The sequence below is a fragment of the Cellulomonas terrae genome, from assembly GCF_007990265.1.
GTDB lineage: Bacteria > Actinomycetota > Actinomycetes > Actinomycetales > Cellulomonadaceae > Cellulomonas > Cellulomonas terrae.
Window position 1 is genome coordinate 1 of the sequence record NZ_BJWH01000022.1, and the last position, 81,921, is coordinate 81,921.

Consider the following 81,921-nt stretch of genomic DNA (forward strand, 5'->3'; position numbering starts at 1 on the left):
CGTGCGACACCACCTACACGGGCCCGCCGTTCTACACCTCACCCGCCACGGCCGGCGGCGACGGCTCGAACGGCAAGCTGCCCCCCGAGTCCCTCAGCGCGATCTCGTGGGACGTCGACCCGCGCGGGACGCCGTACTACCTGACGAACGCGGCGGCCGGGGCGCTCGAGCGCCTGAACACCGCGTTCCGGGCGCAGTTCGGCCACGACCTCGACCTGGACCTGACGTACCGCGACTACGACACCCAGGTGGCGATGCGGGCGGCGCTCGGGTCGGTGGCCGCCAAGCCGGGCACGTCCTCGCACGGCACCGGCCTGGCGCTGGACGTGCCCGAGCTGCCCTGCGAGTACGGCTGGGACACCCCGCAGCGCGACTGGCTGGTCGCGAACGGCCCCGCGTACGGGTGGGTGTCGCCGTCGTGGGCGGGCCGCAACGGCTCGAACCCGGAGTACTGGCACTTCGAGTTCCGGGGCTGAGAGCCTCAGGACGTCGGGCGCACCGCGTCCGTGCTCGACGGCACGGTCAGCAGCGAGATCACCGCGCCGCCGGCGAGCAGCCCGGCGCAGACGATCATCGCGACACGGTTCGCCGGCTCCAGCGAGGTGGGGTCCGTGAGGGTCGACCCGACGCCGGCGACGAGCGGCAGCACCGCGATGGCCAGGAGGCCGGCCACGCGGGCGACGGCGTTGTTGACGCCGCTGGCGACCCCGGCGAGGTGGTCGGGCGCGGCGGCGAGCGCCGTCGTCGTCAGGGGGGCGACGGTGGCGGACAGGCCGAGGCCGAACACGAGGACCCCGGGCAGGACGTGCGTCAGGTAGGGGGAGTCGGGGCCGATCCCGGCGAGCATCACCGCACCGACCGCGCACACCAGCGGGCCGACCGTCATCGGGATCTTCGGGCCCATGATCGTGCTCAGCGCCCCCGCCCGCGGGGACAGCAGGAGCATGAGCACCGTGACCGGGAGCGGGGCCAGGCCGGCGGCGAGCGGGGAGTAGCCGGCGACCACCTGGAGGGTCACCACGAGGAAGAAGAACAGCCCCGAGATCGCCGCGTAGATCAGGAGCGTCGCCGCGTTCGTGCCCGCGAACGGCCGCCACCGGAACAGCGCGGGCGGCAGCAGGGGGGCGGTGGCCCGGGACTCGACGAGGACGAACGCCACCATCGCGAGGACCCCGAACGCGAGCGTGCCGAGCACCAGCGCGTCGGGGGTGCCGCGCTCGGTCCACACCGTGAACCCGTAGGTCAGACCGGCCAGGCCGAGCGCCCCGAGCACGGTGCCGGCGATGTCGAGCCTCTTGACGGCCGTCGGGTCGGCGCTCTCCGGGACGTGCCGGACCGAGACCCACACGACGACGGCGGCGAGCGGCAGGTTGATGCCGAAGATCCAGCGCCAGGTGGTGACCTCGACGATCCAGCCGCCGAGGAACGGCGCGACCGCCCCCGCGATGCCGCCGAGCCCCGACCAGGCACCGATGGCCCGCCCGCGGTCCGAGCCGCGGAACGTGGCCTGGATGATCGCCAGCGACCCCGGTGTCAGCAGGGCTCCGCCGACGCCCTGGAACGCGCGCGCCGCGTTGAGCACCCCGATGCTCGGGGCGACCGCGCAGAGCAGCGACGCGACCGCGAACCAGACGATGCCGACCAGGAACACCCGGCGCCGGCCGAAGCGGTCCCCGAGCGAGCCGCCGAGCAGCAGGAACGCGGCCAGCGTCAGCGCGTAGGCATTCACGGTCCACTGCAGGTCCGCGGTGCTCGCACCGAGGTCCTGGGCGATCGTGGGGAGCGCGATCGTCACGACCGTCGCGTCGATGAACGCGATCGCGGAGCCGAGGACCGTGGCGAACAGGATCCAGCGCCCCCGGGCGGAGGCGTAGACGATGGCGCCCGCGGGCTCAGCGGGGGCGGTCACGGTCCTTGCTCGGCTGCACGCGCTTGGGCTCTCCGGGCATCTTCGGGTACTCGGGCGGGTAGGGCAGGTCGCCCTGGCCCTCCTCACGCTCCTGGCGGTCGGCGAGCTCCAGCAGCGACTCGATGGACCCCCGCGGTTGCGCGTGCCCGACGAGCGCGGCGAACAGGTCGCCCACCTCCGCGAACCGCGCCGGCATCGTCGTCACGTCGAAGTCGTTCGGGTGGACGTCGGGGACCTCGTCCCAGCGCAGCGGTGCGGAGACCGTCGCCCGAGGGTTGGTGCGGATCGAGTACGCGGAGGCGATGGTGCGGTCGCGGGCCATCTGGTTGTAGTCGATGAAGATCTTCTGGCCGCGCTCCTCCTTCCACCACTTCATCGTGACCTCGGCGGGCATCCGGCGCTCCAGCTCCCGGCCGAACGCGATCGTGGCCCGCCGGGCCTCGACGAACGACCAGCGCGGCTCGATGGGCACGAAGACGTGGATGCCCCGGCCGCCCGACGTCTTGGGGGTGCCCTCCAGGCCGTGCTCCGCCAGCAGCTCCCGGACGTGCGGTGCGACGCGCGCGGCGTCGTCGAAGTCGGTGCCGGGCTGCGGGTCCAGGTCGATGCGCAGCTGGTCGGGGGAGTCGACGTCGTCGCCGACGACCGGCCACGGGTGGAACGTCAGGGTGCCCAGGTTGGCGGCCCACGCCACGACCGCCAGCTCGCTGGGCGCCACCTCGTCGGCGGTGCGGCCGCTGGGGAACGTGATCCGCGCCGTCCGCACGTACTCCGGGGCACCCTGCGGGACGCGCTTCTGGTAGAACGCGTCGCCCGTGGAGTCCATCCGGGTGGCCAGCCTGGCACCCTCGAAGACGCCCTTCGGCCAGCGTTCCAACGTCGTCGGCCGGTCCAGCAGGGCACCGAGGATGCCGTCGCCGACAGACACGAAGTACTGCACGACGTCGAGCTTGGTCAGCCCGCGCTCCGGGAAGTACACCTTGTCCGGGCTGCTGACCCGGACGGTCCGGCCGACTACCTCGAGCTCGACCGCGGGGGTCTTCGACGGCGACATGCCCTTCAACCTAGAGGCAGGTCGTCGCGCGTGCCCAGGTCAACCGGCACCGATCAGCCCCCGTTGGTGCGCCACCGACACGGCCTCCGCACGGCCCGAGACGCCGAGCTTCGCCAGCAGGTTGGAGATGTGCACGGACACCGTCTTGGCGGAGATGAAGAGCTTCTCCCCGATCTGCCGGTTGGACAGCCCCTGCGCGACGAGGGCCAGCACCTCGGCCTCGCGGGCGGTGAGCACGTCGACGCCAGCGACGCGGACGCCCGGCAGGTCCAGCCGACCGCGGCGCGCGAGCCCGCGCACGGCCGTCGCCAGCGGGACGGCGCCCATGGCGTCCGCGTGCGCCAGCGCGAGCCCGGCCTCGTCGCGTGCGGCGTCGCGGTCACCTGCCTCCAGGAGCGCCTCCGCGAGCCGGAACCGGCTGCGTGCCACCTCGTAGCGGTACCCGTAGTCGAACGCCGCGACGGTCGCCCGCCACAGGTCCACGTCGTTGAGGCCGGTCAGCCGGGAGTGCTCGGCGTGCGCGCGCGCCAGCCACGCCCGACCCTCCGGCCCGAGCCGCCCGCCGCGCGGACGACCGCGTTCGGCCGTCGTCCGCGCGCGCTCCAGCAGCCGGTCGCCCAGCGCCACCCGTTCGGACACGTCGCGTCCCAGCAACCGCTCCTGCGCGGCGGCGTCGGCCAGGGCGCTCATCGCCAGGGCGACCAGCCAGATGCCGCCCAGGAAGTAGTCCGACCACGCCCGCCACAGGTGCTCCAGCAGCCGCAGCGCGAGCGCGATCGCCTCGTCGAGCTCCCCGCGCCACGTGTGCGCGTCGACCGTGCAGCCGCCCGCGACCAGGGCGATGAGCCCGTCGCGGGACCAGCTCGGCTCCAGGGCGTGACCGCGCTCGGCGGCGTCGGAGTCCCCCCGGGCAGCTGCCGCGTACAGGTTGAACGCGATCAGCGTGTCGGCCAGCTCGTCCGGGACGCCGCCGATCGCGGCCGGGGTCAGGTCGCCGGACACGTACCGGATGAGCTGCGTGAACATGTGCAGCTCGACCCCGTAGACGCTCCACGTCATGCCGAGCGCCCGGGCGCGCTCGACACCGTCCGCCGTCACCTGCGTGGCCCCCGGGAGGTCACCGGCGTAGTACCGGTTGCTCGCCAGGTTGTACATGGTGCGCAGCTCGGTGGCGTAGTCGCAGGCCTCCCGGGCGCGGGTCAGCGCCGTGCGCAGCAGCTCCGCCGCACGGTTCTCGTCGTCGACCACGAGCACCGCCAGCGTGGTCAGCGCGTCGGACTCCGCGTCGGCGGCCCCGATCTCCCGCGCCAGCTCGACCGCGCGGGTCGCGCTCGCCACGGCCTCGTCGTCGAGGTCTGCGTTCAGTGCGCCCCGCGCGTAGGTGGCCAGCGCCCAGGCGCGCGCGGGTGTCGGGGTGTCGGGCAGGTCGGCGAGCGCCCGCGACGACTGCTCCAGCGCGTCGTGCACGCTCTCCACACCCAGCAGGTACCGGGCGAGGGTCGTCCGCAGGTCCGCCTGCCGCGGGACGTCGGACGCGGTCTCCTCCACGGTGGCGCGCGCCAGCTGGACGGCCCGGTCGACCTGCCCGGCGCTGCTCGCGGCTGCCGCCGCGGCGGCGAGGACGTCCACGTGGTCGCCGGCCAGCGTCGCGGTGACCTCCGGGACCGCCTCCCACAGGCGCAGGACGACCTCCAGGTGACGCAGCTCCTCCGCGGGGGCGAGCACCTCGTGCGCCTGGTCGGCCGCGTCCAGCGACGCGCGCAGCGCGGTGGGCAGGTCCGGGGCGCGCAGCGCGTGCGAGGCCAGCTGCGACGACGGCCCGAGCGTCGGGTCGTCGCGGAGCACGCGCAGGTAGGCGCGGTGCAGCGACGACTGCTCCCCGGGCAGCAGGTCCGTGTACACGGCCTCCGCCAGCAGGGCGTGCCGGAACGCGATCAGCTCGTCCTCGCCGACCAGCACGTGGTGCGCGACCGCCTCCCGCAGCGCCGTGTCCACCGCGCCGGGGGCGGTCAGCTGCGGGTCCCCGTCCGCGACGACCGCCGCGCGCAGGAGGGGTTCCGACACCCGGCGGCCCGCGGCCGACGCGATGCGCGCCAGCCGCTGGACCGTCGGGTCGAGCAGCTCGAGACGGGCGCGCAGGACGTCCGCGAGGGACCACGGCAGCTCGTCCGCCTCGGCGCCGGCCTCCAGGAGCTCCTCCGCGAAGTACGCGTTGCCCTCGGACCGGTCGATGACCCGGCGCAGCGTGGACTCCGTCAGCGGGGTGCCGCTCAGCGCCGTCGTGAACTCGCGCAGCTCGTCGTCGGTGAACGGCGACAGGTCGAGCCGCTCGACCCGGGGGTGCCGGCTGAGCTCGGTGGCGACGGGCCGCCACGGGTGCCGACGGTGCAGGTCGTCGGTGCGGTAGCTGGCGACGACGAGCAGGTGCTGGTCGCGCAGCCGCGACACGAGGAAGCGCAGCACGTCGCGGCTGGAGGCGTCCGCCCAGTGCAGGTCCTCCAGGACCAGCAGGAGCGGGTGCCCCGGGCGGCCGACCGCGCCGAGCACCTCGACCAGCCCGTCGAACAGCTGCAGCCGGTTCGACTGGTCGTCCGGGGCGGCCCCGCCCGACGGGCCGGGCAGCAGCCGCGCGAGCGCGGGACGGTTGGCGACGACCGCGCCCACCGCCTCGGGGTCGAGCGCGTAGAGCTGGGACAGGGCCTCCGCGAACGGCAGGTACGGCAGGCCGATCTCCCCGAGGTCGACGCAGTGCGCCACGACGACGCGCGCACCGGCCGCGTCCGCCAGCTCGGAGACGTGCCGCAGCAGGCGGGTCTTGCCGACCCCGGCGTCGGCGCCGATCAGCACCGCCGCGGGCTCGCCGACGCCCGCGCGCTGCAGTGCCAGCGTGAGCTGGTCGACCTGCTGCGCGCGGGCGACGAAGGGGGTGCTCATCGAGCCGCGTGCCATGACTCCGATCCTCGCAGCAGCCACCCACGCTGCGCACTCACCTTCGGGCGAGCGGGCTGCACAGGGGCTGCCGGAGCGGTCGACGTGGCGGCGGCGGCGTGCGCCGAGCCGGGCTCGTGGGTCGTGGCCGCGAGCAGGTCGTCGTGCTCCCCACCGCGCTGGTCGTGCGTGTCCCCGTACGGGGTGTGGCGCAGCGCCGTGAACAGGCGCTCGTGACGGTAGGCGAGCTCGGCGTCGAGGCCAGGCCCCCAGAAGTCAGCCATGGTGTCCTCCTCATTCACGCCGGACGATCTGCCCGGCTCTCGTTGACGAGGACGACTCTCGTCGTGAGGCGGCAGTCGCCGGATCGGTCGGTCGACGGGTCCTGGCCCCGGAGTTCCGCCCCGGTCGGTCTGAGTGGGGTCACCCGGCCTCTGAGGTGGTGCCGGGACCGTCTGAGGTACCTCAGAACGGGCGTGCGAGGTGCACGATGGGCGCATGGGACTCGTGCAGGTCGCCCAGCACGCGCAGGACCTCGATCGTGCCGCCGCGTTCTACGCCGACCTGCTCGGCCGGCCGCCGACCGCCCGGTTCGACCCGCCGGGCCTGCTCTTCTTCGACCTCGACGGCGTCCGCCTGCTGCTCGACGCCGGTGCGCCGTCCGCGCTGCTCTACCTGCGGGTCGACGACGTGGCCGCGACGGTCGAACGGCTGCGCGGCCAGGGCGTCGTCGTCGAGTCCGAGCCGCACGTGATCTTCCGCCACACGGACGACACCCTCGGCCCCGCGGGCACCGACGAGCGGCACGCGTTCGTCCGCGACTCCGAGGACAACCTGGTCGGTCTGGTGCAGCTCGGCTGAGCCCGTTCACCCGGACGCGTCCGTGGTCACCTCGGGCAGGAACGGACCGGGTCGGGCAGGCTGGGCGGGTGGGAGACGTACGGGACCTGCGGAGTGCGAAGAGTGCGCGTCGTCGTGACGCGCACGTCATCGACGACGAGCTCGTCGTGGATGCCGAGCGCTCCGCCCCCCGGGCCGCGCGGCACTGGGTGATGCAGACCATCGCCGGTGCCGGGATCGGCGGGGCATCGAACCAGGTGGTCGAGCTCCTCACGGGCGAGCTGGTGTCCAACGCCGTCGTGCACGGCCCGCACTCGGGGGCGGTACGCGTCCAGGTCCGGATCGACGGCGAGGTCGTCCGGGTCGGCGTGCGTGACACCGGTGGCGGCACCCCGACGGTCGGTCACCCCGAGCCGACGGCCCCGAGCGGTCGCGGGCTCGCCCTGGTCGAGGCGCTCTCGTCGGCCTGGGGCACGCAGGTCCACCCCGACGGGAAGACGGTCTGGTTCGAGGTCCGCACCGACGAGTGACGGCCCGGTGCCTCGACACGCCCGGGTTGTCCGACGGTGCCCGATCTCACGCGGCGGCCCGTCGTGCCCTGCTCAGGGCACCTCCCGGAACCATTCGTACTGCGCTGGCCTGCGGTTCCACGATGCACGCGGGCCCCGCGCGGCGTAGTTTCGGGGTCGGAAGACCAGGAGCGAGGGGCAACCACGACATGAGTGACGGCACCGACGGGAAGAACGCGTCGACGACGACGACCCGACTGCCCGACATCCGCGCCGAGGTGCGCGAGGACGGCACCGGCGAGATCTCGATCGACGGCGTCGTCGAGCGGGTGCGGATGGCGAACCTCGCCGAGGCGGGGGCGGCGATCACCACGCGGATCGCGGAGCTGGCGGGCACCGTCGGGCAGCCCGTGCCGGTCCAGGTCCGCGACCCCGACGGGGTGTGGTCGCTGCTGATCCACGCCGACGGCCTGGTGGACGAGGCGCCCGGGGCGCTCGACGACGAGCCCGGCGACACCCCGCCGGGACCCGACCCCGCGGCCACGGAGGACGTGGTGACGCCCGAGCCGGGCACCGACCGCCCGACCCCGACCCTGCCGGCGACCGCCTCGCTGACCGCCCCGCCGACGCCGCCGTCCGCCGTGGACCCGTCGGCCCGTGCTGAGGGGTCCGGACCGGTCGCCCCGCCGACGATGGCGATCCCCCCGACCCCCGCGCCGGCATCCTCCGGGCCCGCGAGCGGTGCGACCCCGGCCGCGACCCGCGGACCTGCGGCGACGCGTGCGACGACCGCGCGCGCGCCGGAGACCACGGCCCCCGACCCCGCGCGGGACGACACCCGGCCGGGGACGCCCGCAGCACCGTCCCAGCCGCTCCCGACGCTCGACGACCTCCTCGCCGCACGCCACCCGGCCGCCGCCGGGGGACCCGCCGAGCACGGCTGGCAGGCCGGTGTCCGCCGGCTCACGTTCGGTGCGGTGTCCCCGGGGCCGGGGCGCGACGAGCGCCGCCGGCGCATCGCCGCTGCCTCCGTGCGGCGGACGCTCGACGGCCCCAAGACGATCGTGATCATCAACCCCAAGGGCGGCGCCCACAAGACGACCGCGACGATGCTGCTGGCCGCGACGTTCGGCCTGCAGCGCGGCGGGTACACGCTCGCCTGGGACAACAACGAGACGCGCGGCACCCTCGGGTGGCGGTCCTCGCACGCCGACCACACCCGCACGGCGGTCGACCTCCTGAACGCCCTGCCGGCGCTCGGCCCCGCGGGCACGGTCCGCATCGGGGACCTCGACGGGTTCGTGCGCACGCAGCCCAGCGAGCAGTTCGACGTCCTGGCGTCCGACGAGAACTCCGCCTCCGCGTCGTCCGTCGACGCGGACTCGTTCACGTCGCTGCACCAGGTGCTGTCCCGGTTCTACCGGGTCCTCGTCATCGACACCGGCAACAACATGCGGGCCTCGAACTGGCAGGCCGCCGTCGCGGCTGCCGACCAGATCGTCGTCGTCTCCACCGTGCGCGAGGACACCGCGCAGTCGGCCGCCTGGGCGCTCGACGCGCTGCGCGCCACCGGGCACGACGAGGCGGTCCGCCGCGCGGTCACCGTCCTGTCCGCGCCCGAGCCGAAGGTCGACAAGGACCTGCAGAAGCGGCTCCGGTCCCACTTCGGCGCGCTCACCCGGGCCGTCCTCGACGTGCCGCACGACAAGGCGCTCGTCGCCGGCGGGCCCATCGACTACGACGCGCTGAGCACGACGACGCGCGACGCCTGGCTCCGGGTCACCGCGGTGGTCGCCGACGGCCTCTGACACCGTCGTCTGTCCTCTCGAACCTGACAGGGGCGCCGCGATCCGGCGGTGAACGTCCCCGGTGTCGGGTTCGGCGAGCTGCCCGCCTGCCGATCTCGAGGTCGTGGTCGTGGTCGTGCAAGATCGACCGCGCTCGCGACAGAGAGCAGGTGAGAGCGTTCGTCCGACCACGAGCAGGGGAGCACCGTGCCGCTGACACCGAGCACGCCCGACAGCGAGACCGTCCCGACCGCGGACGGCACGTCGCTGGGGTCCGGCGGCCCGGTGTCCGGCACAGTGGACGACATGGCCGACGACGCGGACGGCAGGCCCCCGAGCACCCCGGCGAACCCGACCCCCGGTGCCGTCGCCGACCCGACCGACGCTGCGGCGTCGGCGCCCGGCGCCCTGCACGACTCCGCGTGGTTCGAGGCGCTCGTCCGGGCGCACGCCCCCGCGGTGCACCGGTTCGTGGTCCGACGTGCTGGTCGCGACGAGGCCGAGGACCTCGCAGCCGACGTGCTCACGGTCGCATGGCGGCGGCGCGCCGAGGTGCCGGACGGCGCCGAGCTGCCCTGGCTGTACCGCACCGCGGGGTTCGTCGTCGCGAACCACCGCCGCAAGGGTCGTCCGATCCCCGTCGGTGACGTGCCCGACGAGGTGGACGCCGACGACCCCGCCGTCCGCGCGATCCAGGAGGAGCGCGTCCGCGAGGTGCTCGGTGCGCTGAGCCCCCGGGACCGGGAGATCCTGCTGCTGAACGCGTGGGAGGGCCTTTCGGGCGAAGGGCTGGCGCACGTGCTCGGCATCGGTCGCGGCGGCGCCGACGCCGCCCTGAGCCGAGCCCGCGCGCGCCTCCGCGAGGTCTGGGCGGCAGCCGAGGCCTGACCGGGCCGCCGCCCGACCGCCGCCAGCGGCGGTGCCGCAACCGTCGCACCCCGCCGAACCCCTCGCGAGGACGGCAGTTCACGACGAGCGCGGCAGGTGGAACTGCCGCCCTCGTCGTGAACTGCCGCCTTCGTCGACAGGGGACGTGCAAGCCGTGAACCGGTCGGGACACAAGAGGGGTAGAGGGCAACCCGAACCAGGAGGCAGAGCCGTGGACGACCGCACCGAGCACGAGAAGGCAGCCGGCACCCCGCCGGCAGCACCCGACGCCAGCGACGACGTCGCGTTCGCGCGGCTGCAGGCGGCGGATCCGGCCGCGGGCGTGGACCCGAACCTGCCGGCGCTCTACACGGCGGTGGCCGACCGGACGGGTGTGGAGGTCACGGCGCCGGGCGACGAGCTCGCGGCGCGCCGCGCCCGCCGCGCACCGCGCTGGCTGCAGGTCGCGGCGGTCGTCGCGGGCGTGGCCGTCGTCGGTGGGGGCAGCTACGCGTACGGCCTGAACAACGCGCCCGAGACGGTGACGGCGGCACCCGCGATCTCGCTGGGCGACGCCGGCGGCGGGGCGCGGGACGCGGTCGCGCCGGAGGCGGCGTCGATGGCCGGCGGCGGGGTCGCGATGAACGACTCGGCCAAGATGATGTACCCCTGGTGGGGCGGCCGGACCGTGTTCACCGCGAACGGCCTGTCGACCGAGGGCGGCTCGGGCGACGCGTGGGGGTTCGACGCGGCGGGCACGTTCTCGGAGGCGACGGCCGCGGCCGCCGCCGCGGCGCTCGGGGTCTCCGGGCAGCCGCGCCTCGAGTACGGCACGTGGTCCGTCGGCCCGAACGACGGCTCGGGTGCGTCGGTGTCGCTGTCCCCGGACGGGACCGCGAGCCTGTCCTACTACGACCCGACGCGGGATCCGTGGAACTGCGTGCGGTCGGCGCCGGACAGCGTCGGCGAGCCCGCCGAGGACGCCGCCGGGGGCGACGTCGCCGTGCCGGAGCCGGCGATCGTCGACCCCTCGGGGGAGTGCACGAGCGATGCGCCGGCCCCGACGGGTGACGCAGCGGTCGCGCAGGCGAAGGACGTGCTCGCGTCCGTCGGCGTCGACCCGGCGGGCTACCAGTTCTCGGCCTCGACGGACCCGGCCAGCCCGCAGGTCACCAACGTGACGGCCAGCCAGGTCATCGCGGACCAGCAGACGGGCGTCACGGCGAGCGTCACGCTCGTCGCCGACGGGGTGCAGTCGCTGTACGCGCCCCTGGCGCCGCTGGTCGAGCTGGGCAGCTACGACGTGGTCAGCGCCACGGACGCGGTGGCCCGCCTGATGGACCCGCGGTTCGGGGCGTCGGGCGGCGGTGGCGTGATGCCGCTCGCGGCCGAGGGCATGCGTGCCGACGACTCCGTCTCGTCGGTGCCGGTCGACCCGACCGTCCCCGCGACGCCGGCCGCCGGCAGCCCGCTGGCGTGGCCGGTGCAGGAGGTCACGCTGGTCTCGGCTCGCCTCGGGGTCGCGCTGACCACGCTGCCGACGGGTGCGTCGGTCCTGGTGCCGACGTACGAGCTCGCCGACGCCGACGGGGTCACGTGGAGCGTGATCGCGGTCGTCGACGAGCAGCTGGACTTCTCCGCGGTGAGCTGACTCTCCTCGGGGACGAGAACGGAGGCCGGCCGGCGTCGGAGGGACGTCGACCGGCCTTCGTCGTGCCCAAGGTCCGCGGGTGAGGTGGGTGGTTGCTGACAGACTCTCCGGCATGGCCGAACGCACCGAGAAGCTGCTCCTGCTGGACACCGCGTCGCTGTACTTCCGCGCCTACTTCGGGGTGCCCGACTCCGTGAAGGCGCCGGACGGGACGCCGGTCAACGCGGTCCGCGGGCTGCTCGACATGATCGCGACGCTGGTCACGGCCCACCGGCCGACGCGCCTGGTCATGTGCTGGGACGACGACTGGCGCCCGCAGTTCCGGGTGGACGCCATCCCGTCGTACAAGGCGCACCGTGTGGCCGCCGAGGTGCCCGGCACGACGGGCGCGGAGGAGATCCCGGACACCCTCGCGCCGCAGGTGCCGATCATCGCCGAGGTGCTCGCGCTGCTCGGGATCGCGCGGGTGGGGGTCCCCGGCTACGAGGCCGACGACGTGATCGGCACGCTGGTCGCGCGCGAGGTGGCGAAGCCGGACCCCGCCGTGGTCGAGGTCGTCACGGGGGACCGGGACCTCTTCCAGCTCGTCGACGACACCGTCCCGGTCCGGGTGCTCTACACGGTCCGCGGCATCCGGGACCTGATGACCGTCGACCAGGCGGTGCTGAAGGAGAAGTACGGGGTGCCGTCGGGGCCGGCGTACGCGGACATGGCCGTGCTGCGCGGCGACCCGAGCGACGGGCTGCCGGGCGTGCCGGGGATCGGGGAGAAGACCGCCGCACAGCTCATCCACCGGTACGGCTCGCTGGCAGGGATCCTGGCCGCGCGCGACGCCGGCGACCCCGGTCTGACGGCCACCCAGAAGAAGCGGCTGGTGGAGTCGGCGGACTACCTGACGGTCGCTCCGGCGGTCGTGCGGGTGGCTCCGGACGCACCCGTGGGAGACCTCGACGACCGGCTGCCGAACGTCGTGGCGGACGCCGACGGGCTCGTCGCGCTGGCGCAGAGGTGGGGCCTGTCGTCGAGCGTGAAGCGCGTGGTGGATGCGCTGGCCCTGGGCTGAGGGCTCACTCGGACGGGTGAACTGCGCCGAACGGGGCGAAGTCGGGCGTATCAGACATGGACACCTGTCCTCCTGCTGTGACGTGGTTACCGAGCGGTAGCCACGTCCAGCCGGGGACGACGCCGGCGCCGCACCCCGACCGGGGTGCCGACCGGAAAGGCACGACCATGTCCTCCGCCCCCACCCTGAAGCCCGCGCGATTCGCTCCCAGCCCGGACAACACGTTCGTCCGCCACGCGGCTCCGGCCCCGTCGGTCGTCGACCGCGCCGTCGGCGGCCTGGCGACCGTGCTCACCCGCCACTCCGTCACCGCGTTGCGGATCAGCCTCGGCCTGGTCTTCCTGGGCTTCGGCGTCCTGAAGTTCTTCCCCGGCATGAGCCCGGCGGCGGAGCTCGCCGAGCGGACCATCGGCACGCTGACGTTCGGGCTCGTCGGACCGACGGCGGCGCTGCTGCTCACGGCGATCCTGGAGACCGTCATCGGTCTGACCCTGGTCACGGGCCTGTTCCTGCGCACCGGCCTGGTGATCCTGGCTGGAGCGATGGTCGGCATCATGTCGCCGCTGGTGCTCTTCTTCGGCGAGCTGTTCCCGGCCGGCGGGCCGACCCTGACGGGTCAGTACGTGCTGAAGGACATCGTGCTCGTCGCCGCAGCGGCGGTCGTCGCCGCCGCGGCGCTCGGTGCGCGCCTGCGCCTGCCCGAGTGAGCCGTCAGTCGTTCACGAAGACGTCGGGGCCCGCCTCGCGCCAGCCGTTCGCGGCGGCCGGGACGGACCCCGACGACGCGACGACGAGCAGCGTCTCGTCCACGACGACCCGCGCGGTCCGCGTCGGAGGCGCGCAGGTGAGGGCGGACAGCTCGCCCGGCTGCACGGTCACCACGCACAGCGACCCGGCGGAGCCGACCGCGGCGTAGTGCCGACCGGTCGACGTCTCGGTGAGGAACCGGGTGGAGCGCCGGTCGACACGCAGGTCGTCCAGCTCGTCCGAGGACAGCCTGTCGCGGGAGGTCTGCTCGGCGGCGAACTGCGGCAGGAGCGTCGACGCGTCGACGGAGGAGTCGGCCAGCAGCGGACCGCCGCGCGCCCACAGGAAGCCCACGGCGACGAGGAGCGCAGCGGCCAGCATGACCACGGGGGTCACCAGCGCCGGACGACGGCGCGCGCTCCCGACGCCGCGGAAGTCGTGGAACGCCTCGGAGAACAGGTCCGTGTCGTCGAACGTCGTCATGCGGACACATCGACCCATCTCGCCGCCGACGTGAGCGGGTGTGTACCGAATGCCCCCGTTCGGACGAGCGCCGCTGGTCGTCCGGGCGCCTGGCGCACGGCAGAATCACGTCCGTGATCACGGTCAGCACGGACGGCTCCTGCCTGCGCAACCCCGGCGGCGCCATCGGGTGGGCGTGGGCGAACCACGACGGCTCCAGCGCGAGCGGTGGCCACGCGTCCGGCACCAACCAGGTCGCGGAGCTCATGGCGGTGCTCGAGGCCATCCGTGCGCACCCCGGCGACCAGCCCCTGGTGATCCAGGCCGACTCGCTGTACGCGATCAAGTGCTCGTCGGAGTGGGTGGCCGGCTGGAAGCGCAAGGGCTGGCGGACGGCCGGTGGCGGGCCCGTCCAGAACCTCGCGCTGATCCAGTCCATCGAGGCCGCCATCGCGGCGCGACCCGGCGGGGTCTCGTTCGTCTGGGTCCGCGGGCACCAGGGTGACCACTTCAACGAGCGTGCCGACGAGCTCGCGGGCATCGCCGCCCGGAGCGTCCGCGACGACGCTCCCGTGCCGGCGGTCGCCACAGAGGCCGCGCCGGACCGTGTCCGTGACGGCGTCCCGACGCCCGCGGTCGCGGTGCAGCCCGCGCCGGACGTCCTCTTCTAAGGCGACGGTCGGGCCCTCGTGGTGGAGGCCCGCGTCGTCAGTGCGGCTGGTGCGCCCCGGCGATGATCTCGAGGGCGCCGGTCGACGCCTCCTCGACGTACTCGGCCACCCAGCCGACGGGGGCCTCGCCCCACGACGTCGCGACGGCCGCGACCGGGAACACGACCAGGTCGACCTCCGGGTGCGTCAGGACCAGCTCGGGGGTGCCGTCGCTGCGGGCCGAGCCCCACACGAGCCCGGGAACCCGCTGGGCGACGAGGTCGCCGACGGAGACCCCGAAGGCGTGCACGAGCGACTCCGGGTCGGTGCGGTCACGCTCCTCGGACTGCAGCCAGATCGCCTGGACCCGGTCGAAGAGGTCGCCGAGCGTCTGCGTGTCGACGGTGCCGGCGCACAGGCCCGAGATGATCTCGCGGTGCTGCGCGGCCCACACCTGCTCGGCGGCGTTCAGCGGCTCGACCTCGACCGAGCGGCTCTCGTCGGCAGGCGCGTGCGGGTGCGGCACCACCTGTCCGTCGGACGGCCTCGCTGCGCGTCTGAACAATCCCATGCCTCTCCTATCGACGCCGACGGTGCGGCCCTTGAACCCGAGAACTTGCGCGTCGCCCGGTCGGCGCTGATGGTCCCCGCAGGCAACTGACCGGGGGACCGACGAGGGCCGCGCCGACCGGGAGGTCGACGCGGCCCAGGTCAGAGGAGCCTCAGGCTCAGCGCTGCACGGTCAGCGTGTGCGCGGTCACCGTCGGCAGGTAGCCGCCGTTGCCCGTGTAGTACGCGATGACGACGCTGGACCGCTGCGCCGCCGGCAGGGTCACCGTGGCGGTGCCGTCGGTGAGCGGCACGGTCGCCACCCGCTGCAGACCCACGGTGAACGTCACCGAACCGGTCGGCACCGGAGCACCCGAGAGCGCGACGGCGACCTTCGCCTTCGCACCCTTGGCCACGGTCCAGGAGTCCGCCGAGAGCGTCGCCCTGGTCGTCGCGTGGGTCACCCGGTACGACCGCTGCGTCTGCGAGCCCGTGACGTCCGCGCTGCCCGCGTACACGGCGGTCAGCTGGTGCGTCCCCGCGGCGAGGTCCGCCGGGAGGGCGATGGTCGCGGTGCCCTTGAGCCCGTTCACGACGAGCTCGCCCGTGCCGAGCACCTTGCCCTTCTCCTTGATCTCGACCGTGCCCGTCGGCGCGGTCGACGCCCCGGTCACGACGACCGTGGCCGTGGTGACCGTGCCGAACGGTGCCGAGTTCTTCGACAGCGTGAGGGCCGTCGTCGAGCCCGACTTCTTGACGTCGACCGGGACGACCGCCGACGTGGACGGTGCGTACAGCCCGCTGTCCGGCGTGAAGGTCGCGCTCAGGGAGTGCGCCCCCGCCCCGAGCCTGACCTTCGCGGTCGCCTTGCCGGCCGTGACGGCCGCCGAGCCGATCTCGGTCTGCCCGTCGTGGAACGTCACCGTGCCCGTGGCCTCGGCCGGGGCGACCGTGGCCGTGAGCGTGAGCTCCTGGCCGGCCTTCTTGCCGCCCGTGACCGCGAGCGTCGTGGTCGTCGGCGTCGCCGCCGGGACCGTGACGTCGACGACCTGCACGCGGGACACCGTGTCGGCGTTCAGGTGCTGGAACACCAGCAGCTGACTGTCGGCAGCACCCGTGCCCTTGTGGACCGGGATGGTGACGCCGTCGTCGCCGAGCGAGGAGAACGAGCCCGGGATGTCGTTGTCGAACCAGAACGGCGGGTCGTACGGGTTCACCGTGAACGACTCGGCCGTGTCGAGCAGCCCGGAGTCGGCCTGCGCGTACTCGGAGTACGTCGACACGGAGACGGTCGGGGTGGCCCCGACCGGGATGTCGACCCACTCGAGCCCGATCGGGGCGACCAGGACGTTGCTGTCGAACACGCCCGAGTCGACGCTGCCGGAGAACCCGTTGATGAGCTGGACGTCGAGGTTCTCGCCGGTGTCGTAGTCGAACGTCGCAGCGATCGTCACGTCGGCGTCGGCGTTGTACTTCTGGACGACCGTCTCCAGGTCGTACGCGCCGTCACCGTCGATGTCGATGTCGATGACGGGGATCACGTAGCGGCCCAGCGTGGCCCACTCCCCGTCGGTGGCGATGCCGATGCCGAGCAGGCCCGTGGTCGGGTCGCCGCCGGCTGCGGCGACCGCGGGTGCCGTCGAGGCCCAGCCGACGTACCGGATGTCACCGGCGGCGATCGCCGACGGCGAGGTGACGAGCCCCGGGGTGCTCTCGAGCTTGGGGCTCGTCGCGCCGAGGTTCAGCGGGGTGGTCAGGGAGAACCAGCCACCCGAGGCGACCCCGCGACCGGAGATCGCGAGGTCCGCCGTCGCAGCGGCGGCGTCGGCGAAGGCGACCGGGGAGGCCGTCAGGTCGGAGACCAGCCGCGGTGCCGCCTGCAGCGGGACGCGCAGCTCCGAGGAGCCGGAGGTCAGGACCAGGCGGCCCGAGACCTGGGCGACGTAGTCGCGCGGCACGCCCATCTGGACCTCGGCCGACGTCGGGTCGAGCTCGCGCTCGAGCGTCGCCGGGTCGGCCGTGAGCGTGAGGGTCACGACCGCGGACTTCCCGGGTGCCAGGGTGATCGACGCCGGGGAGGCCGTGATGGTGGCCCCGCCCGCGGTCGACGCGCTCGACACCGAGGTGGTGTACCGCTGGCTCGTCGTGCCGAAGTTCTTCACCGTGACGGTCTTCTTGGCGACGACCGTCGTGTCACCCACCGGCACGACACCCCAGGTGACCGAGGTCTGCTCGGGGTCCTGCGTGTTGTAGGCGATGACGTTGGTGTTGACCGCGTCGAACGCGTCGACGCGACCGGAACCGACGCGCTCCGGACCGTAGGCCGTACCGGTCCCGCCGGGACCCGTCCAGATGTCGTGCGTCGCGGTGTTCACCACGGCGGCCTTGACCTGCTCGGCCTCCCAGCTGGGGTGGGCCGCGCGGACCAGGGCGGCGATGCCCGCGACGTGCGGGGCCGACATCGACGTACCGGACAGGGAGCTCGGCTCGTTGCCGGCACCCGAGGCGGCGGACAGGATCTGCGTGCCGGGAGCGGCGACGTCGGGCTTGCTGTGGCCGAGGGAGCCGTGCACGCCGCGCGACGAGCCCGAGTTGAGCATGTCGCCTGCGATGTCCTCGACGACCGTGCCGGCCAGGCCGGGGCCGATGTGGGCGGTCAGGGTGCCCGCCAGGATCTCCGGGAGCAGCCGGTCCGTCGTGGCGGCGGTCATCTGGAAGCCGGGGATGGCGGCGTTGCCGGAGATGCCGGCCGGGAACGGGGTCAGCTCCGTGGGCAGCAGCACGCCGACCGCACCGGCGGCCGTCGCGTTGTTGAAGCGGACGACCGAGCCGCAGCGCCGGGTGGTGTCGTCGTCGTTCCACCAGAGGTAGGCGATCTTGCCGGCGACGGCGGCCGCCTGTGCGGCGGTGAACGTCGTGCAGCCGTCGAAGTTGCTGCCGGGGTTGCCGACCGGTGCGGTGACGTCCGCGCCGCCGTAGGCGACCGAGTTCTGGCCGGAGTGGAGCCCGACGAGCGCCGGGTTCGTCGCCGCGGTGACCTCCATGCCGTCGTACGTCTGCGGGGCGCCGACGGAGTTCGCGACGGTCAGGGCGCTCGCGGAGCTGCCCGGGCTGCCGCCGATGTCGGTGATGTCGCCCTCGTTGCCCGACGACATGACCATCACGGTGCCGAGCGCCACCAGCGCGTCGATCAGCAGGTTGTCCGGGTCGTCGGCAGGGGCGCCCGCCGCGCCGAGCGACATGTTGACCACGTCGAGCCGGTCGCTCAGGTCGCCGTCCGCGTTCGGGTCCGCGGCGCGGTCGAGCGCGAGGGACGTCAGGTTGGTCGAGCCGCCGATGTCGCCGAACACCTTGAGCACGAAGATCCCGGCGTCGGGTGCGGTGCCGGGGCCGACCATCCAGTCGGACACGTCGGTCAGGCCGCTGTAGTCGCCGTCGAACGTGGTGCCGTCGGGCAGGACGCCGTAGCCGGCGGCGGTGCCGGACACGTGCGTGCCGTGGCCGCTGTTGCCGGACAGGTAGGTGGCGTCGATCGGGTTCTCGTCGGGAGCCGGGACGGGGGATGCACCCTCGATGTCGTCGCTCGCGCTGTACAGGGCTCCGGCGAAGTCGTACCCGCCGATGAACTTGGCCGGGTCGTAGAGGCCTGCGGGGACCGAGCCGGAGCCGTCCTCGCCGTAGGCCTCCTCGTACGCCTCCACCGTGCCGGGGCCGCCGAAGTCGGCGTGCGTGTAGTCGAGACCGGTGTCGACGACGCCGATCCGGACGCCCTCACCGGTCTGGCCGGTGTCCTGCCACACCTTCAGCGCACGCGTGAACTCGACGTTGTGCGCGTTCGTGGCGGTCTTCGGGGTGACGCGGTAGATGGCGACCACGTCAGGGGACTCCGCCAGCGCACGGACCTGCTCGGCGTCGCCGGTGACCAGCGTGCCCGCGACGAGGTTGGTGAGCGTCGCGATCTGCTTCGGGGCGGCCGAGGCGGAGCGGGCGGTGGCCTGCTGCGGGACGACCTCGTCGGCGAGGGCCTCGGTGTCGGCGGCGGCCTCCTTGACCTCGGCGGGCGTGCCGCCGTCGGCCGTGACCTCGCTGCCGGACTTCGCGTCGAGCTGGACGAAGGCGGTGACCGTGCCGCGGGCCCCGACCAGGTCGCGCGCGAGCTTGGCGTCGAGGCGACCGTCGATCGCCCTCGCGTCACCCGCGGTGGGACCGTCGGGCGGTGGTGCCGCCGATGCGCCGCCGGCGCCGAGTAACGCGGTGGTGACCGCGACGGACAAGGCGGTGACTGCGGCGAGGACGGGTCGACGTGGCATGTGCGCATCCCTGGCTTCGAGGAGGATCGACATGCGTGCACCGGATCGTGACGGTAGTCACACGCAGGCGCACGCTCGGTGCACGTTACTGGCAGGTACGGCATTCGTCACCTTCTGGCGAATTGGACGCTTCGCGAGGTCCTGCCGCCGCCGTCAGCGCAGGGGGACGAAGGTGTACGAGCCGTGCGTGGTGACACGCGTCTGGCCTGCGGTGCGCTCCACGAGGTGCATCGTCGACCGGACGGGGATCACCATCCGGCCCCCTTCGGCGAGCTGGTCCACGAGGACGTCCGGCAGCGACCTCGGCGACGCCGACACGAGGATCCGGTCCCACCCGCCGTCCACCGGTCGCCCGAGGGCACCGGGCGTCGCCGGTTCGATGCGTGCCCACGGCAGGTCGCAGGCGGCGAGGTTCGCCGCCCCCCACACGGCGAGCTCGGGGTCCAGCTCCAGCCCGAGCACGACGCCGTCGGGTCCGACGAGCCGCGCGAGCAGCGCCGTCGTCCAGCCCGAGCCGGAGCCGACGTCCAGGACGCGCGCGCCGACCGGCACCTGGAGGAGCCGGAGCATCGCCGCGACGGTGCTCGGCTGCGAGCTCGTCTGCCCGTGCCACAGCGGCAGCGGCTGGTCCTCGTGCGCGCGGGCGCGCTGCTCGGCGGGCAGGAAGCGCTCGCGCGCGAGGACGCGCATCGCGTCGGTCACGTCGGCCGCGCGCGTCGGATCAGCACCCTCGTGCACAGGTCGAGCCTACGATCGGCCCACCTGTCCGAGGGAGGTGCTGTGGCCGAGTACGACGTCGTGGTCGTCGGGTCCGGGTTCGGCGGGTCCGTGGCCGCGCTGCGCCTCGTCGAGAAGGGCTACCGCGTCCTGGTGCTCGAGGCGGGCCGACGGTTCACCGACGAGACCCTGCCCCGCACGTCGTGGGACGTCAGCCGGTTCCTCTGGGCACCGCGCCTGGGCTGGCTCGGCCTCCAGCGGATCCACGTGCTGCCCGACGTCGTGGTGCTGGCGGGCGCGGGCGTCGGCGGCGGGTCGCTCAACTACGCGAACACCCTCTACCGGCCGGCGTCCGACGCGTTCTACCGGGACCCCCAGTGGGCGGGCATCACCGACTGGCGCGCGGAGCTGACACCGTTCTACGACCAGGCGAGCCGCATGCTCGGCGTCGTCGACAACCCCACCACCACGCCCGCCGACGAGGTCGTGCGCAGGACCGCCGAGGACCTGGGCGTCGGGCACACGTTCCGGCTCGCCCCCGTGGGCGTGGTGTTCGGGACGCCCGGCGCGGTGGTGCCGGACCCGTTCTTCGGGGGTGCCGGGCCGGCGCGGCGCGGGTGCCTCGAGTGCGGCGAGTGCATGACGGGCTGCCGGCACGGCGCGAAGAACACCCTGCCGACGAACTACCTGTACCTGGCGGAGCGGGCGGGCGCGCGCGTGGTCGCGGAGACGACCGTGACCTCGGTCCGGCCGCGCGGGCAGGAGTGGGAGGTCGCGACGACCCGGACCGGGCGGCGGGGCGGCGACCGGACGGTGACGGCCGGTCAGGTGGTGCTCGCCGCGGGGACCTGGGGCACGCAGGAGCTCCTGCACCGGCTGAAGGCGGACGGCACGCTGCCCGGTCTGTCCGACCGGCTCGGCGTGCTGACCCGCACCAACAGCGAGTCTCTCGGCGGGGCGGCGACCCGGTGGCGCGGCCGGCGACGACGACCCGACATGACCCGCGGCGTCGCCATCACGTCGTCGGTGCACCTCGACGACCACACCCACCTCGAACCGGTGCGGTACGGGCGGGGGTCGCAGCTCATGGGCCTGCTGAGCACGGTGCTCACCGACGGCGGCGGGCGCGTACCCCGGCCGGTGCGCTGGCTGGGCACCGTCCTGCGGCACCCGGGACAGGTCGCCTCGATCGTGCTCGGGCTGGGCAGCTGGTCCCAGCGCACCGTCATCGGGCTCGTCATGCAGACCGGCGCGGCCTCGATCACGGTGCGTCCGCGGCGGACCTGGCGCGGCACCACCCGGTTGACGTCCACCCCTGGCGAGGGCGAGCCCAACCCGACGTGGATCCCCGCGGCGAACGCCGCCTACCGGCGGATGGCCGTCCACCTCGGGGGTTTTGCGGCGAGCAGCCTGGGCGAGGTCGCCGACGTGCCGATGACGGCGCACTTCCTGGGCGGCTGCACGATCGGCAGGTCCGCCGCCGACGGTGTGGTCGACCCGTACCACCGGGTCTTCGGGTATCCCGGGCTGCACGTCGTCGACGGGTCGACGGTCTCGGCGAACCTCGGGGTCAACCCGTCGCTGACCATCACCGCGCAGGCCGAGCGCGCACTCGCGCTCTGGCCCAACGTGGGTGAGCCCGATCCGCGGCCGGCGCCGGGGGAGCCGTACGTCCGGCTGGCGCCCGTGCGTCCCGTGCGTCCGGCGGTGCCCGCGTGGGCGCCCGGGGCGCTGCGGCTGACGGTCCTCTAGCTGCTGCTCGACCGTGCGGCGGCGACGACGGGGATCATCCCGGTGCGCGGCACGTCGGCTGCGGACGCCGCCGGGACGAACTTCGGCTTGCGTCCGGGGCGTCCTCGCTCGCGGCGCATCTCGATGCCCTCGAGCGTCGTCGCGCGCCACACGGCGCCGCCGTTGAGCCGTCCGTCCGGCTGCGGGAGCCACGGCACCTTGCGGGAGAGCCAGACGCGGATGGTGGCGTGCTCGACCCCGAGCCGCTCGGCCAGCCGGGCGATGTCGTAGAGGTCGTCGAGACCGCGTGGGTGGGGTGTCTCGGACGGCAGTTCAGGGGCCACGACGGAATCGTATCCGGCCGAACCTATGAATTATGTGACGAAGCCGTAACGGAATCCTCACGAGATCTCCCCCGCCCAGAGGGCTCAAGTGTCCTGGACGGCCGTCCGATGAACTTAACGTGTTACGCGTGAGTTACAAGATTCCGTTCCGAGGTCGGCCCGCGAGTGGTCGCCACGCCGCGGCGCGCCCTGCGCCCACGCGTGCAGCCACTCATCCCGCCCGCCTCGCACAGGGTGGGGTGGTCGCGGCGCTCGCCATGAGCATGTGCGTCATGGTCACCGTGTCCGCGACCGCCGGCGACGGTGGGAGCGCGCTCATCCCCACCGCGCTGGTGCCCGGTGCGGTCCAGGTGGAGCGCGCCCGCGCCGGTGCCGTCGACGTCGCCGCCGACGCGATCGAGGTCGCCCAGACCGTCCAGGCCGAGGGCGCCCAGGTCGCCATCGACGCCGCGCAGCTCGAGGCCCTCGAGGCCGCGACCGCCCGACTGGACGAGCTGCTGGTCGAGGCCACGGGCGAGGAGCCCGACCTCGACCGGGACCCCGCCACCTCCCGGTCGGCCGAGCGGGCCGCCGCGGACGTCCCGGCCACCGCCACGGCCCCGGTCCCGGCTCCCGTCGCCGCCGACCCGGCGGCCCCCATCGACCCCGCCTCCGTGTTCGAGCAGACGCCCGCACCGCCCACCGTGCCGCTGGTCCCGCCGGCCGCCGGCAAGGAGGACGAGACGACCGCCGAGCTGCGGGAGGCCGTGGCCGCGGTCGCGACCCTCACCAGCACGGTCCGGCAGAGCGCCGAGGCCAAGCGCGTCGCGGACGCCGCCGCCGCAGCGGCCGCCGCGCAGGCCGCCGCCGAGGCAGCCGCAGCCGCCGCCGCGGCGCAGGCCGCCGCCGACGCCGCCGCCCAGGCCGCAGCCGCCCAGGCAGCCCAGCGGGCAGCCTGGAAGCAGTCCCTCCTCGGGTACTCCAACGGCAAGATCCCGGACTCCGCCCTCTGCGGCGTCAGCTTCGACGCGTCCGTGCGCCTGCGCTGCGACGCCGCCGAGCAGCTCGACGTCCTCAACGTCGCCTACCGCGCGCAGTTCGGCTCGAACCTCGTCGTCAACGACTCCTACCGCTCCTACGCCGGCCAGGTCGCGTGCAAGCGCACCAAGGGCTACCTGTGCGCGACGCCCGGGACGTCGAACCACGGCAGCGGCATCGCGGTCGACCTCGGCGGCGGCATCGACTCGTTCGGGACGCGGCAGCACCGGTGGATGGCGGCGCACGCCCCCGACCTCCACTGGGACCTCCCGTCCTGGGCCACCTGGGGCGGCAGCAAGCCCGAGGCGTGGCACTGGGAGTACACCGGCTGATCCCGGACTGTGCACAGATCGGTCCGCACCCGCCTCGCGGCCCTACGATCGGGCGCATGAGCACCTCGGCCGAGCCGGGGCGGACATGGCCTCTCGTCGGCCGTGCCGCCGAGCTCGACGACCTCGACGACCTGCTGTCGACGGCTGCCGACGGGGTTGGTGTGACCGTCCTCCTCGAGGGCGAGGCCGGGGTCGGGAAGACCAGCCTGGTCGACGCCCTGCGCGGCTCCGCGCGGCTCCTCGACGTCGAGCTGCGCGCCGCCCAGGCCACGGCCGTGCGGGGCTGGCCGTTCGCGCTCCTGTCGGACGCGCTCCTCGTGCGGTCGCCCGCCGCCGGAGGTCACGGCCCGGGGCGCAGTCCCGTCGAGACCGAGCTGGCGGACCTGCTGGACGCGATGTACGCCGACCCGGCGAGCTCGGGCGCCCGGTACGACCGGGCGGCGGAGCTGTTCGCCGCCCTCCTGCGGCGCCACGGCGACCTCCGGCCGTGGGCCCTCGTGCTCGAGGACGTGCACGAGGCCGACGCCCCGTCGCTCGCGGTGCTCCTCCAGCTGGCGCGGGAGGGTGCGGTGCCGCGGGCGCTCGTGGTGCTCACGATGCGTCCGGTCCCGTACCGCCCCGAGCTGGCGGAGCTCGTGGCCGCGTGGACCCGCGCCGGAGCCCGGTACCTGGAGCTGCGGCCCCTGAACGCGCGCGCGACCGTCGAGCTGGCCGAGAACCTCGTCGGCGGGCCCGTCGGACCGTCGCTGCGTGGCACGCTCGCGACCACGGGCGGCAACCCGCGGCTGATCGCCGACGTCGTGCGCACCGCCCGGGCCGCGGGTGCGCTGGTCGCCTCGGACGGCGTGCTCGACTCGACCGGCACCCGCTGGATGTCCCCGCTCGACGACGTGGTCCGCCGTCGTGTCGAGTACCTCGGCGCCGACGTGCTCGCCCTGCTCGGCCAGGCCTCCGTGCTGGGCACGTCCTTCGTCATCGCCGACCTCGCCTCGCTGGCCGGCGACCCGGTCGCGGACTGCTGGCGCACCCTGCGCCACGGACTGGCCGCCGGTGTGGTCCGGGCGCGCGGCGACCGCCTCGTGTTCGGGCACGACCTGGTGCGCGAGGCCCTCTACAACGGCCTCGACCCTGACGAGCGGCGCACCCTGCACGCTCGGGCAGCATGGGCCCTGCGACAGGCCGGAGCGCCCAACCAGATCGTCACCGGGCACCTGGAACGCGCGCGCTGAGCCCGTCGGCTGCCTAGCGTGGTGCTGCGGGCGTCCGCCCGCTCGACCCCACCCAAGGAGCACCATGCCCACGCGCACCTCACGCACCGCCTGGAACGGGACCCTCATGGAGGGCAGCGGTCAGGTCGAGCTCACGAGCTCCGGCGCCGCCACGTTCGACGTCTCGTTCCCCAAGCGCGCCGCCGAGAGCGCCGACGGCACGACGAGCCCGGAGGAGCTCATCGCCGCTGCGCACTCGTCCTGCTTCGCCATGCAGCTGTCCGCCGTGATCGCCGAGGCCGGAGGCACCCCGGTCGCGCTCGAGGTCAGCGCCGACGTCACCCTGCGCCCCGACCCCGCCGGCGGCTTCCGCATCAGCGGCATCGCCCTGACGGTCCGCGGCGAGGTCGAGGGCCTCGACGCCGACGGCTTCCGCACGGCCGCGGAGACCGCCAAAGCCACGTGCCCGGTGAGCAAGGCCCTGACGGGCACGGAGATCACCCTGGACGCCTCCCTCGCCTGACCCCTTCCCAACCCCGCAACGTCCGCACTCGACAGGGCTCGCCCCCGTCCGAGTGCGGACGTTGCGTCCCCTCCGGAGGGGGTCAGCGGGCGGAGGCCGCCAGCGTTCCCGTCACCGGGCCGTCGGGCGAGGAGACGAAGCACATGATCTCGCGGTCGCCCTCGGCCCAGGACTCCTGCGTCGGGTAGAAGGACGCCAGGTCGAGGGACGACTCGTCGTACGACAGGCCGATGAACGTCGCGAACTCGTCGTAGCAGAACGTGTCGGCGGAGTCGGTCACGGACTGGTCGCCCGGGAAGTCGCCCTCGGGCAGGTCGGTCGCCGCGTAGGCCTCGCTGTCGTGCGGCTCGGCGCACGGGACGGTCGGCACCGAGGAGACCTCGGTCGCCTCGTCGTCCGCCTGCTGATCGAGGCAGTCGCCCACCTTCAGCGAGAAGACGTCGGCCTCGCTCGACTCGGTGATCTCGCCCGACGTCTCGTCGCGCACGGCCGGCTCGGCGGCCTGGTCGAGGATGCCGCAGCCGGAGACGCCGACGAGCGCCACAGCCAGGAGGACGGGGGTCACGACACGGGTGGTGAAGGTGCGCATCATCATCTTCTCGTTCGGGGAACGAGCGCTCCGGTCGGAGGGCCCGCGAGACGGTAGCGAGTCGAAGCGCCTCGAAAGGGGGACTTTTCGGGGCAGACCGGTGTGAACAGGGACACACGGAACCTTCCGCCCCGGTGAGCCCGGGCGGATGACCACTCCCTGGCGGGTGTGCGGGGGAGCGGGCCGCCGATGGGAGACTGCCCCCGTGGTGGCCGTGACCGAGACCGTGACAGGGGACGTGAGCAGCGCCGACGTCGTGCAGGCGCTGCGGTCCGCGCTGCGCGGAGCGGTCGACGACAGCACGCGCCGCCGGGCCGAGTACTCCACGGACGCGTCCAACTACCGCGTGGTCCCGCAGGTCGTGGCGTTCCCGCAGGACACCGACGACGTGCTCGCCGCCCTGGAGGTCACCCGGTCCTTGGGCGTCCCGCTGACCGCGCGCGGCGGGGGGACCTCCGTCGCGGGCAACGCGGTCGGCACCGGCGTGGTGCTCGACTTCTCACGGCACGTGAACCGGATCCTGGACATCGACCCGGAGGCGCAGACCGCCCGCATCGAGCCCGGTGTCGTCATGGCCAGCCTGCAGAAGGCCGCCGCACCGCACGGCCTGCGGTTCGGCCCCGACCCCTCCACGCAGGCGCGCGCGACGCTCGGCGGGATGATCGGCAACAACGCCTGCGGTCCCCGCGCGGTCGCCTACGGCCGCACCGCCGACAACGTCCTCGCGCTCGACGTCGTGGACGGCACCGGTCGGCGGTTCGAGGCCCGCTCCGGTGCGGGCGCGCTGGACGTCGTGCCCGGTCTGGACGCCCTCGTCCGCGGGAACCTCGACATCCTGCGCACCGAGCTGGGCCGGTTCGGCCGGCAGGTCTCCGGCTACTCCCTCGAGCACCTGCTGCCCGAGAAGGGCACCGACCTGGCCAAGGCGCTGGTCGGCACGGAGGGGACGGTCGCCACGCTGCTCGGCGCGACGGTCCGGCTGGTCCCGGTCGCCGCGGCGCCCGTGCTCGTCGTCCTCGGCTACCCCGACATGCCCGCGGCCGCGGACGCGGTCCCCGCGCTGCTCGCGCACGCTCCGCTGGCGATCGAGGGGATGGACTCCCGGCTGGTCGACGTCGTGCGTCGCGTGCGCGGAGCCGCCGCCGTGCCGCCCCTGCCGGCCGGGGGTGGCTGGCTCATGGTGGAGGTCGGCGGGGACTCGCTCGACGAGGCGCTGGACCGGGCGCGCGCGCTGGCCGCCGACGCGGGGACCGCGGCCGTCGGGCTGTTCCCGCCCGGTCCCGAGGCCGCCGCGATGTGGCGGATCCGCGAGGACGGTGCCGGCCTCGGTGGGCGGACCCCGTCGGGCGAGCAGGCGTGGCCCGGGTTCGAGGACTCGGCGGTGCCGCCGGAGCGGCTGGGCGCGTACCTGCGCGAGCTCGAGGCGCTCATGGCGTCGCACGAGGTCGACGGTCTGGCCTACGGGCACTTCGGCGACGGGTGCGTGCACCTGCGTCTCGACATCCCGCTGGAGCGCTCCGGAAACCCGCTGCGCGCGTTCATGACCGACGCGGCCACGCTCGTCGCCTCCCACGGCGGCTCGCTGTCCGGGGAGCACGGCGACGGTCGCGCCCGCTCGGAGCTGCTCCCCGTCATGTACTCCGCGAAGGCGATCGACCTGTTCGGCGCGTTCAAGGACCTCCTCGACCCGCGCGACCTGCTCAACCCCGGCGTGCTCGTCCACCCGAACCCGCTGGACGCCGACCTGCGCCGCCCGTGGGCCCGCCCGCTGCTGTCCGACGGTCACGGCTTCTCGTTTACGCACGACGCCGGTGACCTAACCACCGCGCTGCACCGCTGCGTCGGCGTGGGCAAGTGCCGCGCGGACAGCACCGCGACCGGCGGGTTCATGTGCCCGTCGTACCTGGCGACGAAGGACGAGAAGGACTCCACCCGGGGGCGGGCGCGCGTCCTGCAGGAGATGGCGAACGGCACGCTCGTGTCGGGCGGCTGGGCGTCGCCCGAGGTGCACGACTCCCTCGACCTGTGCCTGTCCTGCAAGGCGTGCTCGTCGGACTGCCCGGCGGGCGTCGACATGGCTCAGTACAAGTCCGAGGTGCTGCACCGTACATATCGCGGCAAGGTGCGTCCGGTGTCGCACTACGCCCTCGGCTGGCTGCCCCGCTGGGCACGGCTGATCACCCGCGTCCCCGGGCTGGCGGCCCTGACGAACGCGGCGCTCGGCGTCCGGCCGGTCGCGCGCGCGGTGCTCGCCGGCGGTGGCATGGACACACGCCGCCAGATGGTCACGTTCGCCCGCCGACCGTTCCGCTCCTGGGTCCGCGCCGAGGGACGCGACACCGTCACGCTCACCCGCAACGTCCGCGGGAGCGAGCGTCACGAGGACCAGCTGCTCGGACGCAACGAGGTGGAGGCCGTGGCGGACGACCAGTTCCTCGGACGTCCCGGCAAGGGGACCGGCGGGCGCAAGCCGCAGGTCGTGCTCTGGACCGACTCGTTCTCCGACACGCTCTCCCCGTCCGTCGCCCAGGCCGCGGTGGCGGTGCTCGTCGACGCCGGCTACGAGGTGCTCGTCCCGCAGGACGACGCGTGCTGCGGCCTCACGTGGATCAGCACCGGCCAGCTCGACGGTGCCCGGAAGCAGCTCACCCACCTGCTCGGCGTGCTCGGGCCGTTCGCCGTCAACGGCATCCCGATCGTCGGGCTGGAGCCGTCCTGCACCGCGGTCCTGCGCTCGGACCTGCGCGACCTGCTGCCCGACGACCCGCGCGCCGTCGCGGTCGCCCGGGAGACCCGCACGCTCGCCGAGCTGCTCACCGCGCCCGCCCCCATCGGCCCCGGCGACCGCTGGCAGGTCCCGGACCTCTCGGAGGTGACGGCGGTCGTGCAGCCGCACTGCCACCACCACTCCGTGATGACCTGGACCGCCGACCGCCGCCTGCTCACCGACGCGGGCGCACAGTTCTCCGCGCTCGCGGGCTGCTGCGGGCTGGCCGGCAACTTCGGCATGGAGAAGGGCCACTACGACGTGTCGGTGGCGGTCGCGGAGAACGCGCTGCTCCCGGCGCTCCGGGACGCGGCCCCCGGGGACGTCTACCTGGCCGACGGCTTCTCGTGCCGCACGCAGGCCGACCACCTGGCCGGCGTGCACGGCGTGCACCTGGCCGAGCTGCTCGCGTCGCACCTGCGTGCGCGCGCCTAGGCTGACCGCATGCTCGTCGCCTTCTCCGTCGCCCCGCTCGGTGCGGGCGAGTCCGTGACCGCCGCCGTCGCCGATGCCGTGCGCATCGTCCGCGAGTCCGGTCTCCCGAACCGCACCGACGCGATGTTCACCACGATAGAGGGCGAGTGGGACGAGGTGATGGACGTCGTGAAGCGTGCGACCGAGGCGGTCGGCCGGCACGGCGACCGGGTCAGCCTCGTGCTGAAGGCGGACATCCGCCCGGGCCACGACGGCGAGCTGACGGGCAAGGTCGAGCGCGTCGAGGCGGCGCTGACCACGTTCGAGTGATGTGACCGATCTTGCCCGGGCACGCCGGGCCGACGGGCTGACTGGCCGAGCGTGCTGTGGGACAGTGTGGTCGCACGTGTGCCGGTCGGGGCGCGCGTGCGGACGAGCGGGAACGTGCAGCTGGCGGCGGCGTGCCCAGGAAGGCCGGGACTGATGCCTCTCTTCGAGCTCGACGACGGCCGGCCGCGCCTCGTCCAGCCGATGCAGCCTCTGACCGGCTCGTTCGCGCAGGAGTGCGCGTCCCTCCTGGCGCACCACCTCGCCGCCATCGCCGGCGAGCCCCTGTTCGCGGTCCGGTCCCGTACCAACGCACCGGACCACGCCGACCTGCCCGAGCTGCTCGCGCTGGACGCGACGGGTCGCGCGGTCGTCGTGGACGTCGTGCAGGTCGTCGACGACGACGCCGTCATCGCGGCGCTCCGGCACGCCGGGGCGGCGTCCCGGATGACCACGACGGACCTGGCGCGGGCCTACCACCCGGACCCCAGCAGGTTCGCGGTCGACTTCGCGGCGTTCCGGGAGCAGGCGGCGTTCGGCGCACAGTCCAACCGCCGCGAGGGCGTGCGTCTGGTGCTCCTCTGCTCGGAGGTCGCCGCCGAGGCCGGTGACACGCTCGGCTTCCTGCGCGGCCCCGGCCGGCACGTCGACGTGCTGCAGGTCGGCGTGGTGCGCGGGGTCGACGACCGGCGGCTCCTGGACGTCTCCCCGCTGGCCACGCACGAGGGTGCGCGCCGCTCCGTCGAGCCGACCGCCCTGCGGCTGGTGCGCTCGAGCGAGGGCTTCGCCTCGGGCAGCCAGTTCGAGCAGAACCTCCCGCCCGTCCCGCACGTGCGCACGCCCGCCACGGGCGAGCTGCGTGCCGTGACGCCGCCCCCGGTGGCGACGCCGGCCGTGCCTGCACCGACCCCGCTGCGCACGCCGCCGACGACGGCCCCGATCCCGCAGGCGACCCCGCGCGCGGCCCCTCGACCGACCCCGGCGCCCGTCTCGACGCACGTCCCACCACCGACCGCGGACAAGCCGCGGGTGTCGTCGACGGTCCACGACGCGCCCGCCACCCTCACCCCGGTGTTCGGGCTGCGGTCCGCCGCCGACCAGCTGGTGCCCCGCACCCCGCCGCGGGACCGCGCCGAGCCGGTCACGGGCCCGCGCCCGTCCGCCCCGCTGCCCGCCCCGTTGCCCATCTCGTCGAGCTTCCCGACGGTCCGCCCGCCCACGTCGCCGATCCCGGCCGGGCACCAGACGACCACCAAGGAGATCGCCCCGGTCCGCGAGTCGTGGCCGGACGGCGGTCAGCAGCCCCTGCCGGAGCTGGCCACTCTCGCCAAGAGCCGGCGCGCGATCACGACGCTCGTCTGGGTCCGCGAGCGCCGCGGTCAACGCCTCCTCGCGATGCTGCGCACGGACGGCCTGATCGAGCTCCCGACGGGGGAGCTGCACGCCGACCCCGACGAGGCTGCGTCGGCGTCGGTCTCGGCGGAGAACCCGATCGACGGCTGGCGGGCGTGGCGGCTGGGCGAGGGCGGCCCGACGCTCGCCGAGGCCACGGGCATCCTGCGTCCGTGAGGACCGCTCAGCCCCAGCCGTAGGCCGAGGACCAGCGGTCGATCTCCGCGTAGAACCGGTCGCGCACCGGCCGGGGCGACAGCGCGAGGTCGTGCACGCCGTCGCGGATCCGGACGACGGTCACGTTCGACCCCAGCTGCACCGCGCGCCGCGCGAGGAGCTCGACGTCGAGCACCACGTCGGCGTGCCGCATGTCCTCGCTCCACCGCGGGCTGATGACGGTCCGGCTGGACGCGCACATGAGGATCGGCGCCTCGATGCTCAGCCCTCGGGCGACGCGGGCGTGCCCCGACATGATGGCCTGCAGCCAGCCGGCGCGGACGGGGAACGACGGCGTCGGCCGCCAGGTGGTGTCGTAGGTCCACTCGCCGCCGCTGGCGCTGCTCAGGGTGCGGGCGTAGTAGCCGGGGTCGATGTTGGGCATCGGCGCCTTCGGCTGGAACCGGGCGATCCGCGCGACCGCCGGGGCGCTGATGTGCCGGAGCACCGACGACCCCTGCAGCTCGAGCCACGGGCTGTTGAGCACCAGGCCGCTGAGCTCGCCGGGGTGCCGGTTCGCCCACAGGGCCGCGACGAGGCCGCCGGTCGAGTGGCCCATGACCATGACGCGGGCGCGCGCACCGAGGTCCGTCGTGACGACGTCGAGCGCCGCCTCGATCTCCTCGTCGTAGGTCTCCAGGTCCGCGACGTACCCGGGCGTCTGGCCCGGTCGCAGGCTGCGGCCGTACTTGCGCAGGTCGAGGGCGTAGAACGCGGCCCCGCGGGCGTGCCAGTACTCGGCGAGGCCGGTCTGGAAGAAGTAGTCGGACCAGCCGTGGAGGTAGAGGATCGCGCGCGACGGGCGCAGCGGCTCCGCGCTCGGCGGGGCGTGGCGGACCAGGCTCGCGACGACGTCGCCCTCGTCGTCGGGCTGGAGCACGAGCGTCCGCACCTGGTAGTCGGGCCCCAGGATGTCCTCGGCCCATCCGCCGCCCGTCAAGGCTCGAGCACGATCTTGCCGAACTGGTCGCCGTCGACGAGCCGCCGCAGGGCGTCGCGCGCGCGAGTGAGCGGGTACGTGGAGTCGACCAACGGGCGCACCCCGGTGCGGGCGAGGAACGCGAGCAGGTGCCCGAGGTCATCGCGGGTGCCCATGGTGGTGCCGACGACGGTGATCTCCTGGAAGAAGATCCGCGTGAGCTCGGCCGGCTCGGCGTCCCCGCTCGTGGCTCCGGCGACGACGATCGTCCCGCCCGGCCGCACGGACCGCACCGAGTGCGACCAGGTGGCCCTGCCGACGCTCTCCAGCACGATGTCGACGCGTGGCACGCGCGCGCCGGGCTCCACCGCCGCGGCGGCACCGAGGCCGAGCGCGCGCGTCCGGCGCTCGTCGGAGCGGCTGGTCACGATCACCTCGAGCCCCGCTGCGGCACCGAGGAGGATCGCCGCCGTGGCCAGCCCGCCGCCGGCGCCCTGGACCAGGACCCGCTGCCCGGGCGTGGCGCCCCCGGACCGGAAGAGCATGCGGTAGGCGGTGAGCCAGGCGGTCGGCAGGCACGCGGCCTCGACGAAGCTCAGCTCCGCGGGCTTGTCCACCACGTTCCAGGTGGGCACGGCGACCTGCTCCGCGAGGGTCCCGGGGTACCGCTCGGACAGGAGGCTGCGGGGCTCGTCGGCCCCCACGCCGTGCCCGCTCGCCCCGCCGACGACCCCGTGCACGACGACCTCGCGCCCGTCGGCCGTGACCCCCGCGGCGTCCGTGCCCAGGATCATCGGCAGCGCCTCGGCCCGGAGACCGACCCCGCGCAGGGTCCACACGTCGTGGTGGTTCAGTGCGGCGGCCCGCACGTCGACGACCGACCAGTTCTCCCGGCGCTCCGGTGCCGGCTGCTCACCGACCTCGAGCGCGCTGACGGGGTCGTCGGACGAGAACCGGGCGGCGTAGGCGGCGAGCACGGGCCCAACGTATCCGTCGGGCGCCTGCTCTGTGATGCTGGACGGCGTGAGCAGCGGAGCGATCGGGGCGGTCGTCGCGGAGATGGACCGGGTCCGAGCCGGGCTGCCCCGGCGGGACGGGATCGGTGTGTTCATCGACGTGTACCGCCAGGTCACTGCGCTGGTCGCGGACCGCGTGACCGACGGCACGTTCGCCGACCCCGCCTTCATCGAGGACCTCGACGTGCGGTTCGCGCAGGTCTTCCTCGACGTGCCGCGCGCGCTCGCGGCCGGCCGGCCGGTGTCGAAGGCGTGGGAGCCGCTGATCGAGCGCCGGGCGACCCGCGGCGTGCTGCCGATCCAGCTGGCGCTCGCGGGGATGAACGCCCACATCAACCACGACCTCGCGATCGCCCTCGTCGCCACCTGCCGGGCGCGCCGACGTGAGCCGGAGTCGGGGTCGATCCGCGCGGACTTCGAGCAGGTGAACGCCGTCCTGGCGGAGGTCGTGCGGCCGATCAGGCGCTCGTTCCTCGACGAGGCGGTGGTCCGCTACGGCTCGGCCGCGTCCCCGGTGGCGGACCTGGTGTCGAACTTCTCCATCGACAAGGCGCGTGACGCCGCGTGGGTCTCCGGGCTCACCCTGTGGCACCTGCGTGGCGTCCCGTTCGTCCCCGCCGCGGTCCGGGACTCGCTCGCGCGGACGGTCGGCCTGGTGAGCCGCCAGCTGCTCACCGTCGTGGAGCTGACCTAGAGGATCGGCAGCATCCGACCGAGGTCCGGCACCCCGTCGGAGGTGTAGCGCGGGTGCAGGGCGACGGCCAGCAGGTCGACGTCGTACGCCTGCCGGCCGGCCGCGAGGCGGACCCACAGGCGCGGGTCGGCGATCTCGAGGCTCCAGCCTCCACGCGCCACGACGATCTCGAGCAGCGCGTCGGCGACGAGCCGCAGGGCGCCGGGGTCGACGGGGTCCGGGCCGCGCGGCACCGACCGCGCCAGGTCGTCCGCGTGCACCACGAGCTCCAGCACCCGCGACACGGCCATCGTGCTGAGCAGCACCGGACCGCGGCGGGCCTGCACGACGAGGTCGTCGGGCCCGAGCTCGTCGAGCCGCGCGAAGGCCGCCCGCGCTCGGGCGTCCACCTCCCCGACCGGGTCGTGCGCGATGTCCACCGCCAGCTGGCGGGTGGTCTCCGCGATGTCCGCGGCGCGGGCGACGTACGTCCCGACGTACTCGCCGAACGTGTACGGCACGGTGCCGTCGGGCAGCGGCACGCACACCGCGAGCGCCTCCATCGCGCGGCCCAGGTGCGCGACGAGCTCCGCGACGGTCCACCCGTCGAGCACGGACGGGTCGTCCGCGACGTCGTCGTCGACCACGTCGGCGATCCAGGACCGCAGGCGCTCCCACTGGGCGTGCAGGGCGGTGCGGGCGTCGGCGAGCTCGGCGGAGGGCATGACGCCATCGTGCCGCAGCCTGCTACCGGCGCGCGCCCTGCTCCAGGAACTCCTGCACGTACGCCCCCACCAGGTCCTCCTCGATGAGGAAGCCGTCGTGGCCGTAGTCCGAGTGGATGGTGTGCAGCGACGCGTCGGGGATCCCGGCGGCGATCCGCTCGGACTGCGCGGGCGGGAACAGGCGGTCGGAGTCCACCGCGATCACGAGCGCGCGCGCGGTGACCGAGGCGAGCGCGGCGCTCACCCCGCCCCGGTCGCGGCCGAGGTCGTGCGTGATCATCGTCCGCGTCAGCACCACGTACGTGTTGGCGTCGAACCGGCGGCTCAGCTTGTCGCCGTGGTGGTCCAGGTACGACTGCACCGCGAACCGGCCGCCCTCGAGCGGCTGCTCGCCGCCCTGCGGGATGCGCCCGAACCGCTGGTCGAGCTCCTTGGCGCTGCGGTAGGTCTGGTGCGCGATCTGCCGGGCCAGGCCGAGCCCGACGTGCGGCCCGTCGCCGGCGGCCGCGTCGTAGTAGTCGCCGTCGCGGTAGCGGGGGTCGGCGCGGATCGCGGCCAGCTGCGTGTGGAACCCCGCGATCTGGTCGCCCGACGTCTGCGCGGCGGTGGCGATCGCGGCGATGGACCCGACACGCTCGGGGGCGCTCGCCGCCCACTCCAGCACCCGCAGGCCGCCCAGGGACGCGCCGATGACGAGCGCCCACTCGTCGATGCCGAGCAGGTCGGACAGCCGGATCTCGGCGGCGACCTGGTCGCGCACGGTCAGCAGGGGGAACCGGCTGCCCCAGGGCTTCCCGTCGGGCCCCGGTGACGCCGGTCCGGTGGAGCCCTGACAGCCACCGAGCACGTTGGGCGCGACGACGAACCAGCGGTCCGTGTCGATCGGCGCTCCCGGTCCGACCATCGACGACCACCAGCCGGGCGTCGGGTGCCCGTCGCCGGCCTCGCCGGTCACGTGCGAGTCGCCGGTCAGCGCGTGCAGCACCAGCACCGCGTTGGTGCCGTCCTCGTTCAGCTCGCCCCACGTCTCGTACGCGAGCCGCACGGCCGGCAGCCGGCCACCGGACTCGAGCTTGAGCGGGCCGAGGTCCGCGAACTGGCGGCGGCCCACCGGGTCGCCGTCGCGCCAGGCGGCGCTCGCCGGGACGGGCGGCCGGTCGGTGGGTGCGACCCGGGACCCGAGGGTCCGCGGCCGGGCGGGGGTGAGCGTCGCCGACCCCGTCGTGGGGTCCGACGGGGTCGGCGGCGTCGTGCTCATGCTCGGTCAGGCACCCTTCGCGGCTCGGAACCCGGCGTCCAGGTCAGCCAGGATGTCATCGATGTGCTCGATGCCCACGGCGAGCCGGACCAGCCCGGGGGTGACGCCGGACAGCGCCTGCTCCTCGGGGGTGAGCTGGCTGTGCGTCGTGGACGCCGGGTGGATGACGAGCGAGCGGACGTCGCCGATGTTGGCGACGTTCGAGTGCAGCTCCAGCGCGGACACGAAGGCCTGCCCGGCCTCGGTGCCGCCCTCGAGCTCGAACGCGAGCACCGCGCCCGCGCCGCGCGGGGCGTACTTGAGCTGCGCGGCGTGCCACGGGCTCGACTCCAGGCCCGCGTAGTGCACCGCGCCGACGTCCTCGCGCGCCTCCAGCCACGCGGCGACCTTCTGCGCGTTCTCGACGTGCCGCTCGACGCGCAGCGACAGGGTCTCGATCCCCTGCGCGATGAGGAACGCGTTGAACGGGGAGATCGCCGGGCCGAGGTCGCGCAGCAGCTGCACGCGCGCCTTGAGGATGAACGCGAGGTTCACGCCGAAGATGCCACCGACGCCGAGGTCCCGGGCGAACACGAGCCCGTTGTACGACGGGTCGGGGGTGTTGTAGTTGGGGAACCGCTCCGGGTGCTGCGCGAAGTCGAACGAGCCGCCGTCGACGATGACGCCGCCGATCGCGGAGCCGTGACCGCCCAGGTACTTCGTCGCCGAGTGCACGACGATGTCGGCGCCCCACGTCAGCGGGTTGATCAGGTACGGCGTCGCCACCGTGTTGTCGACGATCAGCGGGACCCCGGACTCGTGCGCGACCCCGGCGACGAGCTCGATGTCGAGGATGTCGGCCTTCGGGTTCGGGATGGTCTCCGCGAAGAACAGCTTGGTGTTCGGCTGGACCGCGTCCTTCCACGCCTGCGCGTCGTGCGGGTCGGTGACGAACGTCGTCTGGATGCCCAGCTTCGGCAGCGTGTAGTGCAGCAGGTTGTACGTGCCGCCGTAGAGCGAGGGGCTGGCGACGATGTGGTCACCGGCCTCCGCGATGTTGAGGATGGCGAGCGTCTCGGCGGCCTGGCCCGAGGCGACGAGCAGCGCCCCGACGCCGCCCTCGAGGTCGGCGATGCGGTTCTCGACGACCTCCTGCGTGGGGTTGCCGATGCGCGTGTAGATCGGGCCGAGCTCCTTGAGCGCGAACCGGTCGGCGGCCTGCTGCGCGGAGTCGAAGACGAAGGACGTCGTCTGGTAGATCGGCAGCGCGCGGGCGCCCGTGGCGGGGTCCGCGGTCTGGCCGGCGTGGATCTGGCGGGTCTCGAAGTTCCAGCTCTCGTTGCTCACGGTTCAGCGCTCCGTTGTCGATAAGGGATCTGGGGGACCGCGGAGGGGCTTCGGCAGCCGACGTCCGTCCCGCGGAGGGGGTGGAGTGGCGCACGGATCGAGCCATGGCTCGGGCGGGACGTCGAGGCCGCCGTGATGGCGACCTGCCCGCGGGCACAGCCGAGCGTGCGCTGGGTCAGCGACACATTCGGCGGGACATGGGCTGAGACTAAGCGGATCCGTCCGACAACTGAAACAGCCGTCTCATCAGGTGGTCGTCGGTCTTCTCACCAGGCGTCATTGCGGCGAACGGGTGATCTCTGCGAGAACCTGTCCGGTTCCTCCCAAAGCACATCGATGTGACTCGTGGGACTGGTGTGACAGATGTTCTCTTCTGGGATTTCCGCCGGTAGCGTCCCCCGAGGACGGCCGCTGACGGCCGTGCTTCGACGTCGGGGAGGGCGTTCACGGTGAGCCACAGCAGGAACACGCGCAGGGCGCTCGTCGCAGGCGCCCTCGTCGCCGCACTGCTGTCCGCCGGTGCCTCCAGCGCGCTCGCCGACCCGACGCCGCCCTCCGCGCAGGACGTCCAGCGTGCGCAGGGCGCAGTGAAGTCCGCGGAGCGCTCCGTCGCCTCCATGGAGGTCCGGCTCGCCCAGCTGAGCGCCGAGACCGACGCGGCCGAGCTCAAGGTCCAGCAGGCCGGCGAGGCGTACAACCGCGCCGTCGTCGACGCCGACGCGGCCCAGCAGGCCTCGGATGACGCCGTCGCGCGCTCGACGGAAGCGGCCGCCACCGCCGAGGACGCCCGCCGCCAGCTCGTCGCCATCGCCCGCGAGGTCGCCCGGTCCGGAGGCTCGACCGACCTCCTCCAGGCGCTCCTGTCGTCCGAGGGCTTCCAGGACGTCGCCCGCCGCAGCACCGCGCTCGACCGCATCAGCGGCAAGGCCGACGAGGCCGTCCAGGAGTACCGGGCGACCCAGCTCGTCGCCACCACCCTCGCCGACCGCGCCACGCAGGCCGCCGACGCGGCGAAGGCCGCCAAGACCTCCGCCGCCGACGCGCTGGCCGCCGCCGAGAAGGCGCAGACGGACGCCGTCGCCGCGCAGACCGCCGCCGCGACCGAGCGCGACGGCCTCATCACCGCCCTGGCCGCCGCCCGTCAGACCAGTGCCGAGGTCGAGCGTGCGCGCCAGGACTTCGTCGACCAGCAGCGCCGCGAGCGCGAGGAGGCCGCCGCGCGCGCCGCCGCCCTGCGCCCGGTCGTCGCGCCGCCGACCAGGCCCGCCGCGCCGCCGGCAGCCGGTGGCGGGACCACCGCACCCCCGGCGACGACGACCCCGCCCGCCACGACCACCCCACCGGTCACGACGACCCCGCCGGGCACGACCACCCCGCCGCCCGTCACGACCACCCCGCCGCCCCCGGTGGTCACCCCGCCTCCCGCACCCTCGAACCCCCACGGCCTCGGCACCGGCCGCTCGCGCGGATCGGCCGCCGGCGGCGCCTCGGCGCTCGCCTGGGCGCAGACCAAGACGGGGCTGCCGTACGTCTGGGGCGGCGTCGGTCCCGACGGGTACGACTGCTCCGGCCTGACGATGGGCGCCTGGCGCACCGCCGGCGTCAACCTCGCGCGCACCACCCGGGACCAGTACAAGCAGGTCCTCAAGATCAGCTACAACGACCTGCGCCCCGGCGACCTCGTCTTCTGGTCGACGGACCCGAACAACCCGGACGCGATCTACCACGTCGCGATCTGGGCCGGCGGCGGCCAGATCATGGAGGCCTCCAAGCCGGGTGACCCGCTGCGCACGACCTCGATGCGCTGGGGCAGCACGATGCCCTTCGCGGGCCGCCCGTAACCGGCACCGCTCCACGACGTCCGCACTCCCGGGGCAGGAACCCGACTGAGCTCCCCGGCCAGAGCGCGCAACGTCCGCACTCGTGTGGGTCAGCACCCCTCGGAGTGCGGACGTCGGTGTCGCCTCAGGTTCTGCGTGGGTCAACGCGTGTCGGGGGACCAGCCGGCGCGGCGGAGTGCGCACCGCCGCCGGCGTCACGGAGGACGGCCCGGAGCAGGGTGCGACGCCTGTCGCGTCGGACCCGGTCCAGCACCGAGGAGACCGCGTCGATGGTGAGCTGCGCCGCAGTGACCCCCAGACTGCGGATCTGCGGCCGGGTGAGAAGGCCCGCCTGAGTGCGGACGTCGTGGGGTTGGGTCAGTGGTTGTAGTAGTTCGTGTCGATGGCTCGCTGGCGGCTGCGTTCGATCTCCGCCTCCGCCTCCGAGCGGCCTACCCAGTGGGCGCCCTCGACGGACTTGCCGGGCTCCAGGTCCTTGTAGACCTCGAAGAAGTGCTGGATCTCCAGGCGGTGGAAGTCGGACACGTCGTCGATGTCCTGGCGCCACGCGGCGCGCTGGTCACCCGTGGGGACGCAGAGCACCTTGTCGTCGCCGCCGGCCTCGTCGCGCATGCGGAACATGCCGAGCGCACGGGCGCGGATGAGGCAACCGGGGAACGTCGGCTCCTCCAGGAGCACCAGGGCGTCCAGGGGGTCGCCGTCCTCGCCGAGCGTGCCCTCGATGAACCCGTAGTCGTCGGGGTAACGGGTGGAGGTGAACAGCATCCGGTCGAGGCGGATACGCCCCGTGGCGTGATCCACCTCGTACTTGTTGCGCTGACCCTTCGGGATCTCGATCGTGACGTCGAACTCCACAGCTGCTCCTCCACCCACGTCCGCGCCCAGGTTCCGGGACCGGCGGCCGCGACGCTCGTCATGGTGCGGCGCGCCGGGGTGTCTGGGGCGCCCTTGTCTCGGACAGTAGTCTGACGCACCGCGGGACGGGGCGTCCCACCGGGGAACGAGCAGGGCGGGGTGACGATGACCACAGCGGCGAGAGTCGTCGGCGTCAGCGCGCTCGTCCTCGTGCTGGCGGGCGGGGCGTACGCGACGGCGGACGCGTACGACGTCGTCCCGGGCATGGTCACGCTCGCCGAGGTCCCGCCGGACCCGTTGCCGTTCCCGACGGCGCCGGGCGCGGTCGAGCCGGTCGACACGGTGCCGGCGCTGCCGAACCTCGACCCCCAGGCGCCGTTGCCCGCGGCGGCGAACGTGCAGGCGCTCGTCGACGGGCTGGTGAAGGACCCGCGCATGGGCGCGAGCGTCGGGGTGGTGGTCGCCGACCAGCTGACCGGGGACGTGCTCGGCGCGCACCTGCCCGCCGACGGTCGCACGCCCGCGTCGACGGCGAAGCTGGTCACGGCGGTGGCCGCCCTGAGCACCCTCGGGCCGGACGTGACCTTGCCGACGAGCGTCGTGCGCGGCCCCGGCACGAGCATCGTGCTCGTCGGCGGCGGGGACATGATGCTCGCGGCGGGTGCGGGGGACCCGACGGCCGTCGTGGGCCACGCCGGGCTGGCCGACCTGGCCGCGCAGGTGGCCAAGGAGCTCCAGCTCGAGGGCGCGACGACGGTGAGCCTCGGTTTCGACGACTCCCTGTTCACCGGCCCGACCCTGAGCCCGACGTGGAACCCGGCCGACGTCGCCGCGGGGTTCGTCGCGCCGGTGACGCCGCTCGCGGTGGACACCGCGAAGATCAAGCCCGGCGAGTACCCGCCCCGGTACGCGGACCCGTCGCTCGCGGCGGCGAACACGTTCGCGCAGCGGCTCGCGGAGGTCGGGATCACGGTCGACGGGAACCCACGACGGGCGCCGCGGCCGGAGGGCGGGCGGGAGATCGGCGTCGTGCAGTCGGCCACGCTCGACGGCATCGTGCACCACTTCCTGGACACGTCCGACAACGCGATCACCGAGGTGGTGAGCCGCCTCGTGGCCATCGACCAGGGGCTGCCGGCGTCGTTCGAGGGCGGGACGACCGCCGTCCTGCACGCGGTGAGCGTGGCGGGCGTCGACACCGCAGGGGCGCACCTGTCCGACGCGTCGGGGCTCGGGGCCGGGTCCGTCCTGCCGCCCGACCTCCTCCTCGGCCTGCTGCGGCTCGCGACGGACCCCGCGCACGGCGTGCTGCGGGACGTCGCGACGGGCATGCCGATCGCGGGGCTGACGGGCACGCTGAGCGACCGCTACACGCAGTCGCCGGCACGGGGGCTGGTGCGCGCGAAGACGGGCAGCCTGCCGCACGTGACGTCACTGGCGGGCACGGTGCTCGACGTCGACGGGCGCCAGCTGGTCTTCGTGGTCCTCGCGGACGCGACCCCCGACGGCGGCCAGTGGGGCCCGCGCGCGGCCATCGACTCGTTCGTCACCGCGTTGTCCGGGTGCGGCTGCGGTTAGTTTGACTCGGTGGACACCCCTGAAGGACCTGTCGACTGGGAGCTCGCAACCCGCATCGCCGGCCGGCTGGCCGCGCCGGGGCCGGTGGCGGACCGCGCGGAGCTGACCGCGCTGGTCGACGAGCTGCGCGACGCCGCCGGCCGCGCGGCCGTGCACGCCGCGGCGATCACCGGCCTCGCGGCGGCGGACGGGACCGCACCCGAGCAGGTCTCGACGGTGCTGGTGGTGGACCGGCCGCGCTGGGCCCAGGCCAACGCCGAGGTGTTCGCCGCGATGACCGGTCCGCTGAGCACGACGTCCCCGTCGGCCACCGCGCGCGCGGGTGCTGCGGTGCAGGTCGGCGGGGTGCTGGCGCTCCTGTCCGGCAAGGTGCTCGGCCAGTTCGACCCGTTCACGACGACCGTCGACGGCCGTGGCCGGCTGCTCCTCGTCGCCCCCAACGTCCTGCACCACGAGCGCCGGCTCAAGGTCGACCCGTCGGGCTTCCGCCTCTGGGTGGCCCTGCACGAGCAGACGCACGCGCTGCAGTTCGCCGCGGCGCCGTGGCTCGCGGACCACCTGCGCACCCGGGCCGCCGAGCTGCTGACCGACCTGGCTGCCGACAAGGCGCTGGTCCCGCGGCTGGGCGAGCTGCTCGGGGCGGTCACGCGGGCCGTCACCGGCGGCGCCGACGACGGGGTGGGCGTGCTCGACCTGCTCTCGACGCGGCAGCGGGAGGTGTTCGAGGAGGTCGGCGCGGTCATGGCGCTGCTCGAGGGGCACGCGGACGTGGCGATGGACGAGGTCGGCCCCCGGGTGGTGCCGAGCGTGCGCGCGATCCGCAAGGCGTTCGAGGCGCGACGCGACGAGGCGGCGAGGTCACGCGGGGTGGACCGCGTGCTACGGCGGCTGCTGGGCCTCGACACCAAGCTCGCGCAGAACCGCGACGGTGCGGCGTTCGTCCGGGCCGTGCGCAAGGACGTCGGCCTCGACGGGCTGAACGCGGTGTGGGCGTCGGCCGACCACCTCCCGCGACCGCAGGAGATCCTCGACGCGCGCGCCTGGGTGCGCCGGGTGCACGGGTGACCGGTCCCGCTCGCGAGGTGGCGGCGGTGCGCTCGGCGGTGGCCGCCGCCGTCGCCGACCTGCCGCCGGACGCGCTGGTTCTCGTCGCCTGCTCGGGCGGCCCGGACTCGCTCGCGCTCGCCGCGGGGACAGCGTTCGTCGCGCAGCGGTCCACGCGGACCGGGACGCCGTGGCGTGCGGGGGCGGTCGTCGTCGACCACGGGCTCCAGGACGGCTCGCGGCAGGTGGCCGACGACGCCGCGGCCGCGTGCCGTCGGCTCGGGCTGCCGACGGACGTGGTCCGCGTGCAGGTCGGCGGGCGGGGCGAGGCGGCTGCGCGGGACGCCCGCTACGCGGCACTCGACGGTGCCGCCGACGAGCAGGGTGCCGCTGCCGTGCTGCTGGGGCACACCCTCGACGACCAGGCCGAGACCGTGCTGCTGGGTCTCGCGCGCGGGTCGGGCGCCCGGGCGCTCGCGGGCATGCCGACCGCGCGCGGGCGGTTCCGACGGCCGCTGCTCGGCCTGCGCCGGGTCGACACGGTGGCCGCCTGCGCCGCGCTGGGGCTGCGGCCCTGGCACGACCCGACGAACGACGGCTCGCACGCCGACGCGTCGCTGCGCAGCCGGGTCCGCAGCGACGTCCTGCCGACGCTGGAGCGCGTCCTCGGTCCTGGCGTCGCCGAGGCGCTGGCGCGGTCGGCCGAGCAGCTGCGCGACGACGCGGACCTGCTCGACGCGCTGGCGGAGGACCTGCTCGACGCGGCCCGCACGGCCGACGGTCTGGAGGTCGCCACGCTGCACGCGGCCCCGCCGGCGCTGCGCACCCGTGCTCTGCGGTCGGCCGCGATCGCCGCGGGGAGCCCGGCCGGTGCCCTGACCCGGGCGCACGTCCGGGCGGTCGACGCGCTGGTCACGGACTGGCACGGGCAGGGGCCGGTGGCCCTCCCGGGCGGGATCGCGGTCAGCCGGGCGTGTGGCAGGCTTGCTCTGAACACGGCCCCCGCGTAGCGCGGTCACGGGCAGACCAAGAGGAGCAACTGCGGTGGATCCTGCGGACATGGGCGACGACCTCGAGCGGGTGCTGCTCTCCGAGGAGCAGCTGCACCAGCGGCTCGACGAGATCGCGGCGCAGATCGACGCCGACTACGAGGGCAAGGACCTGCTCCTCGTGGGCGTCCTCAAGGGTGCGGTCATGGTGATGGCGGACCTCGCGCGGCGCCTGCACTCGTCGGTGCAGATGGACTGGATGGCGGTCTCGTCGTACGGCTCGGGCACCAAGTCGTCCGGCGTCGTGCGGATCCTCAAGGACCTCGACGCGGACCTCACCGGCCGGCACGTGCTGATCGTCGAGGACATCATCGACTCCGGCCTGACGCTCTCCTGGCTGCTGTCCAACCTGCGTTCGCGCGGCCCGGCCACGGTCGAGATCGCGACGATGCTGCGCAAGCCCGAGGCGTCCAAGGTCGACGTCGACGTCCGGTACGTCGGGTTCGACATCCCCAACGAGTTCGTCGTCGGCTACGGCCTGGACTACGCGGAGAAGTACCGGAACCTGCCGTTCGTCGGCACGCTCGCTCCGCACGTCTACGGCGCCTGAGGTCGAGTGCGCCCTCGGTGAACACGGTCGGTCCCGCCCAGGTTCCCCGTGTAACTTCGAGGCCACCTGTCCCGCGAGCGGAGGTTGAGGGGCTCTGCCCCGATCGCCCATGAACGTCAAGCGACTAGCCCGAGGCCCCATCCTGTGGGTCGTCATCGCCGTGATCCTGCTGTACATCGGCGCGTCCACGCTCGCCGCCCCGAAGATCAGCAAGATCGACACGTCGGACGGCATGACGCTGATCGCGGACGGGAAGGTCGAGCAGGCCAAGATCACCGAGGGCGTCCAGCGCGTCGACCTGACGCTCGCGGAGGACTTCGTCAAGGGCGAGGACAACCTGGGCAAGCTCGTCCAGTTCAACTACGTCGTCCCGCAGGGCGAGTCGGTCGTGACCGCCATCGCGGACGCCGACCTGGACGAGGGCTACACCTCGGTCGTCCCGCAGACCGCGTGGTGGGCGAGCCTGCTGAGCTTCATCCTCCCGCTGATCATCATCCTGGCCATCTTCTGGTTCCTGATGTCGAACTCGCAGGGTGGCGGCTCGCGCGTCATGAGCTTCGGCAAGTCGAAGGCGAAGCTGGTCAACAAGGAGTCCCCGCAGGTCACGTTCTCGGACGTCGCCGGGGTCGACGAGGCGGTCGAGGAGCTCCAGGAGATCAAGGAGTTCCTCGCGGAGCCGGCCAAGTTCCAGGCCGTCGGCGCCAAGATCCCCAAGGGCGTCCTGCTGTACGGCCCTCCGGGCACCGGCAAGACCCTGCTGGCCCGTGCGGTCGCGGGTGAGGCGGGCGTGCCGTTCTACTCGATCTCCGGCTCGGACTTCGTCGAGATGTTCGTCGGCGTCGGTGCCAGCCGCGTGCGGGACCTGTTCAACCAGGCCAAGGAGAACGCCCCGGCGATCATCTTCATCGACGAGATCGACGCGGTCGGCCGGCACCGTGGCGCCGGCATGGGCGGCGGGCACGACGAGCGCGAGCAGACGCTCAACCAGATGCTCGTCGAGATGGACGGCTTCGACGTCAACGCGAACGTCATCCTCATCGCCGCCACGAACCGCCCCGACATCCTCGACCCGGCGCTCCTGCGCCCGGGCCGGTTCGACCGTCAGGTCGCCGTCGACCCGCCCGACCTCAAGGGCCGCGAGCGGATCCTCACGGTGCACTCGCAGGGCAAGCCGATGGCGCCGCACGTCGACCTGAACGTCGTGGCCCGCCGGACCCCCGGGTTCACGGGTGCGGACCTGGCCAACGTCCTCAACGAGGCCGCGCTGCTCACGGCCCGCACCGGCCAGCAGACCATCACGGACCACACGCTCGACGAGGCGATCGACCGCGTCATCGCGGGACCGCAGAAGCGCACGCGGATCATGAACCCCAAGGAGATCAAGATCACCGCGTACCACGAGGGCGGTCACGCCCTCGTCGCGGCGGCGCTCCGGTACACCGACCCGGTCACCAAGGTGACGATCCTGCCGCGCGGCCGGGCGCTCGGGTACACGATGGTCATGCCGACCGAGGACAAGTACTCGACCACCCGCAACGAGCTGCTGGACACGCTGGCGTACGCCATGGGCGGTCGCGTGGCCGAGGAGCTCGTGTTCCACGACCCGACGACGGGCGCCAGCAACGACATCGAGAAGGCGTCGGCGACGGCCCGCAAGATGGTCACGCAGTTCGGCATGAGCGCCCGGCTCGGTGCGATCCAGCTCGGCCAGGCGTCCGGCGAGGTCTTCATGGGCCGCGACATGGGCCACGGGCGGGACTACTCCGAGGATGTCGCCGCCTCGATCGACCTCGAGGTCCGCGCCCTGATCGAGCGGGCGCACGACGAGGCCTGGGAGATCCTGGTCGAGTACCGCGACGTGCTCGACGCCCTGGTGCTGGAGCTGCTCGAGAAGGAGACGCTCAACCAGGAGCAGCTGGCCACGATCTTCGCGCCGATCACCAAGCGTCCGCCGCGGCAGGTCTGGCTCTCCAGCGCCCAGCGCGCCGTCTCGGAGCGTCCGCCGGTCATGACTCCCGCCGAGCTCGCGGCGCAGAACGGCCACCCGATCATCCCCGAGGACGAGGCCGCCGAGGCCTTCGGTCACCCGTCGGAGCAGATCATCGAGGTCCCGCCGTCGCAGACGCCGGACGCGTAGGGGCGGACGTGAGCACTCAGCTGCAGGGTGACGGCATCGGACCGGTCTCGTTCACCGGCACTGCCGTCGGCGAGTACGACCAGGACCGCGTCGAGGCCGCCGTCCGTGAGCTCCTCCTCGCGGTGGGGGAGGACCCCGACCGCGAGGGGCTGCGCGAGACGCCGGCCCGGGTCGCGCGGGCGTACCGGGAGATCTTCGCGGGTCTCTACCAGGAGCCCGGCGACGTCCTGACCACCACCTTCGACATCGGCCACGAAGAGATGGTGCTGGTCAAGGACATCGAGGTGTACTCCACGTGCGAGCACCACCTCGTGCCGTTCCACGGGGTCGCGCACGTCGGCTACATCCCGGGCACGGACGGGCGCATCACCGGTCTGAGCAAGCTGGCCCGCCTGGTCGACGTGTACGCGCGCCGGCCGCAGGTGCAGGAGCGGCTGACGTCGCAGATCGCGGACGCCCTGGTCAACGAGCTCGAGCCGCGCGGCGTGCTCGTCGTCGTCGAGTGCGAGCACCTGTGCATGTCGATGCGCGGCGTCCGCAAGCCCGGGTCGCGCACCGTGACCTCCGCGGTCCGGGGGCAGATGCGCGACGTCGCCACGCGGGCCGAGGCCATGAGCCTCGTGCTCGGTCGCTGACGCCCTCGTCGGCAACACCCTAGGCTCGGCACCGTGACTGGCCCCTCCGCCCGCCCGGCACCCCTCCCGGCCCGGTTGCACGGGCTCGACCGCACCCTTGTCATGGGCGTCGTCAACGTCACCCCGGACTCCTTCTCGGACGGCGGTCGCTGGTTCACCCCCGGTGCGGCGGTGGCGCACGGCCTGGAGCTGGTCGCGCAGGGGGCGGACCTGCTGGACGTCGGCGGGGAGTCGACCCGGCCGGGCGCGCGCCGGGTGGCCGTCGAGGACGAGCTGGCCCGGGTGCTGCCGGTGATCGAGCAGCTGGTGGCGCACGGTGCGACGGTGAGCATCGACACGACCCGCGCGGTGGTCGCGGAGGCGGCGGTCGGGCGCGGCGCCTCGATCGTCAACGACGTGTCGGGCGGGCTGGCCGACGACGAGATGTACGGGGTCGTGGCGCGCACCGGCGCGGTCTACGTCGCCATGCACTGGCGAGGGCACGCCGACGTGATGGACGACCTGGACGACTACGACGACGTCGTGACGGACGTGCGGCGCGAGCTCGCCGCGCGGGTCGCGGCGCTGCGGGCGGCCGGCGTGCGCGACGAGCAGGTGGTGCTGGACCCGGGCCTCGGCTTCGCGAAGGCGGGGAGCAGCAACTGGCCGCTGCTCGCGCGGCTGCCGGAGCTGGTGGCGGACGGGTTCCCCGTGCTGGTCGGCGCGAGCCGCAAACGGTTCCTCGGCCACCTCCTGGCGGGCCCGGACGGCGAGCCGGCCCCGCCGCTGGCGCGCGACCGGGCCACGGCCGCGGTGTCCGCGCTGGCGGCCGCGGCAGGGGCCTGGTGCGTGCGGGTGCACGAGGTGGCAGGCTCGGCCGACGCGGTGCGGGTGGCGGCCGCGTGGCAGCGAGGGCAGAGCGCGCCGGGCCCGGGCACCGACGACGAGCTGGCCGTGGACGAGGACGCGAGGACCGGAGGGAGCACGCGGTGACCATGAACGACGAGAGCCGTCAGGACGCGCTGGACACCAGCGGGCGCCGGCTCGACCAGATCAGGCTGACGGGCATCACGGCGCTCGGCTACCACGGTGTGTTCGAGCACGAGCGGCGTGACGGGCAGACGTTCGTCGCGGACGTCGTCGTCCACCTCGACACACGGCGGGCCGCGGCGCGCGACGACCTCGCGCACACCCTCAACTACGGCGAGCTGGCGGAGCAGGTCGCGGCGGTCCTGTCGGGCGAGCCGGTCGACCTGATCGAGACCGTCGCGGAACGCATCGCGGCGACGGTCCTCGCGTCGGGCGTCGTGCAGGCGGTCGACGTGGCCGTGCACAAGCCGAACGCCCCCATCCAGGTGCCGTTCGGCGACGTGGTCGTCGCCATCCACCGGGACCGCTCCAAGCTGCCGGCAGCCGAGCCCTACGTTGCCCGCCCGGTCGCCGAGCCGGAACCGTCGTCACGACCGGTCCCGACGTCGACCGCGACGTTCCCGGTGACGCCGGCACCCGGCGCGCCGGTCGTGGCGTCCGGTGCCTGGTCCGATGCGGTCGCCCCCGCCCCCGGCGGGTTCTCCCAGGGCCCCGACGGCCCGTCGACCGAGCTCGAGCCGGTCCCGGCGGGCGAGGCGCTCGTCGTCGGCGAGGTCGTCACCGACGTCCTCGACGTGGAGCCCGACGGACCGGTCGAGGTCGTGCTGGCCCTCGGGGCGAACCTGGGACCGGCCCAGGACACCCTCCGGGACGCCGTGACCGACCTGGCACGGACCCCCGGGATCGAGGTGCGCGACGTGTCGGCGCTGGCGCGCACGTCCGCGGTGGGCGGGCCCGAGCAGTCCGACTACCTCAACGCGGTCGTGCTGGCGCAGACCACGCTCGCACCGCGCGCGCTGCTGCGGGCCACGCAGGCGATCGAGCAGGCGCACGGGCGGGAGCGGCACGAGCGGTGGGGCCCGCGCACGCTGGACATCGACATCGTGCTGTACGGGTCCGTGCTGGCGGTGACGGACGACCTCGAGCTCCCGCACCCGAGGGCCCACGAGCGCGCGTTCGTGCTGCAGCCGTGGGCGCAGGTCGACCCGGACGCGGTCCTGCCCGGGCTGGGCGGGGGACCGGTCGGGGCGCTGGCCGCGACCGCTCCCGACCGCGACGGCGTGCGCTGGCTGGCGCTCGACTGGCTGACCACGGCGATCCCCGCGGTCAGCGGTGACACCGGGGCCGTCCCCGCCGGACCGGGTGCGGAGGCCCAGGACACGTGATGCAGCGCACGCGCTGGCAGACGCTCCTGCTGGTCACCGCCACCGCGGCTGCGGTCACGTGGATCGTGCTGCGCGCGGTCGCGGGCCGCGGCGGGATGCTGCCGACCGTCCCTCCCCTCGTGGTCGCCGTCGAGCTGCTCATCGCCGGTGTCGTGTTCTCCATGGGCTGGGCCGTCCGGCAGTTCCTGCACGGCAAGCGACCGCTGCTGAACCCGATCCGGGCGGCACGGACGGCGGTGCTGGCCAAGGCGTCGTGCTACACCGGCGCGCTGCTCGCGGGGTGGTACGGCGGTCAGGTGCTGGCGCTGGTCGGCGACCTGAGCGTGCCGGGGAACGGGTCGCGGGCGATCGCCGCGGGCATCGCGACGGCCGGTGCCGTGGTGCTCGCGGTCGTCGGTCTGGTCGTCGAGTGGTTCTGCCGCGTGCCTCCACCCGAGGCAGGGGCGGAGACGGCGCACGAGCGACCTGCGCCGGATCCCAGCGCCCCCTGAGCGGGTGGAAGGATGGCCTCATGACCTCCGACGCCGTCCCCGGCACCCGCGAGCCGTTCGACCCGACCGACGTCACCTGGACGCCGGTGTCGAGCAGGCTCATCGGGGCGCGCCTGACGGTCACGGGCATCGTGCTCGGTCCGGTCCTCGTGCTGCTGGTGCTCCTGGCGGTGCTCGTCGGGGCCGCGTGGCTCTGGGTGTTCCCGGCCGCGGTGGTGCTGCTCGTCGGGTGGATCCTGTGGCTGGTGCCCCGACAGGTGCGCGCCCTGGCGTACGCGGAGCGCGCCGACGACCTGCTCGTGCGCCGCGGCATCATGTTCCGCTCGCTCGTCGTCGTGCCCTACGGCCGGATGCAGTACGTGGACGTCAACGCGGGCCCGATCGCCCGCAAGTTCCAGATCGCGTCGGTCCAGCTCCACACGGCGTCGTCCGCCACGAGCGCGTCGATCGAGGGTCTCCCGCCGCACGAGGCCGCGCGCCTGCGCGACCGGATGGCCTCCCGCGGCGAGGCGCGGCTGGCGGGGCTGTGACCAGCACCCCCGGCACGCCGGCCAGCCCTCCCGGCCCGCCGCTCGGCCCTCCCGGCCCGCCGCCCAGCGTCCCCGGTCGGCCCTCCAGCGCGCCCGACGTCGACACCACCAGGGACGAGGACGTGACCGGCTGGCGCCGGATGCACCCCGTCACCCCCGCGCTCAAGGGGTGGAAGGTCCTCGTCGCCGTGCTGGCGATCGGCTGGTTCCAGGCGGGCGAGAACATCGAGCAGGCCATCGACCTCCTCCAGGGCCGGGGGTTCCTGCTGATCATCGGCGGGTTCCTGCTCGTCGGCCTCATCGGCTTCGGGTACTCGGCGGTGGCGTGGCGGGTGACCCGGTTCGCGGTCACCGACGAGGCCGTGCACCTGCGCACCGGCATCCTCTTCCGCCAGCAGCGCCAGGCGCGCCTGGACCGGTTGCAGGCCGTCGACGTGGTGCAGCCGCTGCTCGCGCGGCTTGTCGGTCTGGCCGAGCTCAAGCTCGAGGTGGCCGGCGGCAGCGGGTCGGCCGTGTCGCTGGCGTTCCTGCGCGAGGCGGAGGCGGAGGCCCTGCGCGCCGAGCTGCTCGCCCTCTCGGCCGGCCTGCAGCGTCCCGGCGTTGTCGCGGTGCAGACGCCGGTCGACGGCACCGTGCCGGACGTGGCGGGCGCACCGGCCGTCCCCGTGCCGTTCGAGGTCGCCCCCGAGCGCGAGGTCTACGAGCTGCCGATGGGCCGGCTGGTGAGCGCGACGCTGCGGTCCGGCACGGTGCCCGTGCTGCTCCTGATGATCGCCGGTGCGATCACGCTGGCCGTCGTGTCCCGGGACATCAGTGCGGCGTTCGTGCTCGTCGCGCCCCTGTTCGCCGGGGTGACGTTCGTGTGGAGCCGCATCAACCAGGGCGCCAACTTCCGCGCCGCGATCTCGCCCGACGGCATCCGGCTGCGGCACGGGCTCACGGAGGCGCGCGCGCAGACCGTCCCGCCCGGGCGGGTGCAGGCGATCCGGCTGCGGCAGGGTCCGCTGTGGCGCGGGCCGGACTGGTGGCGCGTCGAGATCAACGTCGCCGGGTACGGCCAGGGTGACCAGCAGCAGCGGGACACCGTCCTGCACCCCGTGGCGACGCGCGGTGAGGCGATGACCGCGCTCTGGCTCGTGCTGCCGGACCTGGGCGTGCAGGACCCGACGGCGCTCGTGGTCGCTGCGCTGACCGGGACGGACGAGCAGGACGGGTTCACCGTCGCGCCGCGCCGGTCGCGCTGGGTGGACCCGGTCGGGTGGCGGCGGCACGGGGTGCGCGTGACCGAGCGGGCGCTGGTGACCCGGTCGGGCCGGATCTGGCGCAGCGTCGACGTCGTCCCGCACGAGCGCACGCAGTCGCTCGGGCTCGAGCAGGGACCGATCCAGCGTCGGCTCGGCCTGGCGTCGTTCGTGCTGCACTCCACGCCCGGGCCGGTCGCGCCACGGGTCAACCACCTCGACGCCGGGGTCGCTGCGGCGCTGCTCGACGAGCAGGCCGAGCGGGCGAGGACCGCACGGGCGACCGCGACGCCGGAGCAGTGGATGCGGGCGGTCGGCGCACCGACCCCGACGACGAACGCGGAGCCGACGAACGCGCCCCCGGCCGCCGGAGCGGGCGCGTGACCCCACCGGACCCGGCGAGCAGGCCGGGCCGGCTCGGCGTCGGCGTGGTCGGCTCGGGCCGGGTCGGTGCGGTGCTCGGCAGTGCGCTGCGGGCCGCGGGCCACCCGGTGGTGGCGGTGTCGGCCATCTCGGAGGCGTCGCGCGAGCGGGCGGCGACGCTGCTGCCGGGTGTGCCCGTGCTGGACATCCCCGAGGTCGTCCGCCGCTCCGAGCTGGTGCTCCTCACGGTCCCCGACGACGCGCTGGCGGACCTGGTGCGCGGGCTCGCGGACCTGGGCGCGTGGCAGGTCGGGCAGATCGTCGTGCACACGTCCGGGCGGTTCGGGGTGGACGTGCTGGCGCCGGCGCGGGCGGCGGGGGTCATCCCGCTGGCGCTGCACCCGGCGATGACGTTCACGGGCACGTCGCTGGACCTCGCACGGCTGGTCGGCTGCTCGTTCGCGGTGACGGCCCCGGCGCCGGTCCTGCCGATCGGGCAGGCGCTCGTCGTGGAGATCGGCGGGGAGCCGGTGGTGCTGGCGGAGGAGGCCCGCGGGCTCTACCACGCGGCCCTCGCGCACGGCGCGAACCACCTGGTCGTCCTCGTCGCCCAGGCCGCGCAGGCGCTGGCGGCGGCGGGGGTCCCCGACCCGGGCCGCATGCTCGGTCCGCTGCTGGAGGCGGCGCTCGACGGTGCGCTGCGCGCGGAGTCGGCCGGCGGGTCCGGGGCGATCGCCGCGCTGACGGGTCCGGTGCGCCGGGGCGACGCGGGGACGGTCCGGGAGCACGGTGTGGCGCTCACCACGTTCGCGGCGACCACGGGGGCGGTCGACGTCGTCGCGGGATACCGTGCCCTGGCGCGCTCGGCGACCGGGCGCGCGCTGGCGGCGGGCCTGATCTCCTCGGCCGCCGCGCAGGAGCTGCTGGACGGCATCACCGAGGATGCCGGGGCGTTGCAGGTGGAGGACGGGCCGGACCCGCAGGAGGACGAATGACCACGCAGACCACGACGCCGACGCTCGTGCACACGCGCGAGGCGCTGGCGGCGGCGCTCGCCGTGCAGGACGTGCAGGCCGTGCCGCGCACGGAGGGGTTCGCGGGGACGGCGCACTCCGCCCGCCCGCACCGTCGGGCGGTCGTGATGACGATGGGCGCGCTGCACGCCGGGCACCTGTCGCTGGTCGCGCGCGCACGGGAGCTGGCGGACGCGGTCGTCGTGACGATCTTCGTCAACCCGCTGCAGTTCGCGCCGTCCGAGGACCTCGCCCGGTACCCGCGTGACCTGCAGCGGGACCTCGCGCTGCTGTCCGGGCCGGGTCTGCTGGGCCCGGACGACATCGTCTTCGCCCCCGGTCCGGAGGTCGTCTACCCGGACGGTGACCCGGTCGTGCGGGTCAGCGCGGGCGAGATCGGGGACGTGCTCGAGGGGGTCAGCCGGCCGGGCCACCTGGACGGTGTCCTCACGGTCGTGCTCAAGCTCCTGCACCTGACCCGCCCGGGGGTGGCGCTGTTCGGGGCCAAGGACGCGCAGCAGCTCGCGGCGGTGCGGCGGATGGTCCGCGACCTCGACGTGCCGGTGGTGGTCGAGGCCGCGCCGATCGTCCGCGACGAGGACGGGATCGCGCTGTCGAGCCGCAACGCCTACCTCAGCGACGACGAGCGTCGCCGGGCGCTCGGGCTCTCGCGTGCGCTGCGGGCCCGGGGGAGCGCGGAGGAGATCCGCGCGACCGCCCGCGCCGCCCTGGCGGGCACCGACGTCGACTACGTGGCGCTGGTGGACCCCGTGACGTTCGCCGAGGTGCCCGCGGACTTCGTCGGCGAGGCCCTGCTGCTGGTCGCGGCGACCGTCGGGACGACCCGGCTCATCGACAACGGACTCGTGGAGGTGGGCGCGTGACGTCGCTGGTGCGCACGATGATGACCGGCAAGATCCACCGCGCGACCGTGACCCAGGCGGACCTGCACTACGTCGGCTCGATCACGGTCGACGCGGACCTGCTCGCCGCGGCGGACGTGCTGCCCGGTCAGCAGGTGGACGTCGTCGACGTCACCAACGGCGCTCGCCTGACCACGTACGCGATCGCGGGGGAGCCGGGGTCGGGCCAGGTCTGCATCAACGGTGCGGCCGCGCACCTCGTGCACCCGGGGGACGTCGTCATCCTCATCGCCTACGGCCAGCTGTCCGACGCGGAGGCCCGCACCTACGAGCCGCACGTCGTGCTGGTCGACGGTGCCAACCGGGTGGTGGCGGTCGGGGACGACCCCGGCCAGGTCCCGGACGACTGGCCGGACCTGCAGTCGAGCGGGATTCCGTTCGCCGCGGGCCGCGCGAGGTGACCCGGCTCGCGACGCGGCTGGCGGCCCCGGAACCGGGCTGGACGGTCGAGGCCGACGCGGTCGTCGTCGGCTCCGGCATCGCGGGTCTGACCGCGGCGCTCGAGCTGCGCACCCGCGTGCCGCGCGTCCTGCTGGTCACCAAGGACATCCTCGCGTCGGGGTCGACCGTGTGGGCGCAGGGCGGCATCGCGGCCGCGCTGGACCCGTCGGACTCGCCCGCCGCGCACCTGCAGGACACCCTCGTCGCGGGCGCCGGACTGTGCGACCCGCGCGCGGTCGAGGTGCTGGTCACGGAGGGTCCGCGGCGCGTCCGCGAGCTCGTCGCGCGCGGCGCCGTGTTCGACACGGCAGCCGACGGCAGCATCTCGCTGACCCGCGAGGGCGGGCACCACGCCGACCGCATCGCGCACGCGGGCGGCGACGCGACGGGCGCGGAGATCTCCCGCGCGCTCGTCGCGCAGATCGAGGCGGTGCGCGACGACCCGGGCATCGAGGTCATCGAGCACGCGCTCGTCCTCGACGTGCTCACGGGTCCGCCGGGACCGGACGGCAGGCCCGGGCGCGCGTGCGGCGTGACGCTCCACGTGATCGGCGAGGGGCAGCGCGACGGGGTCGGTGCCGCGCTGGGCCGCGCGGTCGTGCTCGCGACGGGCGGCATCGGCCAGGTCTACCGCTCGTCCACCAACCCGGCGCAGGCCACCGGGGACGGGATCGCCGCGGCGCTGCGTGCCGGGGCGGTGCTCGGGGACGTCGAGTTCGTGCAGTTCCACCCGACGGTGCTCTGGCTGGGCTCGGGCGTGAAGGGGCAGCTGACGCTGGTGTCCGAGGCGGTCCGGGGCGAGGGTGCGCTGCTGCTGGACACCGACGGTGTGCGGTTCATGCCCGACGTGCACCCGATGGCCGAGCTGGCTCCCCGGGACGTCGTCGCGCACGCGATCGTCCGGCGGATGACCGAGACCGGTTCCGACCACGTCTGGCTGGACGCCCGGCACCTCGGCGACGAGTTCCTGCGCTCCCGGTTCCCGACGATCAACGACCGGCTCCTGGAGCACGGCATCGACATGACGACCGACCTCGTCCCCGTCGCGCCCGCCCAGCACTACCACTCGGGTGGCGTGGTCACGGACCTCGTCGGTCGGACCAGCCTGCCCGGCCTGTACGCGGTGGGGGAGACGGCGTGCACGGGTGTGCACGGCGCCAACCGGCTGGCGTCGAACTCCCTGCTCGAAGGCCTCGTGTTCGCCAGCCGTGCGGCCAAGCACATCGCCGCGCAGGTGGGCAGCGGCGTCCTCACGCCGCTCACGCCGGTGGCCCGGCCGGGCGACGAGGCCCTCGTCGCGGCGGCGTCGCGCGCCCGCGTGCAGCGGATCGCCTCCGACGGTCCTGGTCCGCTGCGGTCCGGCGACGGGCTGCGCCGGGCCGTGGCCGCGCTCGCGGCCGTGCCGACCGACGCGCACCTGCGCACCGACGAGGGCCGGCGCCTGGCCGCCCCGCAGGTGGCCGAGTGGGAGACGACGAACGTGCACCAGGTGGCGACCGTGCTGACGGCGGCCGCGCTGGAGCGTGAGGAGAGCCGCGGCGGGCACGCGCGCAGCGACTTCCCGGCGACCGAGCCGTCCTGGCGGGTGCGGCTGGAGCTGTCGTTGGGCGCCGAGGGCGACCTGGTGTCCCGGCGGTCCTCGCCGGCCTGAGAGGGACGTTCTCACCCACAAGGGTGACATTCCGACACTATCGGCATAACGATCGATACCGATCGAGAGTTTCGATACCTCCAGCTCTGGTCTCCTGCGCGGACGCTGCTTACCCTCTCCCCAGGATCGCCCGAACCAGGGCATACGTCTGCGCAAAGGAGCGTCGATGAGACACGCACGATCGCCACGGAATCGTTTCGAAACTATCGGGGTCGCGCTGACCACGGCACTCGCGCTCGCGGCGGTCCCCGCCACGGTGGTCGCCACCGGGACGGCGGCACTCGCCGCGGACACGACGCTGGTGTCCACGGACTTCACCGACGGCACCCTCGGCGGCTGGACGCAGAGCGGCGGTCCGACGCTGTCCTTCGTCGACGTGGACGGCAACCAGGCCCTCCAGGTCGCCAACCGCACCGAGGACTTCGACGGCATCCAGACCCCCGCCGGACTGTTCGCGGACGTCGAGCCCGGCACGGTCCTGACGCTGTCGATGCGGGCGAAGCTCGCGCCGGAGACGGTCGGCTCCGCCGGGGTGCGCCTCGTCGTGAAGCCTGCCTACTCCTGGGTGGGCAACACCACGATGACCGCCGACGCGTGGACCACGGTGACCGGCACGTACGCGGTGCCGGCCGACGCCGACCCCGCGCAGCTGCAGGTCTACATCGGCACCGGCGCCCTCGACGGCCCGTACACCTACCTGGTGGACGACATCGCGATCACGGCCCCGGCCTCGTCGACGGAGACCACGCTGGTGTCCACCGACTTCACCGACGGCACGTACGCCGACTGGGCGGCCAGCGGCGGCGCGACGCTGTCGGTGGTCGACGTGGAGGGCAACCCCGCCCTGCAGGTGGCCGACCGCACCGAGGACTTCGACGGCATCCAGACCGCCGCCGGCCTGTTCGCGGACGTCGAGCCCGGCACCGTCCTGACGCTGTCGATGCGGGCGCGGCTCGCGCCGGAGACGGTCGGCTCGGCCGGAGTGCGCCTCGTCGTGAAGCCCGCGTACTCCTGGGTGGGCAACACCACGATGACCGCGGACGCGTGGACCACGGTGACCGGCACCTACGAGGTGCCCGCCGACGCCGTCCCGGCAGAGCTGCAGGTCTACATCGGCACGGGCGCACTCGACGGGCCGTACACGTACCTCGTCGACGACATCACGATCACCGCCCCGGCCGGCGACGGCCCGGGCGAGACGCCGGACGTCCTGCCCGGTGGTGCGCTCAACCCCACGACCACCCCGGTCAGCGCCGCGCAGGGCACCGGCAACCGGTCGGCCCTGACGTTCGACGACGGCCCCAACGGCGCCGACACCACCGAGCTGCTGGACTTCCTGGCGGCCAAGGACATCCAGGCCACGTTCTGCGTCATCGGCCAGAACGTCCAGGCCCCGGGTGGCGCGGACCTCCTGAAGCGGATCGTCGCCGACGGTCACACGCTCTGCAACCACGGCACGTCCTACGACGTCCTCGACGGCACGCAGGCGGAGGTCGCGCAGGACCTGGCCGACAACCTGACGATCATCCGGACCGCCCTGGGCAACCCGTCGGCGCAGGTGCCGTTCTTCCGAGCGGCCAACGGCGTGTGGACGACGGCGAACCAGAACGCGGCCGTCGCACTCGGCATGCAGCCGCTCGCGGTGATCAACACGATCTCCGACTGGGAGACCCAGGACGAGGCCACGCTCACCGCCAACCTGCGTGCGGCCATGAAGCCCGGCGAGGTCGTGCTCCTGCACGACGGTGGCGGCTCGCGGGCCGGCACGGTCGCGGCGGCGAAGACCGTCATCCAGGAGCGCCTCGACGAGGGGTGGACGTTCACGCTGCCCGCCGTCACGCTCGCGCCGAGCCAGCCCCCGGGCACCGCGGTGATCAGCGCCGACTTCGAGGACGGCCTGCAGGGCTGGGTCCCCCGCGCGACCGGGGACGGCCAGGGCACGCTCGCCGTCACCGGCGAGCTCGCCCACGGCGGCGCGCAGTCGGCGCTGCTGACCGCGCGCACGTCGCAGGGTCACGGCATCGGCTTCGACGCCACGGGGGTGCTCATCCCGGGCACCAGCTACGAGTACTCCGCCTGGGTGCGGTTCGCGCCCGGCCAGACCGGCGACGAGATCTGGCTGAGCCTGGCCCGCACGGTGGGCGAGAGCACCTCGTACGACACGCTCAAGCAGTTCACGGGCATCTCGAACAGCGAGTGGGTGGAGGTCACCGGCACGTTCCAGATGGCCGCGGCCGACTCGGCGCTGCTGTACTTCGAGACGCCGTGGGAGAACGGCGACCCCGGCAACACGTCGGACTTCCTCGTCGACGACATCGTCGTCAAGGTCCAGGACCCGCTGCAGGTGCAGGACCTCGCGCCGATCAAGGACTCCGTCGACTTCCCGGTGGGCGCGGCGATCGACAGCCGTGAGCAGACCGGGGCGCAGTCGGAGCTCCTGCTCCGGCACTTCGACCAGGTCACGTCGGAGAACTACATGAAGCCCGAGGCCTGGTACGACGCCGAGGGCACCTTCACGCCGCACCCCGAGGCCGACGCGATCATGCAGTACGCGCAGGACAACGGGATCGCCGTGTACGGGCACACGCTGGCCTGGCACAGCCAGACGCCGGCCTGGTTCTTCCAGGACGAGGCGGGGGCTCCGCTCACGACGAGCGAGGCCGACCAGCAGGTGCTCCGGGACCGGCTGCGGACGCACATCCACGCCGTCGCGCAGCACCTGAGCGACACGTACGGCGCGTTCGGCAGCGACACCAACCCGCTGGTCGCGTTCGACGTGGTGAACGAGGTGGTCAGCGACAGCGGCGAGTTCGCCGACGGGCTGCGTCGCAGCGAGTGGTACCGGATCCTGGGCGAGGAGTTCATCGACCTGGCGTTCCAGTACGCGGACGAGTCCTTCAACGACGAGTTCGCCGCCGCGGGCGCCGACCGTCCGATCACCCTGTTCATCAACGACTACAACACCGAGCAGGGCGGCAAGCAGGTCCGCCTGCACGCCCTCGTCGAGCGCCTGCTCGAGCGCGGCGTGCCGGTCGACGGCGTGGGCCACCAGTTCCACGTCAGCCTCGCGATGCCGGTGTCCGCGCTCGAGACGGCCCTCACCGCGTTCGAGGACCTGCCGGTCGTGCAGGCGGTCACCGAGCTCGACGTCACGACCGGCACGCCGGTGACCGACGGCAAGCTCGTCGAGCAGGGCTACTACTACCGCGACGCGTTCCGGGTCTTCCGGGCGCACGCCGAGAGCCTGTTCTCGGTCACGGTGTGGGGCCTGACCGACGGCCGCAGCTGGCGCAGCGACGCCGGCGCACCGCTCGTGTTCGACGACCTCCTGCAGGCGAAGCCCGCGTACTACGGCATCGTCGACGGCGAGCTGCCCGCCCGGCAGCGTGCGGCGAACGTCTTCGCCGAGGACGTGCCGCTGTCCGACGAGACGTCCGACGTCCGGTGGTCGCAGCTGCCGCTGAACGTCCTCGACGACTCGACCGCCTTCCAGCTCCGCTGGGCGCCGGACAATCTGACGGCGTACGTCACGGTCGACGACGCGACCGCGGAGGCGACCGACGCGATCGAGATCGCCTACGCGGGCCAGACCGTCACGTTCGGCCGGGACGGCTCGGGCGACGTCGACGGTGTGGTCACGGAGCGGGACGGCGGCTACGACGCCGTCGTCAAGCTCCCGCTCGCCACCCCGGTGGCGGAGGGCGGCACGGTGCCGTTCGACCTGCGGGTCACCGACGGTGCCGACACCGTCGCGTGGAACACGCCGGGCGCGACGGGCACCCTCACGCTCGTCGAGGCGCTCTCGTACGCCGAGGTCCCCTCGGTCGCGACGGCGCCGACGATCGACGGCGACACGGATGCCTCCTGGTCCGACGCCGTCTCCGTCCGCACCGACAAGCAGACCAACGGCACCGGCGGCGCGACGGCGGAGGTCCGCACCCTGTGGAAGGACAACACGCTGTTCGTGCTCGCCGAGGTCACCGACCCGGTCGTGGACGTCACGGGCTCCGACCCGTGGATCCAGGACTCGGTCGAGATCTACGTGGACGCGGGCAACTACAAGAACGGGTCCTACCGGTACGACGACACGCAGATCCGGATCAGCGCGACCAACGTGGTCTCGTTCGGCACGGGTGACGAGGCGTTCCAGCAGAACCGGCTGGTCAGCGCCACACGGCTCACCGACACCGGCTACGTGGTGGAGGCGTCGATCAGCCTGCTCGAGGACGGTGGTGCAGGCAGCTTCCAGGGCGTGGACTTCCAGGTGAACGACGCCAGCAACGGCGCGCGCACCTCGATCCACAACTGGGCCGACCCGACGGGCGCCGGCTACCAGAGCACCGCGCGCTGGGGTGTCCTGCAGCTGGTCGAGGCGGGCGTCCCGTCGTCGGCGACCACGCTGACGGCCGCGCCGTCGAGCCAGGTGTTCGGGTCGTCCTCACGGGTCACGCTCACGGCGACGGTCACGGCCGACGTGCCCGTGGCCGGTCCGGTGGAGTTCGTGGCCGGGGACACCGTGCTCGGCACGGCGACGCTGCGGAACGGCAGCGCGAGCCTGCGGCTGCCGGGGTCGACCCCGGCGGGCAGCTACGAGGTCGTCGCCCGGTTCGCCGGTGACGACACCGTGGCGGGCTCGGAGTCGGCGGCGGTGACGGTGGTCGTGGAGAAGGTGACCACGACGACCGGGCTGACCGTCACGCGCGGGTTCCTGTTCATCCCGTCGGTCGCGTTCGTGACGGTCGCGACCAACAACGGCAGGGTGCCGTCCGGGACGGTCGAGATCCGCGAGGGCACCAAGGTCGTCAAGCGGCTGAACGTGGTCCTCGGCATCGCGATCGGCACGGTGCCGTCCGGCAAGCACACGTACACGGCGACGTTCGTCCCGAGCGACACCGCGAACGTGAGCCCGAGCACGAGCGCACCCGTCAAGACCCGCTGACGGTCGGTACCGGGCCCGCGTCCCTCCTGGACGCGGGCCCGGTAGCGTGACGGCGTGACCGTGCCGACGCCCTCCCTCGACCCCGCCTGGATCGCCCGGACGGTGACGATCGCCCTCGACGAGGACCTCGGTCCGGTGCCCGGTCGGGACGTGACGACGCAGTCGACGATCCCGCCGGAGGCGACGGGCGCCGCGGACCTGGTGGCCCGGCAGGACGGGGTCGTCGCGGGACTCGTGGTGGTGCCGGAGGTGGTCGGGCAGGTCGCGGCGCGGCTCGGGCTGCCGGTGCCGACCGTCGACCAGCGCGTGCCCGACGGCACCCGGGTCGTGCGCGGTGACGTGCTGGCCGTGCTGACCGGACCCGTGCAGGTGCTCCTCGTCGCGGAGCGGACGCTGCTCAACCTGGCGTCGCGGGCGTCGGGCGTCGCCACCCACACCCGCCGCTGGGCGGACGCGCTGGAGGGGACGGGCGCGCTCGTCCTGGACACGCGCAAGACGACTCCGGGGCTGCGGGCGCTGGAGAAGTACGCCGTGCGCTGCGGCGGGGGGACCAACAAGCGCATGGGGCTGTACGACGTCGCGATGGTCAAGGACAACCACGTGGTCGCGGCGGGATCCGTCTCGGCGGCCGTCGCGGCCGTCCGGGACAGGTACCCCGAGGTCACCATCCAGGTCGAGGCGGACACTCTCCACCAGGCGCTGGAGGCCGTCGCGGCCGGCGCACGCTTCCTGCTGCTCGACAACATGCCGACGCCGCTGCTCGCGGAGGTCGTCACGGCGGTGCGGGCCGTCGACCCCGGCGTCGAGCTGGAGGCCACCGGGAACCTCACGCTCGACCGCGCGCGGGAGGTCGCCTCGACGGGCGTCGACTACCTGTCGGTGGGCGGGCTCACGCACTCGTCGCCGATCCTCGACCTCGCGCTCGACCTGGAGCCGGTCGGCCGGTGACGCGCCGGTAAGATCGCCCGGTGAGCGAGACGCCCGAGAGCACCCCTGCACCCGACGACGCCCCCGAGCAGATCCGGGTGCGGCGCGAGAAGCGGGACCGGCTGCTCGCCGCCGGCGTCGAGGCCTACCCGGTCGGGGTGCCGCGCACGCACACCATCGCGCAGGTGCGCGCCGAGCACCCGGACCTCGAGCCCGGGCAGGAGACGGACGACGAGGTCGGCGTCGCCGGCCGGGTGGTGTTCGTCCGGATCGGCGGCAAGCTCTGCTTCGCCACGCTGCAGGACGGCGAGGGCAACCGGCTGCAGGCCATGTTCAGCCTCGCGGCCGTTGGCGAGGAGCGGCTGGCGGCGTTCAAGACCGACGTCGACCTGGGCGACCACCTGTTCGTGCACGGACGCGTGATCGCGTCCCGGCGCGGCGAGCTGTCGGTGTTCGCCGACGCGTGGCAGATCGCGGCGAAGTCGCTGCGTCCGCTGCCCAACCTGTACGAGGGCGTGGAGCTCTCCGAGGAGGCGCGGGTCCGGCAGCGCTACGTCGACCTCATCGTGCGCCCGAAGGCCCGGGAGACGGCCCGTCAGCGCCCCGCGCTCCTGCGCTCGCTGCGGGACAACTTCCACGGCCGCGACTTCATCGAGATCGAGACGCCGATGCTGCAGACGCAGCCGGGCGGTGCGGCGGCGCGGCCGTTCGTCACGCACATGAACGCGTTCGACATCGACCTGTACCTGCGGATCGCGCCCGAGCTGTTCCTCAAGCGGGCGCTCGTCGGCGGCATCGAGCGGGTCTTCGAGATCAACCGCAACTTCCGCAACGAGGGTGCGGACTCCACGCACTCGCCGGAGTTCGCCATGCTCGAGGCGTACGAGTCCTACGGCGACTACGACACGATGGCCGCGCTGACGCGGGACCTGGTGCAGACGGCCGCCCAGGACGTGCTCGGGACGTCCGTGGTCGTGCTGCCCGACGGTGCGGAGTACGACCTCGGCGGCGAGTGGGCCGAGCTGACGATGTACGGGTCGCTGTCCGAGTCCCTCGGCGAGGAGATCACCCCCGAGACGACCCTGGCGACGCTGTCGGCGTACGCGGACAAGCTCGGCGTCGAGGCGGACCTGAAGGGGGTCAGCCACGGCAAGCTCGTCGAGCTCCTCTGGGAGCACCAGGTGGGTGACCACCTGTTTGCACCGACATTCGTGCGGGATTTCCCGGTGGAGACGAGCCCGCTCGTGCGCGATCACCGCAGCATCCCGGGCGTCGTCGAGAAGTGGGACCTCTATGTGCGCGGCGTCGAGCTGGCGACCGGTTATTCCGAGCTCGTCGACCCGGTGATCCAGCGCCGACGCTTCGAGGCTCAGGCGTTGTTGGCGGCGGCGGGCGACGACGAGGCGATGCGCGTCGATGAGGACTTTCTCATGGCGGTGGAGTACGCGTTGCCGCCCGCGGGGGGCATCGGGCTGGGGATCGACCGGTTGCTCATGGCACTGACCGGCCTCGGTATCCGCGAGACGATCCTGTTCCCGCTCGTGAAGCCCGTGGGCTCATGAACCCCCTGTTCACGGCCCTCGCCGCCCTGCTGCCGTCGATCGGCGTCGGATTGCTGTTCTGGTTCGCCATCCGCGCGCTGGTCAATGCCGACCGTACGGAACGCCAGGCATTGGCCAAAATGGATGCAGCCGAACGTCGGGCGGAACTTGCCGCCAATAAAGAGGAATCCGGCCCCGCCGTTTGACGCCTTAAAGTGCCGATGCGATAGTGAACGAGACAAGCATTCCCCCCGCATCTGCATGATGGAGAACACAATGGCGCAGAAGGTTCAGGTCCTGCTGGTCGACGACATCGACGGCGGAACTGCAGACGAGACCGTGACGTTCGGGCTCGACGGCGTCACCTATGAGATCGATCTGACCTCCGGGCACGCGAGCGAGCTGCGTGAGGCATTCGCCCAGTGGGTCGGGCACGCGCGCAAGGTCGGTGGCCGTACGGCCGCGAAGTCGACGGCTGCTCGTGGGCGGCGCTCGTCGAGCAGCGACGCCCAGGCGATCCGCGAGTGGGCCAAGGAGCACGGGCACCACGTGTCCGAGCGTGGCCGCATCTCCGCGGAGGTCAAGGCCGCGTACGACGCGTCGCACTGACACGTCGCACGAACGACGAGAGCCCGGTGCCGGGGGGGTGCCGGGCTCTCGTCATGTCTCAGGCGGGTCGCACGCCCGTGAGCTCGCGCACCGCGGCGTACTGCTCGCGGACCTGCTGGACGGGTGCGCCGCTGCACACCGTCGCCTCGGAGGCCGAGCTCCAGGCCGGCGGCGTCGCGGACCCGGACAGCACCCAGGCGGCCTGGCGGGCGGCACCGTCGGCCACGTACTCGCCGGGCGTCGGCACGCGGACGTCGAGCCCGAGCACCGACGGCGCGATCGCCCGCACGGCGGCCGACTGCGCGCCGCCACCGATCAGGAACAGCCGCTCGACCGCGACGCCCTGGGCGCGCAGCGCGTCGATCCCGTCCGCGAGCGCGCACAGCATCCCCTCGACCGCGGCGCGCGCCACGTGCGCGGGCGTCGTGTTGGCGAGCCGCATGCCGTGCAGCGCACCGGTCGCGTCGGGCTTGTTGGGGGTGCGCTCGCCCTCCAGGTACGGCACGAGCACGAGGCCGTCGGCGCCCGCGGGGGCGGACAGGGCCAGCGCGGACAGCCCGGCGTGGTCGACGCCGAGCATGCGGGCGGCCGCGTCGAGCACGCGGGAGGCGTTCAGCGTGCAGGCGAGCGGGAGGAACCCGCCGGCGGCGTCGGCGAACCCGGTGACCAGGCCGGACCCGTCGGCCGTCGCGGCCGACGCGATCGCGGAGACCACGCCCGAGGTGCCGATGGAGACCGCGACGTCACCGGGCTGCAGGCCGAGCGCGAGGGCCGCGGCGGCGTTGTCACCGGCACCGGGGCCGAGGATCGCACCGCCGGTGGTCCGTGGGCCGGCCTCGGACGGGCCGAGCACGCGCGGGACGAGCGCGTCGTGCCCCAGGGCAAGCTCGAGCAGGTCGTGCCGGTAGTCCTCGGTCGCGGGGGACCAGTAGCCCGTGCCCGAGGCGTCCGAGCGGTCGGTCACCAGCGCGTCGAGGCCCGGTGCCCCCGCCAGGCGCCAGGTCAGCCAGTCGTGGGGGAGTGCGACGGCGGCGACGCGCGCGGCGTTCTCCGGCTCGGCGTCCCGCAGCCAGCGCAGCTTGGTCACGGTCAGCGACGCGACGGGCACGGAGCCCACCGCGTCGGCCCACGCCTGCGGCCCGCCCAGCTCGTCGATGAGGTCGAGCGCCGCCTGCGCCGAGCGTGTGTCGTTCCAGAGGAGCGCGTCGCGGACGACCTCGCCGCGCTCGTCCAGCGCGACCATGCCGTGCTGCTGACCGCCGACCGAGACCGCCTCGACGTCGTGGAGACCTCCGGCGCTGACGATCGCGGACTGCAGGGCGTCCCACCAGTACCAGGGCGCCACCTCGGTGCCGTCGGGGTGCGACGCGCGCCCGGAGCGCACGAGCGCCCCGGTCTCGGCGTCACGCACGACGACCTTGCAGGACTGCGTCGACGAGTCGATACCGGCGACGAGAGCCATGGTCTACCTCCAGGTGAACCCGCAACGTCCGCACTCGTGCGGGTGGGGACCCGACGGAGTGCGGACGTTGCGAGGGAAAAGGACGGGACAGGTCAGCGGGCGCCGAGGGCGTGCTCGAGGGCCAGCTGGTTGAGGCGGACGAACCCGAAGCCGCGCTCGGCGACGGCGTCGACGTCGAGGTCCTCGTAGGCGGAGCGGTCGTTCAGGAGGTCGGCCAGGGTCTCGCCCTCGGCCAGCGTGGGCTTCGCGAGGTCCAGCACGCCGGACTCCTCGAACGCCGCCTGGACCTCGGGGTCGGCGCGGAAGGCCTGCGCGCGCTCCTTGAGCAGCAGGTACGTCGCCATGTTGGCCGACGCGGAGTCCCACACGCCCTGGAAGTCCTCGGTGCGCGACGGCTTGTAGTCGAAGTGCCGCGGGCCGTCGTACGTCGGACCGCCCGACGGGAAGCCGTTCTCGAGCAGGTCGACCGTGGCGAACGCGGAGAACAGGTCGCCGTGGCCGAAGACCAGGTCCTGGTCGTACTTGATGGACTTCTGGCCGTTCAGGTCGATGTGGAAGAGCTTGCCCGCCCACAGCGCCAGCGCGATGCCCTGGGTGTAGTTGAGGCCCGCCATCTGCTCGTGGCCGACCTCGGGGTTCAGGCCGACGATGTCCGCGTGCTCCAGGCGGTCGATGAGCGCGATCGCGTGGCCGATCGTCGGGAGCAGGATGTCGCCGCGGGGCTCGTTGGGCTTGGGCTCGAGCGCGATGCGCAGCTTGTAGCCCTTCTCCTTGATGTACGCGGCGACCGTGTCGATGCCCTCGGCGTAGCGGTCGTGCGCGGCGTTGAGGTCCTTGGCGGAGTCGTACTCCGCGCCCTCGCGGCCACCCCACATGACGAAGGTGTCGGCGCCCAGCTCGGCGGCCAGGTCGACGTTGCGGACGACCTTGCGCAGGCCGTAGCGGCGGACGCGGCGGTCGTTCGACGTGAACGCGCCGTCCTTGAAGATCGGGTGGCTGAACGTGTTGGTGGTGACCATCTCGACGGTGATGCCGGTCTCGTCGAGGGCGCCCTTGAAGCGGGCGAGGATCTTGTCGCGCTCGGCGTCGTCGGAGCCGAAGGGGACCACGTCGTCGTCGTGGAACGTCACGTGCGCGGCGCCCAGCTCGGCGAGCTTGTGGACCGACTCCACGGGGTCGAGCCACGGTCGGCTCGCGGACCCGAACTGGTCCTGGGCGTTCCAGCCGACCGTCCAGAGGCCGAACGAGAACTTGTCTGCACGGGTGGGCTGCGCTGCCATCACGCGTCTCCTCATCGAGATGAATCCGGTTTAGTTTGCCGGATGAATTTATCCCGAGAAGCCGGTAGGGTCAAGCGCATGCCGACGCCCGAACCCCGCGACCCGTCGCGCGTGGCCCGGCAGGCGCAGATGCGCGACCAGAACCTCGGGGTCGCGCTGCGGGGGATCGTCGACGCTCCCGAGCCGCCGTCCCGGGCCCAGCTCGCCGCGTCCGAGGGGTTGGCCAGGGCGACCGTCTCCGGGCTCGTCGACCACCTCATCGAGGCCCGCCTCGTGCGCGAGCTGGAGCCCACGCCGACCCTGCGCGCAGGCCGTCCCGCGGTGCCGCTGGCCCCCGCGCGGGGCACCGTCGCGGGCGTCGGCATGGAGGTCAACGTCGACTACCTGGGTGTCCGGGCGATCGACCTCGCAGGGGACGTGCTGGCCGAGCACGTCGAGCTCGACGACCTGCGCGACGCCGAGCCCGAGACCGTCCTGCACCGGCTCGCCGCGCTCGTCGCCCCCGTGCTCGACGAGCTCCGGGCCGGGGGAGTCCGCATCGCCGGCACCGCCCTCGCGCTGCCCGGGCTGGTCGACCGCGTCACCGGCCCCCTGCGCATCGCCCCGAACCTCGGCTGGCGGGACGTGGACGTCGTCGGCGCCCTCTTCGCCCTCACGTCGTTCCCCCCGCGCGTCGCCAACGAGGCCAACCTCGCCGCCCGCGCGGAGGCCCACGCCCGCCGCGGCTCGCCCAGCTTCGCGTACGTGTCCGGCGAGGTCGGCATCGGTGGCGCGATCGTCCTCGACGGCGAGATCTTCCCCGGCCGGCACGGCTGGAGCGGCGAGATCGGGCACATCGTCGTCGACGCCTTCCGCGGACCCCGCGCGTCCGACGGGAGCCTCGAGGCCCTGGCCGGGCAGGACGCCATGCTCCGCGCCGCGGGCCTCCCGCCGACCGCCCGGCTCGATGCCCTGCTCGACGCGCTCGCCGTCGACGACCCCCGTGCGACGGCCGCCGTCGCGCAGGCCGCCCGAGCGCTCGGCGTCGCCCTGGCGAGCGTGGCCAACGTCGTCGACGTCGGTGAGGTGGTGCTCGGCGGGACCTTCGGTCAGCTCTTCGACCACGTGCACGACGAGGTCGCCGCCCGCCTCGACGAGCTCGTCATCTTCGCCCCCTGGTCGCCGCTCGTGGTCTCCCCGGCGCGCGCGGGCCAGTACCCGGCGATGACCGGCGGTGCGTTGGCAGCCCTGTCCACGGTCCTGGTGGACCCAGCGGAGTGGCTCCGCACCCAGGCATGAGCCAACGACCCCCCCGCCCTCCAGCCTGACGTCCGCACAAGTGGTCGCTATACCGCGCGCATGTGCGGACGTCCCGCACCCGCTGCGCAACGTCCGCACCAGTGGGCGCTCTAGCGCGAGTCCATGCGGACGTCCCGCCGGTGACGTCGGTCCGGTGGGCGCGTGAGGGTGCCGACGTTCCTGGGGTGGGCGCGGGTCAGGCTGCGTTGCGGAGCATGAGCTCCGGCTCGGTGTCGCGGCCCATGAGCGGGTCAGGGGGAGCCACGGGTGTGTGCGGCGGACGTGCACGGGCCGTGGTGCCGCCGTCGCCGTAGGCTCCCGGATCGTGAGCGCGCAGCAGACACCCTTGTGGATCGGTACCTACCCCGTCGCCGGAGCGGGGACGCCCGTCGGTCAGGGGGAGGGGATCTGGCGGGTCGACCTCGATCCCGCGACGGGTGCGCTGAGCAACGCACGGCAGGTCGTCGAGACGCCGTCGCCGAGCTTCCTCGCGCTGCACGGGTCGGTGCTGTACGCGGTGAACGAGCAGACGGACGGCACGGTCAGCGCCTTCGACGTCGTCGGCGACTCGCTGGTGCACCGGGCGACGGTCCCGTCGGGGGGAGCGGACCCGTGCCACCTGCTGCTCGACGGCGACGTGCTGCTGGTCGCCAACTACTCCTCGGGCACCCTCGGCGTCCTGCCGCTGGACGGGGACGGCGGCTTCGCGACGCAGGGTCCGGCGCAGGTGCTGGGTCACGTCGGGTCGGGTCCCGACGAGGACCGGCAGGAGTCTCCGCACGCGCACTTCGTCGCCCTCGACCCGAGCGGCGCGTCCGTGCTGGTGGTCGACCTGGGCACGGACGAGATCCGCCGGTACCGCCGCGAGGGCGACCGGCTGGTCGAGGACGGCATCGCGGCGGTGCTCCCGGCGGGCACGGGCCCGCGGCACGTGGCGTTCAGTGCCGACGGGCGGTTCGCGTACGTCGTGGGCGAGCTGGACGTCACGGTCCGGGTGCTGGCGTGGGAGGCGGGTGTCGGGACGGTGGTGCAGACGGTCCCCGCGACGACGACGCCCGCGGCGGAGCGCCGGCTGCCGTCGCACGTCGTCCGCGACGGGGACCGGCTGCTGGTCGGCGTGCGGGCGTCGGACGTGCTCGCGCGGTTCACGATCCGCCCGGACGGGCTGCTCGACCCGGTCGCCGACGACTCCCTGCCGGGCGCGTGGCCGCGGCACCTCGGCGTGGTCGACGGGTGGACGGTCGTCGCGGAGCAGGTGTCGGGCACCCTCTCGGTCCTGGCCGCCGACGGCTTGGTGGTCGGCACGCTCGAGCTCCCGTCGCCGACCTGCGTGCTGCCGGCCTGACGGCGCGGGGGCGCGTCGGTCGAGATCGCCGGGAAAGCCCGGAAACGTCCGTTATCTAATCGTGATCTTCCCGACTTACCGCTCAGTAAGTGATTGTGATTGTCTGGCAATCAGTCGCGGGCGTCGACGGGGCAACGAGGCCTGGTAGGCGCCGCGCGTCAGTGGCTGCGCAACGGGGCTCGGCCACGCCATCAGGGGAGCGACCGTGCGCCGTGCCGACCGTCTGAACGCCCTTCCCGCCAGTCTCGCCGCGATGGCGCTGGTCGTCCCGCTGGCCCTGGTCGGGCTCGCCGCCCCCGCCGCCGCGGCGCCCGGTGACCTCGCGCGGACCGGCACCGCGACGGCCGACGTCTTCCAGTCCGACGGCGACGGCACGTTCCCGCCCGATGCGGCGATCGACGGCGACCCGGCCACCCGCTGGGCCAGCGGCAACGGCCCCGACGAGGACGTGGAGTTCACCGCCTGGCTCCAGGTCGACCTCGGTGCGGAGGCAGCCGTCGACCACGTGGTCCTGGCGTGGGAGGCGGCGTTCGCGGCGGGGTACGAGGTCCAGGTGGCCACCGCACCCGACGAGTGGACCACCGTGCACACCGAGGCTGCGGGCGACGGCGGCACCGACGACATCACGTTCGCGGCCACCGACGCCCGGTACGTGCGGCTGCAGATGACCGAGCGGACCAGCTTCGACTGGGACCCCGCCCGCCTGCACTGGTACGGCTACTCGCTCTTCTCGTTCGAGGTCTACGGGACCGCGACGCAGGCCGCCGTCGCGTTCGCGAGGTCCGGCACGACCGTCCCCGCGGGCGACGACGCGACGGTCCCGCTGATCCTGGCGACGGCCGCCGGCACGGACACGACCGTCCGCGTCCGGTCGACCGGCGGCACGGGCGTCCCCGGCACGGACTACACCGCGGTCGACGAGACGGTCACGTTCCCGGCCGGCACGACGGAGGCGACCGTCACGGTGCCCACGGTCGACCACGGGCCGCTGGGCCAGGTCCGCACGGTGGAGCTGACCCTGTCCGAGCCGTCCGACGGTCTGGTGCTGGGCGGCCGCACGACGAGCACGGTCACGATCACCCCGCACGGCGACCTGCCGGACGTCGGCGGCGTCACCGTGCTCGACGACTACGAGTCGGGCGTCCCCACCGGCTACACCACCTGGGGCATCAGCGCGCCGGTCACTCCCGTGCTCAGCACCGAGCCCGTGGACCGCGGCGGCAGCGCGCTCGTCGCGACGGTGGGCGGCACCCCGGCGGCGGGCGACTGGTTCGGGTTCACGCACGACATCGCGGCCACGGACTGGTCCGCGCACGACGGCTTCACGTTCTGGTTCCTCGGCACGGGCGGGGGAGGCCTGCTCCGGTACGAGCTCAAGAGCGGCGGCCAGCTGTTCGAGCGCTCCGTCACCGACGACACCGCGGGCTGGCGCCAGGTCAACGTGGCGTTCTCGCAGCTGCGGCTCAAGGGCAACCCGGCCTCGGACGCCCGGTTCGACCCGTCGGCGAGCACGGGCTTCGCGGTCACGCTGACCGACCTCGGTGCGGGCGCGTGGACGTTCGACGACCTCGGCCTGTACGACCGGGTGAGCACGATCGAGGACGCCGAGGGGGAGGTCCCGATCGCCGCGCCCGGCAGCACGGTCGGCATCTTCACGTGGGGCTCCGCCGCCGACCTGGTGCGCCTCGGTGTCACGGAGCAGGAGCGTGAGGGCGTGCCGGCCGGCAACCACGTGCTGTCGGGTGACTACCAGATCCCCTCGGGCGGCTGGGGCGGCTACAGCCAGAACCTGGCCGCCGGGCAGGACTGGAGCTCGTTCCGGGGCATCCGGCTCGCCTGGTACGCGTCCCAGCCGACGCGCCCGGCGTCCCCGACCGCGGGCGACGACATCAAGGTCGAGCTCAAGGACGGCGGCCCCGACGGAGAGCACTCCGAGGTGTGGGCGGCCACGTTCAAGGACAACTGGTCCAGCGACGGCAGCCGCTGGAAGATCGTGGACCTGCCGTTCTCGCAGTTCACGCTCAGCGGCTACCAGCCGGGGGACGCGGCGACGCGCAACGGCACGCTCGACCTGACGTCCGCGTGGGGCTACGCCGTCACGTTCGTGCCGGGCACCGCGACGCCGGTCGCCTGGGCGATCGACGACGTGCAGCTGTACGGCTCGGCGGTCCCGGCTCCGACGGCCACCGTCGGCGCACCGGACGTCGTCCTCGTCGACCCGGGCGAGACCGCGCAGGTCCCGGTGACGCTGACGACGACGGACGGCCAGCCCCTGCCCGCGGACGTGACCGTCGAGTACGCGGACGGTGCAGGCACGGCAGAACCCGGCACGCACTACACCGCGTTCTCCGGCACCCTCACGTTCGCCGCGGGCACGGCGTCGGGGACGACGCAGACCATCGACGTGCTCACGCACGCGACCGAGGCCGTCGACGACGCGCGCACGCTGACCGTCGACCTGACCGCCGACGGCGCGGCCGTCGGCACGACCCCCAAGGTCGTCCTGAACGCGGTCGGGGCGGCGTACCTGGACCCGACGACGCCGACCGCCGAGCGCGTCGAGGACCTGCTGGGCCGGATGACGCTCGCGGAGAAGATCGGCCAGATGACCCAGGCCGAGCGCCTCGGCCTCCAGTCACCCAGCCAGATCGCCGACCTCGGCCTCGGGTCGGTGCTGTCCGGCGGCGGTTCGGTGCCGGCGCCGAACACCGCGACCGGCTGGGCGGACATGATCGACGGCTTCCAGCGGCAGGCCCTGTCGACACGGCTGCAGATCCCGCTGGTCTACGGCGTGGACGCGGTGCACGGCCACAACAACGTGGTGGGGGCGACGATCTTCCCGCACAACCAGGGGCTGGGCGCCGCGCGCGACGCCGACCTCGTCGAGCGGGTGCAGCGCACGACCGCGCAGGAGGTCCGCGCGACCGGCGTCCCGTGGACGTTCGCCCCGTGCCTGTGCGTGACGCGCGACGAGCGGTGGGGTCGCTCGTACGAGTCGTTCGGCGAGGATCCCGCCCTCGTGACCGCGATGGCCGAAGCCTCCGTGGTCGGTCTCCAGGGTGCAGAGGAAGCAGACCTCTCCGGCCCCGACAAGGTCCTCGCGACGGCCAAGCACTGGGTCGGGGACGGCGGCACCACGTACGACCCGGCGCTCGCGGGCTCCGGCTACCCGATCGACCAGGGCATCACGCGCGTCGACAGCCTCGACGAGCTCCGGCGCCTGCACGTCGACCCGTACGTGCCCGCGATCGAGGCGGGCGTCGGCTCGATCATGCCGTCGTACTCCGCGGTCTCGGTCGCGGGGGCGGACCCGCTCCGCATGCACGAGCACGGCGCCCTGAACACCGACCTGCTCAAGGACGAGCTCGGGTTCGACGGGTTCCTCATCAGCGACTGGGAGGGCATCGACAAGCTCCCCGGCGGGACGTACGCCGACAAGGCGGCACGGTCGGTGAACGCTGGTCTCGACATGGCGATGGCGCCGTACAACTTCGGCGCGTTCATCACCGCGCTCACCGGCAAGGTCGGCTCCGGCGACGTCGCACAGGAGCGGGTCGACGACGCGGTGCGACGGATCCTCGGGCAGAAGTTCGCGCTGGGGCTGTTCGACGCCCCGTTCGCGGACCGGTCGCAGGCGGCGGACGTGGGGTCCGACGCGCACCGCGCGGTGGCCCGGGAGGCAGCGGCGAGGTCGCAGGTCCTGCTGAAGAACGCCGACGGTCTGCTGCCGTTGGCCGCGGACACGAAGGTGTACGTCGCCGGTTCCAACGCCGACGACCTGGGCAACCAGGCGGGAGGCTGGACGATCTCGTGGCAGGGCGGCTCGGGCGACACCACCCTCGGGACGTCGATCCTGGAGGGCATCCGGGCGGTCGACCCTGCGGTCACCCACTCGAAGGACGCCTCGGCACCGGTCGGAGACGCGCAGGTCGGCGTCGTCGTGGTCGGCGAGACGCCGTACGCCGAGGGTCAGGGCGACGTCGGCAACAACGGGAAGTCGCTGAGCCTGAGCGCGGCCGACCGGACCGCGATCGACACGGTCTGCGGCGCCCTGCCGTGCGCGGTGCTCGTCGTGTCGGGCCGCCCGCAGCTGGTCACCGACCACATGGGCGCGATCGACGCGCTGGTGGCCTCCTGGCTGCCGGGCACCGAGGGCGCCGGGGTGGCCGACGTCCTGTTCGGGACGCAGCCGTTCACCGGGCGGCTGCCCGTCAGCTGGCCCGCCGCGGCCGACCAGGTCCCCGTCAACGTCGGCGACGGCACGTACGCGCCGCTCTTCCCGTACGGCTGGGGCCTGCGCACCGACGCGCAGCGGGACCGGCTCACGGCGCTCGTCGCCACGCTGCCCGACGGCGACGCGCAGGACGCGGTCCAGGCGGTGCTCGACGCGCCGGTCTGGGACGGCACGGCACTCGGCCCGGCGCGCACGGGTCAGGCGGTCCGGCTGCTCGCCGCCGCAGCGGCCGAGCTGGACGGCACCGACCGTGACACCGCCGCAGCAGCCGGCGTCGTCGTCTCTCTGGTCCGCGACCTCGCGCAGGACGCCTCCGCCGCCGACGACGCCGGCACGACCGCCGACGCCGAGCACGCTCTGATGTCCGGCGACGCCTCCGGTGCCGTCGACCTGCTCGCGGACGTCCTGGGCGTCTCCACCGCGCCGCCGGTGACGTCGACGACGACCCTGTCGCTCTCGTCGCCCGTCGCGATCTTCGGCAAGCCGGTGACGGCCAAGGTCTCTGTGCGGGGCGGGTCCCCGACGGGGTCGGTCCAGGTGCTCGTCGACGGCGCGGCGGTGGCCACCGTGCCGCTCGCTGCGGACGGCACGGCCAAGGTCCGCCTGCCGGCCGACGTCGCCACCGGGCGGCACCGGGTCACCGCCGTGTACGGGGGTGCCCCCGACGCGGACCCGCCGGTGCTCGGGTCGACCTCGCGCGCCGCGTCGCTCACCGTGACGAGGGCGCTGCCGACGGTCGGCACGGACGGCACCGACTGGACCGTGCGGCGCAGCGACCCCAAGGACGTCCACGTGCAGGTCACCGGCGTCGCGGGGGTCGTCCCGACCGGCACGGTCGACGTCTGGGTGAACGGTCTGCGCCGCGGCACGGCGACCCTCGACGCCCGCGGGACGGCGGTCGTGACGCTCCCGAAGACGACCTCCACCTCGCTCGTCGTCGTCACCTATGCGGGTGACCGCACCTACCTCCCGTGGGTCGCGGCACCCCACCTGCTCGTCGTGCGATGACTCCAACGGGTGACGTGGGGAGGAAAACCTCCAGGACCTGCACGGACATGCCGATCCTCTCGTCGTCGACGACGAACGAGGAGGTTCCGCGATGCGCAACGGCTTCGACATCTACCGGGTGGGTCCGGACCGGAACCACCAGGAGCCGCAGAGCCCCTGGGGATGGACGCCCCGCCGCGGCGAGGTGCCCACCGGTGAGACGGTCGTGCAGGACCACGACTACACGCTGACGTACACCGGCAACGACCCGCAGCTGGCTGCGGCGTTCGCGCGCGGTGCCCGCCTCAAGGAGATCGTCACGCTCTGGCCCGAGCTGTCGTTCTATCCCTCGACGGCCGGAGGGTTCCTCCCCGACGGCAACATCTTCCCGATCCGCGGGGACTACAAGCCGCCGAGCGGGCTCAGCTCCCTGCGGTCCAAGCTCAACGGTCGGCGCTCGTCGGGTGCGCACGCCGCGGAGGCCGCCACCCAGCCGTGACGCGCCCGCGCGCGCTCCGTGCGTGAGAATGGGGTCAGACCCGTCCGCGAACAGGAGCACCCGTTGACCCTCGAGCACGCCCCGCGCGTCGCCATGCTCTCGGTGCACACGTCCCCCCTGGACCAGCCCGGGACCGGCGACGCGGGCGGCATGAACGTGTACGTCATCGAGCTGGCGCGCGCCCTCGCGGCCCGCGGCGCGCGCGTGGAGATCTTCACGCGCGCGACGTCGTCGGACCAGCCGGAGACGGTGCTGCTGCCCGGGGTCGACGCGCTCGGGCGCCCGATCGTCGGCGACGCCGCGCGCACGGTCCTGCTGGCCGACGAGGTCGGTCCCGGCGTGACGCCGCCGATCCTCGTGCACCACGTCCCCGCGGGCCCGTTCGAACGGCTCGACAAGAACGACCTGCCGGGCGTCCTGTGCGGGATGGCTGCCGGCCTGCTGCGCTGGGAGGCCGCTCGCCGCCCGGGCTGGTACGACGTCGTGCACTCCCACTACTGGCTGTCCGGGCAGGTCGGCCAGGTCGCGGCCGACCGGTGGGAGGTGCCGCTGGTGCACACCGCGCACACGCTCGCCCGCGTGAAGAACGCGTCGCTGGCCCCCGGCGACACCCCCGAGCCCACGGCGCGCGTGGTCGGCGAGGAGCAGCTGGTGGAGCTGGCCGACGCCCTCGTGGCCAGCACCCCGGTCGAGGCCGAGGAGCTGGTCGAGCTCTACGGCGCCGACCCCGCCCGCGTGCACGTCGTCGAGCCCGGGGTGGACCTCGACCGCTTCGTGCCGGGCGACCAGCTGTCGGCACGGCGCGTGCTCGGGCTGCCCGAGGACCGGCAGATCGTGCTCTTCGCCGGCCGCGTGCAGGCGCTGAAGGCCCCCGACGTGCTGGTCAGCGCGCTGGGCGTGCTGCGCGGCACCGGGCGACCGGTCCCGCTGCTGGTCGTGCTCGGCGGTCCGTCGGGCCGGTCCAGCGCCGTCAAGGAGCTCCAGGCGCTCGCGTCGATGGCCGGGGTCCCCGACGACGTCGTCGTGCACCCGCCCGCCGACCGCGACACGCTCGCGCGCTGGTACCACGCGGCCGACGTCGTCGCGATGCCGTCGCGCAGCGAGTCGTTCGGCCTGGTGGCCGCGGAGGCGCAGGCCAGCGGTGTCCCGGTGATCGCGGCGTGCGTCGGCGGCCTGCGCACGATCGTCGACCACGACGTGTCGGGCCGGCTGGTCCGCGGGCACGACCCCGAGGTGTGGGCCGACGTGATCGCCGACGTGCTGGCCTCGTCGGAGGACCGCGCCCGGTACGCGGTGGGTGCGCGCCAGGTGGCGGAGCGCTTCGGGTGGGACACCACCGCCGACCAGATGCTCAAGGTGTACTCGGTGGCCGGCGAGGTCCGGGCGTCGCGCGTCTGAGGGTCGGACGTCCCGGGTGGGTTGCAGACCGCTGCGGCAGGATGGACCCATGACCTACACCCTCGTGCTGCTCCGCCACGGCGAGAGCGAGTGGAACGCCAAGAACCTGTTCACCGGCTGGGTCGACGTGCCCCTGTCGGAGAAGGGCACCGCGGAGGCCGTCCGCGGCGGGACGCTGCTCACCGACGCGGGCGTGCTGCCCGACGTCGTGCACACGTCGCTGCTGCGCCGCGCGATCACCACCGCCAATCTCGCGCTCGACGCCGCCGACCGGCACTGGATCCCCGTCAAGCGCTCCTGGCGCCTGAACGAGCGCCACTACGGCGCGCTGCAGGGCAAGGACAAGAAGCAGACGCTCGAGGAGTACGGCGAGGAGCAGTTCATGCTCTGGCGCAGGTCCTACGACTTCCCGCCGCCGGACATCGAGCTGGGCTCGGAGTTCTCGCAGGACAGCGACCCGCGCTACGCGGGCGAGCCGATCCCGCGCGCGGAGGCCCTGTCGAACGTGCTGGAACGCGCGCTGCCCTACTGGGAGTCGGACATCATCCCCGACCTGCAGTCGGGCAAGACGGTGCTCGTCGCCGCGCACGGCAACTCGATCCGCGCCCTGGTCAAGCACCTCGACGACGTCGACAGCAGCACGATCGCCGGCATCAACATCCCCACCGGCATCCCGCTGCTCTACACGCTCGACGAGGAGACGCTGAAGCCCACCAACCCGGGCGGCACGTACCTCGACCCGGAGGCGGCCGCAGAGGCGATCAAGGCGGTGGCCAACCAGGGCCGCTAGAAGGCGACGCCCCGAACAGCGAGAGCGGCAGTTCCCGACGAGAGCGGCAGTCTGAGCTGCCGTTCTCGTCGCGAGCTGCCGCTCTCGTCGGGTGTGGGTCAGGTGGCGGTGCGGTCCAGCTCCGGGCGGCCCACACCCGTCACCAGGTAGGTCACGCGGCGGGCGACCGAGACGCCGTGGTCGCCGAACCGCTCGTAGTAGCGGCCCAGCAGCGTGACGTCGATGGTCTCCTGCGTGGTGCCCGCCCACGAGCCGCCCAGCAGCGCGGCGAACGTGTCCTCGTGCAGCTCGTCGAGGAGGTCGTCGTCCTGCTCGATGCTCTCGGCCAGCTGGATCTCGCGGCTGTTCAGCAGCGTGGTGGTGCGCCGGGCGACGCGGACGGCGGCATCGTGCATCTCGGCGAACGTGCCGGACAGCGCCTGGGGGACGGCGTGCCGGGGGTACCGGCCGCGCGCCACCTGGGCGACGTGCCGCGCGAGGTCGCCCATGCGCTCCAGCGACGCGCTCATCCGCAGGGCGGACACCACGATCCGCAGGTCGGTCGCCACGGGCTGCTGCTGCGCCAGCAGCAGGACGCAGCGCTCGTCGAGGTCGCGCTCGATGGCGTCGATGGCCAGGTCGTCGGCGATCACGGACTCCGCCAGCGCGAGGTCGGCCGTGAGCAGCGCGATGCCGGCGTTGGTGATGGCCTGCTCGACCCGGCCGCTCATCGCCGCCAGGTCCTCGCCCAGCTGGTGCAGCTCGGCGTCGAAGATGTCCCGCATGTGCTCCCTCTCGTGCCGCGACGGCAGGTGCCGCGCGCAGCGTCAGGCTGCCATCGGCAGGTGAACAGCCGGGCGCGGGCAGGTGAACGGACGACGGCCGTTCAGGGGCCACGGCTGACCTGCGGCGATCTGTGGCGATTTCGCCCCATCGCGCCCCGCGAAGCCCTAGCCTGCGAGGAGATCGTCCTGCTGGTCAGACCAACCACGGAGGAGATGCACGATGGCACAGAGGGTCACGGCGTGGGTCGGCTGGGTGTGGTTCGCGGCGTTCGCGATCCTCGTCTCCGGACTGTTCAACGTCATCTCGGGGGCGGTGGCCGTGTTCTCCCCGAAGACGGTCGTCTCCTGGACGCCGGACGGGATCGCCGTCGTGGACGTCTCGACGTGGGGCTGGGTGCACCTGGCCCTGGGGGTGCTGCTGCTGTTCGTGGGGTTCGCGCTGTTCTCCGGCGCGGGATGGGCACGGGTGTTCGCGATCGTGCTGGTCATCCTCAACCTGCTCGCGCAGTTCGTCTCCCTGCCGATCACCCCGTGGTGGTCGCTGATCGCCATCGTCCTGGACTTCTTCATCCTGTGGGCCTTGACGGTGCACGGCGATGAGGTCGCCCGGGCCAACCGTTAGGGACAAGGTCGGAGAACAAGGAGGGGACGACGATGACGACGTTCACGGCGTGGAAGTTCGACACCGCCGACGGGGCCGAGAAGGCCGTCACGGCACTGAAGGGCGCGCAGGGCGACGGCCTGGTCAAGATCGTCGACCACGCGGTCATCAGCTGGCCCGAGGGCGCCGAGAAGCCCGAGATGCACCACTCGCACGACGACAAGCTGCGCGGCACCGGCTGGGGCGCATTCTGGGGTCTGCTGTTCGGCGGTCTGTTCTTCGTGCCGCTCCTGGGTGCGGCCGTCGGGGCGGCCGCCGGGGCCATCACGAAGGCGGTCTCCGCGGTCGGCATCCCGGAGAGCCAGCTCGACGACATCCGCGCGCAGATCACGCCCGGCACGTCGCTGCTGTGCGCCGTGACGGAGAACGCCGACATGGACCGGCTCGGTGAGCGGCTGCACGGCCTGCACAGCACGCTCATCGCGACGAACCTGACGGACGCGGAGCGGTCGCTGCTCCTGGAGACGTTCGGCTGACGCGGGTGAACGGTCGATGAACGCTCGGCGGCGGGGGCGCTGAACCGGGGGACATCGGCGTGTCGCACCCGTCGGCGCGTCCTAGGGTGAGGCTCGTGGACGGGATCGACGGGCTCATGCTCCTCCTCGCCGGCGGGCTCGGCCTGCTGGTGGGGGTCTGGGCGACCCTGGCGTTCCGGTGGAGCGAGCGGTCGCAGCGCGAGGTGCCCCCGCCGCCGGAGGCCGCCCTCGACGACGGCCTGGTCCGCATGCTCGCGGTGCTCCGCTCCGCCGCGGTGGTGCTCGACGAGTCCGACCAGGTGGTGCGGGCGAGCGCGCCGGCCCACGCGCTCGGCATCGTGCGGGACGGGCGCGTCGCCCCGGCGGCGATCCGTGACCTCATCGCGCTGGTCCGCCGCGACGGGGTGATCCGCGACGAGGTGCTCGAGGTGCCGCGCGGCCCGGTCGGTCCGGGCGTGCTGATGGTCCAGGTGCGCGTCGCACAGGTCAGCGCGGACCACCTCGTGGTGCTCGCGGAGGACCTGACGCAGGCGCGTCGGCTGGAGGCGATCCGGCGCGACTTCGTCGTCAACGTCTCGCACGAGCTCAAGACCCCGGTGGGCGCGCTGGCGCTGCTGGCCGAGACGGTCCAGGACGCGGCCGACGACCCGGAGGCCGTCCGCCGGTTCGCGGGCCGGATGCAGGCGGAGGCGACGCGGCTGTCCGCGCTGGTGCACGAGATCATCGAGCTGTCCCGGCTGCAGGTCGCGGGGGCGCTCGGGCAGGTCGGGCTGGTCGACGTGGACACCGTCCTGTCGGAGGCCGTCGACCGCGCCCGCACGACCGCGGAGGCCAAGCACGTCCGGCTCGACATCGGCGGGGTGCGCGGCACGCGGGTGCTGGGCCAGCACGACCTGCTGGTCACGGCCGTGCGCAACCTGCTGGACAACGCCGTGGCGTACTCCGGCGAGGCGTCGCACGTCGGCGTCGGCGTCCGCACCGACGGCGAGCTCGTGGAGATCGCGGTGGTCGACCAGGGGATCGGCATCACCGCGGCCGAGCAGGAGCGCGTGTTCGAGCGGTTCTACCGGGTGGATCCCGCGCGCTCGCGCGACACGGGCGGCACCGGCCTCGGCCTGTCGATCGTCAAGCACGTCGCGGCGGACCACGGCGGTGAGGTGACCGTCTGGTCGCAGCCGGGCCGCGGGTCGACGTTCACCCTGCGCCTGCCGCGCGCCGAGGAAGAGCCTGCGTCCACCGTGCGGGAGCTGCCCGCCACCGACCTCGAAGGAGCGCCCGTGCGCCGGAGCGCGTCATGACCCGGATCCTGCTCGTCGAGGACGAGGAGTCGTACCGGGACCCTCTGACGTACCAGCTGGAGCGCGAGGGCTTCGACGTGGTCACCGCCGCCACCGGACCGGAGGCGCTGACGAAGTTCGACGAGTTCGGCGCCGACCTGGTGCTCCTCGACCTCATGCTCCCGGGCCTGCCCGGCACCGAGGTGTGCCGCCGGCTGCGCCTCGTCAGCGACGTGCCGGTCATCATGCTCACCGCGAAGGACGACGAGATCGACAAGGTCGTCGGCCTGGAGCTGGGCGCCGACGACTACGTCACCAAGCCGTACTCGTCGCGCGAGCTGCTGGCCCGCGTCCGCGCGGTGCTGCGCCGCCGGGAGTCGGTCGTCGTCGCGACGGGTGCCCCGGCGCCCGCCCACCACCTCGAGGACGACGACGAGCTGCTCGTCGCGGGGCCCGTGCGGATGGACGTCGAGCGGCACACCGTGCGCGTGCGCGACGACCTGGTCGCCTTCCCCCTCAAGGAGTTCGAGCTGCTCGAGCTCCTGCTGCGCAACGCGGGCCGGGTGCTGACGCGCGGCCAGCTGATCGACCGCATCTGGGGCTCGGACTACGTGGGCGACACCAAGACGCTCGACGTCCACGTCAAGCGCGTCCGCGCCAAGATCGAGGTCGACCCCGCGAACCCGACGCTCCTGCTCACGGTCCGGGGTCTGGGGTACAAGCTGACCGACGAGGGCGAGTAGCAGCACGCGTCCCCGGACCCCTGTCCAGGAGTACGGCCACCGTTCACCTGGGGTTCACCCATTCCCGTCCACCCGGTCACGTCGGCTTCCTACGGTCAGCATCGCCGCGCACACATCGGTGCGCACCTGATCGACAGGACGGAACACAGTGAAGCTCTCCCTCCACGGCCGGATCGGCACGATCGCCCTCACCGGCGCCGTCGCCCTCTCCCTCGCGGCCTGCGGATCGGACGACCCCACCGGGTCCGGCGACAGCACGTCCGGCGCCCCCGAGCAGGCCAGCGAGCTCAGCGGTGACCTGAACGGCGCCGGCGCGACGTCGCAGGAGAAGGCGATGGATGCCTGGCGTGCCGGCTTCCAGAGCGCCAACCCCGACGTGAACGTCAACTACGACCCCGTCGGCTCCGGCGGCGGTCGCACCCAGTTCCTCGACGGCTCCGTCCAGTTCGCGGGTTCCGACGCCGCGCTGGACACGGACGAGCTGGAGGCGGCGAAGGAGGTCTGCACCACCGAGGCCGTCGACCTGCCCCTGTACGTCAGCCCGATCGCCGTCGTGTTCAACCTCGAGGGCGTGACGGAGCTCAACATGTCCGCCGCGACGATCGCCGGCATCTTCGACGGCAAGATCACCTCGTGGGACGCGCCGGAGATCGCGGCCGAGAACCCGGACGCGACGCTGCCGGCCCAGCCCATCACGCCCGTGCACCGCTCGGACGAGTCGGGCACGACGGAGAACTTCACCGACTACCTCGCTGCGGCGTCGGACGGGGCCTGGCCGTACGAGGCCGACGGCAACTGGCCGATCGCGGGTGGCGAGTCCGCTCAGGGCACGTCGGGGGTCATCCAGACGGTCCAGGGCGGTACGGGCACCATCACGTACGCGGACAACTCGGCCGCCGGCACCCTCGGCAAGGTGAGCCTGAAGGTCGGCGAGGAGTTCGTCGCACCGTCCGGTGAGGCCGCGGCAGCAGCCGTGGACGCGTCGCCCCGTGACGAGGAGCGTGCCGAGCACGACATCGTCGTCGCGATCGACCGTCAGACGACGGCCTCGGGCGCATACCCGCTGGTCCTCGTGTCCTACAGCCTCGCGTGCCTGCAGTACCCCGACCAGGAGACGGCCGACCTGGTCAAGGGCTTCCTGAGCTACATCGCGAGCGCCGAGGGTCAGGCGGCGTCGGAGGAGGCCGCGGGCTCCGCGCCCATCTCGGACGACCTGCGCGCGGACGTGCAGGCGGCGATCGACGCGATCACCGCGGCCGCCTGACGTCCCACCCGGTGGGGGCGCAGACGTCGCCCCCACCACCCCGCCGGTGGC

At 73.7% G+C, this 81,921-nt stretch carries 68 protein-coding genes; 49 read left to right on the top strand and 19 right to left on the bottom strand.

The genetic code is table 11. From position 1 onward, the window contains the following. Window positions 1-476: M15 family metallopeptidase (locus CTE05_RS16625; protein ID WP_186814909.1), on the top strand; the 476-nt coding region annotated here is incomplete at its 5' end. Window positions 477-481: 5 nt separating this feature from the next. Here CTE05_RS16625 and CTE05_RS16630 read toward each other — a convergent pair. Genes CTE05_RS16630 through CTE05_RS16645 form a run of 4 tightly spaced genes read right to left on the bottom strand, consistent with a single transcriptional unit; the run spans window position 482 to window position 6,175 of the window. Beyond that, window positions 482-1,909, bottom strand: a complete 1,428-nt coding sequence (locus tag CTE05_RS16630; protein WP_146847426.1) for a DHA2 family efflux MFS transporter permease subunit — start codon at window positions 1,907-1,909, stop codon at window positions 482-484. Next, window positions 1,893-2,963 carry a non-homologous end-joining DNA ligase gene (ligD, locus tag CTE05_RS16635; RefSeq protein ID WP_146847427.1) on the bottom strand — a complete coding sequence of 357 codons (1,071 nt, stop codon included), beginning with the start codon at window positions 2,961-2,963 and terminating at the stop codon, window positions 1,893-1,895. Before ligD ends, CTE05_RS16630 begins: the two co-directional genes overlap by 17 nt. 39 nt (window positions 2,964-3,002) lie before the next feature. Then, window positions 3,003-5,912, bottom strand: coding sequence for a helix-turn-helix transcriptional regulator (locus CTE05_RS20765; protein WP_281286196.1), 2,910 nt, complete (start codon window positions 5,910-5,912; stop codon window positions 3,003-3,005). Beyond that, window positions 5,894-6,175, bottom strand: coding sequence for a hypothetical protein (locus CTE05_RS16645; RefSeq protein ID WP_146847428.1), 282 nt, complete (start codon window positions 6,173-6,175; stop codon window positions 5,894-5,896). Before CTE05_RS16645 ends, CTE05_RS20765 begins: the two co-directional genes overlap by 19 nt. Before the next feature lie 214 nt (window positions 6,176-6,389). Here CTE05_RS16645 and CTE05_RS16650 point away from each other — a divergent pair, with 214 nt between their 5' ends. The 7 genes from CTE05_RS16650 (at window position 6,390) to CTE05_RS16680 (ending at window position 13,315) form a co-directional block, all read left to right on the top strand. Continuing rightward, a complete protein-coding gene (locus tag CTE05_RS16650) occupies window positions 6,390-6,752 on the top strand; it encodes a VOC family protein (protein ID WP_146847429.1) in 363 nt (120 codons plus the stop codon). Between the two features lie 68 nt (window positions 6,753-6,820). After that, window positions 6,821-7,261, top strand: coding sequence for an ATP-binding protein (locus CTE05_RS16655; RefSeq protein WP_146847430.1), 441 nt, complete (start codon window positions 6,821-6,823; stop codon window positions 7,259-7,261). 188 nt (window positions 7,262-7,449) lie between these two features. Beyond that, on the top strand, window positions 7,450-9,048 hold the full coding sequence (locus tag CTE05_RS16660) for a chromosome partitioning protein (RefSeq protein WP_146847431.1): 1,599 nt from the start codon (window positions 7,450-7,452) through the stop codon (window positions 9,046-9,048). Window positions 9,049-9,234: 186 nt separating this feature from the next. Further along, the gene (locus CTE05_RS16665; protein WP_307724300.1) at window positions 9,235-9,915 is read left to right on the top strand and encodes an RNA polymerase sigma factor; all 681 of its coding nucleotides are present in this window, start codon (window positions 9,235-9,237) and stop codon (window positions 9,913-9,915) included. A gap of 211 nt (window positions 9,916-10,126) precedes the next feature. Then, the gene (locus tag CTE05_RS16670; RefSeq protein ID WP_146847432.1) at window positions 10,127-11,545 is read left to right on the top strand and encodes a hypothetical protein; all 1,419 of its coding nucleotides are present in this window, start codon (window positions 10,127-10,129) and stop codon (window positions 11,543-11,545) included. Between the two features lie 112 nt (window positions 11,546-11,657). Continuing rightward, the gene (locus tag CTE05_RS16675; RefSeq protein WP_146847433.1) at window positions 11,658-12,608 is read left to right on the top strand and encodes a 5'-3' exonuclease; all 951 of its coding nucleotides are present in this window, start codon (window positions 11,658-11,660) and stop codon (window positions 12,606-12,608) included. 167 nt (window positions 12,609-12,775) lie between these two features. Continuing rightward, window positions 12,776-13,315, top strand: a complete 540-nt coding sequence (locus CTE05_RS16680) for a DoxX family protein (protein WP_146847434.1) — start codon at window positions 12,776-12,778, stop codon at window positions 13,313-13,315. Between the two features lie 4 nt (window positions 13,316-13,319). Here CTE05_RS16680 and CTE05_RS16685 read toward each other — a convergent pair whose 3' ends face one another. Next, window positions 13,320-13,838 (bottom strand): hypothetical protein, encoded by a 519-nt coding sequence (locus CTE05_RS16685; protein WP_146847435.1) that lies wholly within the window; start codon window positions 13,836-13,838, stop codon window positions 13,320-13,322. A gap of 113 nt (window positions 13,839-13,951) precedes the next feature. On the opposite strand from CTE05_RS16685, the gene CTE05_RS16690 reads away from it, so the two are divergent. Next, the gene (locus tag CTE05_RS16690; RefSeq protein WP_146847436.1) at window positions 13,952-14,488 is read left to right on the top strand and encodes a ribonuclease H family protein; all 537 of its coding nucleotides are present in this window, start codon (window positions 13,952-13,954) and stop codon (window positions 14,486-14,488) included. A 37-nt stretch (window positions 14,489-14,525) separates the two neighbouring features. On the opposite strand, the gene CTE05_RS16695 is transcribed toward CTE05_RS16690, so the two are convergent. From CTE05_RS16695 to CTE05_RS16705, 3 genes are all read right to left on the bottom strand, one after another. Then, window positions 14,526-14,993, bottom strand: a complete 468-nt coding sequence (locus tag CTE05_RS16695) for a DUF3806 domain-containing protein (RefSeq protein WP_186814910.1) — start codon at window positions 14,991-14,993, stop codon at window positions 14,526-14,528. 202 nt (window positions 14,994-15,195) lie between these two features. Continuing rightward, window positions 15,196-19,326 carry a S8 family serine peptidase gene (locus tag CTE05_RS16700; RefSeq protein WP_146847438.1) on the bottom strand — a complete coding sequence of 1,377 codons (4,131 nt, stop codon included), beginning with the start codon at window positions 19,324-19,326 and terminating at the stop codon, window positions 15,196-15,198. Between the two features lie 153 nt (window positions 19,327-19,479). After that, a complete protein-coding gene (locus CTE05_RS16705) occupies window positions 19,480-20,064 on the bottom strand; it encodes a protein-L-isoaspartate O-methyltransferase family protein (RefSeq protein WP_281286197.1) in 585 nt (194 codons plus the stop codon). Window positions 20,065-20,106: 42 nt separating this feature from the next. Here CTE05_RS16705 and CTE05_RS16710 point away from each other — a divergent pair, with 42 nt between their 5' ends. Beyond that, on the top strand, window positions 20,107-21,795 hold the full coding sequence (locus CTE05_RS16710) for a GMC oxidoreductase (RefSeq protein ID WP_146847439.1): 1,689 nt from the start codon (window positions 20,107-20,109) through the stop codon (window positions 21,793-21,795). On the opposite strand, the gene CTE05_RS16715 is transcribed toward CTE05_RS16710, so the two are convergent. Continuing rightward, the gene (locus CTE05_RS16715) at window positions 21,792-22,118 is read right to left on the bottom strand and encodes a hypothetical protein (RefSeq protein WP_146847440.1); all 327 of its coding nucleotides are present in this window, start codon (window positions 22,116-22,118) and stop codon (window positions 21,792-21,794) included. The genes CTE05_RS16710 and CTE05_RS16715 overlap by 4 nt on opposite strands. 272 nt (window positions 22,119-22,390) lie before the next feature. On the opposite strand from CTE05_RS16715, the gene CTE05_RS16720 reads away from it, so the two are divergent. From CTE05_RS16720 to CTE05_RS16730, 3 genes are all read left to right on the top strand, one after another. Next, the gene (locus CTE05_RS16720) at window positions 22,391-23,467 is read left to right on the top strand and encodes a M15 family metallopeptidase (protein WP_146847441.1); all 1,077 of its coding nucleotides are present in this window, start codon (window positions 22,391-22,393) and stop codon (window positions 23,465-23,467) included. Window positions 23,468-23,523: 56 nt separating this feature from the next. Further along, window positions 23,524-24,696, top strand: coding sequence for an AAA family ATPase (locus CTE05_RS16725; protein WP_146847442.1), 1,173 nt, complete (start codon window positions 23,524-23,526; stop codon window positions 24,694-24,696). Window positions 24,697-24,760: 64 nt separating this feature from the next. After that, on the top strand, window positions 24,761-25,198 hold the full coding sequence (locus CTE05_RS16730; RefSeq protein ID WP_146847443.1) for an OsmC family peroxiredoxin: 438 nt from the start codon (window positions 24,761-24,763) through the stop codon (window positions 25,196-25,198). 82 nt (window positions 25,199-25,280) lie between these two features. On the opposite strand, the gene CTE05_RS16735 is transcribed toward CTE05_RS16730, so the two are convergent. Further along, window positions 25,281-25,787, bottom strand: coding sequence for a septum formation family protein (locus CTE05_RS16735; RefSeq protein ID WP_186814911.1), 507 nt, complete (start codon window positions 25,785-25,787; stop codon window positions 25,281-25,283). Between the two features lie 148 nt (window positions 25,788-25,935). Between CTE05_RS16735 and CTE05_RS16740 the strand changes: the two genes are divergently transcribed. The 3 genes from CTE05_RS16740 (at window position 25,936) to CTE05_RS20770 (ending at window position 30,864) form a co-directional block, all read left to right on the top strand. After that, window positions 25,936-28,989, top strand: a complete 3,054-nt coding sequence (locus CTE05_RS16740; protein ID WP_146847445.1) for an FAD-binding and (Fe-S)-binding domain-containing protein — start codon at window positions 25,936-25,938, stop codon at window positions 28,987-28,989. 9 nt (window positions 28,990-28,998) lie between these two features. Then, entirely contained in the window at window positions 28,999-29,298 is a 300-nt protein-coding gene (locus CTE05_RS16745) for an MTH1187 family thiamine-binding protein (RefSeq protein ID WP_146847446.1), read from the top strand. A 153-nt stretch (window positions 29,299-29,451) separates the two neighbouring features. After that, complete coding sequence (locus CTE05_RS20770) at window positions 29,452-30,864, top strand: hypothetical protein (RefSeq protein ID WP_146847447.1); 1,413 nt, start codon at window positions 29,452-29,454, stop codon at window positions 30,862-30,864. A gap of 7 nt (window positions 30,865-30,871) precedes the next feature. Here the strand turns inward: CTE05_RS20770 and CTE05_RS16755 are convergent, their stop codons facing one another. Together CTE05_RS16755 and CTE05_RS16760 are read right to left on the bottom strand one after the other, a co-directional pair. Next, window positions 30,872-31,843 (bottom strand): alpha/beta hydrolase, encoded by a 972-nt coding sequence (locus tag CTE05_RS16755; protein ID WP_146847448.1) that lies wholly within the window; start codon window positions 31,841-31,843, stop codon window positions 30,872-30,874. After that, window positions 31,840-32,799, bottom strand: a complete 960-nt coding sequence (locus CTE05_RS16760; protein WP_146847449.1) for a zinc-binding dehydrogenase — start codon at window positions 32,797-32,799, stop codon at window positions 31,840-31,842. Before CTE05_RS16760 ends, CTE05_RS16755 begins: the two co-directional genes overlap by 4 nt. A 46-nt stretch (window positions 32,800-32,845) precedes the next feature. Between CTE05_RS16760 and CTE05_RS16765 the strand changes: the two genes are divergently transcribed. Continuing rightward, entirely contained in the window at window positions 32,846-33,532 is a 687-nt protein-coding gene (locus CTE05_RS16765) for a DUF5995 family protein (RefSeq protein ID WP_146847450.1), read from the top strand. Here CTE05_RS16765 and CTE05_RS16770 read toward each other — a convergent pair. Genes CTE05_RS16770 through CTE05_RS16780 form a run of 3 tightly spaced genes read right to left on the bottom strand, consistent with a single transcriptional unit; the run spans window position 33,529 to window position 36,820 of the window. Beyond that, the gene (locus CTE05_RS16770; RefSeq protein ID WP_146847451.1) at window positions 33,529-34,236 is read right to left on the bottom strand and encodes a maleylpyruvate isomerase N-terminal domain-containing protein; all 708 of its coding nucleotides are present in this window, start codon (window positions 34,234-34,236) and stop codon (window positions 33,529-33,531) included. The two genes, CTE05_RS16765 and CTE05_RS16770, sit on opposite strands and share 4 nt — an antisense overlap. Window positions 34,237-34,258: 22 nt before the next feature. Beyond that, window positions 34,259-35,494 (bottom strand): homoserine O-acetyltransferase MetX, encoded by a 1,236-nt coding sequence (gene metX, locus CTE05_RS16775; protein WP_146847452.1) that lies wholly within the window; start codon window positions 35,492-35,494, stop codon window positions 34,259-34,261. A 6-nt stretch (window positions 35,495-35,500) separates the two neighbouring features. Continuing rightward, entirely contained in the window at window positions 35,501-36,820 is a 1,320-nt protein-coding gene (locus tag CTE05_RS16780; protein ID WP_146847453.1) for a bifunctional o-acetylhomoserine/o-acetylserine sulfhydrylase, read from the bottom strand. Window positions 36,821-37,269: 449 nt separating this feature from the next. Between CTE05_RS16780 and CTE05_RS16785 the strand changes: the two genes are divergently transcribed. Further along, on the top strand, window positions 37,270-38,661 hold the full coding sequence (locus tag CTE05_RS16785; RefSeq protein WP_146847454.1) for a C40 family peptidase: 1,392 nt from the start codon (window positions 37,270-37,272) through the stop codon (window positions 38,659-38,661). A 357-nt stretch (window positions 38,662-39,018) separates the two neighbouring features. Here the strand turns inward: CTE05_RS16785 and CTE05_RS16790 are convergent, their stop codons facing one another. Next, complete coding sequence (locus CTE05_RS16790; RefSeq protein WP_055916810.1) at window positions 39,019-39,516, bottom strand: inorganic diphosphatase; 498 nt, start codon at window positions 39,514-39,516, stop codon at window positions 39,019-39,021. 165 nt (window positions 39,517-39,681) lie between these two features. Here CTE05_RS16790 and dacB point away from each other — a divergent pair, with 165 nt between their 5' ends. The 20 genes from dacB to CTE05_RS16890 all read left to right on the top strand — a co-directional run bounded on the left by dacB (window position 39,682) and on the right by CTE05_RS16890 (window position 63,412). Next, window positions 39,682-41,094, top strand: coding sequence for a D-alanyl-D-alanine carboxypeptidase/D-alanyl-D-alanine endopeptidase (gene dacB / locus CTE05_RS16795; RefSeq protein ID WP_146847487.1), 1,413 nt, complete (start codon window positions 39,682-39,684; stop codon window positions 41,092-41,094). 9 nt (window positions 41,095-41,103) lie between these two features. Next, window positions 41,104-42,159, top strand: coding sequence for an Rv3626c family coenzyme F420 biosynthesis-associated protein (locus tag CTE05_RS16800; protein WP_146847455.1), 1,056 nt, complete (start codon window positions 41,104-41,106; stop codon window positions 42,157-42,159). Then, complete coding sequence (gene tilS, locus CTE05_RS16805) at window positions 42,156-43,148, top strand: tRNA lysidine(34) synthetase TilS (protein WP_146847456.1); 993 nt, start codon at window positions 42,156-42,158, stop codon at window positions 43,146-43,148. The genes CTE05_RS16800 and tilS overlap by 4 nt, the downstream gene beginning before the upstream one ends. Before the next feature lie 34 nt (window positions 43,149-43,182). Then, window positions 43,183-43,737, top strand: coding sequence for a hypoxanthine phosphoribosyltransferase (gene hpt / locus CTE05_RS16810; protein WP_055916816.1), 555 nt, complete (start codon window positions 43,183-43,185; stop codon window positions 43,735-43,737). 109 nt (window positions 43,738-43,846) lie between these two features. Further along, window positions 43,847-45,874, top strand: coding sequence for an ATP-dependent zinc metalloprotease FtsH (ftsH, locus tag CTE05_RS16815; RefSeq protein ID WP_146847457.1), 2,028 nt, complete (start codon window positions 43,847-43,849; stop codon window positions 45,872-45,874). Between the two features lie 35 nt (window positions 45,875-45,909). Further along, window positions 45,910-46,509 (top strand): GTP cyclohydrolase I FolE, encoded by a 600-nt coding sequence (gene folE, locus CTE05_RS16820; RefSeq protein WP_146847488.1) that lies wholly within the window; start codon window positions 45,910-45,912, stop codon window positions 46,507-46,509. Window positions 46,510-46,542: 33 nt separating this feature from the next. Next, on the top strand, window positions 46,543-47,481 hold the full coding sequence (gene folP, locus CTE05_RS16825) for a dihydropteroate synthase (protein ID WP_246123708.1): 939 nt from the start codon (window positions 46,543-46,545) through the stop codon (window positions 47,479-47,481). A gap of 2 nt (window positions 47,482-47,483) precedes the next feature. Then, entirely contained in the window at window positions 47,484-48,743 is a 1,260-nt protein-coding gene (gene folK, locus CTE05_RS16830) for a 2-amino-4-hydroxy-6-hydroxymethyldihydropteridine diphosphokinase (protein ID WP_146847491.1), read from the top strand. After that, a complete protein-coding gene (locus CTE05_RS16835) occupies window positions 48,743-49,234 on the top strand; it encodes a DUF3180 domain-containing protein (RefSeq protein WP_146847458.1) in 492 nt (163 codons plus the stop codon). The genes folK and CTE05_RS16835 overlap by 1 nt, the downstream gene beginning before the upstream one ends. A 20-nt stretch (window positions 49,235-49,254) precedes the next feature. Beyond that, window positions 49,255-49,764 carry a PH domain-containing protein gene (locus CTE05_RS16840; protein WP_146847459.1) on the top strand — a complete coding sequence of 170 codons (510 nt, stop codon included), beginning with the start codon at window positions 49,255-49,257 and terminating at the stop codon, window positions 49,762-49,764. Continuing rightward, the gene (locus CTE05_RS16845; protein WP_246123709.1) at window positions 49,761-51,389 is read left to right on the top strand and encodes a PH domain-containing protein; all 1,629 of its coding nucleotides are present in this window, start codon (window positions 49,761-49,763) and stop codon (window positions 51,387-51,389) included. The genes CTE05_RS16840 and CTE05_RS16845 overlap by 4 nt, the downstream gene beginning before the upstream one ends. Then, window positions 51,386-52,363: a Rossmann-like and DUF2520 domain-containing protein gene (locus tag CTE05_RS16850; RefSeq protein ID WP_146847460.1), complete on the top strand. Its 978-nt coding sequence runs from the start codon at window positions 51,386-51,388 to the stop codon at window positions 52,361-52,363. The genes CTE05_RS16845 and CTE05_RS16850 overlap by 4 nt, the downstream gene beginning before the upstream one ends. Further along, window positions 52,360-53,265 (top strand): pantoate--beta-alanine ligase, encoded by a 906-nt coding sequence (panC, locus tag CTE05_RS16855; protein WP_146847461.1) that lies wholly within the window; start codon window positions 52,360-52,362, stop codon window positions 53,263-53,265. Before CTE05_RS16850 ends, panC begins: the two co-directional genes overlap by 4 nt. Beyond that, window positions 53,262-53,705 carry an aspartate 1-decarboxylase gene (gene panD, locus CTE05_RS16860; RefSeq protein WP_146847462.1) on the top strand — a complete coding sequence of 148 codons (444 nt, stop codon included), beginning with the start codon at window positions 53,262-53,264 and terminating at the stop codon, window positions 53,703-53,705. The genes panC and panD overlap by 4 nt, the downstream gene beginning before the upstream one ends. Continuing rightward, window positions 53,702-55,396, top strand: a complete 1,695-nt coding sequence (locus tag CTE05_RS16865; protein WP_146847463.1) for an L-aspartate oxidase — start codon at window positions 53,702-53,704, stop codon at window positions 55,394-55,396. Before panD ends, CTE05_RS16865 begins: the two co-directional genes overlap by 4 nt. Window positions 55,397-55,562: 166 nt before the next feature. Next, complete coding sequence (locus tag CTE05_RS20635) at window positions 55,563-60,335, top strand: endo-1,4-beta-xylanase (RefSeq protein ID WP_146847464.1); 4,773 nt, start codon at window positions 55,563-55,565, stop codon at window positions 60,333-60,335. Between the two features lie 54 nt (window positions 60,336-60,389). Further along, window positions 60,390-61,283: a carboxylating nicotinate-nucleotide diphosphorylase gene (gene nadC / locus CTE05_RS16875; RefSeq protein ID WP_146847465.1), complete on the top strand. Its 894-nt coding sequence runs from the start codon at window positions 60,390-60,392 to the stop codon at window positions 61,281-61,283. A gap of 20 nt (window positions 61,284-61,303) precedes the next feature. Beyond that, complete coding sequence (lysS, locus tag CTE05_RS16880; RefSeq protein ID WP_146847466.1) at window positions 61,304-62,824, top strand: lysine--tRNA ligase; 1,521 nt, start codon at window positions 61,304-61,306, stop codon at window positions 62,822-62,824. Continuing rightward, window positions 62,821-63,009 (top strand): hypothetical protein, encoded by a 189-nt coding sequence (locus CTE05_RS16885; protein ID WP_146847467.1) that lies wholly within the window; start codon window positions 62,821-62,823, stop codon window positions 63,007-63,009. The genes lysS and CTE05_RS16885 overlap by 4 nt, the downstream gene beginning before the upstream one ends. Before the next feature lie 70 nt (window positions 63,010-63,079). Continuing rightward, the gene (locus tag CTE05_RS16890; protein WP_146847468.1) at window positions 63,080-63,412 is read left to right on the top strand and encodes a histone-like nucleoid-structuring protein Lsr2; all 333 of its coding nucleotides are present in this window, start codon (window positions 63,080-63,082) and stop codon (window positions 63,410-63,412) included. A gap of 58 nt (window positions 63,413-63,470) precedes the next feature. On the opposite strand, the gene xylB is transcribed toward CTE05_RS16890, so the two are convergent. Continuing rightward, entirely contained in the window at window positions 63,471-64,874 is a 1,404-nt protein-coding gene (xylB, locus tag CTE05_RS16895; RefSeq protein WP_146847469.1) for a xylulokinase, read from the bottom strand. Between the two features lie 92 nt (window positions 64,875-64,966). Further along, window positions 64,967-66,154, bottom strand: coding sequence for a xylose isomerase (gene xylA, locus CTE05_RS16900; RefSeq protein WP_146847470.1), 1,188 nt, complete (start codon window positions 66,152-66,154; stop codon window positions 64,967-64,969). A gap of 78 nt (window positions 66,155-66,232) precedes the next feature. Between xylA and CTE05_RS16905 the strand changes: the two genes are divergently transcribed. From CTE05_RS16905 to CTE05_RS16940, 6 genes are all read left to right on the top strand, one after another. Beyond that, window positions 66,233-67,432 carry an ROK family protein gene (locus CTE05_RS16905; RefSeq protein ID WP_146847471.1) on the top strand — a complete coding sequence of 400 codons (1,200 nt, stop codon included), beginning with the start codon at window positions 66,233-66,235 and terminating at the stop codon, window positions 67,430-67,432. Window positions 67,433-67,757: 325 nt separating this feature from the next. Beyond that, complete coding sequence (locus CTE05_RS16910) at window positions 67,758-68,777, top strand: lactonase family protein (RefSeq protein WP_146847472.1); 1,020 nt, start codon at window positions 67,758-67,760, stop codon at window positions 68,775-68,777. Window positions 68,778-68,982: 205 nt separating this feature from the next. Next, window positions 68,983-74,019 (top strand): glycoside hydrolase family 3 N-terminal domain-containing protein, encoded by a 5,037-nt coding sequence (locus tag CTE05_RS16920; RefSeq protein ID WP_222595506.1) that lies wholly within the window; start codon window positions 68,983-68,985, stop codon window positions 74,017-74,019. 91 nt (window positions 74,020-74,110) lie between these two features. After that, window positions 74,111-74,497, top strand: coding sequence for a hypothetical protein (locus CTE05_RS16930; RefSeq protein WP_146847475.1), 387 nt, complete (start codon window positions 74,111-74,113; stop codon window positions 74,495-74,497). Window positions 74,498-74,560: 63 nt separating this feature from the next. Next, window positions 74,561-75,895, top strand: a complete 1,335-nt coding sequence (locus CTE05_RS16935; protein WP_246123710.1) for a glycosyltransferase — start codon at window positions 74,561-74,563, stop codon at window positions 75,893-75,895. A gap of 49 nt (window positions 75,896-75,944) precedes the next feature. Further along, window positions 75,945-76,685, top strand: coding sequence for a phosphoglyceromutase (locus CTE05_RS16940; protein WP_146847477.1), 741 nt, complete (start codon window positions 75,945-75,947; stop codon window positions 76,683-76,685). A 98-nt stretch (window positions 76,686-76,783) separates the two neighbouring features. Here the strand turns inward: CTE05_RS16940 and phoU are convergent, their stop codons facing one another. Continuing rightward, complete coding sequence (phoU, locus tag CTE05_RS16945; RefSeq protein ID WP_146847478.1) at window positions 76,784-77,449, bottom strand: phosphate signaling complex protein PhoU; 666 nt, start codon at window positions 77,447-77,449, stop codon at window positions 76,784-76,786. 220 nt (window positions 77,450-77,669) lie between these two features. On the opposite strand from phoU, the gene CTE05_RS16950 reads away from it, so the two are divergent. The 5 genes from CTE05_RS16950 to pstS all read left to right on the top strand — a co-directional run bounded on the left by CTE05_RS16950 (window position 77,670) and on the right by pstS (window position 81,870). Next, window positions 77,670-78,071, top strand: coding sequence for a DUF7144 family membrane protein (locus CTE05_RS16950; protein ID WP_146847479.1), 402 nt, complete (start codon window positions 77,670-77,672; stop codon window positions 78,069-78,071). A 32-nt stretch (window positions 78,072-78,103) separates the two neighbouring features. After that, window positions 78,104-78,586, top strand: a complete 483-nt coding sequence (locus CTE05_RS16955; RefSeq protein WP_146847480.1) for a DUF1269 domain-containing protein — start codon at window positions 78,104-78,106, stop codon at window positions 78,584-78,586. Window positions 78,587-78,681: 95 nt separating this feature from the next. Then, window positions 78,682-79,884 carry a sensor histidine kinase gene (locus CTE05_RS16960; protein WP_146847481.1) on the top strand — a complete coding sequence of 401 codons (1,203 nt, stop codon included), beginning with the start codon at window positions 78,682-78,684 and terminating at the stop codon, window positions 79,882-79,884. Next, a complete protein-coding gene (locus CTE05_RS16965) occupies window positions 79,881-80,606 on the top strand; it encodes a response regulator (protein ID WP_146847482.1) in 726 nt (241 codons plus the stop codon). Before CTE05_RS16960 ends, CTE05_RS16965 begins: the two co-directional genes overlap by 4 nt. A 148-nt stretch (window positions 80,607-80,754) precedes the next feature. Then, entirely contained in the window at window positions 80,755-81,870 is a 1,116-nt protein-coding gene (gene pstS / locus CTE05_RS16970; RefSeq protein WP_146847483.1) for a phosphate ABC transporter substrate-binding protein PstS, read from the top strand. The last annotated feature ends 51 nt before the right edge of the window (window positions 81,871-81,921 follow it).

Coding starts and splice junctions, on each gene's coding strand:
- ligD (WP_146847427.1), bottom strand. CDS start 2,963: ATGTCGCCGTCGAAGACCCCCGCGGTCGAGCTCGAGGTAGTCGGCCGG.
- CTE05_RS20765 (WP_281286196.1), bottom strand. CDS start 5,912: ATGGCACGCGGCTCGATGAGCACCCCCTTCGTCGCCCGCGCGCAGCAG.
- CTE05_RS16645 (WP_146847428.1), bottom strand. CDS start 6,175: ATGGCTGACTTCTGGGGGCCTGGCCTCGACGCCGAGCTCGCCTACCGT.
- CTE05_RS16650 (WP_146847429.1), top strand. CDS start 6,390: ATGGGACTCGTGCAGGTCGCCCAGCACGCGCAGGACCTCGATCGTGCC.
- CTE05_RS16660 (WP_146847431.1), top strand. CDS start 7,450: ATGAGTGACGGCACCGACGGGAAGAACGCGTCGACGACGACGACCCGA.
- CTE05_RS16675 (WP_146847433.1), top strand. CDS start 11,658: ATGGCCGAACGCACCGAGAAGCTGCTCCTGCTGGACACCGCGTCGCTG.
- CTE05_RS16680 (WP_146847434.1), top strand. CDS start 12,776: ATGTCCTCCGCCCCCACCCTGAAGCCCGCGCGATTCGCTCCCAGCCCG.
- CTE05_RS16685 (WP_146847435.1), bottom strand. CDS start 13,838: ATGACGACGTTCGACGACACGGACCTGTTCTCCGAGGCGTTCCACGAC.
- CTE05_RS16700 (WP_146847438.1), bottom strand. CDS start 19,326: ATGCCACGTCGACCCGTCCTCGCCGCAGTCACCGCCTTGTCCGTCGCG.
- CTE05_RS16720 (WP_146847441.1), top strand. CDS start 22,391: ATGGTCACCGTGTCCGCGACCGCCGGCGACGGTGGGAGCGCGCTCATC.
- CTE05_RS16725 (WP_146847442.1), top strand. CDS start 23,524: ATGAGCACCTCGGCCGAGCCGGGGCGGACATGGCCTCTCGTCGGCCGT.
- CTE05_RS16730 (WP_146847443.1), top strand. CDS start 24,761: ATGCCCACGCGCACCTCACGCACCGCCTGGAACGGGACCCTCATGGAG.
- CTE05_RS16735 (WP_186814911.1), bottom strand. CDS start 25,787: ATGCGCACCTTCACCACCCGTGTCGTGACCCCCGTCCTCCTGGCTGTG.
- CTE05_RS16740 (WP_146847445.1), top strand. CDS start 25,936: ATGACCACTCCCTGGCGGGTGTGCGGGGGAGCGGGCCGCCGATGGGAG.
- CTE05_RS16745 (WP_146847446.1), top strand. CDS start 28,999: ATGCTCGTCGCCTTCTCCGTCGCCCCGCTCGGTGCGGGCGAGTCCGTG.
- CTE05_RS20770 (WP_146847447.1), top strand. CDS start 29,452: ATGCCTCTCTTCGAGCTCGACGACGGCCGGCCGCGCCTCGTCCAGCCG.
- CTE05_RS16770 (WP_146847451.1), bottom strand. CDS start 34,236: ATGCCCTCCGCCGAGCTCGCCGACGCCCGCACCGCCCTGCACGCCCAG.
- metX (WP_146847452.1), bottom strand. CDS start 35,494: ATGAGCACGACGCCGCCGACCCCGTCGGACCCCACGACGGGGTCGGCG.
- dacB (WP_146847487.1), top strand. CDS start 39,682: ATGACCACAGCGGCGAGAGTCGTCGGCGTCAGCGCGCTCGTCCTCGTG.
- ftsH (WP_146847457.1), top strand. CDS start 43,847: ATGAACGTCAAGCGACTAGCCCGAGGCCCCATCCTGTGGGTCGTCATC.
- folK (WP_146847491.1), top strand. CDS start 47,484: ATGAACGACGAGAGCCGTCAGGACGCGCTGGACACCAGCGGGCGCCGG.
- CTE05_RS16835 (WP_146847458.1), top strand. CDS start 48,743: ATGCAGCGCACGCGCTGGCAGACGCTCCTGCTGGTCACCGCCACCGCG.
- CTE05_RS16840 (WP_146847459.1), top strand. CDS start 49,255: ATGACCTCCGACGCCGTCCCCGGCACCCGCGAGCCGTTCGACCCGACC.
- panC (WP_146847461.1), top strand. CDS start 52,360: ATGACCACGCAGACCACGACGCCGACGCTCGTGCACACGCGCGAGGCG.
- CTE05_RS20635 (WP_146847464.1), top strand. CDS start 55,563: ATGAGACACGCACGATCGCCACGGAATCGTTTCGAAACTATCGGGGTC.
- CTE05_RS16885 (WP_146847467.1), top strand. CDS start 62,821: ATGAACCCCCTGTTCACGGCCCTCGCCGCCCTGCTGCCGTCGATCGGC.
- CTE05_RS16890 (WP_146847468.1), top strand. CDS start 63,080: ATGGCGCAGAAGGTTCAGGTCCTGCTGGTCGACGACATCGACGGCGGA.
- xylB (WP_146847469.1), bottom strand. CDS start 64,874: ATGGCTCTCGTCGCCGGTATCGACTCGTCGACGCAGTCCTGCAAGGTC.
- xylA (WP_146847470.1), bottom strand. CDS start 66,154: ATGGCAGCGCAGCCCACCCGTGCAGACAAGTTCTCGTTCGGCCTCTGG.
- CTE05_RS16905 (WP_146847471.1), top strand. CDS start 66,233: ATGCCGACGCCCGAACCCCGCGACCCGTCGCGCGTGGCCCGGCAGGCG.
- CTE05_RS16930 (WP_146847475.1), top strand. CDS start 74,111: ATGCGCAACGGCTTCGACATCTACCGGGTGGGTCCGGACCGGAACCAC.
- CTE05_RS16940 (WP_146847477.1), top strand. CDS start 75,945: ATGACCTACACCCTCGTGCTGCTCCGCCACGGCGAGAGCGAGTGGAAC.
- phoU (WP_146847478.1), bottom strand. CDS start 77,449: ATGCGGGACATCTTCGACGCCGAGCTGCACCAGCTGGGCGAGGACCTG.
- CTE05_RS16950 (WP_146847479.1), top strand. CDS start 77,670: ATGGCACAGAGGGTCACGGCGTGGGTCGGCTGGGTGTGGTTCGCGGCG.
- CTE05_RS16955 (WP_146847480.1), top strand. CDS start 78,104: ATGACGACGTTCACGGCGTGGAAGTTCGACACCGCCGACGGGGCCGAG.
- CTE05_RS16965 (WP_146847482.1), top strand. CDS start 79,881: ATGACCCGGATCCTGCTCGTCGAGGACGAGGAGTCGTACCGGGACCCT.